Genomic DNA, 115,343 nt, shown 5'->3' with positions numbered 1-115,343 from the left:
AAATATAGAACCACTGTTCTGGCAACGCTCATGACTGGTTATACCTTAGGTTCATTGGTCATCACGGCTTTATCTGGATGGATTATTCCTGAGTTTGGCTGGCGGATGCTGTATTTCATTACCATTATTCCAATTGTATTTTCCATTTTGATGTTCTTTCTTGTTCCAGAGCCTGCATCATGGAAAAAAGCACGTGCACTCAAATTGGCAAACCCGCAAGCAGGTAAAGCACAAAAACTCGAAAATCCTTATGTCGCATTATTTAAAGATAAACAACACGGCAAGATGTTGATGTTATGGACATTTAGTTCTGGATTTTTATTGTTCGGTTATTTTGGCGTAAGTAATTGGCTGCCTTCATATTTAGAAGCAGAATTGGGAATCAAGTTTAAAGAAATGGCAATTTATATGATTGGGACTTTCCTGACCATGATGTTTGCCAAAGTTATCGCTGGTTTTGTTGCAGACAGAATTGGCCGTCGAATTGTATTTGCATTTGGAACAATGGGGACTGCGCTATTTATTCCAGTCGTTGTTTATTTCCATACGGCCGAAAATATTGGCTGGTTAATGCTCATTTTTGGTTTTTTATACGGCATTCCTTATGCCATCAATGCCACTTATTTAACTGAAAGTTTCCCGACTTCAATTCGAGGAACTGCGGTGGGTGGTGCATTTAATATTGGAAGAATTGGTGCAATTTTTGCCCCGATCGCTATTGGTTATTTGGCAACCCATAACTCGATTGGTGCAGGTTTGTTGTTAATGGGAGTAGCCTACTTTTTATGTGGTTTGATTCCAACCTTATTTATCAAAGACAGATTATACGATCCGCAAAAGGCTGAGTAATGAATAGTTTACAAAAAGCTTTGTGAATGAAGACAGAAGGAATGAATTGATATGATTAATAAGATCACCAGTGATATTGAATCGGTCTTAAGAACGATTCCTGATGGTGCAACCATCATGACCAGTGGATTTGGTACTACTGGTCAACCAGAAGCTTTACTGGAAGCGCTTATTGATATTGCACCAAGAGAGCTGACCATTATCAATAATAATGCGTCTTCGGGCCCAAACGGTTTAACCAAACTATTTACGGCTGGACTGGTTAAAAAACTGGTTTGTTCGTTTCCAAAGTCTGTAAGTTCAACAGTTTTTCCTGACTTATATCGTGCTGGGAAAATTGAACTAGAACTTGTTCCACAGGGCAATCTGGCTTGCCGTATTCAGGCCGCAGGTGCAGGACTTGGGGCCGTATTTACTCCAACAGCTTACGGTACAAAGATTGCTGAAGGTAAAGAAACAAGAACCATCAATGGTAAAAACTATGTATTGGAATATCCATTACATGCCGATTTTGCTTTTATTTATGCGGACAAAGCCGATCGTTGGGGCAACCTGATTTATCGTAAAGCCGCGCGTAATTTTGGTCCAATTATGGCAAAAGCCGCGACGACCACAATTGTACAGGTCAATGATGTCGTGGAGCTGGGTAGTCTTGATCCTGAATGCATCATCACTCCAGGAATATTTGTACAGCATGTTGTCAAAGTAGGAGATATCAAATGACCATTCAAAAAAGAAGTCGTGAAGAAATTGCGGTAATTATCGCAAAAGATATTCCTGATGGTTCTTATGTAAATTTGGGGATTGGATTGCCAACCAATGTTGCCAAACATTTGCCTAAAGACAAGGAAATCTTTCTACATTCTGAGAATGGAGTATTGGCATTCGGCCCACCGCCAGCACAAGGTGAAGAAGATCCAGATCTAGTCAATGCGGGTAAAGAGCTGGTGACTTTATTACCAGGTGGTTGTTTTATGCATCATGGTGATTCATTCGACATTATGCGTGGCGGACATTTGGATATCTGTGTATTGGGTGCAGCATTTCAGGTTGCATTGAATGGTGATCTGGCGAATTGGCATACAGGTCGAGAAGATGATATCCCTGCGGTCGGTGGCGCAATGGATTTGGCGGTTGGTGCAAAACGTATTTTTGTTTATATGGAGCACACCACTAAAAAAGGTGAAGCCAAAATTGTGAATCAATTGAGTTATCCAATCACTGGTGAGCAATGTGTCGATCGTATTTACACCGATCTATGCATTATTGACTTAAAAGGTGGACAAGCACATGTGATTGAAATGGTTGAAGGTCTAACTTTTGATGAGTTGCAGGCTGTAACAGAATGTCCACTTGTGGATGCTCGAATTTAAATTTTACTTTAGTACTTCAAAATAGCTTGTATATGAAAATTCGGATGTTCAGGGGCATATACAAGTTGATTGATTAATCTCTATCTTTAAGGAATAAAGATGAAAAAACTTATTTTAGCTGCGGTTTGTGCCGCGGCTTCTGGGGCGCTTTTTGCAAATTCTGTAGAAAGTACGACTGAGCAACGAATAAATGCGCTTGAAGCAGAATTACAGCGTTTAAAAACTGAGCTTGAGCTGCAAAAAACTAATCAGCAAAAAATATTGGCTACCAATGCCGAATTAGCTGAGAAAAAAACCGTGCAATCTTCTGATTCTTCGGCAAAAACGGATAAAGCAATACCACCTTCATGGGTTACATGGACTGATAATGTTAAAGTCTACGGAATTGCACGTTTAGATGCAGCCGTTGATTTTCAATCCTCACCGGATACGGGTGGGCGTACAACAAGCAGTATTTATAAAGCACCTTTTGAAAATGATAAACGTGCCAATCATCCGCGTTCAGATGCGATGATTAATGCCAGTCGTTTAGGTGTTTATTTCACTAGCCCAGATAAAAAAGTGACGGGTAATATTGAAGCCGATTTCTTTGATAGCTCGACAATGGGAACTGGTGATGGCAAGTTCCGCATTCGACATGCGTTCTTTACTTATAAAGACTGGACATTTGGTCAGACTTGGTCACTGATGTCAAATATGGAAACCCGTACAGAATCAGTCGACTATACCCAATTTATGGGAACCTCATATACGCGTTTGCCACAAGTACGCTATGACTGGAAAATTGATAACAATCATGATTTAAAAGTTGCACTTGAATATACAAGCTCACGGGTTTCTGCTTTTCCATCTTTAACAGGACGATATACCTATAAAGAAGGTCCGTTGCTTGTGCTTGCTCAAGGTTTTGTCAACGAAAAATCAGCCGATGTTGGCAGAGATGATGTTAAAAAAGTCAGTTGGGGAGCAGGTGGTGGTTTGAAATATCAAATTACGCCAAAACAGTCTTTACAGGCAAACTATCAACATATTGTTGGTGATCAGAAATTTATGCCATATACCACTCAAAATGGTTTGGCCAATGCTCCAAGCTTAAATGCAGCAGGCGATTTCTCATTAAATAAAGACAAAACTGATTTGGTGATGAATACACTGGATTCATTTAATATTGGTTATACCTATAAGTTTAATGAGCAATGGCGTACCAACTGGTCTGCTTCAATCTTTAAATATGATGACAGTAGTGACTATGCTGAATTAAATCAGGATGCCAATGATCGTTTAACCGATTATGCAGCTAACTTATTTTATAGTCCAACAGCGCAAATGGATTTTGGTGTGGAATATCATCTAGGTGAGCGCAAAGTATTTGATGGCAGAACGGCTGACATTTCGCGTGTCAACTTTGTATCGATGTATAAATTTTAAAATCAGCATTTGAGTAAAAAATGTCTAACATGATTCAATCCAGTACAGAACATATGGATATGTCTAAGAGTCTGGTATTTATACTTGCAATGACTTGCGGTATTTGTGCTGGATCGAATTATTATAATCAACCACTGATTTATTCAATCGCACATGCTCTGGGAGTCAATCCAGATCAAGCCGCACTGGTGATCGTAATTGGTCAACTGTCTTATGCGCTAGGTTTGTTTGTATTGGTTCCTATGGGAGATTTTTTTGAAAAAAGGTCATATATTGTTGTACTGATGATCTGTACAGGTCTGGCTCAAATGGGGCTTTCTTTTAGCCCCAATTTGACGACTTTGTATAGCTTGACCTTTCTTTCCACATTCTTTTCAGTTTCTACTCAGGTTCTCGTTCCATTTGCCGCAGGTTTAGCAACACCACAAAAAAGCCCACAAGTCGTGGGAACCCTGATGAGTGGCTTGTTCATGGGAATTTTGTTAGCCCGTTCGATTGCCGGACTGATTTCGACGATCTGGACGTGGCATGCTGTTTATTTATTAAGTGGTTTTATTATTCTTCTGTTTGCCTCGATTGTCTGGTTTAAACTTCCAGTTGCAAAAAAGACAGTTAAATTAAAGGTCTGGCAAATCTACGCATCATTATTTACTTTAGCAGTTCATGAACCACATCTTATACGTCGCGGATTAGTGGGCGGTATTGGTTTTGGTATTTTGGCGCTGATTTTTACCACCATGACATTCTTACTGGCCAATGCACCTTATCATTTTAATGACTTTCAAATAGGACTCTTTGGAATAGTCGGTCTGGCAGGAGTATTTGCAACACCGTGGGCAGGTAAAAAAATTGCACATCAGCAGGAAAATATCACGGCTCTGATTAGTCTGAGTTTGCTTATTCTGGCATGGATTCCCTTATTTTTTGCGCAGAAATTTTTGATCTTATATGCAGTTGGTGTGATTTTAGCCTACTTTGGTTTATCTGCTTTACATGTACTTAATCAAAATCTGGTCTATCGTATTTCTGCACAAGCACGATCTCGAATTAATTCAATTTATATGACGCTGTATTTTGGTGGAGCAGCATTAGGTTCTTTTATTGCAGTTTATACATGGAAACATTCTGGTTGGATTGCCTGTGCCAGTATTGGTTTGGGCATGGCAATTATTAGCTTTGTAATTGATCGTTATGATTTTTATAAAATGAGGCAACCTCATGACAGAAGATTAAGTCACTAAGACTTAATCTTCTAAGGGTTTATTTGCGGATGATCATAAATGTCGCTGAAGCAAATGCATAAATTTTTCCATTGTCATCCACAATTCTACCTTCAGTGGTAATGATATTTCGACCTGCATTAATCAATTCACCATGCGCATAGTAAGCCGTATCTGTCTGCATTGGCCGAATCATTTTGACATTTAAATCTATCGTTCCGTAACCAACATTGGCTTCAAGTACGGAATGCGCTGCACCGCCCGTTGCCGTATCTAGCGCAGTCGCGCAAAAACCACCATGTACACCCCCTTGAACATTTAAATGAGTGTTATTGGGTGTCACTTTATAGATCACTTTACCTTTTGAGGCTTCAATCAACTGCATGGGAAGCGTTTGTGCCATTGGGGAAGACGATACTTCGCCATTTTTGAGTGCGGTTAAAAACTCTAAACCTGTTTGCATGATTCATCCTTGCTGTAAAACATGAAAAATACCTTACTATAAAAATAGTATTTTCGGAATAAAATTTTGCATGACAAAAATTAAATTTCTATTAAATAAATAGGTTTAACTTAAAAAATTCATAACATTTTGTATTTTATTATTTAATTATATTTAAATTTATTTTTGGACTAATAACTATGGAAAATTAAAGCCAAAAAAATGAAATTTGCAGAAATAAATTTTGCAATATGGAATTATTTTAGATATTTTTAACCTATGAGGAGAATAAATTTTGAGAAACTTAAAACATGCTTTTAAGTTGAATAGAAAATCAAGGAAATAGGATATGCCTGTATATAAAGCCCCACAGCGTGATATGCAATTCGTTTTACACGAGATGTTAGAAGTTGAAGAAAACTATCAAAAGTTTCCAAAATATGCAGATCAATTTAATCGCGATTTGATCAATCAGTATTTAGAAGCCGCAGCCGATTTTTGTGAAAATGAAATTGCGCCGATCAACCAAAGTGGTGATCATGAAGGCTGTCATCTGGATCAAGGTGTAGTCAAGACACCAAAAGGTTTTAAAGAAGCCTATCAGAAATATGTCGAATTAGGTTTTACCTCACTGACGGCTGATCCAGTTTATGGGGGGCAGGGTATGCCTACTTTGTTACGGATCGCTATTTCTGAAATGTTATGCGCGTCGAACTGGTCGTGGGCAATGTATCAGGGACTTTCACATGGTGCGATGCGGACATTGGAGCATCATGGCACTGAACAACAAAAGCAAACTTTTTTGACCAAACTGATAGCAGGGATTTGGACGGGGACCATGTGCCTGACTGAATCGCATGCAGGTTCAGATTTGGGTTTGATTCGGACTAAAGCAGAACCTCAGGCAGATGGCAGTTACGCGATTACAGGCGAGAAAATCTTTATCTCAGCAGGTGAGCATGATCTGGCTGAAAATATTGTGCATATTGTTCTGGCTCGTTTGCCTAATGCACCATCAGGGACCAAAGGTATTTCGTTATTTATTGTACCCAAGTTTAATGTCGATGACTCTGGCAACATTCAAGATCGTAATCAGGTGGTGTGTAGCGCGATTGAACACAAAATGGGAATTCATGGCAATGCAACCTGCGTGATGAATTTCGATGCGGCTAAAGGTTATCTGATTGGCCCTGAAAATCGTGGTTTAAATTGCATGTTTACCTTTATGAATACTGCGCGTATTGGTACAGCAGTACAAGGCTTGGCAGCATCTGAAATTGCTTTTCAAGGGGCGCTCAGTTATGCCAAAGAACGTTTAGCCATGCGCGCACTCACAGGCGCTAAACAACCTACACAAAATGCAGATCCAATTATTGTACATCCCGCTGTGCGTAGTATGTTGATGACCCAAAAGGCATTTGCTGAAGGTGGACGTGCCTTGGCATATTTTCTGGCACAACACGCAGATGTTATTGAAAGCTCAAGTGATGAAGCGCAAAAAAAATTATCAGATGAATTACTGGCATTTTTGACACCGATTGCCAAAGCATTTTTAACTGAATCAGGCAATGAATCTGCCAAACATGGGGTCCAGATTTTTGGTGGACATGGTTTCATAGTTGAACATGGCATGGAACAAATTGTTCGAGATGCACGTATTTCTACGCTTTATGAAGGCACCACAGAAATTCAGTCACTCGATTTACTGGCGCGTAAAGTACTCAAATCAGAAGGCAAGTTGCTTAAAAACATGACTGATTTAATTGATCAGTTTGTTGAGGAAAATCAGTCCAATTCAAGTTTAAAAACTTATCTGGATCAATTGTCTAAACTTAAAAACGAATGGCTGGAGATTACCAAGCATATTGCAGTTAAAGCACAGCATAATCCAGAGGAAATCGGAGCAGCTTCAGTCGATTATTTATATTACTCAAGTTATATCGTTTTTGCCTATCTGTGGGCGCGTATGGCAAAAGTTGCGCAACAAAAACTGGATCAAGGCACCACTGAACAGAAGTTTTATGCGGCTAAGCTTAAAACTGCACAATTCTTTTATGACAAGTTATTAAATCGAACTCAGCAGCATGCAGCCTCGATTAAAACCGGCGCTGAATCAGTGATGGCGCTAGATGCAGAAGATTTTGCTTTTTAATCAATGATAAACGTGGAGATGGCGAACATAAAACCATCTCCTCAAACAAGAGTATTGAATATGGATTTTCAACATATTTTGACACATGTCGAGCAACGTGTTGCCTATTTAACGCTGAATCGACCTGAAGTGCTCAATAGTTTTAATGAACAGATGCATCAGGAAGTGGCTCAGATTTTGGCCGAATGGGAAACATCTGAACAGGTCAAGGTGATTGTGATTTCAGGTATGGGCAAAGGCTTTTGTGCAGGACAAGATTTATCTGCCCGAAAACCTGAAGTCATCGAAGATCCAAACTATGATGCGGGTGCATCTTTAGATCGTTATTACAATCCTTTGATTTTAAAAATTGCCAATATGCCTAAAGTGGTTGTTGCAGCAGTCAATGGCGTTGCAGCTGGTGCTGGTGCCAATATAGCATTGGCATGCGATATCGTGGTTGCCAAGCAGTCCGCTTCATTTATACAGTCATTTTCTAAAGTAGGTTTAATTCCTGATGCAGGTGGGACTTGGATTTTACCGCGCTTGGTGGGTCATGCCAGAGCAAAAGCGCTGATGTTGCTTGGAAATAAACTATCGGTTGATAAAGCCTTAGAATGGGGTATGATTTGGGAGGTTTATCCAGATGATGCCTTGCAGCAGCAAGTCAATGCATTGGCTGAGACTTTAGCGATGCAACCTTCGTCATCCATGAAACTTATTAAAAAAGCCTTAAATCTTTCGCAGCAAAACTCGCTTGAACAACAGCTTGATCTTGAGCGAGATTTGCAACGTGAGGCAGGAAAATCATCAAATTATAAAGAAGGCGTGCAGGCATTTATGCAAAAACGTCAGCCTAACTTCGATTAAACTTAAAACGATTTGTGACACCCAATACATGCAAAGGATGCAATCATGTCAAGTTTACAACAACAAGTTTCAGCCAATGAATGGGCTGCCAGATGCCAATTAGCAGCTTTATATCGTTTAATTGCGTATTATCGCATGACCGATTTAATCGACACTCATATTAGTTTACGTGTACCCGATGAGGAAGGTCATTTTTTAATTAACCAATATGGTATTCCTTTTGAAAAAATGACAGCGTCTCATTTAGTCAAAATCGACTATGACGGCAATATTATCGATGAACATGATCAGGGAAAAATGGTCAATGTTGCAGGATTTGTCATTCATTCAGCCATTCATTCAGCACGTCAAGATTTACATTGTGTCATTCATACCCATACCGCTGATGGAATTGCGGTATCTGCACAAAAGCAGGGATTATTGCCGATCTCGCAACATGCCTTAAAGTTTTATAACAAAATCAGCTATCACGACTATGAAGGCGTTGCCTTGTTAACCGAAGAGCGCGAACGTTTAGTTCATGATTTTGGACAAAATCGTGTCATGATTTTGCGTAATCATGGTTTGTTGGCAGCAGGTGATAGTGTACAACGTGCCTTCCATGAAATTTACTTTTTAGAACGCGCTTGTCAGGCACAAATTAAAGCACTTGCTGGTGGTTGTGAGTTAAATATTCCGAGTCAACAGGTTTGTGAACATACTTCAGCACAATTTGAATCCAAAGGCATTGAGCGAATTATTGCAAACGCATGGCATGCTGCATTGTCATTGATTGAACAACAAAAAGAGGAATATTGTTCATGATCGTGATTGCAACCACTGTTCCTAAAGTACAAAAATGGCTTGAAGATGCATTGGCTGAATATGCACCGCAAGAGGCTTATTGTCTGGCACATAGCGAACAAGCTCAACAGGCAACCACCGCAATTTCGTGGTTTCCAGATTTAGATTATCTGGAAACATTGCCAAATCTAAAGCTGATTCATTCTATGGCGGCGGGCGTTGAGCATTTAAATCTAAAACGCATAGGTGACCGCTATGCAGTATGTCGTGTCGTCGATGAATCTCATCAAAAAGGCATGTACGATTATTTGCAATGGTGCGTGCTGTACTATCAGCGTTTTTTCGACGTTTTAATCGAGCAACAGCAGCAGCAACGTTGGAAACAACCACCACAAAAAAACAGTGCAGATATCAAAATTGGCATTATGGGTTTGGGGCAAATGGGCGGTTTTATCGCTGAAAAATTTGCAAAGCTAGGTTATCAGGTTTCAGGTTGGTCGCGTAGTTTAAAGCAAATTGAAGGTGTAACTTGTTTTGCGGGTGATGCACAACGACAGGATTTTCTTACTCAAAGTGAAATTTTGATTAACTTACTTCCTTTGACTGAAGATAATTTTGACATATTAAATGTTGAATTATTTCAACAGCTTCCAAAAGGTGCTTGCATCATCAATTGTGGTCGTGGACAACATCTAAACGAACAGGATTTAATTGCAGCACTGGATTCAGAGCTATTGCGTGGCGCAGTTTTAGATGTGTTTGCAAAAGAACCTTTAGCTCCAGATCATATTTTTTGGCAACATCCTAAAATTCTGGTGACACCACATGTGGCTTCTCATGCACCATGGTCGGCAGTGATTGGACAGATTCTTGAAAATGACCATCGTGTGCAGCAGGGCTTAGCTTTAGTCAATGAAGTGAATGTCATGAAAGGCTATTAAATTTTGCTGTTATCACAATGAAATAAGATGAATGTTAAGCATTCATCTTATTTAAGAGCTATTTTACAAGCTTTATGTCATTTCCACGGTTTTAGATTGCGCTAAAATGTCTGTAGCTTGTTCAATAAAATGTTTGAGATTACCACTCCAGCTTTGTGGTTTATTGGCGATCAGATACGTATTAATTTCACCAATTTGCTCATCGATATCAAAAAACTGTAGCGCATCTTTATAGGATGACTTTTCAATATATGAACGTGGCAATATGGCGTAACCCATACCCAAATGTACACAACTTAAGATGGCATCCAGATTGCCCATTTCAGTGAGTTGTGACGGGGGTAAATCATAACCCTGTAAAAAAGACTCAATGCTTTTTCGATAAAAACAACCCTGACGGATCGCAAGAAAAGGTGTATTTAATAAAACCTTCTTATCTGGAAATGCATGGACTTCTTTAGGACAAATCAAAACTAAATGTTCCGTCCATGCCAGAAGATTATAAAAATCAGGCAGCACTTGCGAACTGGCAATAAAAGCACAGTCAAGATCGCCCTTATAAACGCGGTCAATCAATTCACGTGTTGTACCCGTATTTAAGTGAAGTCTTAATTCAGGCAGTTGTGAAAGTACGTCTTTAAATAACTGGGGTAGACGCGTTGCGGCTGTGGTTTCCATACTCCCAATTTTTAATGGAATGTCATGGCATAATGTTTGATCAGAAAAATGAAATTTAGCTTGTTGATGTAGCTCAATCATTTGCTCTGCATAATGGCGTAATTGTTGACCTGCACTGGTGGGGCGAATCGGAGATTGACGCGACAATAATTCACAGTTTAATTCATCTTCAAGCTTTTTTATATGATTAGTAATATTCGATTGCACCGTATGCAAATGCGTTGCTGCATGGGAAAAACTCCCACATTCCACAACCTTTAAAAAAATTTCCAAAGACTTTAACTGCATTATTTTTCTCTTAGTGTTTCACATCTCAAAACCCAAACTATCGCAAAAATACTATCTCAAAATAAGATACTAACTATCACTATAAATCATTTTACCAGATATAAATAATCGACTTTAATGTATTTAACTTAAACAGAGATTGGTCTATGCAAAATACATCCAGATTGTTTTGGGTGGCATTTCTTTCAAAGTGCCTAGGGATTGGGTTGTTTAGATTTTCATATACCTCGTTGATGCCACTTTTAGTTGAACAAAAATGGTTTACTGCGTCATTTGCCAGTTATTTAAGTAGTGCAAATTTATTGGGTTATCTCATCGGGGCATTATTGGCGCATCCTGCTTCGCGTTATATCCAAGATAAAAAATTAATTAGTATCAGTGCATTTGTAGGATCTCTAAGCCTTTTACTTTGTGCAATTCATGGTTTACCTGAGTTTTTATATATTGTTTTTCGATTATTTTCAGGAATTGCAGGTGCAACTTTAATGGTGCTTGCGCCAAGCTACGCACTAAGGCGGGTAGAGCCTGAAATACGACAACGGCTCAGTATGGTGGCATTTAGTGGGATAGGAGCGGGGGTAGTGATTTCAACATTTATTGTGCCTTATGCTGCCAAAATCAATGTTGGATTAGGATGGTTATTTCTGGGTGTTCTAAGCTTGGTCTTTAGTTTTGTCATTTTTATTGGTTTACAGGGGCAACAAAAGGCGGTACAGACTCATCAGACATACCAGTCAGGCATTTCTTTAGCACCCAAATACGTTCAAATGGCTGGGCTAATCATTGCTGCTTACGCTTTAAGTGCAATTGCCTATATTCCACATAGTTTGTTTTGGATCGATTTTATTAAAAGTGAGTTACATCAAAGTGTTCAATTTTCCAATCAGCAGTGGGCATTTTATGGAATAGGCTCGATGTTAGGAGCAGTATTTGCTTTTTATTGCAGTAAACATTGGCAGATTTCGGGTGCTTTATGGCGTTGTTATTTACTTTATAGTCTTGCTATTTTTATTCCAGTCTATTTCCACCATTTTTATAGCTTAGCGCTTTCTTCTTTTTTAACAGGTTTATTAAATCCTGCTGTGGTTTCTCTTAGTTCAAGTGCTTTATTGAACATATTAGGTACTCATAATCACCAATCCGCATGGAGTATTGCAACCGCAGCATTTGCAACGGCACAGCTTTTAGGCGGTTTGCTGATTAGCTTTTTACATACAAGTGGTGTCATTTACCCACATTTGTTTTTTCTTGGCGCAATGATGATGAGCCTTGGCTTCGTGTGTAGCGTATGTTTTTACATGATTCAGAAACTAAATTCGAGTCAACTGAAGGGGGAAGGTTAATGCATTATTTTCTAGGAACTTTACGTATCATTGTAATATTAGTCATTGCGATGATCTTTCTTATCGCTTTAACAGCATGGGATGATTTTTTTGCCCCTCAACGTCATTTTAGCAATCATCTCGAACATTTTATGCAATAAAAATGCACATGTAAGATATGTAAATAATGAATCTTCGTTTAGCCTAGAGTGTCAGTATTAAATGAAGATTCACATAAACTATCTAAATGTATTTCATCGCTTAAATATTATAGACTGATCCATACTCAAGCAGAAGTTAATCGATTCAGAACATTTGTGTATTTTTTCTAATCGAAACCATAGACGCAATATTTTCTAGAGAAATACAAGAGTTCGATGATCGAACGATAAGTTTAAAATTTGAATTATAAAATATTGCGTAACTCTCTGGCTGTTTCCTGTAATAAAGGCAAAATATGCTGAATTAAGTATTCTTTAGTGGTTCGCATCGTGGGAGAAACAATATTAAGCGCAGCGACAACACGCGACTGTTGTCCATAAATAGGTACAGCTAAGGCATGCACGCCCAGTTCATGCTCTTCACAGGAATAACACCAGCCTTGTTCTTTAATTTCACATAAAAGCTTTAAAAAATCCTGATTATTGGTATGCGTATATTTTGTTAGGCGTTGTAGTGGATGTTGTGATAACCATTCCTGTTGTTCATGGTCATCTAGATAGGCTAAAAGAATTTTTCCTGCTGAGGTTGCATGTGCAGGCAAGCGATTTCCCAAATGAAGCCCATAGGGATTTACCCGATCTGTTTGTTGGTGTGCTGCACTTCTGGCAATGGTAATCGCCTCGTAGCCATCAAGTACCATGACCGAATAGATGAGAGAAGTTTGTGTTGTCAATAAGTTAAGTAAAGGCTGAGAAATTTTTGGAAGATGTGCACCACCAAGATAAGAGCCTGAAAATTTTAATATTTTAGGTGTTAAGTAAAAGTAATGCCCATCGGATTCAAGATAACCGAGATACTCTAAAGTAAGTAAATGGCGTCGTGCAGCTGCCCGAGTCATCCCTGTTTTTTCAGCTGCCATGGTAATGTTTAATCGATGGCGATCCGTACCAAAACTGTCTAAAATCGCCATGCCTTTACCAATTCCAGCAACAAAATCTTCATGACGAATCGTTTTTTTGTTACTTGAATTGTGAAGAATTTTTTCTTCTTTCTCTATTTTTTTATCCATATCTACTGACATTCCTAGCATTTGATACATTCGTCATATTGATTTGCATACTATAACGCTAAAGCCGACCAGATAAATCAGGTTTTGTTCGATAGTCGAACAAATGATTTAATCACCGAACAAAACCTACTAAACTGGTCTGGAACTCAAACAAAAAATTATAAAAAATGATCAGACAAGGGAATCCTACCGAATGACTAAGGAATAGTATTTGAACTTGCATGAAATGTTCTTCCTTAGCCATGTCCTAGTTTTCCACCTTTCTAATTTTGCTTGATGCACAATGGAGTTATCTAAATGATAGATAAAAGTGCAGCGACCCTAACGGAAGCGCTCTCCCAGATTAAAGACGGTGCCACCATTTTAATTGGCGGCTTTGGTACAGCAGGTCAACCCGCTGAACTGATTAATGGTTTAATCGAACTTGGACTGAAAGACCTCACCATCGTCAGCAACAATGCAGGCAATGGCGACTACGGTCTTGCCAAGCTACTCAAAACTGGCGCAGTCAAAAAAATCATCTGTTCATTCCCACGTCAGGCCGACTCATACGTGTTTGATGAACTGTATCGTGCGGGCAAAATCGAACTTGAAATCGTACCGCAGGGCAATCTGGCTTGCCGTATGCAAGCCGCCGGCATGGGACTTGGCCCAATCTACACCCCAACAGGTTTTGGTACATTGTTGGCTGAAGGTAAACCGACCCTTCAATATGACGGCAAAGACTACGTTTTAGAAAATCCCATCAAAGCCGACTTTGCTCTGATTAAAGCGCACAAAGGCGACCGCTGGGGCAATCTGGTCTATCGCAAATCTGCACGTAACTTTGGCCCAATTATGGCGATGGCAGCGGATGTAACCATTGCCCAAGTCAGTGAAGTGGTTGAACTCGGTGAGCTTGATCCAGAAGTGGTCGTGACCCCAGGCATCTTTGTACAACACGTGGTACAGGTACAGCCTGCACCAGTACCTGTTTCAGCATAAGGAGAACGACATGAGTTATCAAAAACTAAGCCGTGACCAGATTGCACAGCGTGTGGCACAAGACATTCCAGAGGGTTCATACGTCAATTTAGGCATTGGATTACCGACCAAAATTGCCAGCTACCTGCCTGCGGACAAAGATGTATTCCTACATTCAGAAAATGGCTTACTGGCGTTTGGCCCACCACCCGCAAAAGGTGAAGAAGATCCAGAACTGATCAATGCAGGTAAAGAATACGTGACCATGCTCAAAGGCGGATGCTTTTTCCATCATGGTGATTCATTCGCGATGATGCGTGGTGGACATCTCGATATTTGCGTATTGGGTGCTTTCCAGATTGCCGCCAATGGCGACCTTGCCAACTGGCATACCGGTGCACCTGATGCGATTCCATCGGTAGGTGGGGCGATGGACTTGGCCGTGGGTGCAAAAAAAGTCTTTGTGACCACGGATCACGTGACTAAAAAAGGCGAACCGAAGATCGTTGCTGAACTGACTTATCCTGCCACAGGGCAAAAATGTGTGGATCGCATCTACACTGATTTATGCATTATCGATGTGACACCAGAAGGTCTAAAAGTGACTGAGAAAGTGGACGGTTTAAGCTTTGAAGAATTACAGAGCTTAACGGGTGCAATGCTGATTGACGCGACACAGGGATAAGGATAACTGAATATGAAAAATGCATACATCGTTGATGCAATCCGTACCCCATTTGGTCGTTATGCAGGTGGTTTAGCACCAGTTCGCGCTGATGACTTGGGTGCAGTGCCAATTACTGCATTGATCGAGCGGAATCCAAGCGTCAACTGGCAACAAGTCGATGACGTGATCTATGGCTGCGCCAATCAGGCAGGCGAAGACAACCGCAACGTAGGACGCATGTCCGCACTGCTTGCAGGTTTACCCGTTGAAGTCCCTGCAACCACAGTGAATCGTTTATGTGGATCATCACTGGATGCGATTGCCATGGCTGCCCGTGCGATTAAAGCAGGTGAAGCTAACTTAATCATTGCAGGTGGTGTCGAAAGCATGAGCCGCGCACCGTATGTGATGGGTAAAGCAGAAGGCGCATTTGGTCGTACTCAAAAGATTGAAGACACCACCATGGGTTGGCGGTTCATCAATCCAAAGCTCAAAGCCATGTATGGTGTCGACAGCATGCCACAAACCGCTGAAAACGTGGCAGAACAGTTCAACATCAACCGTGAAGATCAAGACCAGTTTGCTTATACCAGTCAGCAACGTACTGCGGCAGCACAAGCCAAAGGTTACTTTGCCAAAGAAATCGTGCCTGTCACGATCCCGCAGCGCAAAGGCGATCCGATCATCATCGATACCGATGAACATCCACGTGCATCGACCACTTTAGAAGCTTTAGCCAAACTTAAAGGCGTGGTTAAAGCAGACGGTACAGTGACTGCGGGCAATGCATCTGGCATTAATGATGGTGCAGCGGCATTACTCATTGCTTCTGATGAAGCGATTCAACAATACAACTTAACACCACGTGCCAAAATCATCGCAGCAACCACGGTGGGTGTAGAACCCCGCATTATGGGATTTGCACCAGCACCAGCGATTAAAAAACTATTGAAACAAGCCAACATGACCTTGGAACAGATGGATGTGATTGAGCTGAATGAAGCCTTTGCAGCACAAGCTTTGGCCTGTACCCGTGATTTAGGTCTAAAAGATAGTGATGTACGAGTGAATCCAAATGGTGGTGCGATTGCACTCGGTCATCCACTGGGCGCATCTGGCGCGCGTTTGGTGACTACAGCACTGAATCAGCTTGAACAAACGGGTGGTAAGTATGCGCTATGTTCAATGTGTATCGGTGTCGGTCAGGGCATTGCCTTGATTATTGAGCGGGTTTAAGGAAAGTCATCATGAGCCAGTTATATGCCAGCTTGTTTTACCAAAAAGAGGTGACTGAAATTTTCAGTGACCGCGCTTTAGTGTCATATATGGTTGAAGCTGAAGTAGCACTGGCGCAAGCACAGGCACAGGTTGGGGTGATTCCTCAATCTGCTGCTGATGTGATTGAGCGTACTGCAAAAACAGCATTGGAACACATTGATTTTGATGCTTTGGCAACCGCAACAGGTTTGGCAGGAAATATTGCCATTCCATTTGTAAAACAGTTGACTGCCATCGTCAAACAAGTGGATGAAGATGCTGCGCGATATGTACATTGGGGTGCAACCAGTCAGGATATTTTGGATACAGCCTGTATTTTGCAGTGTCGCGATGCACTGACCATTGTACAAAATCAAGTTCAGCAGTGTTATGACACCGCTTTGTCTCAAGCCCAAACTTATCGTTATCAAGTAATGATGGGTCGCACATGGTTGCAACAGGCTTTACCGATTACTTTAGGTCATAAACTGGCACGTTGGGCTTCAGCTTTTAAACGTGATCTGGATCGTATGGATGCCATGGAAGCGCGTGTTTTAACCGCACAACTGGGTGGTGCTGTAGGTTCATTGGCTTCATTGCAGAATCAAGGCTCAATGGTTGTGAATGCTTATGCACAGCAATTAAACCTGACTGCGGCAGCATGTACTTGGCATGGTGAACGTGATCGTATCGTCGAGATTGCCAGTGTACTTGGCATGATCACAGGTAACGTAGGAAAAATGGCGCGTGACTGGTCGCTCATGATGCAGACTGAGATTGCAGAAGTTTTTGAGCCAACAGCCAAAGGTCGCGGTGGTTCATCAACAATGCCACATAAACGTAATCCAGTTGCAGCAGCATCGGTGTTGGCTGCTGCCAATCGTGTTCCAGCACTCATGTCGAGCATTTATCAAAGTATGGTGCAAGAGCATGAGCGCAGTTTAGGCGGTTGGCATGCAGAATGGTTGTGTTTACCTGAAATTTTTCAACTCACCGCAGGTGCATTAGAGCGCACTTTGGATGTACTGCAAGGCATGGAAGTCCATGCGGATAACATGCATCGCAATATCGAGTGTACCCATGGGCTGATTATGGCTGAAGCGGTGATGATGGCTTTGGCACCGCATATGGGGCGTCTTAATGCGCATCATGTGGTGGAAGCTGCATGCAAAAAAGCGGTTGCAGAACAGACACATTTAAAAGATGTAATTTCAAACATTGACGACGTGAAGCAATATTTTAATGCCTCACAACTTGATGAAATTTTTAAACCTGAGTCATATCTGGGCAATATTCAAGACCAGATCGACGCAGTATTGCAGGAAGCAAAAGGAGTGGCAAAATGAGCGTACATAACAGCATCATGATGACCAATCGTCAAGGCAAAACATTATCTGTCCAGATCAATGGGCCTGAAAATGCGCCTGCAATCGTATTTTCAAACTCATTGGGTACAGATCATGGGATGTGGCAAGCACAAGTTGCTGCATTAAAAAGCCAGTATCGAGTTGTAACTTATGACACCCGTGGTCATGGTCAAAGTGATGTCATTGAAAATACAACACTACAAAATCTGGGTGAAGATGTCATCGATATTTTGGATGCACTCAACATTGAAAAAGCACATTTTTGTGGGATTTCAATGGGCGGTATGACTGCACTCTGGTTAGGTATTTATCAAGCTGAACGCTTTAATAGCATCACTGTGGCGAATTCTGCTGCCAAAATCTGGACAGTCGAGGGCTGGAATGCACGAGCTGATGCCGTTGAAGTAAACGGTTTGACTGATTTGGTTACATCCACACATACGCGTTGGTTCAGCGATAAGTTTGATTATCAAAATAATGATTTGGCACAACAAACCATTCAGAGTCTGGCCAATACACCAGCTCAAGGTTATGCCAACGCCTGTCGTGCTTTGGCAACGGCGGATGTACGTGAACAACTTGCATCGATTGCAATTCCAACTTTGATTATTGCAGGAGCTGCTGACCCTGTAACTACAGTTGCAGATGGTGAATTTATGCAACAGCACATCAAAGAAAGTCAGCTTTATATCATTGAAGCTTCTCATCTTTCCAATATTGAACAACCTGAAGCCTTTACTCAAGTCTTCAGTCAATTTATTGAGTCTATTCAGTAGTTTAGATATTTAAAAGGACTTTAGGCCTTAGGAGGCAAATATGGCGTCTCAGGATTACGCTACTTCAAAAACGAGTTTAGATGCACAGGCACTGATCAATGATGCTCCTTTAAGTAAGTATCAGTGGTTGATCGCAATTGTTTGTTTTCTCATTGTTTTTGTTGATGGTATTGATACTGCTGCAATGGGCTTTATTGCACCTGCATTGGCTCAGGATTGGGGTGTTGATCGCTCTCAACTTGGCCCTGTGATGAGTGCTGCATTGGGCGGGATGATTATCGGTGCGCTGGTTTCTGGCCCAACCGCTGACCGTTTTGGTCGAAAAATCGTTTTGTCAGTTTCGATGCTGATTTTTGGTGGTTTTACGCTGGCTTGTGCTTATTCAACCAATCTGGATAGTTTGGTGGTTTTCCGTTTTTTGACAGGCATCGGGCTTGGTGCAGCCATGCCAAATGCCACCACATTATTTTCTGAGTATTGCCCAGCGCGCGTGCGTTCACTTTTAGTGACCTGCATGTTTTGTGGTTATAACTTGGGCATGGCAATGGGGGGGTTCATTAGTAGCTGGCTGATTCCAGCCCATGGTTGGCATAGCCTATTTTTATTAGGTGGCTGGGCGCCTCTAATCTTAATGCTTCTGGTGATTTTCTGTCTGCCTGAATCTTATCGCTTCTTAATTGTAAAAGGCGGCAATAACGAAAAAGTACGTCAGATTTTGACACGTATTGCACCACAACAAGTACAAGGCGTCACTGAATTTCATGTACCTGAAGAAAAAGCCAATGCAGGTGATAAAAAAGGCGTGTTCGGCATGCTGTTTTCACCAAAATATGTCAAAGGTACTGTTTTACTTTGGCTGACTTACTTCATGGGTTTAGTTGTTATTTACCTGTTGACCAGTTGGTTGCCAACACTCATGCGTGAAACGGGTGCATCGCTTGAACGCGCAGCATTTATCGGTGGTTTATTCCAATTTGGTGGTGTACTCAGTGCGCTGTTCATTGGCTGGGCAATGGATAGATTTAATCCAAACCGTATTATTGCTGGCTTTTATTTAGCTGCTGGTATTTTTGCCCTAATTGTAGGTCAAAGCTTATCTAATCCTACCTTACTTGCTCTATTTATTCTGTGTGCTGGTATTGCGGTCAATGGCGCGCAATCTTCTATGCCTGTACTCAGCGCTCGTTTCTACCCAACTCAATGTCGTGCGACAGGTGTTGCATGGATGTCAGGTATTGGTCGTTTTGGCGCAGTATTTGGTGCATGGATCGGTGCGGTTCTGTTAGGTAATAACTGGTCATTTACCATGATCCTGAGCATGTTGTTTATTCCTGCCGCCGCTGCCGCTGTTGCAATCTTTGTTAAATCTGTTGTTGCACATACGGATGCAACTTGATCTGAGGTTTCTCTAATGAATGATGAACAACGTTATAAACAAGGACTTGAAGTCCGCACTGAAGTTCTAGGTGAAAAGCACGTCAACCGTTCACTTGAGAACCTGAATGACTTCAACTCAGATTTTCAAAATTTTATTAGCCGTTATGCATGGGGTGAAGTCTGGTCTCGTCCAGGTCTACCACGTCATACACGCAGTCTGATTACGATGGGTATTTTGCTTGCGCTAGGACGTGAAGCAGAGCTGCGTATGCATATTCGCGCTTGTTTCAACAACGGCGTAACTAAAGATGAACTTAAGGAATTATTTCTTCATTCATCACTTTACGCAGGCTTACCCGCAGCAAATGCCGCCATGCATATGGCAGAAGAAGTTTTTGTAGAGCTAGGGATTGGCTCAGACCAAGACGGTCAACAGTAACGGTTCAAGGATTTTACTTTTTAAAGGAGAGATATCATGTCTCAAATTATTTGGGGAGCTTACGCTCAGCGTAATACAGATGACCATCCGCCAGCATATACACCCGGCTATAAAACCAGTGTATTACGCTCGCCTAAGAATGCGCTCATTTCAATTGTGGAAACATTGACAGAAGTCACTGCACCTCATTTTAGTGCTGACAAATTTGGCCCTAAAGACAATGATTTGATTTTGAACTATGCCAAAGATGGTTTGCCAATTGGTGAACGTGTCATTGTTCATGGTTATGTACGTGACCAGTTTGGTCGTCCTGTAAAAAATGCACTTGTAGAAGTCTGGCAAGCCAATGCTTCTGGTCGTTATCGTCATCCAAATGACCAATACATTGGTGCGATGGACCCTAACTTTGGTGGTTGTGGTCGTATGTTGACTGACAGTAATGGTTATTACGTCTTCCGTACGATTAAACCGGGTCCATATCCGTGGCGTAACCGTATCAATGAATGGCGTCCTGCGCATATTCACTTCTCATTAATTGCAGATGGTTGGGCGCAGCGTCTGATTTCACAGTTCTATTTTGAAGGCGATACATTAATTGATTCTTGTCCAATCCTGAAAACCATTCCTTCAGAACAACAACGTCGTGCATTAATCGCTTTGGAAGACAAGAGCAATTTTATCGAAGCTGATAGCCGTTGTTATCGCTTTGACATCACGCTGCGTGGTCGTCGTGCGACTTACTTCGAAAATGACTTAACTTAATGGATGGAGTAAATAACATGAATGGTTGGAATTTTCAGGAACTCAAAGAAACCCCATCTCAAACAGGTGGGCCGTACGTACATATTGGTCTTTTACCTAAACAAGCCAATATCGAAGTGTTTGAACACAATCTGGATAACAATCTTGTGCAGGAAAATACACAAGGTGAACGTATCCGTTTGCAAGGTCAGGTATTTGATGGTCTAGGTTTACCGCTACGCGATGTTTTAATTGAAATCTGGCAAGCAGATGCAAACGGCGTGTATCCAAGTCAGGCTGATTCTCAAGACAAACAAGCCGATCCAAACTTTTTGGGTTGGGGGCGCACAGGTGCTGATTTTAATACAGGCTTTTGGAGTTTCAATACCATTAAGCCGGGCGCTGTTCCGGGGCGTAAAGGCTCCATTCAGGCGCCGCATATTGCACTGATTATTTTTGCACGTGGCATCAACATCGGGCTAAACACGCGTGTTTATTTTGATGATGAAGCAGAAGCCAATGCCAAAGATCCAGTATTGAATAGCATTGAATGGGCGACTCGTCGTCAAACGCTGATTGCTAAACGTGAAGAGCGTGATGGTGAAATCGTATACCGTTTTGACATCCGAATTCAGGGTGAAGATGAAACTGTCTTTTTTGATATTTAATGATGGAATCAACTGTACGTCTTTGGCGTACAGTTCTCTTGGTTTACAAGGAAACGTAAATGTTTAATACCAATAAACTCGTTAAACAACTTTGCATCAGTGGCGCATTATTCATGTCTTTGCCTTTTGCATCAGTTCATGCTGTAGAAGCAACGACAGCGCCTGCACATGCATCCTATATTGTAAAAAATCTTAATATTGGTGAATTACCAGTCAAAACTATTGTGCCGATTACTGCAAAAACCAAAGAGCAGGCAATCGCACAAGCTAAAGTGATTGCAGCCAACAAAGATGCAGATATTGCAGAATTTCGTATTGACTTGCTTGAATTTGCAAGCGATAGCAAACAGGTGATTGCCTTAGGTCAAGAACTGAACCAGATTTTAAAAGATAAGCCTTTACTTGCCACCATTCGTACTGCGAATGAAGGCGGAAAGTTGCAAGTAACGGATCAAGACTATGAAAATATCTACAGTGAATATCTGAAAAAACCATTCATGCAATTGCTGGATATTGAGATGTTCCGTGATCCAGCAGCGGTTGCCAAATTGACCAAGCTTGCACACCAGAAAAAAGTACTGGTTGTGATGTCAAACCACGACTTTGACAAAACACCAAGTGAGCAGGAAATTGTCAGCCGATTGCTGAAACAGGATCAAATGGGGGCTGATATTTTAAAAATTGCAGTGATGCCAAAATCCAAGCAAGACGTATTTACCTTGATGAATGCTACCTTAAAAGTCAGTGAGCAAAGTAAAAAGCCACTTTTGACCATGTCGATGGGGCGTTTAGGCACGATTTCTCGTATCGCGACTGCCAATATGGGCGGTAGCTTAAGCTTTGGCATGATTGGTGAGGCTTCAGCACCGGGACAAATTGATGTCACTCAACTCAAACAATTCCTTAAAACGGTTCAACCTACACCTTAACAAGACAGGGAACATGTCATGAAATTAACTTCTTTACGCCTATCTTTATTGGCGCTGGGCTTGGTAACTTCTGGTTTTGCAGCGGCAGAAACTTATGTCGTTGATCGTTATCAGGATGACAATGAAAAAGGTTCTTTGCGCTGGGCGATTGAACAATCCAACGCTAACGCAGCTCAGGAAAATCAGATCCTGATTCAAGCGGTGGGTAAAGCCCCTTATGTGATTAAAGTTAATCAACCATTACCACCGATCAAGTCCTCTGTAAAAATTATAGGGACAGAGTGGGATAAAACAGGTGAGTTTATTGCCATTGATGGTTCAAACTACATTAAAGGTGAAGGTGCTAAAGCTTGTCCTGGGGCAAATCCTGAACAGTATGGTACCAATGTTCGTACCATGACTTTACCCGGTCTGGTTCTACAAGACGTGAATGGGGTAACTCTTAAAGGTCTGGATGTTCATCGCTTCTGTATTGGGGTTTTGGTAAACCGTTCAAGTAACAACCTGATTCAGCATAACCGCATTAGCAATAACTATGGCGGAGCGGGTGTCATGATCACGGGAGATGACGGAAAGGGCAATCCAACTTCAACCACGACCAACAATAATAAAGTGCTAGACAATCAATTTATCGACAATGGTGATGGATTAGAGCTCACACGTGGCGCAGCATTTAACCTGATTGCCAATAATCTATTTACTTCCACCAAAGCCAATCCTGAGCCATCACAAGGGATTGAAATCCTTTGGGGTAACGACAATGCCGTTGTAGGAAACAAATTTGAAAACTATTCAGATGGTTTGCAAATTAACTGGGGCAAACGTAACTACATTGCGTATAACGAGTTAACCAATAACTCATTAGGATTCAATCTGAACCGTACCGGGTTTGTCGGAGACTTTTTTATTTAAGTTAGGCCACCTGACCTAACGGATTAATCTTATCATAGTACATTGCTTCAAACTCAAAAGGCGATACATAACCCAGTGCACTGTGTACACGCTTTTTGTTGAACCAATCTACCCAATTTAATGTCGCAAGTTGTACATCCGCTAAACCTTGCCAATCTGCTTTTAAATATTCAATCACCTCTGTTTTGTATAAGCCATTCACCGTTTCAGCCAAAGCATTATCGTATGAATCACCTGTCGTACCGACTGATGCTCGTAAATTTGCTGCTTCTAAACGATTGGTATAGCGAATAGAAAGATATTGAACACCTCTATCGGAATGATGAATTACATTCTTTGGCATGCCTCGATCGTGCAATGCTTGCTCCAATGCATCGAGCACCATATCTGTATTCATCCGTGTAGATACTTTCCATCCAACAATTGCTCGCGAGAACACATCAATAATAAATGCAGTGTAGACCCAGCCAGAATTGGTTTGAATATACGTAAAGTCACTGACCCATAATTGGTCAGGTCGATCAGCACTAAAATTCCGTTTCACTAAATCATCTGCTCGTTTTTGATCATCTCGGCTGCGGGTAGTTTGTTTGTTCTTACCACGCCAAACACCTTGTATATCTAGCTTCTGCATCAATCGAGCAACTGTACAACGTGCAATAACATAGCCTTCACGTTTCAATTTTTGCCAGACTTTACGTACACCATATCGACCTGAACTTTCTTTCCAAATACGTTTGATTTGTTCTGCATGATGTAAATCATGCTGAGCACGTTTCGCTCGATGTTCTGGGTTATCAACGAGATCTAAAGCCCGATAATAGGTCGAAGCTGCAATCGGTAAAATTCTACAAATCGCTTCAACACCATATCGATCTTTATTGTTATGGATAAAATCCACCATTATTTGTGTGGGCGGTCGAGCTCCGCCTGGGCGAAAAAAGCGGCTGCTTTACGTAGAATTTCATTGGCACGTTTTAATTCTTTAATTTCACGTTCCATTTGCTTCATTTTTTCTTGGTCAGATATCTGTTGTACTTTGGCAGGATTTAGTTGATCCATATGCTTTAAATACCAAACACGCAATGTTTCAGGAGTACAACCAATCTTAGGTGCAATAGCTGTGATTGCTGCCCAAGTAGAAGGATAATCTTTTTCAGATTCAATTAGTAATTGAACCGCTCTTTCTCTAATTTCGGGGGTATAGTTTGGTTTTTTCATCGGAATAGTCTCTCAGAATATTGACCCTCCGACAAACCCGGTACGGTTCAATCTGACAGGTGATGGCAATATCTTTGACAGCAACAAAGTACATGGCAATCGTATCGGTATCGCGATCCGTTCTGAAAAAGATGCCAATGCACGTACGACTTTGACCAAAAACCAGATTTGGGACAATGGCAAAGACATTAAACGTTGTGAAGCGGGTGGTTCCTGTGTTCCGAATCAGCGTCTTGGTGCGATCGTATTTGGCGTTCCTGCACTTGAACACGAGGGCTTTGTCGGTTCGCGTGGTGGCGGTGTGGTGATTGAGCCCGCAAAACTTCAAAAAACCTGTACGCAGCCGAATCAACAAAACTGTAATGCTATTCCAAATCAGGGCATTCAGGCACCTAAACTTACGCTCAATAAAAAACAGTTGAGCATTGAAGTTAAAGGAACACCAAACCAGCGTTATCACGTTGAGTTTTTTGGAAATCGCAATGCTTCTTCATCTGAGGCTGAGCAATATCTGGGTTCAATGGTGGTAATGACAAATGCACAAGGTGTTGCAAAAGCTAACTGGACACCAAAAACGGTAATGCCTTCTATTACAGCCAATGTCACGGATCATTTGGGTGCAACATCTGAATTAAGTCCTGCGGTTCAGCTCAAATAACAAAATTAAGGATAAAGCGGTGTCTTCGCTTTGAAGACACCCAGATTAGAAAGGAAAGAATATGCATCATTTTTTTAAATTGGGTTTGATTTCAACAGCAGTATTAAGCAGTCAGATTGCACTGGCGAATGAGTTTTGGTCGCAAGATCGCCAATGGTTATTGGGGGATTGGGGCGGTGAACGTCAGCAACTCGAAAACAAAGGTTATAAATTTACAGCGTCGATTATGAGTCAGGCTGCGACCAATCTTGATGGTGGTTACAATGACAGTAATACCCTTGAAAATGCGGGGCAGCTTACTTTAGGTGCAAATTTTGATTTAAATAAAATTGCGGGTTGGGAAGATACGACTGCGGCGATCATGATTACCAAACGTGACGGGAATGCCTTAACACTTGAGCGCATTAAAGATCCACGTTCAAGCGCCTTAGGGAATAGTCAGGAAATTTACGGACGCGGAAAAATCTGGCGCTTAACTCAGGCATGGATCAAAAAAGGTTTTGATGACAATACCGTTCAAGTCAAAATTGGTCGTATGGGCATGTCAGATGATTTCAACAGCTCACAATGCGAATTTCAAAATCTTTTACTTTGTGGTGGGCAGCTTGGAAAATCGATTGGTTCGATCTGGTACAACTGGCCAGTGGGACTTTGGGGCGCAAATGTAAAATACCAATTTGCACCTGAATGGACGTTGGGTCTGGGTGTATATGAGGTCAATCCTGATAATGTCAAAACCCAATCAAATAGCGATGGCTTTAATCTTGATATGAATAATGTCAAAGGTGCAACCATTCCAGTGGAATTAGCATGGAAACCTAAACTTCGTGCATTTAACGGTTTGCCAGGCGAATACAAGATAGGGGCTTTGTACTCAACCGCAGATGCCAATGATGTGGGTACAGCAGGTAAAGAGCATAGTGGCAAGCACAGCTTCTGGATTAATACACAACAGCAGTTAACTCAGCGTGAAAATGATCCAAAACGTGGCTTATTTTTGAGCTTTAATGGTGTCCTCAACGATAAAGCGACAACAACGGTACAAAGTACCCAGCAAATTGCTGTTTGGTACAAAGGTGTTTTCGATAGCCGTCCAAACGATTCGATTGGTTTTGGTTTAGCCAACTATTTGGTGAATGATCGTGCCCGTGATCGTCAAATCGCAACTAACGAAAGTCGCGGCTATTATGAATATGATGCATTTGCAACCAACTATATTCCAATTCAACGTGACGAACTCAATGTTGAACTAAATTATACCTACCAATGGTCGCCAGCCGTAATGCTACGCCCAAATATCCAGTATATCCATCAACCTGCGGGTGTCAAAGAGGTCGATGATGCGTGGGTTGCAGGTTTAACTATGCGTTTAAATTTCTAACAATATCGAGATTTTAATAAAAAATATTGATTAAAATATAAGCATGATATTGTTGGATTTAAGCATTATTCGAACAGCTAAAGCGGTGAAAACCACTTTAGCTGAATGTGTTTATACATAACAGTGACGATCTGAGGTTGTTTGCAGATTTTCATTGTTATGATAAGTGGAGAAAGATGTATGTCTGACCCTCAAGCAAAATCTCACATCATATTGAAAATATGGTGTTTCATACTTGGGCTAGCTTTATTAATTACGGGCTTATTCTATATCATCGGCGGTGGCAAACTGATTAGCCTCGGTGGTTCATGGTACTTCCTGATCGCGGGTTTATTCACTACCGCATCAGCATTTTTTATCTTTAAGAAAAAAGCACTGGGCGTTTGGTTATTTGCGCTGGTCTTTGTTGGAACTGTGATTTGGGCGTTGATTGATGCGGGATGGGAATTCTGGCCATTACATTCGCGTTTAATGTTCCCCGCAGGTCTATTTGCTGCTTTATTACTGACTTTACCTTCTATTCGTAAATATCAGTATCAAACTTCGCTTTCTGCACCTGCTTATATTATTGGTGGTTTGACGGTTTTAGGCATGATCGGTGGTTTATACGGCATGTTTATTCCACATCCAACGGTGAAAGCATCTGGCGAAGAGTTACCACTTGTTCCTGTCGATCCAGCTAAAAAGCAGGTCAATTGGGATCATTATGGTAATGATGCAGGGGGCAGCCGTTTTGCAGCCTTAGATCAGATCAACCGAAATAATGTGTCCAAATTGAAAGAAGTTTGGCGCTTTCGCACCGGTGACTTTACTACGGGTACGGGAAATGGTGCTGAAGATCAATCGACACCGCTTCAGGTGGGCGATAAAGTATTCTTGTGTACACCACATAATAATATTTTTGCACTTGATGCCGATACAGGTAAGAAACTCTGGAAAGCTGAAGTGAATTCCAAAGCGGATGCTTGGGAGCGTTGCCGTGGTGTTGCTTATTTTGATTCTACACAACCATTGCTACAACCGACATTGGCAGGCGCCACGCCTGTTGCAACTGTAACAGCAAATACCGAATGTCCACGTCGTGTATATACCAATACGCCTGATGGTCGTTTAATTGCAGTCAATGCAGATACGGGTGAACGTTGTAAAGACTTTGGTGTTAATGGCACAGTCGATTTGCTACAAGGTTTAGGGGATGGCACGAAAGCCCCTCGTTTTGAAGTCACCTCCGCGCCGACCGTTGCGGGTTCTGTTTTGGTTATTGGTAGCCGTATTGCCGATAATGTTGCCGCAGATATGCCAGGTGGTGTTATTCGTGCATATGATGTCATTACAGGGCAATTACGTTGGGCATTTGATGCACGTAACCCAGATCCAAACTATGTATTAAAACCAGGTGAAACTTATAAACGTAGCTCTGCAAACTCTTGGGCTGCGATGTCGTATGATCCACAAATGAATACGGTGTTCTTACCAATGGGAAGCTCATCTGTAGACGTTTGGGGGGGCAATCGTACTGCACCAGATCATAAGTACAACACTTCTGTTTTAGCGCTTGATGCATCAACGGGTAAAGAGAAGTGGGTCTATCAGACAGTTCACAATGATCTTTGGGATTTTGACTTGCCAATGCAGCCAAGTCTGGTTGATTTCCCAATGAAAAATGGTACAACCAAACCTGCTGTGGTTATTGGGACTAAGTCTGGTCAATTCTATGTACTTGATCGTGTTACCGGTCAACCGCTGACCAAAGTTGAAAGTCAGCAAGTTAAAGTAGCGGATATTCCAGGTGAGCAATACAGCAAAGTGCAACCACGTTCAGTTGAAATGCCACAGATTGGTAATCAGACTCTAACTGAATCAGACATGTGGGGTGCTACACCATTTGATCAGTTGATGTGTCGTATTAGCTTTAAATCAATGCGTTACGATGGTCTATATACTGCACCGGGTACTGATATTTCATTGAGCTTTCCAGGTTCACTTGGTGGTATGAACTGGGGTTCAATTGCGTTTGATCCATCGCATCGTTATATGTTTGTCAATGACATGCGTTTAGGTCTGTGGATCCAACTGATCAAACAAACACCTGAAGATGTCAAAATTCAAGCTAGTGGTGGTGAAAAAGTGAATACCGGTATGGGTGCTGTGCCTATGGCGGGTACACCGTATAAAGTCAACAAAAACCGCTTTATGTCGGCTTTGGGTATTCCATGCCAAAAACCGCCATTTGGTACCATGACTGCAATTGACATGAAAACACGTCAAGTAGCGTGGCAAGTACCTTTGGGCACAATTCAGGATACTGGGCCAATGGGGATTAAAATGGGCTTGAAAGCGCCTATTGGTATGCCAACCATTGGTGGTCCAATGGCGACACAGGGTGGACTAGTTTTCTTCGCCGCAACCCAAGATTATTATTTACGTGCTTTTGATTCGTCAAATGGTAAAGAGCTCTGGAAAGCCCGATTACCAGTCGGTAGCCAAGGCACACCAATGAGCTATGTTTCACCTAAAACAGGAAAACAATACGTTGTAATTTCTGCGGGTGGTGCGCGTCAGTCTCCTGATCATGGTGACTACGTAGTAGCCTATGCTTTAGATAAATAAATAAAAATTTATAAAAAGGGATTCGTCAGAATCCCTTTTTTGATTAAATAATATTTCTTAGTTCATTTGCGGTATTTCTAAGTAAAGGTAATACCTGATCAATCAAATAACTTTCCTGTACCCGATTGGTTTGTGACATACAATTCAGTGCAGCAATCGCTTTGCCTTGAGCATTCAAAATGGGGACAGCAATGGCAATCACCCCCAATTCATGTTCTTCCTTAGATAAACAATAATCTGAAAGTGAAATCTGCTTGAGTGTTTTTAAAAAAACAGATTCATCAATCATCGTATAAGGGGTTAAACGTTTCAAACCATAGCGTCGAATCCATTGAATCTGATCATCGAGAGTTAAAGTCGACAATAAAACTTTACCTGTAGAGGTTGCATGTGCAGGTAAACGATTGCCTAAATGCATCCCATAAGGACTAACACGTAAATTGTCCTGCTGCGGTAAATAACTACGCGCGATAGGAACGACTTCATGATCATCCAGCACCACAATAGAAAAGGTGAGGGTAGTTTGTGCGCACAATAAGTTTAAAAATGATTGAGCCACTTTCGGAAGATGCGCAGAACTTAAATAAGAACTAGAAAAACGCAGTACACGATGAGTGAGCCAAAAATAATGCTCATCGGTTTCCAGATAGCCCAAAAACTTTAAGGTTTTAAGATAACGTCGCGCTGCGGTTCGGCTAATACCTGTGCGTTCTGCAACTTGAGTTACATTTAAGCGTTGACGATCGATTCCAAAAGCTTCAAGTAATGCCAAACCTTTGGCTAAACCTGCAATGTAATCTTCAGTTCTAATTTGTTCATTTGAATGCGGGTGATGAACTAATTCACTTTGTCTTTCCATAACAAAATTCCTAGTTTACAGCTTGGTTTTGTCCGTATAGCGGACAGTTGTCATGGTATACGGATTCTAGTTCATTTGAAATATAGAGCTTAGGTATATAAGCACGTAATTTAATAAAAGGAAATCGCAAGGATGAAGTTATGGAAATCATGAAGACTAATGTGGCTATTATTGGTTCAGGCCCAGCAGGATTATTACTCGGTCAATTACTTTATAAAGCTGGAATTGATCACATCATCATTGAACAACGTAGTGCTGAGTATGTTGCATCGCGGATTCGTGCTGGTATCTTGGAACAAGTTTCAGTCGATTTATTGAAACAGGCAGAGGTTGATCAAAATCTAAATCAAAAAGGTTTAGCGCATTCTGGCATAGAAATTTTAACCGATGGAAAAAAGCATCGTGTTGATTTATCAGCATTAACCAATGGTAAACAAGTCACAGTTTACGGTCAAACGGAAGTGACTAAAGACCTGATGCAAGCGCGCGAGCAAGCAGGTTTAACATCATTTTATGAATCAAATCATGTACAGATTTTTGATTTTTATAAAAAACCTAAAGTTAGCTTTGAGTCTCAAGGAAAAAGTTATCAAATTGAATGTGATTTTATTGCAGGTTGTGATGGCTATCATGGTGTATGTCGCGCCAGTATTCCACAAGATCAAATAAAGACATTTGAAAAAGTTTATCCATTTGGTTGGTTGGGAGTTTTGGCAGACGTACCACCAGTTGCAGATGAATTAATCTATGTACAATCTGAACGTGGATTTGCTTTGTGTAGTATGCGCTCAGAAACTCGAAGTCGCTATTATTTACAAGTTCCATTGACAGATAATGTAGAAAATTGGTCAGATGAACAGTTTTGGGACGAATTAAAAAATCGCCTTGATCCTGAAAGTCGTAAACATTTGATTACTGGACCATCAATTGAAAAAAGTATTGCACCATTAAGAAGCTTTGTAACTGAACCAATGCGCTTTGGTCAGTTATTTTTGGCGGGTGACGCTGCCCATATTGTGCCGCCAACTGGTGCCAAAGGTTTAAATTTGGCTGCTTCAGATATCGCATATTTATCCAGCGCACTTATTGAATATTATCAGAAGGGTTCTGATCAAGGCATTCTTGAATATTCTGAAAAATGTCTGAAACGTGTATGGAAAGCAGAGCGTTTTTCATGGTGGATGACACATTTGTTGCATCGCTTTGAAAATGAAAGTGAATTTGACCATAAAATAAAACAGGCAGAACTCAGCTATATTTTAAGTTCAATTGCTGGGCAAACAACACTGGCTGAAAATTATGTGGGTTTGCCATATGAAATTAAAGCTTTTGGTGATTTTAAACAAGCAAGTTAAATCAATATGATATGGGAAAGTATTCAACATACTTTCTCATTGTTTTTTTTTATATATGGAGTTAATCATGAAAAATTTTGATACAGTGCCATTTGAACTATTGAATCATGAAGTTACGTTCAGAGATCTGGCATTTGAACGACTTTTAAATAGCCTAGAGATACCAATTGATTATCCAGAACATTTAAAAAGCTCAATTATTAAAGGTGTCGTTGAACACATAGATATATCATTTAACACTAAAATGGAAATGTCATGCAGTATTGTTGTTGACGATAATTTATATTCGATTTCGGAAATTGATCTTATAGGTATAGAGGAAATAAATTAAGCTGCTAATGGTTGTGAATTATAAAAATAAAACTATTTAAAAAACAAATATTTATATTAGATAACTTCGTATAATCTTGATTATGTTAAATAGAATATCCAAGACTGTGTACAACACTGTTTGTTGCCACAGCTCAGTAATTTTGAATCTCTCAAATAAACTTTTCTTTGTCTATTTTCAATATATAGCGCGTACTACGCCCACCACCTTCGAGTTTATACAATACATCATTTTCTAAAAGCTCAACTAGATGGCGTGTTGCTGTCGCTTTACTTACACCAGTCACTTTTTGATACTGAGAAGCACTGATCCCATGAGGAAAATCATTCTCTTCGCCATGAAGTAAACGATTTAAAACTTTATTTTGGGCTTCATTGAATTCAATATGCGAATAAGAATTCCAAAATTTAGCTTTGGCAATCGTTCTATCCAGTCTCAATAAAGACCTGTCGATACTTCTCTCTAACGTATCTAAAAACCAGATTAACCACTCATTAATCGTATAGGTATTATTCTGACACTTCTCTAGAATTTCATAATAGCTACTACGATTTTCGTGGATTGCCACTGACATCGCATACAAACGAATACTCTGGTGATCCATTTGCGCTAATGCTAAATCTGTGATGACACGAGTGATACGACCATTACCATCTTCAAATGGATGTAATGTTATAAACCAAAAATGAGCAAGAGCAGCTCGTAACAACGGATCAAGCATGACATCATCTTTAGAATGATTAAACCACTCTAAGAATTCATGCATCAGTCCTAGTAAATGTTCTCCACCTTCTGGTGCTTCAAAATAAAGCTTGGTTGATGTGCCATAAAGAGAACCACCCACAACTTGCATGGGAGCCGCATTATCTCGAATCTCTCCTACTTTGATTTTCTGGGCGGCATAATCAAAGCGTTCTATATTTTGAAAAAGCCATTTATGCCATTGCAACAGGCGCTCCATAGTTAATGCCGCATTATGATTATTTACGGCATCCATCATGATATTGGCTAATCCTTCAGTTTTATTCTGAAGTGGCGCAGGATTTTCTTCTGTTACACCTAGACGACGAGCTAAAGAAGATTTGAGTGAGCGAACATTTAACTTTTCATCCTCAATTAAAGAGGATGCTACAAGGTTGGTTAGCAGTATATCTAAGGGTAATGCTTCAGCATCTGGTGATGCTTTGCTCTCACCGACCAACTGACCTATCTTCTTATGGATTAAGCGCAATTTGGCCGTGACGAGTGTGTCATCCCATTTAAATTTAGTCCAATTAGCTTTTTGCCAGACCCATTTTTTCATTAACATCCCCTATTCCATGAGCTGATTATAGCTTTTATTCGGCTCAAAATGTGAGCTATTTATTCAAATTATTCGGCTCATTCTGATGAAACATAGATTCTGGAAATCCGTCATAAGCTAAATACGTTTTAAATCGGCTCATATATTGATTTAAATAGAATAATTATTCGGCTCATGAAACAAGCTGATAATGACTGGTATTTGGCTCACCTTGTAATTTAGATTTTTATGTTAAGGTCTAATCATCTTTACAAGATTTTTGCCGCAAGTATGCAAATGTAATTTTCAGAGTTCAATGTTATATAATAAAGCGCAATACACTCTTTATTTCATTCTTATATGGCCAGTACATTTTCCGATAGTCGTCAAATTAGTGTAGTTTCAACTTTTTCTGAATTGATAAATTCAAATTTTCAAAAAAGCATGAATGCGATTTGCTGGCATCGAAACCTAATTGGTGATTTCAAAGAGATTGTTGATAAACTTGTATTAAAAGAGAATATTACAGAAATCTCGATAGAAGACCTTCTAGAGCTGAAACTCTCGGAAAATGGACATTTAGCAAGAGACATTATTTTAAAAGATATGCAATTATTAACTGATTTTGGTGCATCACCTGTACTGAATTTGCTTAAAAATTATCAGCGTGATGAAGATCTCGATTTTATTTCCACAGATGTTTATTCATATCATATTGATCGTTCACCGATCGAGACTGATACGTTTTTATGTACTTATTTTGGTCCAGCCAGTGACATTTTACCCAACGATCAAGTTGAGCAAAAAATTAAGATTCCAGCAATTAGAGAAAAACTCAAACAACTGTATCATGGTCCAGAAGATGAATTTGAAATGTTCCTAGAAGACCATTTTTTCGATCTACATTATCAGCCTAAACCTGATGCAAACCCTTTGAACTTAGGCTCAGGACATCTTTGGCGATTGGCAGTAGATCATCCCAAACAGCAAGTTTTGCCTTGCGTTCATCGTGCGCCCACTGAAAGAAAAAATGAGTATAGATTATTATTGATTTGCTAAAACAAATTCGTCATTTCAATTCAATATAACTCAATGGCATTCTATAGGACACTCTAGAAGCCATGAGTCGAACGAAGGTGTGAGTTTAGACGCGCTACTATTCCAAATTTTGTTTAATGATCTTCAATGAATCATTTAAACGGTCAATATCAGAAGGCTTTAGTCCTTTAAAACTATCTTCAAACAACACAACCGTCATTTCATTAATCTTTTTGACCATTTCTTCACCTTGTTGTGTCAATTTAACTCGAGTCACTCGGTTGTCATCGGGACACAACATGGTTTCAATCAAATTCTCTTCACGCAGACGAATTAAAATTTTGGTAGTCGTTGATATTTTTATTAACGTCATTTCCGATAAATCAGAAACACTTGCATTTGGATAAAGATAAGCCGTCAATAAAATACGACGTCTAGAATTATCTAAACCGTATTTTTTTAAAGAGTTGTCCATTTTGGCAACATACAGACCATAGACTTGTGTAATCCAGTAGTAAGGAAAATTATCTAGATTAAATTCGTCATGATTTGGAAAAAATTTGGAATACTTATTTGACATAAAAAAATGATTCATCCATACGCTATGGGATAAAAGAAAAATTCAGACAACAGCTAAAAACTATAACCATTTTAGAGTATTTATTTTTTTAAAATCAATATACTAGTGTAATAATTTTCATCATAATTACTATGTTTTTTGGCATAATTTTATAAAATTAACCATTCATTAAAACTAAGTCTATGATCTTATATACATAGTTTTCATAAGTTATCCATTTAAAAAATTATGAAATTTAGCAGTTTATTCAAGCAGCAAAGTCCATATCTAGTTCAAACCTGAACTTTTTTTAAAAAACTCCAGATCTGCTGTAGAGAGGAATCTTTGTTTAACTTATTCCTTAAAATAAAAATTTCTTGCTGAATGCTAAATTTTGTATCTGCTAAAATTTTGACTTTATTCGTTGCTAGTTCATCTTCAATCGTAATTCTAGGTAACCACGCTACGCCTGCTCCTTGCATAACAAAATCTTTTAAATTATTTGCATGATCTGTTTCATATAAAATCCGATAATTTAATTGATTTAATATCACTTGATCTACTAGATTTCTTAAATACGCATTTTTACTATATGAAAGTAATGGAAAATGTTTATTAATATCAAACTTAGCTTCGCCATTATTATGAGTAATGCAAACTGGAATAATTTCAGTTTGCCCTAACTTTAAATAATCAATAATATCAGTATTTATTTGATTGATTTTATTATGATCAATGTAACCAATAAAAAAATCACATGCTCCTTCTTTTAAAAGTTTAAAACCCTCTCCCACATTAGCAGCAATTAACTCAATTTTAAACTCTTGTAAATGCTCTGGAAATAGCTGAATAAACTTTGAAAAAAACGTTGAACTTAAAGAATGAACGACAGCAAAACGAACCGTAATTTCTTTTGATCTATTTAAATTATTTAATAAAGCCAATGTTGCCTGTAATTGATTTTCTATACTTTTAGCGGTCGCAAGTAAAATCTGTCCTGCATCGGTAAACTCAAGATGCCGACTGTCTCTATCTAAAATTGGAAAGCCTAATGCCTGCTCAAGATGTTGAATTCGTCTGGTAAATGCAGATTGGCTAACAAATCTTCGTTCTGCGGCTTTAGAAATTGATCGTTCTTGTTCAAGGGTTAAAAGATCTTCAATCCAGCGAATTTCAAGGCTCATGTGTATGGTCTAAGCGTAAGATCATCAAATTATAATCACAGTATGCAAATTTTGCATAGCAAATTTAATCTATGCATTAGAAATTATTTCTTACCAATTTTATGATGAATTATCTTCCTCAGACAGATAAAAAAATGAACGCCGAAATTTTAACACGTACAGAAAAAGATCTTTTAGGTTTTCGTGAAGTACCCAATCAATTTTATTTTGGAATTCAAACTTTAAGAGCCATAGAAAACTTCAACTTAAGTTCAAATAAAATAGAACAATTTCCGAATATAATTAAATCTTTAGCTATGGTTAAACTGGCATGTGCGCAAGCAAATAACCAGTTGGGTAAACTTGATAATATCAAACTTGAAGCGATTAAATATGCTTCTGAACAACTTGTAAATGGTTCATTTCATGAACAGTTTCCCATTGATATGATTCAAGGTGGTGCTGGAACCTCGACCAATATGAATGCAAATGAAGTGATTGCTAATATTGGACTTGAATATCTCAATCATAAAAAAGGCGAATATCAATATTTACATCCAAATAATGATGTGAATATGTCACAATCCACCAATGATGTATACCCTACTGCAATTCGCTTAGGTTTGTTATTTAGTTTAGATGATCTAAATAAACCATTTGAAGACATCATTGCAAGTTTGCGCGCCAAAGGTCAGGAGTTTTCTCATATTTTGAAAATGGGACGTACTCAACTTCAAGATGCGGTACCGATGACACTTGGTCAGGAACTCCATGCTTTTGCTGCGACACTTGAAAAAGATTTAGCTCAAATCAATAGCATTGCGCCAAACACGTTGAATTATATGAATTTGGGTGGCACAGCAATTGGTACAGGGATTAATACTGAGTATCGTTATACGCAACTTGCGATTCAGGCTTTGTCTGAAATTAGCCAAAAAAATATTCAGTCTGCACCAGATTTGATTGAAGCCACTTCAGATATGGGCGATTTTGTCCTTTTATCAGGTTTGCTAAAACGTACAGCAACGAAATTATCAAAAATTGCCAATGATCTGCGCTTATTGTCCAGCGGTCCGCGTACAGGAATTAATGAAATTAATCTTGAAGCGCGTCAGCCAGGTAGTTCAATTATGCCAGGTAAAGTTAATCCAGTGATTCCTGAGGCATTAAATCTGGTTTGTTTTCAGATTATTGCAAATGATCTAGCGGTTACTTTGGCAGCCGAAGCAGGTCAACTTCAATTGAATGCAATGGAACCATTGATTGCATTTAAATTATTTGAATCCATTGAGTTGTTATCTCGTGCTTTGGTAATGTTTAGAACCAAATGCATTGATACGGTGACTGCCAATGCCGAGCATTGTAAAGCTCAAGTAGAAAACTCGATTGGTATCGTCACTGCATTGAATCCATATTTAGGTTATGAAACAACGACTCGTATTGCCAAAACTGCAAATGAATCAGGTTTAAGCGTTCTCAGTTTAATTCGCGAAGAACAGCTTTTATCGGATGAAGTGATTGCTGAGATTTTAGCGATTGATAATATGGTCAAACCTAAAAACGCAGCTTAAGCATTTAATCAATAAAGGCGCTTTAAAGCGCCTTTATTTTTGAATATAAATATGATTTACCAATCTACTTTTGCACTTAAAACAAACGTAATTGGTTCTCCTGCACCAGAGTTCATCCAGTATTTTTTATTAAGTAAATTATTAATATCAGCTCTAAAAGTCACAGGCTTATTTGAAATACGCGTCTGATAACCACTGCCAATATTAACTAAGGTGTAATCATCAAATTTAATGGTATTTTCATCGTTGTACCATGTATCACCATAATGACGTACATCACCATGTACACTTAAACCTTCTATATAAGGTATATTCCAGTCAGCTTGAACCACTGCTTGGATTTTGGATGCACCAGATGGACGATTCCCTTTATATTCAATATTTGCTTCACTGACTTTTTCAATACTTGGATCGTTTAAATTGATCCCTGCATTTATAGTTAAATCTGGGGTAATTTTATATCCCCCCATCAATTCAAAACCTTGATAGACGGTTTCACCATTTTGAGTGAGATATAGCTGACCATTTATCATCTCATCGATTGTCGCCATACGTTCTAACCGGTATAAAGCAGCTGATGCATGCCATCGATCTTGTTGATATTTGGTTCCAATTTCATACTGTTTACTAATGGTTGGATCTAAATATTGACCTTCATTTGCATATTGCTGACCAGAACCACTTGTGACTTTTTGACCTTCTTCCAATGCTTCTGAATAACTTGCATAAAATGACCAATCTTCAATTGGTTTATAAATTAAAGCATAAGTTGGTGTAACCACTTCTTTTTGATAAGTATTTGCTTGATTATTGTAATTGATATAACGTCCCGCAATGATTGCCTGCCAATGGTCATTAAGACTTAACGTATCACTTGCAAAGACTTGTTTTTGATAAATATTTCCAGAATCTGTTTGAGTAAAGTCCATCGGTTTATCATAGTAAGTGGTTTGGGGTTGATAAATATTGCCTGTAGCAACATTCGCGTCCCAGTTATAGTTTCCATCACGCATTTCTTTTTTTTCAAAAGATCCACCAAAAACTAAATCATGTTTGATAAAACCTGTGTTAAATAAACCATTTATCATTAATTGACTGGTATCACGAACGCTTTCCCCGCCTAATTGATACATGTTTATTGAATAATCCCCTTGTTCATTCAAAATATAGGCAAAAGTTTTATTCACAAAATTACGATTTCTAGTTCTCGCCTGAGTGATTTCGGCTTTCCAGTCATCATTAATTTGCCAATACAATCCTGTCTGTGCAAGTGCAGAATGAATCGTATAAAAAGCACCTTTTACTATATGTTTATCACTACCATCAATAGGTTTTGGAAGTTTATTACCTTCAAATCCCCACCATGAAAACATTGAAGCTTCATTATCTAAATGTCGATCTTGATAAAGAATCTCCCCTTTCCACACTAAATTTGGCAAAATACGATAATCAAGTGCTAATGCTGTTTGAACCGTACCGGGTTTGTCGGAGACTTTTTTATTTAAGTTAGGCCACCTGACCTAACGGATTAATCTTATCATAGTACATTGCTTCAAACTCAAAAGGCGATACATAACCCAGTGCACTGTGTACACGCTTTTTGTTGAACCAATCTACCCAATTTAATGTCGCAAGTTGTACATCCGCTAAACCTTGCCAATCTGCTTTTAAATATTCAATCACCTCTGTTTTGTATAAGCCATTCACCGTTTCAGCCAAAGCATTATCGTATGAATCACCTGTCGTACCGACTGATGCTCGTAAATTTGCTGCTTCTAAACGATTGGTATAGCGAATAGAAAGATATTGAACACCTCTATCGGAATGATGAATTACATTCTTTGGCATGCCTCGATCGTGCAATGCTTGCTCCAATGCATCGAGCACCATATCTGTATTCATCCGTGTAGATACTTTCCATCCAACAATTGCTCGCGAGAACACATCAATAATAAATGCAGTGTAGACCCAGCCAGAATTGGTTTGAATATACGTAAAGTCACTGACCCATAATTGGTCAGGTCGATCAGCACTAAAATTCCGTTTCACTAAATCATCTGCTCGTTTTTGATCATCTCGGCTGCGGGTAGTTTGTTTGTTCTTACCACGCCAAACACCTTGTATATCTAGCTTCTGCATCAATCGAGCAACTGTACAACGTGCAATAACATAGCCTTCACGTTTCAATTTTTGCCAGACTTTACGTACACCATATCGACCTGAACTTTCTTTCCAAATACGTTTGATTTGTTCTGCATGATGTAAATCATGCTGAGCACGTTTCGCTCGATGTTCTGGGTTATCAACGAGATCTAAAGCCCGATAATAGGTCGAAGCTGCAATCGGTAAAATTCTACAAATCGCTTCAACACCATATCGATCTTTATTGTTATGGATAAAATCCACCATTATTTGTGTGGGCGGTCGAGCTCCGCCTGGGCGAAAAAAGCGGCTGCTTTACGTAGAATTTCATTGGCACGTTTTAATTCTTTAATTTCACGTTCCATTTGCTTCATTTTTTCTTGGTCAGATATCTGTTGTACTTTGGCAGGATTTAGTTGATCCATATGCTTTAAATACCAAACACGCAATGTTTCAGGAGTACAACCAATCTTAGGTGCAATAGCTGTGATTGCTGCCCAAGTAGAAGGATAATCTTTTTCAGATTCAATTAGTAATTGAACCGCTCTTTCTCTAATTTCGGGGGTATAGTTTGGTTTTTTCATCGGAATAGTCTCTCAGAATATTGACCCTCCGACAAACCCGGTACGGTTCAGTTGCTAAATTGTCAGCATCTGAACCATTATAAGTCTCACCTTTTTCCTTAACGATATTGAACCGATAGCCAAATTGTTTATCCTCTCCGACTCGGCCGCCTGCATCCAAACTTGCAGATAAGATACCAGCGCTTCGATAACCTATTTTTGTACTTAGAAGGTTTTCTTCAGTAGGTTGTTTGGTTTGATAATTGATAATCCCACCAGGTGTTGCAAAACCATACATTAAGCCTGATAAACCCTTTAAAGCCATTACATTCTGTGCAAGCTCAACAGGAAATTCTCCCCCCCATGCACTGACTGAATAACCATTCACTTTATAACCATTCGTTTCATCGAGCTTTAAGCCACGAATCGAAACTGGTGTACTCCATCCACTGCTATATGAATTAACTTCTGTGACAATACTTGGATCACCGACAAAAATTTTACCTAAAGAGTTTGTCTGTCTGGTTTCAATTTCTTCAGCAGTTTTTGTGGTAATTGAATATGGCGTATCAATTACGCTTTTATTCCCTAAAACACCCACAGTATTGACCCGTTTTAAGGGCTCATCTTGATTGTCAGCTTCAAGGGTAATCGTCGGAAGCACAGAATCCGAAGATGCTAAACCTGATCGCCCACTCTGATTGGCTTTCGATTGAAGTGGTGTTAATTTAACCACTTCTTCTTTTTTATTATTTTTATTTTTTTCTTCTACGCGATAACCACTGGAAGTTTGTTTAATTTGATAATTAGTATTTTTTAATAATTCTGTAAAACCATCATGAGTTTCATACGAGCCCTGTATTCCCTGACTTCTAACTCCTGAAAACAAGCGACTGTCAAAAACAATATTAACACCCTGCTCTAAGGCATAACGATTCAGCACTTGTGCCAGATTCCCCGCTGGAATGTTGACTTGCGTAGGCGCTGCATGAGTAATCACTGGTAAAGCAGCAATAGAGAGAGTTGCCATATGAATCGCTAAAACTAAAGGTTTTGGATTGAGAAATGGACGACGAATAGACCCCATTTTAATTTCCTTACATCATTTATATTTGCCTATTAACTAAGACGTTTTAGAAATCAAAACAGGAAGTTTTTTTATAGATTTTTAATCTTTTTGAATAACAGTCAATAAATCGCCGACGGAATAAGTACTTAGGTGGAGTTGGTCTTTTAATAATTGCATGGCTGAGTCAGGATCATCCAATGGCAATACGGCATTAACACGGTATTGACTCAATGTCTTGTAGTTATAAATAAATTTACTGGACTGATAGCTTTCAAGTATGTCCAAGACTTGATCCAGTGCCATATCATCGACAACCATTTTTTTATTAAGCCATGACTTTTGTAAAATATCTGGATTCACGCTCTCTATATGCACCTGATTTCCAGAAAAATTAAAGCTTTGACCTGTTTCAAGCATAATGGGTTCAAAACGATGATGCACAGAATAAATTTTGGTTTTCGATTCAATCATACTGACACGAACCTGATCATGATCGTAATTGACAATAAATTGAGTCCCTAATGCTTGTACTTGGATATCTCCTAAATCAACTACAAAAGGTCTACTACGATCTTTGGCGACATGAACCAAAATATTTCCTTTAAATAAATGTATTTTTCTCTGATCCAAATTGTATTGTAGATTGTACGCTGTTTGACCCGCCATCTGAATGGAGCTTTGATCAGATAAAATATTCTGTTGCCATTGTTGCGCTTCCGTTGAATGATCTGCGTTCCAACGTTGATAAGGTAACTGAGAAACCACCCAAGCCGTAATCACCGCAATGATTAAACTGCTCCCCCATAATAGAGGTGCTGTTTTTTTCTTGGTCGACGTTTTTCTTAAAATATTATTCTGAACCACTGGATGTTGTGATCGTAGATTTTGAGCTTTAAGTACATCTACTTGATTTAAAAATTGTTGTAATTCTTCAAAAGTTTTTAAATGCTCAGGACTTTGCTGTTTCCAATATTCGAGTTGACTCAAATCATCCTGAGAATAGTCACCAGAACTTAATGTAATTAACCATTCTGCTGCTTCGTTTACAATTTGTTGGTCAGGTTTTGACATGAACATTCGTCTTATTATAAGAATATATTTATAAATCTGATTTTAACACAGCATAACAATGACTTAAGGTTTTAACCAGATCATGATGAATGGTTTTACTGGTCACGTTTAATTGTTTGGCAATCTCGACCAGACTCAAATCATCAATGTAATGCATTAGAAACGCAAGCTGCTGTCGTTCAGGTAAACCATCCAGAACCTGTGCAAGTTTATTGAGTATATCTATCGCAAGTACCGTTTGTTCTGGACTAATATCATAACTGAGGTTTTGCTGAGTCAAATATTCAAGATAAGCTTGCTCTATTTTTTGATGTCTTGCCCGATCAATTAAAATCCGTTTCGCCGTCGTGGTTAAATAAGCTTTAGGCTGCTGAATGTCGAGCAATCCCTGACTACGAATCAGTTTGGTAAATGTATCTTGTAAAACATCTTCGGCATTTTCAGCCGAGCCTAATTTTTTATACAACCAACCATATAACCAGCTATAGTGAACTTTATATAGCTCTGCTATGTAATGCGTGATGATTTGTTGATTTGCCGTCATGAGAGTAACGTCACACCGTCAGAAATGTGGCTAATGTATCAGTAATGAGAATTACTATCAATTTTATTTAAAATTAATTTTACAACATTAGTCTCTGCCCCATCCTGTGCCTAATGCTGCAATCAGTTGCATTGAATTGATCATCTGACGTTGTTGTAATTCCAGTCGATCTTGTTCTGCTTGCAAACGTAAGTTTTGTGCTGTAACTACTTCTAAATAACTGACCAGTCCAGAATTATAACGCTGAGTGACAACACGTTCATTTTCATGGGCTAGATTTAACAATTGAGCTTGTTCTGAAGCTTGGTGTTTTAGACTTGCTGATTGCATTAAGCCATCTTCCACTTCTTTCCAACCCGTCAATACTGTTTGCTTATATGCAGCCAGTTTTTCATCATAATTGGCTTGTGCTTGATCAATCCCCGCTTTACGTTTTCCGCCATCAAATACTGTCGCTGCGGTATTTAAACCAATTGACCAAAGATAGTTTGGTGATTGAAAAAGTTGTGAAAATATATTGTTATTTAAGCTTCCATTTAAACCAATACTCAGGTCTGGAAGCCATGCGGTTTGCGCTAAACCAAGTTGTGCATGTGTGGCAGCCAGTTCTCGTTCAGTGCGAATTACATCTGGTCGCTGAATTAATAAATGACTTGGAATCTGGGCAGGAATTGTAGGGACATTAAACTGAGCTGTTTGCTTGCCAAGCTGAAACTGAACAACCGTTTGGCCGAGTAATACAGCGAGGATATTTTCTTGTAAGTTTCTTTCACGTTGTCGTTCAATTTGTTGAATTTCGACTTGTTTGAGTTGTGTTTCTGCCTGAATAACATCTGCACGAGCGATCATACCCGCCTGATATTGATTTTTTAAAATTTGCACCGAACGTGCATAACTTTGCCGAGTTTGTCTAAGTACATCGAGCTGTAAATCTAATAATCGAATATTCCAGTAGCTTTGTGCTGCTAAAAGTTGCTGATTCAGCTTGACCGCTGCTAAGTCTGCCTGTGAAGCTTCCAGATTGGCTTGTTGTCCCTCTACAGCTTTGGCCACTCTGCCCCATAAGTCAGGCACCCAACTGGCTTGTATTCCTGCACTAAATTGGCTAGTCGCCTTATTATTTTTACTGCCATTCCGATTTGCCGTGCCTTCGACACCTAAGCTGGGTAAACGTGCGGAACGTTGCTCATCAAGTAAAGCGATCGCATTGCGATAACGCGCTTCGGCCTGTTTTAAAGTTAAATTTTCTGTATTAAGTTGCTGAATCAAGGTATTGAGCTTTGTATCTTGATAAAGTTGCCACCACTGAGAGGTTTGGGGCGTCAAAGTTTGAGTTTGTACCCAATTTAATGAAGCATATTTATACTGCGTATCTGCCTGAATAACAGGTTGTTGATAAGCAGGTGGATGCGTCACTATATTTGAACTACACCCTACAATTAGTAAGACACAGCTAAAACTGGGTAGATGAGAGGTGGATCAGGAAATTTGAACAACACTTATAAGTGATATTTTGCTCCCCAAATGATGTTATAAACATCAATATATGGAGTATTTTATGGCACGTAGACCAAGAAGAAATCATTCAAATGATTTTAAAGCTAAGGTAGCACTTGCTGCGATTAAAGCAGAAAAAACACTTGCTGAATTGAGTGCTGAATTTGATGTTCATCAAAACCAAATTATCGACTGGAAAAATCAACTGATTTCAGCTTCCTCGCAAGCTTTCGATCAATCAAAAGCTCCAACAGAACCACCCATCGATCTAAAAAAACTACATGCAAAAATCGGTGAGCAGGCATTAGAAATTGATTTTTTAGAAGGTGTGTTGAAGAAACTGGGCCGCTTCAACCACAAAAGTTAATCGATGACTCACTTCAGATTTCAGTATCTAAGCAAGCTCAGCTGCTGAAAGTCTCCCGTGGTTGTTATTACTATCGCCCAAAACCTGTGAGTGCATCAGATCTGAAGCTAATGCGGTGTATGGATGAGTTACATATGCAATACCCTTTTGCAGGTAGCCGGATGATGCGTGATTTGTTGAATCGTCAAGGACATCATATAGGACGACGTCATACACGTACTTTAATGAAGAAAATGGGCATTAATGCGTTATATTGCAAACCAAATTTAAGCCAGGCTAATCAAGCTCACCGCAAATATCCATATCTGCTCAAAGGATTGGCTATTCAGCGCAGTAATCAAGTGTGGTCTACGGATATAACGTATATCCCTATGGCAAAAGGCTTTGTTTATTTATGTGCTGTGATTGATTGGCATAGCCGCAAGGTACTTGCGCATAGAGTATCGATTAGTATGGAGGTTACATTTTGCATAGAAACATTAAATGAAGCTATTGAAAAATATGGTCGACCTGAAATATTTAATACAGACCAAGGCAGTCAGTTTACCAGTGATGCATTTATTGATGTATTGAAATCAAATGGCATTCAAATCAGTATGGATGGTAAAGGTCGATGGGTTGATAATGTGATGGTTGAACGATTATGGCGGAGCGTTAAATATGAAGAGGTGTATCTCAAAGCCTACAGCAATGTTTTGGATGCGAAGAAGCAATTAAACGCATATTTTGAATTTTATAATTTGAAACGACCTCATTCGAGTCTGGACAAAATGACTCCAGATGAGTTTTACTATGACCAGCTACCACAACAAAATAAGGTAGCTTAACTAGAGCAGAGTATCACTTATAAATAAGCTTTTAGTTGTTCAAACATGTGGGACCACCTCTGATGTTTAGATAAAATCGAACTGATCACTTTTCTATTTTCCTATCTATTTCTATCTTCTATAGCCGAAGGCATTGGTAATATTGAATTGTTTACACATTTGAGCCAGTTTCTCTAACAAGAGATACATCACAGGTGTGGTATAGAGGGTTAAGAGTTGACCCAATGCCAAACCACCCACGATCACAATGCCCAAAGGTTGTCGTAGTTCAGAACCTTCAGTTGTACTGAGTGCCAATGGAATAGCGCCTAATAAAGCTGCGGTATTGGTCATTAAAATAGGACGAAACCGCAATGCTGCCGCAGATAGAATCGATTCAAATGCTGTCTTGCCCAGCCGACGTTGCTGTAAGGTGAAATCAATCAGTAAAATTGCATTTTTTACAACAATTCCAATTAATAAAAACATGCCCAGTAAGGCGATCAGGCTAAATTCAAAATTAAATAACCAAAGTGTGAGTAAACCGCCCAAAGCCACAGCAGGAACCGTTGACAGTATCGTCAATGGATGGAGCATACTTTCATAAGTTACGCCTAACACGATATAAATCAGCACAATAACTGCTAAAAGTAACATCGGTGTACTTAAGCCGGCTTGTAAACTTTCTGCTTCTACATCTTGATCTGTTGCAACAAAAATCTGATGAGGCAGCATGACCTGTGGCAATACACCACGAATCGCGGTCTCGGCTTGTTCAGCCGTGTAACCTTGTTTGAGTACATAGCCAATACCCATTGCGGCATATTGGTTGCGTCGATGTACGCGATCATTTGTAATTCCATATGACCATGTTGCGAAGTTAGTCAGTGGTACATATTCACCGTTTTGATTCGGAACTTTGATATTTGCCAATGATTCTGGATTTTCAGTAAAACGCTTATCAATTTCCATCACGACATGAAATTGATTGGTTTGATCATAAATGGTCGAAATTTGTCGTTGTGAAAATGAGTTGTTCAGTACACTTGAAATACTTTCAATATCAACGCCTAAACGTCGTGCGGCCTCTCGATGAATATTGAGCGTGACATGCTGAGCCCCTTCATCGCCTAAAGTTTCCACCTCTTCAAGCTCAGGTAGTTTTTGCATCGCCTCTGCAACTTTCGGCGCCCATTTTCTAAGTAAGGCAACATCATCCGATTGCAATAACAGCAAATAGTCCTGCCCTCCACTTGTAGCAAAAAGATCTTCCAGATCAAGATCCTGTTGAACTCTTGCCGAAAATATTGCCCCTGCTAACCACGGAGCATTTTGACGAATCCTTTCAGCAATTTCATGCGTTGTCTGACCATCGCGTTCAGCTTTAGGTTTTAAACTCACCATAAAGAAGGAATTGGTGGTTCCGCCAGCGCCGCCAGAAGTTCCAATCACATCTTTTATTGCAGGATCTTTGAGCAAACTTTGGCTAAATGTCAAAATTTTAGGCTGCATAATCTGAAAAGAAAAACCATCATCCCCTCGAATGAATGTTTCGATTCGGCCTGTATCCTGCTCAGGTAAAATCTTTTTAGGCAAACTTTGATATAAATAGATTGAACCCGCAATTGCACCTAACCAAAGTAGTATCGCGAGATATGCATGACGCATGATCCACTTTAATGAATGCAAATAATGCAGTGTTAAGTACTGCATCATGCGTTGGCTATACGTATATAAAACTTGATGATTCTGCGAATTTAAAGGCTTTAAACAACGGGCCGATAGACTTGGAGTTAAAATTAAAGAAACAAAAACTGAGAGAATAACAATGAAAACCAGTGTGAGCGAAAATTCCCTAAATAGCCGCTCAATGACCCCACCCATAAATAATACAGAGATAAAAATCACAATCAGTGCCAGATTCATGGCAATCAGCGTAAATCCAACCTCCCGAACGCCTTGAATAGCTGCATTAAATGGTGTTTCTCCCTGTTCAATGTGACGTTCAATATTTTCAAGAACAACAATGGCATCATCTACGACTAACCCAATCGCAACAATGACTGCCATAATGGATAAATTGTTCAGCGAAAAACCTGCCAAATAAACCAGACTTGTCGCGCCAATCAAAGTAACTAACATGGCGATGGTCGGCACAATTGCACTTTGTAGTCTTCCTAACATCAGCGCAACCACAATCACAACCAATAGCATAGAAAAAAGCAAGGTATCACGCGCTTCTTTTAAACCTGCATGAATAATTTCAGAACCATCCATGACTGTTGTCAACTGTGCATCGGCAGGAATAAGAGAATTTAATTCAGGGAGTTTGGCCTTGATTTTTTCAATCGTTGCGATGGTATTGGCATTGGGTTGTCTGCTGATTTTAATAATGACCGCAGGTTCACCATTATGGAAACCACTGACATAACGGTTCTCAACGGAATCTTCTACTTTTGCAATATCTTTTAGTCTGACAATACCCTGCGGTGTTTGATGGATAATTAAATTGTCAAAATCTGCCGCAGCTTTTAAATCGGTTGAAAGTGCAACTTGCCAACGATGTTGCTGATTTTCAATGACACCTAATGACTGTACGACATTACTTTTTTCAACTGCCTGTCGAACTTGCTCCAAAGAAACTCCTTGTGAAATCAGAGCATTTGGATTTAACACAATACGCACTGCAGGCATTGACGCACCATCAATTTCAACTTCACCAACACCACTGATTTGGGCAAGATTGGGTTGTAACTGATTGGTTGCCAACTCATATAATTGACCTGCAGATAAATATTTGGAACTCAGCGCAAGATAAAAAATGGGGCTTTGACTGGGGTTGACCTTAAAATATTCAGGAGGGCTAGGCATACCAGAAGGCAATTGAGATATTGCGGCATTGATAGCGGCCTGTACTTCACGCGCTGCTTCATTGATATCTGTATCCAGATCAAAATGCAAAGTGACTTGGGTCGAGTTTTGACTACTAGACGAATTAATCGCTTTGATGCCAGACACGCCCATCATGGCGCGCTCCAGTGGTGTTGCCACTGTAGCTGACATACTTTCAGGACTTGCACCTGGTAAATTTGCACGTACTACAATGGTCGGGATATCTGCCTGAGGCAAAGCCGCGACGGGTAACCGAAAATATGCCAATATACCAAGCAAAATCATGGCAATGCCCAGTAAAACGCTAGCAACAGGTCGATGAACAAACAGAGCAAAGATATTCAAGTGATTGCTCCTGATTCATCAACAGATGGATTTATCTTGTTCTGCTGATGCTTAATTCGTTGTAAACGATCGAAAAACAGATAAACCACAGGCGTGGTAAATAAAGTGAGAATTTGGCTTAGGATAAGACCACCAACCATTACAATACCGAGTGGCTGACGTAATTCAGCGCCAGAACCAGACGCTAGCATGAGAGGAATTGCGCCGACAAGTGCGGCTAATGTCGTCATTAAAATCGGTCTAAAACGCATTAAGGCAGCTTGATAAATCGCTTGTTCAGGAGATAAACCTTCATTGCGTTGAGCTGCCAGTGCAAAATCGACCATCATGATGCCGTTTTTTTTCACGAGTCCAATGAGCAAAATAATCCCGATCAGCGCGATCATATCGAGTGGCTGGTTGACCATAAATAATGCCAATAATGCACCAATGGCTGCGGACGGTAGTGTAGAAAGAATCGTAATCGGATGAATAAAACTTTCGTACAAAATACCCAGTACAATGTACATCGTGACAATTGCAGCAATGACTAGCCAGAAAGTATGTTGTCGCGAATTTTCAAAAGCGGCTGCCGCACCTTGTAAACTCAGATTGATTTCAGCAGGAGGTTTTAGTTCCTGTTCTACTCGCTTGATCGCTTGAATCGCTTCTCCAAGTGATACACCTTGCGCCAGATTAAATGAAATGGTATTGGCTGGAAATTGGGCTTGTTGTTGCAAAACACTCGCTACTCTTTTTTGCTCAATACTTGCGACAGCACTCAGTTGGATTGCTTCACCATTTGCATTATGAATATAGGTATGGTTTAAACCATCAAGCCCTTGGGTCAATGCAGGATCAAGTTCCAATACAATCCGATATTGATTAGACTGTGTATACAAAGTCGCAATCTGGCGTTGTGCAAATAAATTTTGCAATGCCAGACTAATATCTTCAATGGAAAGTCCTAAACGCGCTGCGGCATCTCGATTGACATCAATATAAGCCTGCAATGCTTGTCCACCATTTTCACTGGTGACATCTGAAAACTCAGGCTGTTGCTTTAATGCATCAACTAAAACAGGTGTCCATTGTTGTAAATCCTGAGTTTTTGCTGTGCTGAGACTGAGTTGATATTGGGTACGACTAATTTTGTCTTCAATACTTAGTTCCTGAACGGGCTGCATCCAAGCATGAATCCCTTGTACATCAGCAAGTTGATCTCGTAAACGATCAATCACCTGCTCCGCCGAACTTCGCTCTGCATGTGGTTTTAAATTAATTAAAATACGGCCATTACTGAGTTTTGGATTATTGGCATCAATGCCAATAAATGAGGACAAACTCGCAACAGTAGGATCTTTTAAAATCTGTGCGGCCAAGTTTTGCTGACGTTCACTCATCGCCTGAAAAGAAATATCATCTGGTGCTTCAGTCACCACTTGGATGACACCACTATCCTGCACAGGAAAAAACCCTTTAGGAATCATCCAATACAAAACACCTGCTAAAATCACGGTACTCAACATAATACCGAGCATGAGTGGCTGATGTTTAAATACCCATTGTAATGCTTTTGCATAGCAGTCAATGACTTGATCCAGACTCCATCGGCTATTTTTTTGATGATGTTTATTTTCTTTAAGTAAGTAAGCACACATCATGGGCGTGAGCGTTAAAGACACCACCAAAGAAAGTGCGATCGCTGCCGCTAAAGTCACCGCGAATTCATGAAATAAGCGTCCGACGACATCGCCCATAAACAGCAATGGAATCAAAACGGCAATTAATGAAATAGTCAGTGAAATCAGGGTAAATCCTATTTCCTTTGCACCCTTGAGTGCAGCCTGTAAGAGATTTTCTCCTGCTTCACGATGCCGCGTAATATTTTCCAACATGACAATCGCATCATCAACCACAAAACCAGTGGCGATGGTCAGAGCCATGAGCGTTAGGTTATTTACCGAGAATTCGAGAAAATACATCAATACAAAAGTGGCAATAATCGACAATGGCACGGCAATACTGGGAATTATGGTCGCGGACAAATTTCTTAAGAAAAGGAAAGTGACCATCACCACCAGACACACTGCAAAAACCAATTCTTTTTGTACATCACGGATCGAACTCCGAATGCTTTCAGTACGATCCGTCAAGACTCGAATTTTTACACTTTCAGGTAGATTTTTTTGCAATTCAGGTAAAATATTTTTGATCTGGTCTGCGACCTGAATCACATTGGCATTGGGCTGACGTTGTACATTGACTAAGATTGCAGACTGCTGATCTGCCCAAGCTGCCATATAGCGGTCTTCACTTCCTTCCTGAATCTGTGCAACATCTTTCAAACGAATCGGTGCGCCATTATTCCAGCGCAAAATCAAATTTTCATAATCTGCAATAGAACGAATCTGATCATTGGCATTTAGCATCGTGGTCCGATATGGCCCATCAAAACTGCCTTTAGGCTGATTGGCATTGGCGGAATTAATGGCTGAACGAACATCTTCAGCACTCATTTTATAAGCTGCCAGTGCTGTTGGATTCATTTGAACACGTATAGCGGGACGCTGCCCACCCGCCAAACTGACCATTCCCACACCAGATAATTGTGATAATTTTTGTGCGATGCGAGTATCCACCATGTCATAAACAGTGGTGAGGGGCAAAGTATCTGAACTGACCGCCAAAGTAATCACAGGCACATCGGCAGGATTTACTTTTCGGTAGACAGGTGGCGTCGGTAGATCATTGGGCAATTTACTACTGGCCGTACTTAAAGCAGATTGTACTTCTTGTTCAACCACCCCTAACTCAGCACTTAGTTCAAATTGTAAAGTAATGACAGACGCACCGACAGAACTGTTTGAGGACATCTGCTTGAGGCCAGCAATTTTGCCCATTTCACGTTCGAGTGGTGCTGTAATGGTTCTTTGAACCGTATCTGGATTAGCACCTGGTTGAAAGGTATAAACCTGAATAATAGGATAATCGACTTGTGGTAATGCCGAAACAGGTAAAAACCGCCAAATAAGTAAACCACTAAATAGTAGTGCCAGCATTAACAATGTAGTGGCAACGGGTCGTAAAATAAAGAAACGGGAAATATTCATTGCACTTAACCACGTGCTGTTTTAGTTGTTGTAGATGGCGCTTTTTCATCTTGAACAACTTGAGCTTCTTTACCTTCAGCAAGACGGTCTATTCCTTCTAAAACGACTCGCTCATTACCTTGTAATCCTTGTAAAACCTCTGTCTGACCATTCGAACTCATCCCTAGTTTGAGCATGCGGATTTCAGCTTTATTGTCTTTATTAATAATATAAACATAAGTCCCTTTAGCGCCGTTTTGAATCGCATCTGTGGGAATATTGATTGCATTTTGAATGGTTTGAGCATTTAAACGGACATTGACAAATTGATTTGGAAATAACGTATCATCGCGATTTTCAAAAATAGCTTTGAGTTTTAAAGTACCTGTATGGGTATCAATCTGATTATCAAGTGCTTCCACATATCCTGTCGCAAGCTGTTTTTTTTCTGAGCGATCCCACGCAGTAACTTGAACTTTCTGACCCTTTTGCACAGAACCTCGCAACACGTCCAGATAATTTTCAGCGATTGCAAACTGTACATAAATTGGATGTACCTGTGTAATGCTGACTAGACCTGCTTCTTCATTGGCTTGGATTAAATTTCCCGCATCTTTTTGTTTAAAACCGACACGTCCTTCAATGGGCGCATAAATCTTGGTATAGGAAAGTTGTAACTTTGCTGCATCGACCTGTGCCTGATTCGCCTGAATTTGTCCTTTTAACTGGTTGACTAACGCTTGTTGCTGTTCAACTTGTTGTCTGGCAATCGAATCCTGTTTAAAAAGTAATTGATATCTGTTCAGTTCACTTTCAGCATTACGCAATTGAGCCAGATTTTGCTGTTGGGTTCCCTGAGCCTGAGCTAAAGCAACATTAAAGGGTGCTGGATCAATTTGAGCCAGAAGCTGCCCTTTGCTGACATATTGCCCGTCTTTAAAAAAAATCTTTTGCAATACACCAGAAACCTGACTTTGAACTTTAACAAGATGCGTGGGAACAACAGTTCCAATCGCCTTAATTTCAAATTGCATATCGTTTCTTTGTACAGGGATTACACGTACAGGTACAGGTTTACTCCACTGGCTATATTCCAGTGTTGGAGTTTGACGGGATTTCCACCAGTAAATTGCCAATACTATCGCCAATATGACAATCACAATGACTACAAACCATTTTGTATTTTTTGGGAGAGTTTGAGATTTTTTTTCAACATTCGACGGTTGTTCTATCATTACATTCACTTAAATCGGTATCAATTTTGATCAAATTATTTTCATCCTGCTTCCCCTTAAAAGCGTGTTGAAATGGATGAAATTGGTATTTGTATTAACTAAGACGTTTGAACCCGCAAAAAAGGATCAATTTTCGTGTAAGTAATTGTATATGATTTTTATAAACGATTCTCATTATTATTAAAAATAGCTTAAATTTTTTGAAAAAATCCAATTAAATTTTATTTTTAGTTTTTATCGATCATAAATTTTCTTTCATAAGCCCCTGTTATCTCTAGCGATGGCAGAAAATAAAAGGGGTTTTTAAATAACGATGAAAGAAGTCTCATGATCAATGAACTTTTATTGATCCGATATCAGCCATTTATTCTGAACATTGACACGTTTTGGAATAAAAATAAGAGAACACAGTAATAGAATCCCAGCAATCCAGTAAGGCAATTCGTTTTTATAGTGGTAAAGCAGCGTTGCAATCAATGGTGAAACCAGCATCGACAGGCCTTGTGCCGCAGAAATGAGTCCTGATGCCGCACCCTGTTCATGAGCATCAACAGCAAGTGAAGTCATGGTATTGATCATCGGCAGAATTAAACCGCCCCCAATACCCATAATCACAGCACTAACAATAAAGAAGAATAAACCTTGGGTAAGTGTAAATAAAATTGTTCCAAGCGCCATGCATAAAATTCCTATACCGAGTAGGAATAGATGACGTTTAGGTTTTAACTTGGAAATCAAAACTTGTACGATAATTAAAGTCAAACCGACAGCACTAAGTGTCATTCCGCCAACAGTCGCACTTTGTTGCTGTGTCGCCAAATTTAAATGGTCTTTGCTAAAAAAACCGATACACATATTAAAAGTAAAAATGCAATTCATGGTGAGGAACATCACCAATACTTCAAACCAAATGCGTGAATCTGTCATTTTTAGATGTGTTTTCTCAGAAAGCTCTAAAACCAGTCTGTCGCTTTCCTGTACTTTAAAATAAGTCAACATCAAGGCAAATAAAGGTAAAATTGCTGCACAATAAAAAGCAAAACTTAGGTCTAAACCAGCTAATAAACCTCCGATAAAAGGCCCTAAAAAAATCGCAATACCCGCCGCTGCACCTAGCATGGCAATCTTTGACGCACGTTCTTCAGGTGCATAATGATCTGCAATATAACCCACCATCACTGGATTGATCCCAGAGAAAAAAGCAGCAATAATACAACGCAAAATCAGCATCACCGATAACATGGTTAAAATGCTTAAGGGGTGTTGTAGTGTGTAACCAATAAAAACAGCCCATATCAGATAAAAGATAAAGAAACCCAATGTGAGCGGTAATAATACTTTCTTACGTCCCAACTCATCACTACGCTGTCCCCAGAATTTTGCACTGAGCATCCAGAACAAACCTGAAAGACTGACAATCAAACCTGCATGCCATTCTTGGAGACCTTGTGTCCTGATGACTGGTCCAATGGCTGGTAAAATCATCATAAAAGCCATTTGTAGTAGCATATAACTTAAAAACAACGCCTTAATATTATTCATTTTTTAGCTGACCTATCTTTAATTTCGCATGATTTTAAATTATTTCAACATTAATTATAATGATAATTATTATCATTTAAAAGTGATTTATCGTCTTTGAGTGGTCGTTATCGCAAATAAAAGGACTCAAAATGCACCCAACAGCAAATTTCATAACAAAATCATCTATTGTAATTCGTATGAAAATCTCAATATATCTTCCTGACTAATTGTAATATACGATGTAAACTAATCCTTAAACGTTAAATTTCATATTTAATCAATAGCTTATAAACTTCATAAATTTAACATAAATTTAATAAGTTTTCAGATTATAAAGGAGTTATCCATGACCACCCTGCCAAACACTATGCGACATATTGAAATCTCACAACCGGGTGAACCTGAAGTTTTAAAAATTGTTGAAGCTGAGATTCCTCAACCGAAATCCAATGAAATTTTGATTCAGGTCAAAGCTGCTGGAATCAATCGTCCTGATGTATTGCAGCGTAAAGGACTCTATCCTATGCCTAAAGGAGTTACCCCGATTCCAGGACTTGAAGTTGCAGGGATTGTGGCAGCGATTGGTGAGAATGTTCGAGATTTTAAAATTGGTGATCGAGTTTGTGCGCTCACCAATGGTGGTGGTTATGCAGAATATTGCATCGTACCTGCAACTCAAACGCTAATTATTCCAGAAAATTTAAATTTTGTTCAAGCAGCAGCAATTCCTGAAACCTATTACACAGTGTGGGCAAATCTATTTGATATTGGTCAACTCAAAGTTGGAGAAACTGCCTTGATTCACGGGGGTGCAAGCGGGATCGGAACAACCGCTCTCTCCATTTGCAATGCGTTGGGTATTCAGACTTTTTGTACAGTAGGAACTGATGTGAAAGTTGATGAACTTAGCGAGATAAGTACAGCAATCAACTACAAAAAAGATGATTTTGAAAAAGTTGTCTTAGAAAAAACAGAGCAAAAAGGCGTTGATGTTATTTTGGATATTGTGGGTGCGAAATACTTTATTCAAAATATGAATCTACTCAAACGAGATGGGCGTTTGGTTATTCTGGGTTTTATGGGGGGACGTATGGCAAAAGAGTTTGACTTACAACAACTCATTTTAAAGCGAGCAAATGTCACAGGTTCAACCATGCGCGCGCGAACTGATCAAGAAAAAGCTGAGATTACTCAATCATTAAAGCAAACGGTTTGGCCATTATTAGAACAAGATAAAAGCCTTCCTATTATTTATAAAACCTTTGCATTTGAAGATGTGGCGAAAGCACATACAACAATGGAGCAAAGTGAGCATATTGGTAAAATTGTCTTGGAACTAAACTAGTTTATAACGTTGGGAGGAACACAACCTCCCTTTTATTCAAATAAAATTCTGAATCAAGTTCAAAGGAAATTTTTCTCTATGAATGAATAAGTGTTATATTATAACAATATTCAAGATTTAAGATGCCTGCATGATTTCTGTCAAATATTTATTGAGTACAAGTCTCTTTATCTTAGGATTAACCGCATGTAGTCAATCCCCGCAAAGAAACTCATTTCCTGAAAATATTGCTAAAACTCCAGAAATTAAAAAATTACATAAACATACGCCTGTTTCTTATTTTGTCTGGATTGCACATCCGCGCAATGCCGATCGAGTGAAAAGTTATAAATACTATTTAAAGCAACAAGGTGTACAACTCGTTGCTCCAGATTTTGAGTTTTTCCGTTCAGCGCGGGGTTGGCAAGAATGCCATTATGATGAATACGATGTGCCAGAACCGAATGTATGGCCGAATATTGTTCCAACTCTAAATTTGTTATCTCATTTAGTCAAAAATGGCATATTAGATGATTTCGAACTGACCTCTAGCTATCGTTCCCCTACTCTAAATAGCTGTGTAAATGGAGCGAAGTCATCGAGTCATATGCAAAATGCAGCAGTTGACTTTCGCATAGGTCCAGAATTCCCCAATGCAAATGATCGCATCGCCATCGCAAATAGTAAGCTAAAACTGTGCAAATTTTGGCAAACTGAAGGACAAAAATATAATATGGGTTTAGGCGTTTACAGTACAGGTCGAATTCATATCGATACCAAAGGCTTTCGGACTTGGGGACCTGATTTAAGTTGGCACAGTTCGATCTGCGCAGAGATCATCCCTTAAGAAAAAGTTGTGCCGTTATATTTTTACTGGAGTTCGAGTGATTTGATACATTTTTGTCCAGAAAGCTTGCCAAAGTGCTAAATAACGCTGGGCAATGTCACGTAGCTCTGATTCATTTTCGGGGTGAATCGCCTGAATGAACAGTGACCAAAGATCATTTGCATGGTTATCATCATTGGCTAGATTATCCTGATCATTGGCAAAACCGTGACATGCGTAATAGCCCTGATCAAACATTTCACCAAATTTTTTCAGATTAATATGTAAGGCTTCACTAAAAATAATGACCTGTTTTTCAGTAATAGACAAAATAACTAATAATGCTAAGTAATTGTCATAGTGTTCACGAATAAAACTCTGAACCTCTAAAGCTTCAGATTCGATATTGTTTTGAGAAAGAGGATCTGCACCAAAGGTTTCCAAAATCTTTAAATAATAAGCAAAATGAGACTTCGCAGCAGAACTTTGCTCAAGCTGCGCAGTATCAAATCCTAATTCATCCAGTAAATTAAGGGAAAGCAAATAACGTGCATAAATTTTGGATAAAATTCGATTTTGAGTATAAATATTTGAATTATTTTCCAACTGTTGTGCTTGAAAAATCAGCATACTCAAGGCATCGGTAAAAATTTTTACGATACAATTTAAATAATTGATATGTATTATTTTTAACTGTTGTAGATCTAACTGTTGTGCTTTCAGATTTTTTAAAATGTCGTGCTCAAATAAAGCATGCTGATCAATCTCTACTCTGAACTGTTTCACTAACTCTGTATTGGATGTCCATATATCAACTGGTATCGCATTTTGAATAAAAGCAATTGCTTCAGTACGTGAGTGTTCAGATTGCGTAAATGAAAGATTCTGAATCATGGATTTATACTTCATATACAGAGTATTCAGTATATAAAAAAACAAATAACTGATCTATAGTCAAACTCGATGCACGATAAAAAATTTTAAAAATAAATAAGTTATGGAAAATCAGACGCAATAAAATCGGCTATTTGAGCTGATTATTTGTATTATCTTATAAACGCGACAAAACCACGCTAAGTGGTTAAATTTTTATCACATTTTCATTTAAGCTTTAACTTAAATGTTATACTGTAGAAATTATTTACTAAATTATCTAATTATCGCCGCTGTACGCCAAATGATGATGTATTTAGCAGGAATCCAAAAATATGTCGAAAAAAGATGACATTATTCATACCGCCTTACGTCTTTTTAACGCCAATAGCTATAACTCAGTTGGTGTAGATCGTATTATTCAAGAGTCAGGTGTTGCTAAAATGACTTTTTATAAATACTTTCCTTCAAAAGCCAGACTAATCGAAGAATGTTTAGATCAACGTAATATGAATTTACAAGAATCTCTAACTGCGTCATTAGACGCATGCGATGAAAATGACTTTCTAGGTCGAATTAAAGCGATTTATTTTTGGTATTCGGCATGGTTTCATACTGATGATTTTAATGGCTGTATGTTTCAAAAAGCAGTCGAAGAAGTCTTTAAAATCTATCCTTCCACCATTCGTCCAGCACTTGAATATAAAGAATGGTTGACCAGTACAATTCTTGACTTATTGCAGCATCTTCAAATAAAAAAAACCGCCTCTCTTGCCAATTTACTGGTGAGTATTTTGGATGGGATGACCATGCAAGCGCAAATTGATAAAGATTCAGTTGATATTGATAAGTATTGGGCGCGCGTTGAACGTTTGATTGAATTTGAAAGACAGATGTAAAGAAATAAAGCGTGAGTGATATTCTTATTTTATTTTTATCATTGTTTTATTTCACGCTTGCGTCTGAAACCTAAGCAACTTTATCAATAAAATAAATTTATTTAAAAAGTTGAATGTGCATAATTAAATTATGCCTTCTTATTTATTAGTACATATACGTGGAGATTTATGTACTAATCTTAGAAAACATAATGATGTTGATTTTCATGCTTGTACCCTCTCTTTGTTTTATCAAACTTAACAATCTAAAATTATTATAAAGTTATACATACAGGTCTGTATGAATGCTTCTTATTATAAATAAGTTCTAGAAAAGCACAACTTTTTTTTCAAGTGACATCTTTTTAGATTTTCTACATTCACTCATAATTTGCTCTAATTATGATTTTGTAGCGTTATTATTTTTATAAAATTCCTGTAAAATTAATTATGTTAAGATTTTATTTCACGTCATTTGGATGTATTCGTTCTATACTGATGCCCGCGGTAAAATTGAGGGTAAAATGATGCAAAAAGAGTTCCAAATCGAGCAGATGAGAAATTCAGCCGATAAGGTTGTGACTATTTTAAAGTCTCTGGCGAATACAGACCGCTTACTTATTTTGTGCCATCTTGCACAAGAAGAACTCAACGTATCTCAGATTGAAGAACGAACCCACATTACTCAACCCACACTTTCGCAACAGTTAATGATGTTACGTAAAAGTGAAGTGGTCGATACGCGTCGTGCAGGTAAGCAGATTTTTTACTCAATCAAAGACCAAAAAATGGTTGAAGTTTTGGGTACACTTTATCGTCTTTATTGCCCCGTAATGATTTAGATTTTTTATTGGATATCAGCATCTTACTTTTTTTAAATTCAGTATTTTTTTGAACTCTTTTAAAAAAAACTTAAGCTTCAAGATCATTCTGTATAAAATACTTTTTTTGCTGATTTAGCTGTATGTCGCTAAGGCTTGTTTATGTTATCGATTTTTTCTCGTCTGAGTCTTGTTACTAAGATATTGATTGCCATTATTTTAGGTTTTTTTGTAGCTGTATTTTTTCCAAGTTTTACGCCTTATTTAAGTTTACTTGGCGAGTTATTTATTAAAGCATTAAAGTCGGTTGCTCCCATTTTAGTTTTTGTGTTGGTCATGAGCTCTATTGCCAATTTTAAAGTGGGTCATAATGCCAATCTAAGACCTATACTAATTTTATACGCTGTTGGCATGATTTTAGCTGCCTTATGTGCCATTGTGGCCAGTCATTTTTTCCCAAGTTTTTTGTATCTCAATGCTGATGCTCAAACCGAGCTACAGCCTGCAAGTAGCCTGAGTGAGATTTTAAAAAATCTACTGCTGAGTTTTGTAGCAAATCCCGTGCAAGCGATTGCTGAAGCAAACTTTATTGGCATCTTAGGTTGGGCTGTTGGCTTGGGTATTGCTTTACGACATAGTTCAGATACAACTAAACAAGTTTTGACAGATATATCGCTAGCGGTGAATCAAATTATTCAAGTGGTGATTAGTTTTGCGCCGTTGGGTATTTTTGGTCTTGTTGCAGTGACATTTGCCGATGCAGGTTTGGCAACTTTAAAAAATTATGCTCAGTTAATTGCGGTTTTATTAGGCACTATGGTTTTTGTCGCTTTGGTCATTAACCCAATTTTAGTGGCAATCGTGATTCGTTCAAATCCATACCCTCTCGTGCTGAAATGTTTAAGAGAAAGTGGCATCACTGCATTTTTCACTCGAAGCTCAGCAGCCAATATTCCAGTCAATCTAGATTTGGCCAAACGTTTAGGGGTAAATGAGGCAACCGCTAGCGTTGCTATCCCGCTTGGTGCCACGATTAATATGGCCGGAGCGGCAGTGACAATTACGGTATTAACGCTGGCAGCCGTGCATACTTTAGGTATTCATGTTGATATTCTTACTATGATTATTCTATCTATTGTTGCTACAGTATCAGCATGCGGTGCTTCAGGTGTTGCTGGCGGTTCATTATTATTAATTCCAGTAGCCTGTGGTTTATTCGGTATTCCTTCTGATGTCGCTATGCAAGTCGTTGCGATTGGCATGGTGATTAGTGTATTACAGGATTCAAGCGAAACTGCACTGAATTCATCAACAGATGTGATATTTACAGCAGCGGTTGATATTGCATCAAAAAAATAACTATCGTTCAGGTTGAGGTCTTATGCCTTTTCAAAGTTTACCAAATTGGGTTCAATTTGCAGCATTTTTACTCGCGATGAATGCTGGAATGATTAACGTCTTGTCATTGATTACGGTGTTGCATCAATCCATTTCTCACATGACCGGCAATGTCAGTATGTTGGCAATGGATTTGGTAGACTGGAAAGTCCATAATATTATTTATCTGGTTTTTGTTATTGTTTGCTTCGTACTTGGTTCATTTTATAGTGGCTTTATACTTGGAAATAGCCAGTTCCAGTTAGGTCGTCGCTATGGTATTCCACTAAGTCTGGTGGCTTTATTTATTTTTATTTCGTGGTTGCTACTTCCATATTTCCCTCGTTATGGGCTACTTTGGGCATGTGCAGCCATGGGAATACAAAATGCGATGGTGAGTCATTACAAAGGTACAATTATTCGTACCACACATTTATCGGGAGTTCTCACCGATATTGGTTTGGCTCTTGGTTATAAGGCACGAGGTTTACCGCTAGATAAACGCCGTATTACTTTGCATTTGCTGATTTTAATCGGATTCTTTTTGGGTGGTGTCGCTGCCGCGCTGATCCATCCGCTGCTCTCTATTCAGGCCTTTTTAGTTCCTGCAACTTTAAGTTTGATTCTCAGTATCGCTTACTGGTTCATTTATCTTCGTCATTCTTCTTTGCATCAATAGTTTTGGAAATAGTTATGGTTAAAAATGCACTACAGGCACAACTGCTTAAAGCAGGTTTAGTCGATAATAAAAAAGCAAAAAAGTTGAATAAACAAACTCAACATGAACATCGCACGGGTCAAAGTAATGAAGCCGAGTTGAAAGCGAATATTGAAAAGAATAAACTCGACAAGCTTGAAAAGGATCAAGCACTCAATCAGGAAAAACAGCGTCTGTTAGAAGAAAAAGCATTAAAAGCAGCTATTATTCAGATGATTTCTCAGCATAAAATCAAAGAATTTGAAGGTGATATCGCCTACCAGTTTATTGACGACAACAAAGTCAAAAAGGTCTATATCTCTCAGACTATTTATAATGCCTTAGTGTCTGGTAGTTTAGTGATTGCAAAGGATCAGGAAAGCTACGCCTATTTGCCTAAAGCACTGGCTGATAAAATTAACCAGAAGATGGAAGGATTCATTCTGGTCAATCATGCTCAAAACAATGAGAAGACCACCGATGAGGAAGATCCATACGCGGCTTATGTTATTCCAGACGATTTAATGTGGTAATTCTCCTGAGTTAAATATTTGATTTTATTATTGTAAAAAGTCTGATTTAAATCGTATAAAAAAAGTATCTTTATACAATGTTACAAAGCCAAGCCTTTACACTCTACACAATTATTTATTTGTACAAAGGTGTAAAGGTTTGGATTTCTTAAAGCTTTTCCGTGATGTCGAAAACTGGATTGATCAATATCCATGGCTTGAGATGTTGACGTCACTCGGTATCCTTATTTTTTTAGCGGTAATTGCTAATTTTGTTGCGAAACAAGTGGTTGTTCGTGGTATTCGCAAACTCATCAGCAAAATTAAATCCGCAAACCAGTCCATTTTTGCACAGCATAGTGTGATTCGTCGTATTGCCAATATTGTTCCTGCGATTGTCATTATGAATGGCATTACCACTGTTCCCCATCTATCTGAAAAAATAATTATTTTTGTACAGATGGCATCGCAAGCCTTTATCTTTTTAACCATTGCCCTTGCGATCAGCGAAATGCTGAACATCTTTAATCTGGTTTATCAACGCAACCCCAACGCTAAAAATAAACCCATTAAAGGTTATTTACAGCTGGTTAAGTTGATGATTTTCATCGTCTGCGCTTTGATGGTTTTAGGTACATTCCTCAAAAAAGATGTATTTACCTTGCTCGCGGGTTTTGGTGCAATGGCAACCATCTTGATGTTGGTCTTTCAAAATACCATTCTTTCATTGGTCGCCAGTGTTCAGATTTCATCCTACGATATGGTACGTATTGGCGACTGGATTTCAATGCCATCACTCAATGCGGATGGCGATGTCATTGATATGTCATTACATACGGTGACCGTACAGAATTTTGACAAAACGTACACTACCATTCCAACCAATAAGCTAGTTACAGATACCTTTATAAACTGGCGTGGTATGAGTGAAGCGGGTGCTCGACGCATTAAGCGAGCATTATTTATTGATCAAAGCAGTGTTCATTTTATGACTGAACACGAACAAGAGAAGTTAAAGAATTTTTTATTACTAGATCAATACTTAGATACCAAGCAATCTGAACTGGAAAATTTTAATCATCAGTTGAGCAATCAGACCGTGTATAACCAGCGTCGTTTGACCAACCTTGGTACATTTCGAGCCTATATTGAGTTTTATTTAAAACAACATTCTGGAATTGCGCAAAATCAGTCCTTGATGGTACGTCAATTACAGCCGACCAGTGATGGTTTGCCACTTGAAATCTATGCATTCACAAATACCACTGTATGGACTGCCTATGAAGCGATACAATCAGATATCTTTGATCATTTACTCGCAATTATTCCAGAATTTGGATTAAGAATTTATCAAGCACCATCAGGTACTGATGTGAAATCTTTATCATCGGGTATAATCGTTGAGAATTTTACGCAAAAAAATTAAGAGACTATTATGCTGCTGCAATGGTTCGAAAAACTGGTTAATCCCTATCCTGAAACAAATTTAAACGAGCCATTGCCTACTTCCTTTTTTGCATTTGTATGGCAGTCGACCAAAGGTGTTCGTCCTTTCCTGATTTTATTGATTTTGTGTGCAGCAGGCGCAGCCAGTTTTGAAGCTTTACTGTTTTCACAAATTGGTCATTTGGTCGATTGGCTTAGCCAAAGTCAACCTAGTAATTTTCTAGAAAATCATACGCAACATCTGATTATTTTAACGCTTATTCTTTTTGCCAATATTTTATTTGTTTGTTTGCAGTCCATCGTAAAACATCAAATTTTATTTAGCAGTTTTCCGATGCGATTACGCTGGCGTTTTCATAACTTGTTATTACAACAAGGGCTTGATTTTTTTCATAACGACTTTGCAGGACGTTTATCTTCCAAAGTCATGCAAACTGCTCTGGCTGTACGTGAGTTCTGGATGATTTTAGGCGATATATTGGTTTATGTTATTGTCTATTTTATCACCATAAGTGCAGTACTGGGTGCAGTTTCGCCGATTTTACTGATTCCATTATCGATATGGCTCGGCTTATTTATTTTAAGTACATGGCTTTTTGTTCCTCGTCTGAGCAAGGTTTCAGAAGAACAAGCCGACGCACGTGCGGTAATGACAGGACGAGTCACCGATGCTTATACCAATATTCAAACCGTAAAACTCTTTGCACATGCAGGTCGTGAAAGTCAATATGCCAAAGAATCCATGATTGAATTCATGGAAACTGTATTTCGCCAAATGCGTTTAGGTACTTTATTTGAAGTCATTACCACCCTATTAAGCGCAGTATTATTTATTGGCGTGATTGGAACTGCTGTATGGTTATGGCTCAATGGTCAGGCGGGTTTGGGGGTTATTGCCGCTACCACTGCCATGATTTTAAAGCTCAATAGCATGTCAGAATTTATGATGTGGCAAACATCCATGCTATTTGAAAATGTCGGTACCATCCAAGACGGGATGCAAACGCTTGGCAAGCCAGTGAATATTCAAGATAAACCAGATGCCAAACCTTTAATCGTGAGCCAAGGCAATATTAAATTTGAGGATGTCTGTTTTGCCTACAATAAAAAGAACGTCATCGATCATTTTAATCTTAATATCCGTCCAGGTGAAAAAATTGGTGTCGTAGGTCGTTCAGGTGCAGGAAAATCAACACTCATTCAATTGCTTTTACATTTTTATACCCTCAACCAAGGTCGTATTTTGATTGATGGACAAAACATTGAAGATGTAACCCAAGATAGCTTAAGAGCCAATATCGCGTTGGTCACTCAAGATACTTCACTTTTGCACCGTACCGTGGCTGAAAATATTAAATATGGCAAACCTGATGCGACATGGCAAGAAATCTATGAAGCTGTGAAAAAGGCACAAGCTGAGGATTTTATCCCACAATTAACCGATATGCGTGGTCGTAAAGGTTACGACGCTTATGTAGGCGAACGCGGTGTCAAGCTTTCAGGTGGTCAGCGTCAACGTATTGCGATTGCACGAGTATTTTTAAAAGATGCTCCTATTTTAATCTTGGATGAAGCCACCAGTGCGCTGGATTCAGAAGTCGAAGCCGCGATTCAGTCTAGCCTTGATGCACTGATGCAAGATAAAACTGTGATTGCCATTGCACATCGACTATCCACCATTGCGCAAATGGATCGCTTAATTGTTTTGGATGAAGGTCGAATTGTGGAACAAGGTACGCATGAACAATTGATTGAACAAAATGGTTTATATGCCCAGTTATGGAAACGTCAAACGGGCGGTTTTTTAGTTGAACAACATGAAGTTGAGGACAAATAATAATGCTGTATCTGGAAGATTTAAACGTTGGGGATCGTTTCATTAGCCGTGAATATGAAATGACGCTTGAAGAAATTAAACAGTTTGCAGGTCAATATGATCCCCAACCTTTTCATCTAGACGAAGCAGAAGCAGAAAAAAGTTCGATATTTCAGGGATTAGCCGCCAGTGGTTGGCATACTGCGGCTGTCACCATGCGATTATGGACAGAATGCTTTTCTATTCAAGGAGGCTTAATTGGCTCAGAATCAAGTTTACGTTGGCCACGCCCTACACGTCCTGGTGATAAAATCCATGTTGAAGTTGAAATTACTGCAATTGTACCTTCAAAAACTAAAAATGATCGTGGTATTGTGAGCTATATCACACAAGCACTGAATCAGAATGGTGACGTATTACTGATCTCGACCACCAAAATTGTCGTTTTTAGGAAAAATGTATAAATGATAGGCATGAAATTTTGTCCAACAATTTCAGTATTTTTATTTTAAATTTCATGCCAAGATGTAACAGTTTAAACGAAGCACATGTAAAGCCACGGATAGCGAATGAAAATTAATTCAGCTCGTCAAGAACAAGGAATACCAGGCGTTTATGGCTTATTGCTATTAGATGTCGTGTCGCGTTGGGGATATAACGATCAAACCCTATTTGCTCCATTTCATTTAACCAGTGAGCAATTGGCCGATCCCGAATATCGGATTCCTATTCATGTTGCCAATGAATTGGTTAAACATGCTTTGCGTTTAACAGGTGAAACGACGTTGGGTTATCATCTTGGCAATCAGATGCGTATTTCCATTCATGGATTTATTGGTTATGCCATTATGACTGCGCATGACATTACCGATGCTTTGGCTTTAGCAACGCGTTTTATTCAATTACGCATGCCCTTTTTACAGCTTTACTTCTCTACTTTTGGGCCCAAAGCAACATTACAATTACAGTGTGATTTTGATCTTGAACCCTTGCGAACTGAAATTATTCTGGCATTGACCATTGGCATCATGAGCATGGCTAAAGCGTTGACGGGTAATGAAGAATTAACAGGTGAAGTAGATCTGGATTTTCAAAAACCTGAAGGTTTCGATAAATATTTGAATAAAATGAATATCGATATGCGTTTTGAACAACCGCATCTCATATCTAGTTTTGATAAGCAATATTTGGGATTAAAAATGGTGAATGCCGACCCGATTGCGAGTCAGATTGCGATTAATCAATGTGAATCTGAACTATCTGCCTTAGGTGAACGCCGTCGTTTGGCTATGCGCGTCCGCGATATTTTGACTCATTCTGAACAGCATTATTTAAGCATTGAAAGCGTTGCTGAACGTTTACATATGTCTGATCGGACTTTAAAACGTCAGCTTGCAGCCGAAGGAACTTCTTTCTCAACTTTGGTCGATGAAGTTCGGTATCGCCATGCAACCTCCCTACTTTCAAGAACAGATTATAGTCTTGAGCAAATTGCTGATGAACTAGGTTACTCAGATGTTGCCAATTTTAGTCGTGCTTTTAAACGCTGGAGTGGTCGTAGCCCTAGTAACTGGCGCAAAGACCCTTATTTATAAGCTTTTATTTTTATTTAAAAACCTGTATAACCACTTTCAAAATAAGCAAACTTTGGATGTTAAGGAGCTGCAATGAATCATCCTTCTGAATTGAAATATGCGAGTACGCATGAATGGGCAAAAATTGAGGGTGATCTTGTAGTCACTGGGATTAGTGATCATGCTCAGGATGCACTTGGTGATCTTGTCTATGTTGAAGTTCCTGAAGTTGGAAGTCATCTCACTGCGGGTGCTCAAGCGGGTGTGGTCGAATCGGTCAAAACCGCATCAGATATTCATGCACCTGTTTCTGGTACTGTGATTGAAATCAATACATCGCTTGAAGATGATCCTGATTTTATTAACGATGATCCTTATGGTAAAGGCTGGATTTATAAAATTAAACCAGACAATATCGCAGATGTAGAGCAACTTCTCTCCAATACTGAATACGAAGCTGGTCTGTAAGTAAAATCACCCATCTCCCACAATTATAAGGGAGATGGTTTTTCAGGATTTAAGCCGATTGACGTAATATGTTTTGACCCAGTTGATCAGCCATCTCTAACAATAAAGCTTCAGTTTTATCCCAACCCAAGCAACCATCTGTGACTGACTGGCCATAGGTCATATCGCATGAAATTTTTTGTTGACCATCGACCAAATGACTCTCTAACATAACACCACGAACGTTGCTAACAGTTCGCTCTGTAATGATTTGCTTTAATACTTCAGGTTGTTTCATTGGGTCTTTCGAACTGTTGCCATGGCTACAATCAATCACCAGTGCAGGTAATTCACCTTGGTATTTGCTGCTATAGTCGGCTTTAATCCGCTCGATCGAAGTGAGATCATAATTCGGGCCATGATTGGCACCACGTAAAATCAAATGTGCCAATGGATTACCTTTGCTTTGTAAAATTGCAGGTAAACCCTGCTGATTCATTCCCAAAAACTGATGTTGGTTTTCCGCCGATTGAATCGCATCAAGCGCAATCTGGATTGAACCATCTGTGCCATTTTTAAAACCAATTGCATACGGCATATGACTGGAAATTTCACGATGAATCTGTGATTCACTGGTACGCGCGCCAATTGCTCCCCAAGCCAAAAGATCATCAAAATAAGCTGTTGCCATAGGGCTTAGAATTTCACTGGCAATCGGTAAACCCATTTCAATGATCTGTAAATATAAAGCGCGTGATTTTTCCAAACCCAATTGCAAATCTGATGATCCATCAAGATTTGGATCATACAAAAAGCCTTTCCAACCGACTGTTGTGCGTGGTTTTTCAATATAAGCGCGCATGACCAGAAAAATTTGATCTTTAACCTGTTCTTGTAATTTGATCAATTTTTCTGCGTATTCTAATGCAGATACAGGGTCATGAATTGAACATGGACCAGCAATCACCATTAATCGTGAATCTTTGCCTGAAAGTATATTTTGGATGGTTTGACGACGTTCAGCAATTTGTTTGGCAAAAGTAGAAGATAGCGGATATGCCGCTTTTAATTCACATGGCAAGCTAAGCGAGATTTCTTTTGAAGTATTTTGTGCAATTAAAGTTTTATTGAGCGCATTCATTTGACTATTTCCTTTGGACTGACTCTATTTTCAGTCCGATCATTTATTTGAGCGATGTGGGTCTATTCAGTTGTAGGTTTTGACTAAAGTAAAACCAATAAACATTGCTAAAATATGAAGTCATCAAGTTATACACGGCACATCTCCAAAATAAAGGTATGAAATAGATATAAAAAAAACCTGATCGGGGTTGCCGATCAGGTATTAACTTGAAGGGCAACCATTTTGCTGCCCGAATGCGTTCAGGCAACTATTTAAATTGCCAAAAGTAATAATAAGCGTTGTTGATCATAGGTTGTTTTAACATTGCTATTTCAGTTAAATAAAACATATCTTGATGCCAAACATACTCTGTGTTTAGGAAATTGACAAGTGTTTTTCATAATTTATTTATTGACGAATAAATATACAAAGCATTAAGATGAGCATTCCCCCTTTTTGCTCAATCGAGTTTCTGCCAATGAAGTAAGTCCTATTTTTATCAATTTCACTTTTTTGTAATTGATGTACAAAATAGACTTTTACTTTGTTGTTTTACCTATTTTTATTTACTTTCTATTTTGTACATCCTGTTGTATTAGGAGGTCTTATGACCCAACAGGCATGTATTATTCAGCAGCTTAGCTTAGACATTCATTCCAAAAATATTTTTGATCAACTTCACTTTAATCTTCCCATACAGCAATGCACCGGCCTCATTGGTCGTAATGGTCAAGGTAAATCACTGCTGATGCAGTGTTTGGCGCAAGTTTCTAAATTTAGCTTTATTGGACAGATTAATTGGCAATGTCCTGTCGCATATCTATCTCAATTCAACCGACTAAGGGGTAATACCATTGCTCAAGTATTGGATATTCAAAATTTAGTTGATGCTTTTAAACGGATCGAAAATAATACAGCTTCATTTCAGGATTACGATCTGGTCGAAGATAAATGGCACTTACCTTACAAATGGCAACAGCAATTAGAACAGGCAGGATTACCCCTTGATCTCAACTTTTCTGTACATTTATTGAGTGAAGGACAGAAAACCAAACTGGCTCTATGTCGCTTATTTGCCTTGAAGGATCATTATCTTTTATTGGATGAGCCCAGTAATCATCTGGATTGTGTCAGTAGACAATGGTTAATTTCATGTTTAAAAGCGCATACCATGGGATCTTTAATTATTAGTCATGATCGTTTGTTATTAGATGAAATGCAGCATATCTTGGAATTTAATGAGTTTGGTCTTTCCCATTTTTCTGGAAACTATACCCATTATGCAAAACAATCAGCCTTACAACGTCACGCTCTTGAACACGATATTGAGCAAGAAAAACGTCAACTCAAGCAACAGGTTGTACAACAACATCAAACTTTGATGAAGAATCAGAAAAGACAGGCTAGCGCGAACAAAAAACGCAAAACAGGATCACAAGCGAAAGTCATTTTGGATTTTAAACGAGAGCAGGCAACTCAACAATCAGGTCAACTTATTCGACAACAACAGCGTCAGTTACATCAGGAACAGTTATCGCTTTGCAATAAAAAACAGCGACTAGAAACAGTTAAATCGCAGCAATTTGAATTTTCATCTGCTGTTCAAAAATCAGGTGAAATTTTGAGATTAGCAAACACGCCTCATCCCTATTTACAAAATGCTCACTTCAATTTTTCTTTACAGCCCAATGAAAAAATTCATTTGGTAGGTAAAAATGGAAGTGGAAAATCTACTTTGCTTTGAATTTTATCTTGAGATTTTTCAAATGAAAATCATGATTCTATAAGTTTAAGTCGTAGCTTGTATCTAGATCAAAACTTTAGCTTTTTAGATCAACAGCTGTCAGCACTTGAAAATTTAATGGATTTAAACCCAGATCAAACCGCAGAGTTTTGGAGAAATTTGCTGGGGCAATTACGATTGCGTGGAGATAAAGTATTACAGCCATTATCCGAATTGAGTGGTGGTGAACAATTAAAAGTCGCTTTAATTGCTATGGCTCATCCATTAAATTCAATTGATCTTTTACTATTGGATGAACCAGAAAACCATCTTGATATAGAGTCTCGAGAACTGCTAGCAAAAGCAATTCAAAGTTTTAATGGCGCAATTATATTAGTATCTCATGATGATTATTTTGTAAAACAATGTGGAATCATTCATGAAGTCAAGATTGCAGCTCTTTTAAATGAACGAAGAGCGTCGTAAAGACGCTCTTGTTTATTTGCATTTGTTGTGTTGGTTCAGATCAAAAATACACGAGCTTGGTTAATAGTGAATCACGCTACGGATTGACTTACCTTCATGCATCAAATCAAAAGCATGGTTGATTTCATCAAGTGGCATGGTATGAGTCACAAATGGTTCAAGTTGAATATCACCTTTCATTGCATCTTCAACCATACCAGGTAATTGGCTACGACCTTTTACGCCACCAAAAGCTGTTCCTAACCATTTACGTCCTGTGACCAACTGAAATGGACGTGTTGAGATTTCTTGACCTGCGCCCGCGACACCAATAATGACAGATTGACCCCAACCACGATGCGCACATTCAAGTGCTGAACGCATCACATTGACATTGCCAATACATTCAAAGGAGTGATCGACTCCCCAACCTGTCATTTCTACAATCACTTGCTGAATAGGCTTATCATAATCTTTAGGATTAAGAAAATCTGTTGCGCCGAATTGTTTCGCCAGTTCAAACTTATCTGGATTCATATCGATTACGATGATGCGACCTGCTTTTGCCTGACGTGCACCTTGTACCACCGCCAGTCCAATACCACCTAGACCAAAGACTGCAACGCTGTCACCTTCCTGCACTTTGGCGGTATTATGAACAGCACCAATGCCTGTAGTGACACCACATCCAAGTAAGCAAACTTGTTCATGATTCGCTTCAGGATTAATTTTTGCCAAAGAAACTTCGGCAACCACTGTATATTCACTGAAGGTTGAACATCCCATATAGTGATAAATGGGCTCGCCATTATAAGAAAAACGTGTCGTACCATCTGGCATAACACCTTTACCTTGTGTAGCACGAACAGCAACACATAGGTTAGTTTTTCCTGATTTACAAAATAAACACTCGCCGCATTCAGCTGTATAAAGTGGAATCACATGATCGCCGGGTTTGACACTGGTAACACCCTCACCGACTTCAACCACAACACCAGCACCTTCATGCCCTAATATGGCAGGAAATACACCTTCAGGATCATCACCCGATAAAGTAAATGCATCGGTATGACAAACTCCTGTATGACTGATTTTGATCAGGACTTCACCTGCCTTGGGTGGAGCGACATCCACTTCTACAATCTGTAAGGGTTGACCTGGACCAAATGCAACAGCAGCACGTGATTTCATGCTTTCTCTCCTTTTGTATTTACTTTAAATAAGATTTCAGAATTTTGGTAATCTCAGCTAATTCTTCATATCGCTGTTGTTCTGTCGTCTCTCCCTCAACTAGAGTGTCTTTGAGATGGATTTCCAGCACTTCATTCATTAGACCATTCATCGCACCACGTGTTGCACAAATTTGTTGAAGAATTGCGTTACATGAAGTGTCATTTTCGAGTGCACGTTCAATGGCCTGAACTTGACCCTGAATTTTGCGAAGGCGAAGTATAATTTTCTTTTTGTCTTCAATTTGCTTAGGCATAAGCCCTCTCTTTTACATCTTTTATACTATACCCCAGTATAGTATATTTATTAATTCAAACAATAAAGCAAATGCACAATAAAATTTTAGCTATAACTATTAAAGGACTACAAAAAAACAACTAAATATCTGATCTTACATGTGAAATATCAATATCATATAGATATATCTTCACCATCTGAAAATAGCGTTTTTCTAAAATAGAGAACCAAATAACAGGAGACAAATGTTTGTAATAAAAATTTATGACGGATTGAATATGATAAGAAATATTTTGAGAGATACAGACTTATGAACTTTGACTGGTTAAATGATCAAGATGCGGTAAAAAAAATAGAGCAAGGTTTAACCGCTTATGTCGCTTTAGATGATGCTTTTGTTAGTATTGCATCACGAATTTTTTTGATTCGAAATGCCAAGCGAACTCTCGATTTACAATATTATATATGGAATAACGATTTTATTGGCCAGCTCATGTTGAATGAGTTATATAAAGCAGCAAACCGAGGGATTAAGATTCGGTTACTCATCGATGATCAAAACGGAAATGGGCTTGATCCTATTTTACGTGCACTTTCAGACAATCCAGCTTTTGAAATCCGCCTATTTAATCCATATAAATTCAGAAAGTTACGTGTATTAGATTACTTATTTAGAGCAAAAGCAATTAATCATCGAATGCACAATAAACTGATCATTGCTGATGATTGTATTGCTGTCACAGGCGGGCGTAATATTAGTGGCGAATATTTTGAAGCTGGTAACGAATTTCAATTTTTTGATCTAGATATTCTTTTTTATGGAACTGCTGTCACTCATGCGGTCGATGTATTTCAAAACTTCTGGAATTTTTCCTTAAGTCTACCTATTCGACATTTTGTCGGGGCTACAAAATCAAATGATCAATCAAAACTAAAACAGCTTTTTAAGCAATTCAATGAAATTGATACGCCAGTTGAAAAGAAAATTTATGAAGCTCAAAGTGAATTAGATAATATATTAAAAAATTATTCATTACGATGGAAGAAAGCTTATTTCGTTGCGGATGTTCCACAGAAAATTTTAGGTGAATCAAGACAGGACGAATTAATTTATCATCAAATTGCTCAGCTTATGGGCCACCCTTCAGATCATCTAGAATTGGTTTCTGCTTATTTTGTACCCACTCGCTCAGGTACAGCATTTTTAAGTAAGCAAAGTCGACAAGGCATAAAAATACGTATTTTAACCAATTCATTCATTGCAAATGATGTTGCCATTGTTCATGCTTTCTATAGTAAATATCGTCAGGCTTTACTGGAAAGTGGCGTCAAACTTTACGAGTTAAAATCCATTATTCCGAGAAAAAAACCAACATGGTATGAAAAACTAACTGGTCGAGTCATACCTGCTAAAGGAAAAAGTAATTCGAGCTTACACGCAAAATTTTTTGATATCGAAGGCAAAGTGTTTATCGGTTCATTCAACTTTGATCCTCGTTCTGCGCATATCAATACTGAAGTTGGATTGGTTGTTGAATCTGAAGAACTTCAACAAAATATTACTGATGATCTTGACAAATTTTTGCCATTAACATGCTATGAGTTGAGTCTGGATCAACAAGGCAATGTGATCTGGACAGAATATCTTGAGAATGGTGAAACTATAAAATACGCTCATGACCCTAAAACCACAAAATTTCAACGTCTTGTAATGAAATTTATGGCTTGCTTACCTATTGAATGGATGATGTGATTAGACTTTACATTCAAATAGGCATAAGCCCTGTATTTCTAATTGAATATCAATGGAAATAAAGCCTGCCTGTTTTAAGACTGATAAATGTTCAGTTTTAGACATATACAGCTCATTATTTTGCATCGCATCTTCAGCAAAAAGATGATCACAGACAAAATAAGTTGCTTTCGGTTTGAGTAAACTGATTACTGCCTTATGGAAGTCTAATGCATGGCTTTTATGTCTTAATTCATGTAAAGCCTGATGAATAATAATATAGTCAAATTGGTCTAGGCTCTTTTGCCAGTTGGCTTGCTTGAAATCACCCAATAAGTAAGTCGTTCGTTGATATTCATCTGGGCTAAGCTTTTGCAAAGCTAGCGTATGCATGACTTCTGAAAAATCAAAGGCTGTATATTGAATATTAGGCAAACGTTCTAACAAATACTTGCCTAAAAATCCTGGCCCTGATCCTAACTCTAAAATGTGTAACTGAGCATCAGTGCCTTGCGCAATTTTTTGTGCATAATAATCAAAAAAATCATAACGCCACGGTCGCTTAAGATTTGCCGTTAACTCCCACTGTTTTGCGTCCTGATATTTTTTTAAATCTATTGGACTTGGAACATCGATATTCATATTTTTTCTCTTTGATTTTTCTTTAAATTAAACCAATATTTTCAAAGAGTACACGATAAGCTTCTGCTTTTTTTTCGAGCGCTAAAGGATAAGCTCTGGACGATGACGGCATACGATATAAATCAAGCCACCGACTTACAAAATAAGTTTGAGTAGATTGCCCTATCTGGGGCTTTTCGGTATTTTCAGGTAAAGACAGCATCAATGTATCCGTGGCTTTATCACCCGTCGTCATCAGCGTATTGCACTGAGGAATTTGCTCAAGTAAATCCTGTAAATTGGTCGGTGTCACAATCTGTAAAAACTTATCAGAAGCATTGCCTTTTAAGCGTTGAACTTGAACAGCAGTATCAAAAATGGCAATCCCCTTTTCAATTAAAAAATCATGGATTTGCTGCTGCTTAAAATTTTTATTTTCGAGATCTAAAAAATAGTTCTTATCATCGAAGAACAAATAACCAAAAATCCGCCACATGTCATTTTGATAATTTGGATAATAAAAATCCATTTTCCAGCGTTCTTTTGGAGGTGGAAAGCTACCTAACATCAGTAGTTTTGCATTGCTTGGTAAAAATGGTTGAAGTGGATGTGACTCTATTTCGAACTCAAAGTTATTCATACTATCTTTTTAGGGCGCTTAAATAAATTTTTAGATATTTTGCCTTGTAATGATCATCAAAGTAAATTTTTAAAGACTTGAATTTTATTATTTTGCATAATTATATGATTTACATAAACTAACTCTAATTGAAAATATACAACAATATAAAAAGCCCATTGTAAAATGGGCTCTTGAAAATAATTTGAGTAAATAAAGAATTAGTTAACTAATTCAGGGTTTAATTCATCATCTTTAGCAAGTAAAACCGAGAAGACAATTGGCACACCCAAAATTAGAGGAACAACAATGATCCACAAATCAATTGTAAGTTTTGCAGGAAATAAAAAGTGAATCCCTAGAGCAAATACGATAAGTACTGCCACCAAAATCCCCATGAAACGCGTCGCAAATTTTAAAAGCATGTTTTAAATCTCTTGTGGTTAAAATTATGTTTAAATTATAGGCTTTATTTGTGGAAAATCCTATTTGTTCAAGAAATACAATCAATAAATTTACAAAATATAAAGTTTATTTTCAAAACATCTTAAAAATAAAAAATTGGCAATTTAAAATTTGTGCAATGAATGCGTTAAGAAAAATTTGAATATTGTTGAAATGCTTGCTTTGATACAAGGATGGTTATTTTAAGTGAAATCCAAAACTTAAATCACAACAAAAGATACTTATTGAGAGAAGATAATGAACATACGTCCAGTAACAAAAAATGATTTCAATGAATGGCTTCAGCTATGGAAAGGTTATCAGGTATTTTACAAGGCGACGATCATTGATGAGATAACCAAAACCACGTTTGACAGATTTCAGGATGCGCAAGAACCTGTATATTGTTTAGTTATAGAAAATGAAGAAAAACAATTGGTTGGATTGGTACATTATATTTTTCATCGTAGCACATGGACCATTGAAAATTATTGTTATTTACAGGACTTGTTTGTTGATCCCAAACATCGAGCGTCTGGTTTAGGGCGCAAGCTGATTGAAGCCGTTTATACAGAGGCCGAAAGAAATCATTGTTCGCGTGTTTATTGGCTGACACAAGAAAATAACGAACAGGCGCGGATGTTATACGATCGTATTGCAGATCAAACTGGTTTTATTCAATACCGAAAATTATTCAAATAATCTAAAAAAACAGGAGATAGCATAAAATTTAATGCTATCTCCTAGATATTTCTAGCCTAGTTTATTGACCAGTCTTAATGGCAATACTTTCATGGCAATCCCCATTGGCAGCCACGGCCATTGCGGGACATAAGCTTTCACGGGTTCTTTTTCAATGGCTTTAACCAAAAGACGTGATCCTGTTTTTTCATCGACTTCAAATGGCAAATGTTTAGCGCCTTCATTTAACTCGGTACGAATATATCCGGGGAAAATGGTAGAAACTTTGATCGGTGTATCAATCAATTCAGCACGGATACCTTCAGCCAAGTGAGCCACTGCTGCCTTACTGGCTGCATAAGTTGAAAGGTGTTTCGGCAAGCCGCGCATCGCGCTCATGGATGAAATCACCACCAAATGCCCTGATTTTTGTTCACGGAAAATTTCAACAGCAGCTTCACACTGCGCCAGTGCTGAAATAAAATTGGTTTCAGCGGTCGCTCGATTAATTTCAAAGTTGCCTTTACCAATCCGCCGACCATTGCCCACACCTGCATTGACAATAATTCGATCTAATTGACCAAATTCCTGTTTAAAAGCTTTAAAAACTTCAAATACCTGATCGTAATCTGTGACATCTAAAATTTTTGCAATCACTTTGATGCCATATTCGCTTTGCAGTTCCGTTTGAAGTTCCTGTAAACGCTCTAAACGTCGGGCACAGATCGCAAGATTATAGCCTTTCTTTGCAAATTCTCGTGCCATGCCTGCTCCAAGTCCAGAGCTTGCTCCCGTGATTAAAATCGTTTTTGCCATGATAAAATCCTTTTATATCCATGTCAGCAGATCTGGGTTAACTGCTTTAATAAAATGATGTTCGTTTAAACTTAGGAGTTGTGGCTGATTTCCAACCAATCTCAAGGTCGTTAAACTGGTATTGGCAATCGCCCAATTTAATGCAAAAGTATGATTGATACTCAACTCCATGATTTTTCCAACAGCGACAGAAATGACTCCGCCTGAAGTAAAAACGACAGCGTATCTGGGTTTCGTTTGCGCAAGCTCATCACATAATTTTTGCAATGCTGTTTCTACACGCTGCTTAAAATCTGGCCAAGACTCATCATATTCATGATGAAATTCACCGTCTGTCCAACGGGTAATTGCGCCTTCAAAGATTTTAGCTAAATACGCACGTGGGTTAGCTTCTTTGGCTACATCAGCCTTGAGTAATTCGGGTTGCTTAAAGCGCGGTTCATACTGCGCAAACACTTGTTGATGATTAAATTCATTCCAACCCGCATCGGTATGGATGGTTGTTTCTGGAAAACTTTCTTTGAGTGCGCCTTGTGCCGTTTGCAAATGACGTTGCATCGTACCCGCAACAACGTATGGCTGCTCTTTTAAAATATCTTTAAAATAACGACCTAGTAAGGTGGCTTGAGCTTCGCCATTTTGAGATAGTTCATCATAATTGCTTTTACCAAAAGAAGCCTGACCATGACGTACTAAATAGATGGTGGTCATTTTTTTAACACCCTTTGCACTTTATCTAAATATTTCTGGGCAATTTCTGAATCTTGTATTTTTTGCTGTGCAATCAACTTTAAGGCACGAATATGCAAAGCATGAATCACGATCCAAAAATCTTTAAATGCAGGATTTCGAGTTTGCTTATGGAAGTAACGATAATAAATTTGCTGTGCAATCACGGCTAATCTAAATACACCAAATACTTCATAAAAGGTCCAGTTTTCAGTACTTAAACCTGTTTTTTGTAGATAATAGTCGACCACTTGCTTACGAGTAAACATGCCTTTTAGATTGGTCGGTTGTCGGCGAGTCGATTTAAAAATCATATTATCGCTATCTTCGACCCAATACGCCAAAGCACTGCCCAAATCCATCAGCGGATCACCCAGTGTTGCCATTTCCCAATCGAGTACCCCAATCACCTGAGTTGGCTGTTCAGGATTAAGAATCACATTATCAAAGCGCCAGTCATTGTGAATAATACAAGTGGTTGAATCTTGAGGAATGTGATCAAACAACCACTTTCTTACATAATGAAAAGAAGGCACATTGATGGTTTTCGCTTTTTCATAGCGTTTATCCCAGCCTTCAACTTGTCTACGACAATATCCTTCACCTTTACCAATTTCAGCAAGTGGCGTGTTTTGATAAGGCACTTGATGTAATTCAATTAATTTATCTAATACGTTAATACATAACGCATGCACATCCTGCTCAGAAAAGTTTAACTCAGGTGGCAGTTTCGCACGGGGAATAATCCCTTCGATACGTTTCATCACATAGAAATCACAGCCAATGACAGACTCGTCCTGACAAAGAGCAATCATTTCAGGGACAACGGGATAAGACTGCGCTAAGTTTTTTTGTACCAAATATTCACGCGCCATATCATGGGCTGACTTGGCTTTAGTTCCTACAGGTGGTCGGCGTAAAATCAGATCTAGATTGTCATATTGCAAACGATAGGTCCAATTCGAAGCGCCTCCGGTATATTGAGTAACTTTAGCTTCGCCAGCCAATACAATGCTTTGTTGTTTAAGCCAGTTTTCAACGGCCAAAACATTCAGCTCCTCACCCTCTCGAACCTGACCGCCAATATCAATGATCGACATATATCTTCCTTTAATATTAAATCTAACTTTATGCTTTTTTTCTCGTGCTATAACCACGTTTTACCAATTCAAGTTTAGCAATCATGCCTTTATGTACTTCATCAGGGCCATCTGCTAAACGCAAGCTACGTGCCTGAGCAAAGAATCCAGTCAAAGGTGTATCTTTGGAAACTCCTGCACCGCCATGCAGTTGCATTGCCATATCGACGACTTTTTCAAGCACACTTGGTGCAACCACTTTAATTGCTGAAATTTCAGTCAATGCCGCCATATTTCCCAATGTATCCATTTTATAGGCAGCATATAAAGTTAATAGTCGTGCTTGATCAATTGCAACACGAGCTTCTGCGACCCGCTCTAGATTACCACCCAGTTTTAATAATTCTTTGCCAAAAGCTTTACGTGACATACCGCGGTCGATCATCAATTCTAGTGATTTTTCCGCTGCGCCAATACAACGCATACAGTGATGGATACGTCCTGGTCCTAAACGGCCTTGCGCAATTTCAAAGCCTTGCCCAGCCCCACCAATAAAATTTTCAACAGGCACACGTACATTATCAAAACTAATTTCGCCGTGGCCATGTGGTGCGTCATAATCACCAAATACAGGTAGCATCCGCTCGATTGTAACGCCTTTGGTATCGACTGGAACCAGTACCATGGAATGCTGATGGTGGCGATCTTTATTTTCATCAGGCGTATGCGCCATAAAAATAATGATTTTGGCATTTGGATCACCTAAACCTGATGACCACCATTTACGACCATTTAAAACAATTTCATCGCCATCAACCACCGCAGTCGCTTGCATATTGGTCGCATCACTAGAAGCAACCGCTGGCTCAGTCATACAAAAGACTGAACGAATTTTTCCTGCGAGTAAAGGCATTAACCATTGCTGTTTTTGTTGCTCAGAACCGTAACGCCATAAAACTTCCATATTGCCACTATCTGGCGCATTGCAGTTGAATACCGTAGGTGCAAGCAAACTACGTCCTGAAAGCTCTGCAATATGGGCATACTCCTGTACAGATAAACCTGCACCAAGTTCAGGGTCAGGTAGAAACATATTCCATAAACCCGCTTGCTTGGCTTTATCTTTTAATGTTTCAAGCTGTGCAGGCCACGTCCAATTTTTCCAGTTCCCGTCTGGATTAAGAGTATGCACTTCATGCCAAAAATCAGCTTCAATGGGCTCAATTTCATTTTCAATAAAGTTTTTTGTTTTTGAAATAAAATCCTGTGCACGTTCGGATAGCTCAAACATGATGATTCCTTAAAATGAGTGTGTTATTTCGCTTTACTTGAACATACGCTCAAATTTATTATGCATGAAATGATTTTATTGAATATCAAACTATGAATCCCATTCATAACTCTAATCCTCACAATTCTTTTTTAGATCTTGGGTTATTTCATCGCATTGATATCAATTTATATCCACTGTTTGTTGCAATTTTTGAACAAAAAAGTATTTCTCATGCAGCATCGAGTCTATCTGTTAGCCAATCAGCGGCAAGCCATGCATTACAACGCCTGAGATTACAATTAAACGATGAAATTTTTGTGCGTCATGGCAATAAAATGCTACCGACGCCTTTTGCTGAGCGGGTTTACCCTGTTATTAAGGCTGCGTTACTTTCAATTCAAAGTATTAGTCAACAAAAACAAAATTTTGACCCAAGTCTCATCAAAACTCTTAAAATAGCGATTCATGACGAAATTGAACCCTTAATTTTTCCCAAATTAATTGATCATTTTCAACGTATTGCTCCAGACATTCAGTTCAGTAGTATTAAACTGAATCGAAAAACCATACAAAATGATCTTTCGACCCAACAACTAGATTTTGTAATTGACCTTGAAAATAATCTCGCGCAACACATTGGGTTTCAGCGCTTAGTTACAGACCGTTATGTGATTTGTACCCAACAACTTGAAGTGACTAAACAATCGTATCAGTCTGCGCTGCATATCGGGGTTTCGTCGAGACGTACAGGCGTATTACTTGAAGATGTCTATTTGAGTCAAAATAATATTTCGAGACACATCTTTTTACGTTGCCAGCATTATTCCACGGCTTTACAAATTCTTGAGCAAAATCCATTGGCTATGTTGACCTTGCCTAAGACTCTTTTGGAGCATTTGTTTTATGCAAAAAACTTGAATATTCATGAATTGCCTTTTCATTTTCCACTGATAAATATTGGAATGTTTTTTAATTATGATTTGCAGGAAAATTTAAGATATCAGTTCTTAAAACAAGAGATTATCAATTTATTTGCTTAGGCTATTTGATGTTATCTCGTTTTAATTTGAACGCTATTTATCGTGCTATATCCATTTTGATCGAGTTAAATTAAGATAATTTTAAGATGTATTTCCTAAATTGCATGATTCACATTTGGTGCTGATTTATGTTGCATTTTCCTCACCGAATTAAAGCATCTCTCCCCAAAATCTCACTTGCCTGCTTTAATTTAATCATAGCCTTGTGGTTGGCACTCGCTTTAAATTTTCGTTTTTACCAACAGGTTCATACTTTCTCAGGCTTTACTAGCTGGTTTGCTTGTGTGTGGCTAGGCATCGTAGCCGTCTGTTTGAGCGCTTATTACAACCTTTATCTTCAGTTTTTTGGCTGGAAATGGACAGCAAAACCCATTGCTATTGTGTTGATTTTATTAGGTGGACTCAGTGCTTATTTTAGTAATGAATTAGGAGCTTATATCTCTCCTGAACAAATTCAAAATGTCATGCAGACAGATTTGGCTGAAACCAAACAACTGATGACCCTTCCTTTCTCGCTCTGGAGTATAGGAATGGTTATTTTACCGATTTTAGTCGTTTGTTTGATACCTATTGAATACCCTTCTTTAAAAAAGAATCTAATTCAAAAATCATCTTATGTTATTGTTTCTTTTATCATATTATTGGTTTTAGTATTAAGTAACTATTTAAATTTTACTAATATTTTTCGGCAACATAAAGATATTCGCCAGTTGATTTCCCCTGATAATATTTTGACTTCAAGTTATAAATATTTTCATCATTTACATAAAAAAAACTTACCTTTGGTTAGATTTGGTGAAGATGCAAAAATCATGGTATCGCAAACTAAAACGTCAAAACCCAAATTAATGGTTTTAGTGGTCGGTGAAGCCGCACGTGCAGAAAGTTTTTCAATCAATGGTTATACGCGTAATACCACTCCCCAATTAGCACAAATAGAAAATCTACTTAACTTTAGTCAGGTAACTTCCTGTGGTACAGCTACAGCAGTGTCCGTCCCCTGCATGTTTTCAGGCATGACCAAAGAACAATATGATGCAAATCTAACGGTTCATCGTGAAGGTTTACTTGATATCGCGCAGCGTGCAGGCTATAAAGTCACTTGGATTGATAATGATTCTGGTTGTAAAGGTGCTTGTGATCGAGTTAATAATATTAAAATTAGTAAAAAGCTCAAGAAGCAATATTGTCGCGATGATGGTTTTTGTCTGGATGATGTCTTACTCATGAGCTTACAACGCTACTTGGCATCCATCCCACATCAGGATAGAACCCCACAGTTGATCGTGTTGCATCAGCGTGGTAGTCATGGTCCTGCTTATTATAACCGCACCACGCCTGAGTTTTCTCCATTTCAGCCGACTTGTAAAACCAGTGCAATTCAAACTTGTGATCGCCAGATGCTCATCAATAGTTACGATAATACCATCGTTTATACTGACCATATTTTAAGTAAAATAATTCAAAGTCTTGATAAAAACAAACATTATCAGACAGCGCTTTGGTATTTATCCGATCATGGGGAATCGACTGGTGAAAATGGGATTTATCTGCATGGTACGGTTTATGCACTTGCACCATCACAGCAAACACATATTCCAATGTTGATGTGGTTTTCAAATGATTGGAAATCTACACAAAATAATCAGGTTGAATGCCTAAAGTCTCAGAAAAATCATAACTTAAGTCAGGATAATTTGTTCCCAACCCTTCTGTCATTACTGGATATCAAAACCAGTGTAATGGATTCTAAATTTAATATGCTGGATCATTGTCAGGTCTTTCAGGACTAACTTATAAATTATGAACCGAATTTAGAACCATCTAAATTCGGTTCACCACAGGTTTTATTTAAATACTTTGAAACGTGCTGCATCATCAATATATGATTTTTCACCTGCTGGCGCTTCGATCGAACCAAATACCAATTGAGCGCGAAGTTTCCAACTGCTTGGAACTTCCCATTCCGCATGTACTTTATCATCCACAATCGGATTGTAGTGCTGCAAAGAAGCCCCTACATTCTCAGCAGCCAAAGCTGTCCACACTGCGAGTTGTGCCATTGCCGTTGAATGTTCAGACCAAACTGGAAAATTATCTGCATACAATGCAAACTGCTCTTGTAAGCCTTTGATTACGTCTTGATCCTCAAAAAATAAAACTGTGCCAACGCCCGCAGCAAAGCTATCCATTTTTGCATCAGTTTTAGCTGAGGCTGCATCATCAGTTGCATATTCACGTAATTTTTCTTTGACAAAACTCCAAAATTTTTCGTGTTCATCATTTAATAAAATAACAGCGCGCGATGATTGGGAATTAAAAGATGATGGGCTTTGACGAATTGCTTCCTGAATTAAATCAGTCAGTTGTTTTGTTGTTTGAGAGAGATTTTTACCAATCGCGTAAATCGTACGACGATTTTGCAATAAAGGAAGAAAAGTATTTGACATTGTATATTTTCCTGATGAGATACAACAAAATTTTAAGAAAGTGAAAACCGTGTTTCACTTTCTTTATAGCACTTTTTGTACCATTTCGTCGTATTATTTCATTAGAAAAAATTCAATAATGCTTTGATTTATTAATAATAATTAAAATTTACTAAATAAAACCTGTTCAGAAACTTCATTTTTCCAAAGTTGGCGCAATGTAGGTAAATAAAAGCTTTCACCGATTTCAATCAGTTCTGCATCCAGCAAACTATGTACCTCATGAATAAAAATGTAGTCAAGATCAACCAATGAAAGCTGGGCTTGTTTTATAGAGACTTGTTTACGTCTAATCTGTGCTTTTTTAACCAGTTGATTGGCAAATTCTTTATCTTTAAATGCAGTAATAGCATTTAAACGTAGCTCGATAATGCCCCATGCTTCCAACAACTTTTTAAAAGTTTCAAAATCTGTCGAAGTCGATTCCCATGTGACATCTTCCAGATTATTATCTTCAGGTAAAACAGGTAACAATAATTCTGCGGTATTTGGAAAGATTTTTTTGAGATTAATGAGGAATTTAACAGGTTGTTCACTTGGATAGTCATTAAATTGAATATGTTTTTGAACATCTGTTAAATAGACATCGATCATAGTAAATTTCATCAGCAGTTAATATCAAGAGGCATATATTGTACGCACATCGAGACCAGATACAAACTGCTGATGTGTTTATTTCAACTTATTTCGCGTTAGGAAATACCATTTGTTCAGGTTTCACGACATCGTCAAACTGCTCCGCAGTCACTAAACCTAACTCTACAGCAACCTGTTTCAGGGTTTTATTTTCCTTATAAGCAGTTTTAGCCACTTTTGCAGAATTTTCATAACCAATAACAGGATTTAATGCGGTAACCAGCATCAAAGAGTTATGTAAGAAATAATCAATTTTTTCTTTATTTGGCTCAATGCCGACTGCGCAATGCTCATTGAAACTATTACATGCATCGCCCAATAGTTGAATCGACTGTAATAAGTTAAATGCAATCACAGGCATAAACACATTCAGTTCAAAGTTACCTGATGCACCTGCGACATTGATAGTGGTATCGTTACCTAATACTTGCGCCACCACCATGGTCATGGCTTCACTTTGAGTAGGATTGACCTTACCTGGCATGATACTTGAACCAGGCTCATTTTCAGGAATGCGAATTTCACCAAAACCACAACGCGGGCCACTGGCTAACCAGCGAATATCGTTAGCAATTTTATTTAAGCTTGCAGCCAGAGTTTTTAATGCCCCTGATGCAAATACAGCAGCATCACGACCCGCCAGAGCTTCAAACTTATTCGGAGCAGTCACAAACGGCAGACCAGTCAAATTCGCTAATTGCGCAGCAGCTTTAACCGCATAATCAGGATGCGCATTTAAGCCTGTACCTACAGCTGTACCACCGAGTGGTAATTCATATAAACCTTCAAGCGCCTGCTGTAGTCGTTTTAAGCCATGATCCAACTGAGAAACATAACCACTAAATTCCTGCCCCAAAGTCAAAGGCGTGGCATCCTGTAAGTGAGTACGACCAATTTTTACGATATCAGCAAATTCATCTGATTTCTTTTGGAGTGTCTCTCTTAAACTTTTTACTGCTGGAATCAACTGTTCATTGATTTGCAGAGAAGCTGCCACATGAATTGCTGTTGGAAATGAATCATTGGTCGATTGCGCACGATTGACATGATCATTCGGATGGACAGGTGACTGAGAACCCAGTGCATTTCCCAATTTTTGATTGGCAATATTGGCAATCACTTCATTACAGTTCATATTACTTTGCGTACCAGAACCTGTCTGCCAAACCACTAAGGGAAATTGAGAATCCCACTGCCCTGAAATCACCTCTTCAGCAGCGCCTACAATATATTGACTCAAATCTTGAGGAAGTTGTCCTAATTCTGCATTGGTAATTGCGGCTGCTTTTTTGACTAAGCCCATTGCACGAATCATCGCGCGTGGTAATCGTTCCTGACCAATTTTAAAGTTTTGCAAACTACGTTGCGTCTGGGCACCCCAAAGTGCATCATTTGGGACTTCAACGTCACCCATGGTGTCATGTTCAATTCGAGTTTGCATAAAAACCTCTTTCATGTTGTTTAAGACAAAACGGGCTGGAGCAATTACGTTTACATTGCTTGGCTAGTGGTAAGATACTAATCAACCTGTGCATTTTTGTAAATAAGAATCATTTTCTTATTGGCCTTTTAATGTATTTTGATAAAACCGCCATTCATCTTCAATCATTTTTTCCAAATTGCGTTTTGGTTTCCAGTTGAGTATTTGTTCTGCTTTTGAAATATCAACACCTAACTGTGCAAGTTCGTCATAAGTATATGAAGCGTCATGCGTTTCGATCGGAGCATGGGTGACTTCACTGATCACCTTAATTAAGGCTTCAATTGAAGTCAGATGTTCATGACCAATATTGAAACTTTCACAACAATGATCCTGATGATTTAACCAATATAAACTTGCAAATACTGCTTCACAAACATCCAATACATGAATAAAACTTCGCTCTACCGTTTTGTCCTGTGTCTCAACATTTTTATATAGTTCCAAAGAATCTCGCTGCATGGCAGCCACTTGCAATGCCAAAGGCACAATATTCTTCGGTAATGGTGCTACATTTTCACCCAGAACCCCATGTTCAAATGCACCAACCACATTGCTTAGACGGAGTATGGCAACTTTCCATTCATTATCCGTCTTGATGGTGTCCCGAATGATTTCCTCAATCATTTGCTGCGACTTGATATAAGGATTATCGTAACTGAAATTAAAAAATTCATCTTCAGTTAATGCTGTTCCACTTTTGCCGTAGACTGCGGCACTTGAAAGATGAACAAATCTGCGTACACCCGTACGTTGCATCGAACGCAGCAAACTCATAATACAACTAACATTATCATTATAATATTCAAGCGGTTTCAATTTGGACTCTTCCAAAGATTTAAAACCCGCAGTATGAATCACAGCATCTATCGAATATTGCTCAAACACTTTGTTTAGTGCAGGTGTATTTCGTACATCCACTTTTACAAAGGGGACATACAATCCTGAAATATATTCCAGCCGTTCTAATGTTTGTAAGGATGCATTGGCCAGATTATCGACTAAAATAACCTCTTGACCTTGTGCCATCAGACTCAAAGCAATATGTGAACCGAGAAAGCCTAAACCACCTGTCACCAAAATCATTGTATACTTACCTACTTATTACGATGTGTATGACTCAATTCCTGACCAGACTCATGACCAAAGTGAAATTTCAATGAGTACATTACTGTTAATTACTTCTGCTCCTACATCTATTCATGCATGGCATGCTTTTGAATTAGCTCAAGCACTCCACACAAAAGGTGAAACACTTCATGTTTTCTTTTACCAAGATGCTGTGCAAGTTGCAAACAGTTTGCAATGGTTTCCCGATGATCAACGCCATTTAACCCATGAATGGCAAAAACTATCGATTCGTTTGCCCGTTTGTGTAAGCGCCGCACTGAACCGCGGGATTACAGATCAAGAAAATGCGAAACGGCATCAATTATCTAACTCCAACCTCGCACAGGGTTTTGAATTGGTTGGACTTGGTGAACTTGCTGATGCCTTACAATCATCTGCACGTATTGTTCAATTTTAAACACGTTTTGTATTGTTAGAGTGTTGCTTTTAAAAGGTATATTGTGTGAAAACTGTACTCGTAATTTTAACACAGGCAAACTTAGGTGCTTTACAGATTAATGAAAGCCTATCGGCGACGATGGTTTTAGCGACATTTGGCAGCCCAGTAAAAGTACTTTTACAAGATGCTGCTTTAAGTCTTTTAAATTCAAATGTTGTATTTGATCAACTCAAACATGCTTTTAAACCCGCTTCCAATATGGTTGAAAGTTTTGAATTTTATGATCTTAGTCCCATTTTGATTGAGTCCAGATTGCAGAATCATCCGTTAGTTAGGGAAAGCCAACAGGACATTGAATTTATTGAATTTAATGCAGAGTTTATTCAATCTTTTAACTATGTTTTGTATTGGTAAGGAAATGGCACAATGAATCGTACACTCTATTTAATTCAATCTTCTGCCACTACAACACACAGTATTTTAGCCAAACTTAAGCAGATATACAGTCCACATGACCATGTTGTTTTTTTAGGTGAATCTGTTGCCATTTTAAATCAAACAGATATAGAACATTTTTCTTCATGTTATTGCCTAGAGACTGAACAAGTATTGTTAAATCCTGATTTAGTTTCCAATTTGACTATATTAGACTATCCGCAATTTGCGGATTTAGTTTTACAGTTTCAACGTTGTATTTCTCTTAAATAATTGATTTTTGCTTAGGCTATTTTATGCAGTTAGAACTTGATCAAGATGGACATCTGCTCGATTATACCATTTGGAATAATCAAGTTGCCCAACAACTCGCGAGCTCTTTGGATTTAGAATTAACAGATTGGCATTTTCAGGTTTTACACGCTGTACGCCAGTTTTATCAACAGTTTGGGCATTCCCCTGCCACTCGTCCTTTGATTAAATACTTAATGAAAACGGTTGGCCCTGAAATTGATAATGCCATGCTGCAACAACGATTTCATACAGGTTTGGTTGCCCGCCATCTAAGTCGCTTGGCGGGTATTCCTAAACCTGCAAATTGTTTATAACTTGCTAGCTCTGTTCAGGCAAACTTTTTGGCAAATGCCACACAAACAATGATGCCAAGCGTAATGATAAGCATGATCCAACTGATAGATTCATGTAATAACAATGCCGCTAACCCCAGTCCAAATAAAGGTTGTAACAGTTGTAATTGACCCACGGTTGCGATCCCACCATGAGCCAAACCATAATACCAAAAGAAAAATCCGATGAGCATACTAAATAGCGATACATAAAGTAATGAAAACAGCGCTGAAAAAGAAAGATGATTAAGGGTTTCGGCTGAATAACTCAAAATCATAATGATGAACATGACGGGTAAAGCAATCGCCAAAGCCCAACAGATCACCTGCCAACCGCCTATTTTTCGAGATAACTTTGCTCCTTCTGCATACCCTAATCCACAGAGAATAATTGCTACAAACATAAATAAAATACCAAGCAACTGGTTAGAGTGATATTCAGAGTTTGGCGTAGCTTGCAAAAAGATATAAAGGAGTACCAATGTACTTCCCAATAATGAAAAAACCCAAAAAATAGCTTTGGGTTTTTCGCCACCGCGAATCACAGCAAAAATTGCGGTACTTAAAGGCAATAATCCCACAAAAACGATTGAGTAGGATGCGTTGATATATTGCAAGGCCAGTGCAGTGAATAATGGAAAACCAATCACCACACCTAAAGTCACGTACACGAGTCCGATACGATCCTGTCGATCGGGTCGGTTGACCTTGAGACATTTTAATAAAATGACAGCAATCACACCCGCAATCACAGCACGACTGCCTGTTAAGAACCACGGATTCATATCCATAACAGCAATACGGGTCGCAGGCAATGAGCCAGAAAAAATAATAACGCCAACTAAACCACTGCACCAAGCCAAAACTTGCGGATTCATATCCCAATTACTCTTATTTTCATGACTGTATTTATAATTCTGTGTTATGTTTTTGCATAGAGACAATCCAATACAATTTTAAGTAACTGTATTGGATAAAATTCCAGTACAGGCAAAATGTAATAGTGTAATAAGCCATGACCAAAATTGAACAGGTAATTGATTACATTGACGCACAATTAAAAAGTCGTCGCTTGACACCCGGTATGCGTTTACCATCAGTCAGAACTTTAGCCAAACAGCTTCATTATTCAGTATCAACGATTGTTGAAGCTTATGAACGTATGGCATCCATGGGCATTATTGAATCTCGGGCGGGTGCTGGTTTTTATGTCTGTACTCCACTTGAACCGCTTATTCTTTCAAATATTGAACCTGTTCGAGAAAAAAATCTGGATCCGATATGGATCTCGCGTCGGCTACTGGAAGCTCCACCTAACTTGATAAAATTGGGATGTGGTTGGTTACCTAACGACTGGATGCCCCATGAAAGTTTACGCAAAGCCATTCGGGATGCATCTAAAAGCCCAATCTATGAGCTTGTAAATTATTCCTCACCTTTAGGTCTATTAGGATTACGTGAATTATTGGCAAGGCGCTTATATAGCAAAGGTATTGAAGTTACACCTGATCAAGTTTTATTAACCGATTCTGGTTCATATTCGATCGATTTGATTTGTCGATTTTTATTAAAGCCAGATGATGTGGTATTGGTTGATGACCCATGTTATTTTAATTTTCGGGCTTTACTCAAAGTCCATCAGGTTAAAATTATTGGTATTCCCTATACACCTCAAGGCCCTGATCTAGAGGCCTTTAAACAGGCGATTGAGCAACATCATCCGCGCCTTTATATCACTAACTCGGGTATTCACAACCCAACTGGTGCCACTCTATCTCAACCGACTGCACATAAACTGGTTTCTTTAATTGAACAAGCCAATATGATTGTGATTGAAGATGATATATTTTCGGATTTTGAAACAGCACATTCTCCACGGTTTAGTGCTTTAGATGGTCTTAAACACAGTATCTATATTGGCAGTTTTTCTAAAACGTTATCAGCTTCAGTACGTTGTGGCTATATAGTGGCAAAAGCGGAATGGATTGATCATTTAGTTGATTTAAAAGTTGCCACCAGTTTCAGTCATAGTCATTTCTCAGCACAAATTTTATATAAAGCGTTAACAGATGGTGGTTATCGTAAACATATGGAACAACTCAAAATTAAGTTATCAGAATCCATGCGAATCACCATCGAAATGCTTGAGAAACTAGAAATAAAGCCATGGGTCATACCTAAAGCAGGTATTTTTCTCTGGTGTGAATTACCTGCTGACGTTGATATAAAAAAAATGGCTGATGATTGCAATGAAAATGGTGTGATACTGGCTTTAGGAAGCTCATTTAGTCAATCAGATCGATTCCAGCAATTTTTAAGATTTAATGTTGCACAGTGCATGCACCCAGATATATTTGCTATTTTAGAAAAAGCGATGAACAATGCCCGCTCTTAACCAGTCTGATGTTAAGCCTTTTTCTTCTGGGCTTGTCGTAGGTAATCAACATATAATGGACTTGGTTTAGCCAAAACTTGTTTAGCTTGAATTTCTTCGCCACATTCTGAACATGTCAAAATAGGTTTAAAGATTTTCCCGCAATTTTTATGATGATATAACATCGGCGCGCCTGCTCCATCATCCATCCATTTATCGGCCCAATTTGCCATAGACAAAAGAACAGGATAAAGCTCCATTCCTTTTTCAGTCAACCGATATTCAAAACGTTCCTGTCGATCAACATAAGGAGTTTTGACTAATATATCGTGTTCAACTAAACGCTTTAAGCGTTCTGATAATACATGTCGGGTCACCCCTAAATGTGACTGAAAATCATCAAAACGGCGAGTCCCTAAAAAGCAGTTACGCAAAATAAGCATCGTCCAACGATCACCCATAATGGATAACGTTCGAGCGATTGAACATGGCTGTTCACCAATATCATCCCATTTCATCACTGCTCCCCAATATATTTAGCTTATCCTTAATCATACGACTCATTACATAAAAATAGCTAGTCATGATCATATGTTCGATCAATTCACCAGACTATTTTTTGTTGCTAAAACCGTAGTTGAGCAATAATGCTCTTACTTTGGGACTGGTAAAAATAAAACGCTCAAATTGAGTTGCGGTTTTATTTTTTTCACCCTGCGCTGTCAAAGTTATATAGTAATCAATGGGATCATGTGATTTTGCAGGAAAAATCCCTATCATTTTTACTTTTTTGCTAGTTAGGGCATCTGTCTGAAAAGTAATGCCAACCTCGCATTTTCCATTTTGAACGGCATTTAAAAGGCTTGTATTGTCCGTATTCTGACTAATCCGTTGCTGTAAATTTGAAAGCCAGCCTAAATAAGTCAAACTTTGTCTGGTATAAAGTCCCAAAGCACTCGTATCTAGTTGAGCTGTACACAAATTTCCTTTGAATACTTGAGCAAAATTAAACTGTTTAGACTGACCAAATGGGATATCCATATTGACAGAAGTGATCGCAACTAATTGATCGCTCATCAAGTATTTGGCACGCTTTTTGGTCACCAGCTTGTTTTGATTTAAAGCCTGCACACTATTTTTATCCGTCGATATATAAAGATCAGCACGACTTGCTTGTTGCATTTGCTTTGCCATTGTCACTGGATCTGCAAATACAGGAGTCACTTTACTGTCAGGATATTGCTGTTGATATAGTTTTATAATATCAGTAAGTGCATTTGTTAAACTTGGTGCTGCATACACGTTTACTTCACCCGCCAAAGTGAAAGAGACCGTGGTGCATAAGCAGCAAAATAGACCAAAGTGTTTTAACATGATTAACCTTTATTTTTAAATAAATAGACCATCTACCAACTCACCCGCTTGTATCTGTTTCGCTGCTGGAATACGCACTAAGCAGTTGGTTTGCATAAGATTGCTTAGCATGTGTGATTGTTGCTTGCTTAAAGCTCTGACTTCAAGTGTGCTTTGATTAAAAGTTGCAAGCATGCGTAAAAAACGCTCACGGTGATCTGCTTTTAGGTCATGTGTAATCCGCGCTGTAAATCCTGATGGTGATTCACGTTTATTTTGTAAGGCATCCAACAATAGTTTTCCATAGATCTGCATACACACATAGACCGCAGCAGGATTTCCCGGCAAGCCCAGTAAGTAGCAGTTGTTTTGCTGATGTTCATATTTTGCAAAAAAAAGTGGTTTACCTGGTTTCTGTTTGACTTTCCAAAAAATTTGCTCAAAGCCGACATCCATTGAACATGGACGTACAAAGTCATAATCCCCGACTGAGACACCACCTGTGGTAATGATCACGTCATATTCAGACTTCAAACGTTCAAACAGCGCTGTCACAGAGCTTGCTTGATCTTCAACATGAATCACATGTGCATCTATTCCATATTGTTTAAGCCAATTTTCCAATAAAGGCCCATTGGCATCAAAGATTTGAGCATTACTTAGGCTATTTGGTGATTGAGCAATCTCATCCCCTGTAACCACCACTGCAACTTTTGGTTGCTGAAATACTGTTACACTCTGAACACCCGCCATACTGAGCGCTGCAAGACTCCCGATATTCATATACTGCCCAGGATCCGCCAAACATTGCCCTTGCTTAACCTCTTCCCCTTTACGGCGAATATCAACTCCTGCTTGCAGACTTTCTACAATCTGGATATTTTGATCATCAATCTTTTTTACAATTTCCTGTCGAGCAATAGTCGTGGTGCCTTCAGGAATTTTTCCACCCGTAAATATACGAGTTGCTTGTCCCTCAGACAAAGCTATGCTGCTTTCCTCACCTGCCCGAATTTCACCAATCAGTTTAAAACTCCGATCTTTTGCATCGGTTTGATTTGAACATAAAGCATAACCATCGACTGCGCTTTGATCAAAACTGGGCAAATTTACAGGAGAATAAACGGCTTCAACCAAATATCTGCTTAGGCTATTTTTTAGTGCAATAGATTCTGTCGCCAAAGTTTTGGGCGTATGCAAAATATATTGAATTGCCTCATCTATCGTGATCAAACCTTGTTCATAGCCACATGCCGACATTACTCATAACCTCCAGGATGTGGTAAATCACGGCAAACATCAAAAATATGCACAATGGCGGGTAAAAGTGCTGCCATAGATTCTGAAGCGCCACCACGACTTCCCGGTAAAGTCATGACCAAAGAACGATCGATAAATCCTGCAACGCCACGAGACATTGCAGCATAAGGAGTACGGCGCTGACCAAAAGCACGTGCAGCTTCCATTAATCCATCCAGTTTACGTTCGAGCAGAGGTTCTAAGGTATCTACGGTAATATCTCGTTTTCCAATGCCTGTACCCCCCACTGTAATAATACACGCATAAGATTTGCTTAATTCTAAAACCAAATCTTTGAGCTGATTCGACTCATCAGGCAAAATTTGGTAATGAACTGGGGTAAAGCCTGCCTCTGTCAATGTATCAAAAACAGATTTACCAGCAGTATCAGGTTTTTTACCCGCCGCTACGGTATCAGACAATACAATCACAGCAGCAGAAACAGGCTGACGTAATGTCCGTTTGAAATGTGATTTTCCGCCTTTTTTCTTCAGTAACTTACATTGATCTAGCACCAGATCTTCGGGTTCACAATGTGGTTTGAGCATATCGTATAACGTTAAACCTGCGATACTAGCGGCCGTTAATGCTTCCATTTCGACCCCAGTCGGTCCGATGGTTTCAACCGTTGTTAAAATTTCTACAAAGTTTTCATGTAACTCATATTCAACTTCGGCACGATAAATGGGCAACGGATGACATAGCGGAATCAATTCATCGGTACGTTTTGCTGCTAAAATCCCTGCGATACGACCTGTTTTCAGTGCATCGCCCTTTTCAGTATTTCCCTGACGTAATAACTCAATACAATGTGGTGGCGCATATAGGATCGCTTGAGCTTCGGCAATTCGATAACTTTCAGGTTTCATGCCTACGTTTTTCATTTAAATTTCCGTAAATAACGTTAATGCTAATGTTGTCAATGTGAATGCTGATGATGTTTATGATGTGCTGAATGGGTATGAGTATGCTCGATTGAGTCATGATCTTTACGAATACAACATCCTTCTACAAATTGACTGCTTCCATCTGTATAAAACTCTTCCTTCCAGATAGGAACTTCATGTTTTACTCGCTCTACGGCTTCTTCACAGGCTTGAAAGGCTTCACGACGATGCGCTGCGTAGGCCACTGCGATAATGGCTGTTCCTCCAATACCCAAAGCACCAATTCGGTGAATGACTCTCACATAAGCCACCCCGTATTTTTGGATAATATCCTGCTCAATCTGTCGAATCATCTTTTCCGCAACTGGTGTATAAGATGTATATTTTAAGGCAGTTACTGCTCGCCCTTCATGATGATTACGCACAGTTCCCTGAAAAATCCCAATTCCGCCACATTCAGGAAACTCGCTAATCGAATCAAAATTGTCTAAACTTAAATCTTGTGACTGTACCCGCTGAAACTCTTTCATCTCAACCTCCAGCCACAGGTGATAAAAGCACTAACGTACAATCATGTTTTAACGTGGTTTGACGCGGAATAATATCCTCACCAATTGCACAGGCACATCGTTCCAAAGCCTTTTCTGCTTGTGGATATTGCTGGCTGATTTGATCTAGCACATCACCGACCAAAATTTCAGTTGGATAATCCAATACTAATTGCGGAGGAAGTTGGCGCTCAATCGCACCATAAGCGTCAATTGTGACCTGAATACCCGACATGGTTATCCTCCTAACATGTGCATACTAATTTTGCGGGGTTGTTGATTTTGTGTTTGCTGGTTGAGGCTATGAAAACCTTTGGCTTTATGCCAGATATAAGTTGAAGTTTGCTGATACAACGCTTGATTCGCTACCTGCCTGATCACTTCATCCTTTTCAGTGACCAATTGATCCAGTAAGGGTTTAAGCATAAGACCCTGCCTTGCAAATAAGCAGTTATATAGCTCCCCTTGAGCCGTTAGACGGATACGATCACATTCACCACAAAAAGAATGGCTAATGGTGGAAATAATTCCGACATCATATTCATCATTTAGGCGATATAATCGGGCGGGCTCATGTTCTTGTTGTAATTCTTGAATTTGAAACTGACTGGATAAGGTATTAAGAATATCCTGCTCGGTAACCACATCGGCTTGTGTCCAGTGTTGATCACCATCAAGTGGCATAAATTCAATAAATCGAAGTGGAATATTTTGCTGCTTTGCCCAGTTGACCATCGGTAAAATCTGGTCATCATTTTTACCTTTCATCAACACAGTATTAATTTTAAATGGTAAATCCACGTCTTGTATCGCAGCAATTCCATCTAACACGGGTTTTAATTTTTTCTTGGTTAAAAATAAGAATTCTTCAGGATCAAGACTGTCCAGACTGATATTGAGATCATCCAGACCTGCAAGTTTTAATTCATGTGCATATTTTTTCAAATAGTGCGCATTGGTCGTGATTGAAATTCGTTTTAAACCTTTAACTCTGAGCTTTTGCAAATCACGGATAAAGTAAACCACTCCTAAACGCATAAGGGGTTCTCCCCCTGTGATACGGATTTTTTCGATTCCGTTTTGCACCATAAAATCACAGAATTGATACAGTGCTTCGAAACTCAGCAAATCTTGTTTTTTCATCCACTCTGGATGTTCAGGCATACAATACATACATTTGAAATTGCAACGATCCGTAACGGAAATTCGAAGTTTCCGTTTATTGCGCCCATATTGATCCTGAAAAATCGATGGGTTTAACGAAACGATTCCATTCATGTATTTATACTCTTGTCATCGTGTGAACGCATTGATTATCTCATGCTTGATTAACAAATCAGGTTTATACTTTGTGTCACTTAAACCGCTATAAGTAATACAGTATTCCATTGTTATGCCAGATAATTCAATTGTTTATATTGCTGTAATTCATCCAATGAATTAATACTATGAAAAAATAATCGATGTTTACGGAAATATGCAACCTGCGCGTGTAAATCTTTTCGACATTTATTTAAACTCAGTTGATTTTCAAGTAAATGCTGTTGCAGAACTGTGCAACTTTCTCGTTTCATCAAACAAAACGGATAAAGCGCATCTCCATTGATATTCACATAAGACATCAAGGCATGTTGATCCTGAAGTAAGGTATCATGCAGTGTTTGCAGCACTTTAGTGGGAATATAAGTTACATCGCAAGGAATAAACAATACATAATTCGCCTGTACATGCGACCACGCACTTTTCATTCCCATTAATGGTCCTAAAAAACCGGCCTGATCATCTGCATAGCATTGAATATTTGGAATAATCTGCTGATATAGTCGAGTATCTCGGTGGCTGTTAATCCAAACTTCGCCCACCTGATCTTTAAACGTGTTGTAGAGTTTTAAAAGCTGCATTTGATCATCAAAAGTTTGCAATAACTTATTGACACCATTCATGCGTCTTGCCTGACCACCCGCCAAAATGACCAAGTCTGTAAGAGGATATTTTTTCATATTTCAGCCTCCTGCTGACAACTTTTAATCAAACCACGAATTTCAGGTAAACATGAACCACAGTTTCCACCCGCTTTTAAACAGGCGGTGACTTGTTTCTCATGAGTAATATTTTGCGTTTTAATGGCTTCAATAATCTTGTTTTTACCGACTTTAAAGCAACTACATACCAATGGTCCATCGCTATTTGTAACTGAAATTGGCGTACCCGCCAATAAAGCTTTACGGTGTAATGCACTCAAACGCTCACGCTTAAACAAACCTGCCACCCAATCCCGATCAGGTAACAAATCTGCTGGTGCGATATATAAACTAGCAATTAAGATGCCATCTTGCAAAATAACACTATGACTAAGTTGTGATGATCGATCTTCAAGGCTTAACCATTCATATGTTTCATCAATGAACGGTAAAAAGTTTTTTAAATTATTTTGCGTTTGATCAAAACTTTGACGAGCCGCGATTTCATAACGAAAGGCTTTTGCCGTTTTAATTTTTGCCCACCACGCGCATTGTTGTAAAGAAGTCTGAATATGTTGCTCAACACCTTCACGGACGTATAACACGCCCTGCCAAGTGGTATGAAATGTTTGAATTGCAACTGGGGTATGTTTAAATTCAGGCTCACCAGAGATTGCATCGACCACTGGATTGACGACTTTACCAATACGGGCATCTGAAGCCACTTGTTCTGTCCAATGAATCGGTGCAAAAATTTGACCACGGCGTACAACTTGATCAAGTGTTACACGCAATACGCAACTGCCCCATTCTGAACGGACTTCAACTAAGGCTTTATCTTGAATACCAAATTTTAGGGCGTCATTGGGATGTATTTCACAAAATGGTTCAGCACGGTGCGTGGTGAGATTGGCAGATAAACCTGTGCGGGTCATGGTATGCCATTGATCACGAATACGTCCTGTATTCAAAATCAAAGGATAATCTTCTGAAATCGTATGGACAGGATCAATAGCAAGGGTTGCGATCAGTTTTGCCTTTTTGTTTTTATGGCTAAAATCACCTCGATCAAATAATTGCTCAACCTCAATACGTTGACTTTTCTCCCAAACAGGCCATTGTGTGGGTGGCAGTTGGTGATATTCCTCTACACTTAAATTCATTAAACCTTTTAAGTTGAAATAACGAAAATGTTCAACTTGATCACGTTGTTCGATACTGGCATTTTGATAAGCTGACAAAGCGGCATGTTCATTAAAAATGTCACAGGTATTGTTAAAATCAAAACCATTAAAGCCGAGTTTCTTGGCAACTTCGCAGACTGCCCACCAATCCGCTTTGGCTTGCTTAGGTGGTGCCAGAAATGCACGTTGCCGTGAAATACGACGTTCCGAATTGGTGACGGTGCCATCTTTTTCGCCCCACCCTAAAGCAGGAAGCAATACATCTGCATATGCTGTGGTATCGGTTTGGGCACAAATATCAGAAATTACCACAAACTCACAGTTATCTAATGCACGTTTAACTTGGTCTGCATCAGGTAAACTTACGACAGGATTGGTTGCCATAATCCAGACAGCTTTAATTTTTCCACTTTCTATGGCCTGAAATAAATCAACCGCTTTTAAACCCGTTTGTGTTGCAATGGTTGGACTCTTCCAAAAGCTTTGCACTAAACTTTGATGTGATGGATTATCAATATCCAGATGTGCCGCCAACATATTTGCAAGACCACCCACTTCACGCCCGCCCATGGCATTAGGTTGACCTGTCATAGAAAACGGCGCTGCACCTAATTTTCCAATTTTTCCAGTGAGTAAATGACAATTGATAATGCTATTGGCTTTATTCACCCCTTGAGAAGATTGATTGACACCCATTGAAAATAGCGTCATGACTTTTTCAGTCTGGGCAAACTTATCAAAAAATAATTGTAATTTTTCTGCTGAAATTCCTGTACGTTTTACTAGTTCATAAATATCTTGTTCGCTTTCACTGGCAGCTAACAGTGCTTCCAAACCTTCGGTATGTTTTTCAACAAATTGATGATCAACATGATTATTTTGATATAAATGCTGAAATAAACCATTAAATAACGCTACATCCTGACCAGGTAAAATCGGCAAGTGTAAATCCGCTTGCTCACAGGTACTGGTAAAACGTGGATCGACCACTACTACAAATAAATCTGGATTTTGACTTTTCGCTTGCATGATACGTTGATACAGTACGGGATGACACCATGCAGTATTGGAACCGACTAAAACCACCATATCGGTATGTTCAAAGTCTTCATAACTGGCGGGAACGATATCTTCACCAAAAGCACGTTTATGTGCCGCAACCGCAGATGACATGCATAAGCGCGAATTGGTATCAATATTGGCGGTGCCTAAATAGCCTTTAACGAACTTATTCACCACATAATAATCTTCTGTCAGTAACTGCCCTGAGACATAAAAGGCAATACTGTCACGCCCATATTGATCTATACAATGTTGGAACTGGGTGGCGATTTTCTCAATTGCAGCCTCCCATGTCGTGACTTGACGATGATTATTACGACCCAACATAGGCTCCAATACACGAGTTTCTAAACCTAATGTGTCGGCCAGATTGCTGCCTTTAATGCAAAGACGTCCAAAATTTGAAGGGTGATCGATATCACCTGCCACTTTTACCATAGTGCCATGCGCTTTATGTTGGACATTGACATCTACACCGCAGCCAACACCGCAATAGGGACATGTTGTTTTTGTAATAATAGTTTCTGCTTGATCGGAGCGACTGTGTTCTAAATTTTGAATACTGTTCATGACTGCTCCTTTTACCCAATTTACCTATACCACATACACACTAATTTTGGCTTAGAAGCCATTGATCCTAAGCCAAGTTGAATCAACTCACCTTTTTCATTGCAAAATCCTTACCAAATAACAGCTTGTTTCTAAAGATAGAAACAGGTGTTTGATCTGCAATGAGCTCGGCATACCACATGCCATCTTCGGTGTCACCAAACAGAACTGCTCCAATTACTTTGTCTTTTTGGATGATAATACGCTTATAAATTTGACGTTTATCATCATTCAAAATGATGTCTTCATAATCTTCTTTGCTTATTGCAGATGCATTGCTCTGTTCTAAATCAATACGACCTGCCGAGAACACATCCACACCACTGACTTTTAACTGCGTTGGAACAGTTGGTGATTTAAACGTTAGGCTGCCATGTTCAGCCAAATGCGTTGCACAAATAAATGCTTGTCCCCAAAGTGGTTCCACCAAACCAAAAGTTTGACCGCGATGCTCGATACATTCACCTACCGCATAAATACTTGGGTCAAAGGTTTGCATGGTGTCATTGACTAAAATCCCGCGATGACAACGTAATCCCGCACTTTGCGCCAAAGCGATATTTGGGCGAATCCCCACCGCAAAAATCACCAAATCTGCATCAAGAATTGTTCCGTCTTTTAAGCGAACCTGATTGACATGACCATCCTTGCCAAGTAAAGCTTCCGTGTTGGCTTGCGTGATGATCTGGATCCCTTTTTGTTCGATGCTATGACGTAACATTTCACTAGCACGTTTATCCAATTGACGATCCATAATTCGATCCATCAAATGTAATACGGTCACATTCATGCCACGTTGTTTCAAACCATAAGCGGCTTCAAGCCCTAACAGTCCACCACCAATCACCACTGCATTTTTCTTGGTTTCGCAATATTTAATCATGGTATTTACATCATAAATATCACGGAAGCTGATCACACCGTTCAAATCTGCCCCTTGAACAGGCGGAATAAAAGGTTTCGAACCTGTGGCAATGATCAAGCGATCATAATCAACATGCTCACCTTTCTCAGTGTGGACGACTTTACGAGTACGATCAATCTTGACCGCAGGATCCTGAGCAATAAATTTAATGCCCTTATCGCTATACCATGCATGTGGATGAAGCATAATATCTTCAATGGTTTTCTCACCTGATAACACAGGCGATAGCATAATACGGTTATAATTTCCCCATGGTTCTTCACCAATTACGGTCACTTCATAGCGCTCTGGTGCCATGTCCAATAAATCTTCGAGACAACGCATTCCTGCTAAACCATTCCCAATCAATACCAATTTCAGTTTGTCTTGAGAAATACCGTTATTGGTAATATAGGTTTTTTGTGGAACTGTGCCGACCCAAACCCGACCACTTTCAATTTTAGTCGGAAAAACCAGTAGCTTTTGATCTTTATCTTCCAGACAGCGTCCTGTCGCTAAACTAAAATGTTGCTTATAAATCGGCGATGCAATCACCCGCTCACCTTGTAAGTCACCAATAATGCCTCGACACATGACATTGGCTTGGCTGAATGGGTCTTTGTTGCTGAGTGCATAGATCCGCTTTTCATGACCTACACGAAATAGCGCTACCGATTGACCTTCAACAAGGGCACCTACCCCTGTATTGGGCGTGATATCTTCTAAATCACAAACATCGACCCATTGATTTTCTGGAAGCATATTCATGTCTTTTAGATTTGTCATTTCTATTCTCCTTATGCTTCAACCATTGGAATACGATCTTCTGAACGCTCTGCATCATTCAAAGGGCGAATCTGATCGCGAACGTTAGTAAATTGAATATGTGGATCAGCTTGTTGATCTGCACTGGCATTAATATAAGTTTGGAAGCGTTTACGGATTTCAGGATCTTCAACTGCAGTACGCCATTCATCCTGATAAGTTCCTACGACGTGGCTCATACGGCGTTCAAGCTCTTCAGCCAATCCTAATGAATCATTGACGATGACCGATTTCAGATAGTCCAGACCACCTTCCATATTGTCACGCCATACGCTGGTACGTTGTAAACGATCTGCGGTTTGGATATAGAACATAAAGAAACGGTCGATATAACGAATCAGGGTTTCGGTATCAAGGTCAGAAGCCAATAATTCGGCATGGCGCGGTTTCATTCCACCATTCCCACACACATACAGATTCCAACCTTTTTCTGTGGCAATCACACCCACATCTTTGCCCTGTGCCTCAGCACATTCACGGGTACAACCTGAAACTGCCATTTTCAATTTATGTGGAGAACGTAAGCCTTTATAACGATTTTCCAGTTCAATCGCCAAACCCACAGAATCATCTACACCATAACGACACCATGTACTACCCACACATGATTTCACAGTACGCAATGATTTGCCGTAGGCATGACCCGACTCAAAACCTGCTGCGTTGAGTTCTTCCCAAATAAACGGTAATTGATGAATTTGTGCGCCAAATAAATCAACACGCTGACCGCCTGTGATTTTGGTATACAGGTTGTATTTTTTGGCGATTTGACCGACGGCGATTAAACCATCTGGTGTGACTTCACCGCCTGCCATACGGGGGACGACAGAATAAGAACCATCTTTTTGAATATTACCCAGATAATAATCGTTACTGTCCTGTAGACCTGCATGACTTGGTTTTAGTACAAAGTCATTCCAGCATGAGGCTAAGATATTTGCAGCAGTCGGTTTACAAATATCACAGCCTAAACCATGACCATGTTGCTGGATCAAATCATCAAAAGTCTTGATTTCATTGACACGAACCAAGTGATACAACTCTTGGCGCGAGTATGGAAAATGTTCACAAATGTGGTTATTGACGGTTACGCCTTGACGTTGTAACTCAGATTTTAACACTTGAGTCACTAGGGGCGCACATCCACCACAAGCCGTTGCAGCTTTGGTACATTTTTTCAAAGCACCCAAAGAGGTTGAACCGTCAGCAATTGCCTGACAAATATCAGCTTTAGAGACGTTGTTACATGAACAGATGGTGGCGCTATCTGGCAATAAATCCACACCACTACCACCTGCTTTTGCACCTGAATCGGCAAAACCCGGCATGATCAAACTTTCAGGCATTTCTGGAAGTGTTAAACCATTCAGCATCATTTGCAGCAGATCATTATATTCTTTGGCGTCACCAACTAAGACTGCGCCCAATAACTTGGTTTTGTCTGCATCAACCACGATTTTTTTATAAATCAAGGCATCTTCGTCAGCATAAAAATAGCTGAGTGAATTAGGCGTCATGCCATGTGCATCACCCACCGATGCCACATCGACGCCCATCAACTTCAACTTGGTGCTCATATCTGCACCAGCAAAGCAATGAGTTTCTTCCGCCAAAATATGTTTTGCTGCAATCCGTGCCATGTCATAGCCCGGTGCAACTAGACCAAAGATTTTATTGTCCCAAAGCGCACATTCACCAATCGCATAAATATTGTCATCTGAGGTTTGGCAATAATCATTGATTTTAATCCCGCCACGTTCGCCAATCGCCAATCCACTTAAACGCGCCAGTTCATCACGCGGACGAATCCCCGCAGAAAATAAAATAATGTCGGTTTCAAGCTCGCTACCATCGGCAAACTTCATGATGTGATGATGTGTTGTACCATCTTCAATACATTGAGTGGCTTTTTGGGTATGAACTTTTACTCCAAGATTTTCAATTTTACGACGTAATACTTTACCACCTAAGTCATCAATTTGTACCGCCATCAAACGTGGTGCAAACTCGACCACATGAGTTTCCAAATTTAAATCTCGTAAGGCTTTGGCAGCTTCTAAACCCAGCAAACCACCGCCGATTACCACGCCTGATTTGGAATTTAAGCTTGCAGCTCGGATTGCATCCAAATCTTCAATGGTACGATAAACAAAACAGTTTTGACGATCATTGCCCGAAATTGGCGGTACAAAGGCATAAGAACCAGTTGCTAAAACCAATTTATCGTAGTGAATCACATCACCCAAATTGGTGGTAATGGTTTGTTCAGCAGCATCAATAGCAACAGCTTTAGTATTGAGTCGTAAATCGATACCATGTGCATCGGCAAAGTCAAAACGTGCCAATGATAAGTCCTTCGCTGATTTTCCTGAGAAGTATTCAGTCAAATGTACGCGGTCATAGGCAATACGTGGTTCTTCAGCAAGAATAGTAATTTCTAATTCGTCATCTGCTTTTTCTAAAATGGCTTCGATGAATTTGTGGCCGACCATACCGTGACCAATCATAACGAGTTTCATGGGCTGTCTCCTGAGAATGATGTCAAATTTGTTTGAAATGCTTTAAGAAGCAAGGTTGTTACGTTCAAGAACGGCCTGTTCAAATAGGCGTTGTTCTTTGACCTTATGCTCAGTCGAGAAACGAATCAGCATCACAAACCCTGCGGCAATAACCACCAAGCCACCCAGCACCATCAAACAGGTTTGAATATCCAACATTCCTTTAAGTAGAAAACCTGCTGCAACCGCACCCACATTGCCACCTGCACCAATAATTCCAGCTACACCACCTAAAGCGTCACGATCTATAAATGGGACTAAGGCATAGGTTGCACCACAAGCCATGTGTGTAAATAAAGCAAATACTGTCATCGCGATAATCGCCAGCATCGCGCTATTCATTTGAGAGAATAAAATCAGAAATAACCCTTCACCTAAAATCATCACAAATAACACTTTCGTACGACCATCCAGACCTTTTCTAAGAGCAACTTTATCTGAGACAATCCCACCCAAAGCACGTGCAAATAAAGCCAGCAAACCAAAGATCCCTGCGGCAAAACCAGCCTCTTTTAGACTAAAGCTAAAGTTATTGACGTAATACATCGCGATAATGTTGTGAATGAAAATTTCAATACCGAAACAAGCAGCGTAGGCACCAAATAAAATCCAGACCCGATAGTTACGTGCTGCATGCATCAAAATTGCCACACCGCCTTTTTTATCACTTCCAATTTGAACACCTTGCGCACGCAGTTCGGCAAAATTACCTTGGGGTGCATCTTGTGTAAGTTTCCAGTACAAAATACCGACGATCACCATCATAATGCCAGGTACTAACAGCGCAATTCTCCAGCCCATTGCTTGCTCGACGCCGAACATCACTAAAGCCGAGAGCAATAATGGCATAATCGCTTGAGTTGCACCGCCGCCTGCATTTCCCCAACCCGCAGAAGCCGCATTGGCTGTACCAACAACATTCGGTGCAAACATAATACTGGTATGATATTGAGTGATGACGAAACTTGCGCCAATGGCACCAATTAGTAAGCGGAAGAATAAAAAGGATTCATAACTATTGGATGCGGCAACACCAAACACAGGAATACTGCCGATCAATAACAAAGCAGTATAGGTTTTACGTGGTCCGTATTTATCACATAAAGGCCCTACAATTAAGCGCACTAAAATCGTAATTGCGACGGCGGCAATATTGATATTGGCAATCTGGTCTTTGGTCAGATGAAATTCACCTGCAATGACTGGCATAAGCGGTGCGCAAGCGAACCAAGCAAAAAAGCAGACAAAAAAAGCGAGCCAACTCATATGGAAGGCTCGCATCGCTGGAACACTAAAATTGAATAGGTTTATTTTAGTCGCTTTTTTTGCTGTTAAATCTAAATTTGAAGACATCGCCTTCTCTCCTGAACTGAACGTAATATGGGCTGTACAGCTAATGCTGCATTGGCAATCGATCAGAACGGACGTCGTTGGCCGTCTTACAAATTTTCAATTTGAGTCGTCTTTGACTCATTAAAGATATAGCAAGTGTTGTGCCAATTTCAAAAAATAAGATATAAATAGTTTTAAGAATTTGAAATATATAAACAAAACTTAAATTTTTAAACTCTGAATTACGTTAAACTCAAAAGTTTAATAATTTCATTAAGTAGATTGTGTCTCAGATTATTGCATCAAAATGATTCTGTTTTGCGCTATAAAAGGTCAAAGTGATTTAAAAACTATATAAAATTGTTTTTAAATCGCTTCTTTTATGTATGGCATCGATTTTGCTAACAATTTTTTAATCTATTTCGCTTACAATATGTTAAGCGATCAATCTTCATATTCGATATCTTATGTCAAAACTAAAAATTGCACTGATTGATGATGATTTTGAACGTGCTGAATTTGTTCAGCAGAATTTACGTGCGCATGATTTTGATGTGGTTGCCTGTTTAACACTTGAACACATAAACGACTTCCAACTTGAACAATTACAAGCCGATGTGATTCTTCTGGACATGGATCATCCACATCGTGATTTGATCGAGAGTTGCGTCAGTCATTTTGATTTGCCTACTGTTCTATTTACCAAAAATACCCATAAAGATACGATCAAACAGGCGATTGCAGCAGGTGTAACCGCATATATTGTAGATGGTATTGATCCTGCTCGTTTAGACACTATTTTAGAAATTTCGATCGAACAATATAAAAAACATAAGCAGCTTGAAAGTGATCTTAAAGAAACCAAACTTAAATTGGCAGATCGCAAAGATATTGAAAAAGCCAAAGTATTATTAATGCAATTACATCATCTTGCTGAAGATACAGCTTTTCAGTTACTCAGGAAAAATGCCATGAGTCATCGTATTACGATGGGCGATATGGCACGACGGTTGATTGATGCGCAACAATTACTTCACCACCCATTGAAGGAGGATTGAATGAACCTGCTTGAAAAAACCAAAATCCAGCTCGGTTATATTCCTCTTTTGGACTGTATTGCACTACTTTGGGCCAAACAACGCGGTTTTTTTGAAGAATTTGGCTTGGATGTGACACTGGTCAAAGAAGCATCATGGGCAAGTTTACGGGATCGTCTCGCTTTTGGGGTATTGGATGCAGCACATTGTTTATCAGCCATGTTGCCTGCCGCTGCTATTGCGGATGACCAAATTGGCATACCACTCAAAACACCTTTGGTTTTAAGTATTAATCGTGCATATATCAGTTTAAGTCAAAGTTTAAGTTATACCCTTTCTATTCAAAATACTGATTCTGCTCAAATCACAGCGCAAAAGTTAGTAAAGCATATACATCAACAACAATCTGTCGCCTTAGCACATGTATTTAAGCACTCGATTCATCATTATTGTCTACGCGAATGGCTGGCTTTAGCTGATGAAAACTTGGCTCATGACATTATGTTGAAAACGCTGCCACCGCCTTATTTGGTAGAAGCCCTTTCATCTGGTCATATTGAAGGTTTCTGTGTTGGAGAACCCTGGAACACACAAGGTGAAATAGAAGGTGTTAGTCAAATTGTCGCATCAAGTCGCGACATTATTCCTGCTATTGCTGATAAAGTTTTAGCCGTGACTGAAGAATGGGCACTTAAATATCCAAATAGCTTAACAGCACTGACTGCCGCCGTGATTAAAGCACAAAAAGAGTTGGAAACTTTAGAAAATTTTGAACCCGTTTGGCAGATGTTAAACGAATTTAATATTATCCGTTTTGAATGTTCACCACAGGTTCATGTCCATCAGTATTATGCCATTGAATCCATTATTCGACATTTTGTAGAAAGCTCAGCTTCACCTAATATTGAACACTTTGTCTGGCTTTTTGAACAAATGTACAAATGGAATCATCCAGTGAATGATTCAACGGTGGATCAGTCATTGATTAAACAATTTAGTCAAAAGTGTATCGATGATGCAACCTTTCAACGAGCACTTGCATATATTTAAAATTTAGTCTTGCTCTAAATGCAGTAATAAAATCCGTCGCATTTCATTGATTGCAGAAGTGGTCATTTGTACATAATGATCACCGCGAATAATTTTTTCTGAGCTAGCACCTTCTAGATGTGAACTGCGATACGGCACGATGCCGTCATTCATAAATGAAGGTAATTCTGAATGCGCTACATTACCCATAATAGAATGATACTTGACTGACTGTGCAGGCATTACATTTTGAGTGAGAAGCATAAAATCTGAATTTTCACTGAGATTACTTGCTCCATTTTCAATTAAGCCTCGATGCCGTACTGTTTTGGTTTTATCCAGTAAAGAATCCGATTGTACATTTTCAAAAAATTCGTTGGGAATTTTGATGATATTCCGTGCTAAACGGGTGAACCAACGATCTGCATAATTTGTTCCACGATGTGGAGCCGCAATAAAAATCGCACGAGAAAAGTTTGGAATTGCTTTAAAGACAAATCGCTCACGAATCACTGGATGCTGATTCAACATAGCAGATTGTGATTTGGACATTTTGGCAATCGCGGCATCCGAAATATCTTGATTACTCACCAATAATCGACTGATCACGCCGCCCATACTGTGCCCGATCAGCACAGCATGTTGTACAGGAGGATTATTTATCTCAATATTTTGAAAGGCTTGTGTCAATAAGGTATAAATTTGATAGCGACTTTCAAAAATCGGCATATTGGTTGAATAAAAAATCTGCCAGACTTGATAGTGATCACGAAGCTCCTGATCGCCCATAATATCATTGGTTAAAGAAACCCAAGCCTCTGGACTGCTGGCTAAACCATGAATAAAAACAATCACTTTTTTATTTGGATTGTATGGTTCCAGCATATATAAATGTGGCATTAACAAGTCATTTTCTTTATTAAGTAATGTCCAATAACCTGCTTTACCCAAATGATTTTGCGCGAGCCAATAGCCAAATGGCGCAGAATAATTTGCTGTTAACGTATAATCTGCCTGATTCACCTCTACTTGATGATAGAGATAAGGATCGATCAAGCGAATTTTAAAGTTAGTATTTTGAGTATCGTAAGCAATACGTTCATCTTCAGGCACCATCAAAGCGCTCAATGGCAATACTTTGGGAGCATGAATATTAGGAGAAAGTGAGTTTTGATAAAACGAAACTGGATCTAAAATAAAACCGTTATTTTTATAATGTTCTGCAAATTCAATCACAAATTCCGCACCTAAACCATCTGTACGGTTTACGGTATGAAAACCTGAAAAATTCATATTATAGCTAGATTTTAGTTTCGCAATACGATGATCTTTTAGATGTGGAAACTGTGAGGTATCAATTTTGTATTGGTGACCTGCAATCGAAATGCTATCAGGAATATAGCTTTGTGGATGAAGCTCAGAATATCGAGACAATAATCTTGAAAGTGCAACATTGTAAAAAATACGAACCTGATTCTGACGATAATCAAAAGCACGATGTGAAGGTGTGTTTGTAGATGCAAATAAATAATGATAGCTATGCCTTAAACTTTGATCAAGATAGCGCAATTCTTGATCACTACATTGAGATGCTTTTGTCAGCTGACATTGCGACTCTAATTCAAGCGCTTTTGCTAAATAAAGCTCACTTAACGCCGCATGGTAGGCATCTTTATCATTCGAGTGAATGCCCTCGACTGCTTTTAAGCACTGATCAAATTCCGCCAAACATTTTTTTTGATTAAAATTCGTCAAGTAAATAATGTTCGCCGTTGCCGAACTTAAATGCTGACTAGTTAATATACTCGTCATCTTATCATCTAAAGACTGACTCAGTTGATTTTCACGTAATTGAACCAACTGACAGCTTGAACTTATCATTGTCACTATGACAAAACTTATTTTAGCTAGATGAATCACACAGTCACGCATGCTTTTTTCCCCAAATCAGCGCGAGTTTATGAAATGGATGCTGGATTAACGTTGTAAAAACTCGGGTCCAAATTGATCATAAAGCTCAAGATCAAGATTTGAACTTTTGATTGTCTGACCAAAATTTAAAGGATCTAAATATGCGCAAGTTTTTCATAACGTTCAATACTTAAATCATCTGCCTGAATCTGTGGCGTTCGATTTGAGATCAAATCGGCTAAAAGTTTGGCAGAACCGCAAGACATCGTCCAGCCAAGTGTACCGTGCCCAGTATTTGTAAATAAATTGGAATATTTAGTTTTGCCTACAATGGGTGTGCCATCTGGTGTTGCAGGTCGCAGTCCTGTCCAGAAACTTGCCTGATCCAAATCACTGGCATACGGAAATAATTGATGTAAAACCATCTTGAGCGTATCTTCACGCGAAGTATCCAAAGAACGATCAAAACCATTAATTTCTGCCATACCACCTACGCGAATACGATCGTCAAAACGGGTTAAAGCGATTTTATAACTCTCATCTAAAATGGTCGAGACTGGAGACATAGCTGCATCAATGATGGGCGTGGTAATCGAATAGCCTTTAAGTGGATAAACAGGCGCAAAAATCCCAATCTGTTTTAGCATTTCATGACTATAACTTCCGAGAGCCATCACATAGGCATCGCCTTTGATTCTTTGACCATTTTGCAAAACAACTGCACTAATTTGATCAGCGTCTTTTTCAAGATAATCTATGCTGTGGTTAAACAAAAACTGTACGCCTTGCTTTTGCGCAAGTTCTGCCAGCTCTACAGTGAATTTTTGACAATCACCTGTTTGATCATTAGGTAAACGCAACCCACCAACAAAATCAACGGTTGCTTTGGCTAATGCAGGCTCAGCCTGAATCACGCCCAGTTTATCCAACAATTGATAAGGTACACCTTCTTCTTTCAGGACTTGAGTATCTTTTTCGGCCGAATCTAATTGCTGTTGTTTTCTAAAGAGTTGTAATGTTCCCAACTGGCGCTCATCAAAATGGATGCCTGTTTCATGACGTAACTCATCCAAACAGTCACGGCTATATTCTGAAATTCTGACCATGCGTTCTTTATTAATTTGATAACGATGGATATTACACTCCGCCAGCATCCGTACCATCCAGTGATACTGGTACATATCCCCTGTGATTTTAATCGTTAATGGTGCATGATGCTGAAACATCCATTTAAATGCTTTTAGTGGCACACCCGGCGCAGCCCACGGTGAGGCATATCCTGGTGAAATTTGTCCTGCATTGGCAAAGCTGGTTTCCAAAGCTACGCCCGGCTGTCGGTCAATCACGGTGACTTCATGCCCTGCCTGTTTCAAATAATATGCGGAAGTAGTTCCAATAACGCCTGCACCTAACACGATAATATGCATACAAGGCCTGCTTTTTTATCAATTGAATGGAATCAGTTGTTCTATATTTTAATAAGTAAAAGGCAATAAAATGGTTAAAGTTTAAATATAGAATATTTTTAAATTAATTCTGAATAAAGCAGATGACAAGCCGTGTTGTGTGAACGCTTGTCAATCATGATTACAATTCAGTTTCTTATTTAGATAGCTTACAAGACGTGTTGTGATGCCAGTATCAAACGTGCTAGTTCTAAATCATCTGTATAAGTGATTTTGATATTATCTGAGCGTCCTTGTACCACATCGACTGAAATACCTGCATGCTCAAGTGCACTGGCTTCATCTGTGATATTGATGCCACCATTTAATGCTTTTTCAATGGCATCACGAAGCACACCCAGTTTCGCCATTTGTGGTGTTTGGGCTTGCCATAAATGATCACGACTCACCGTGTTTTGAATATGTTGATCACTCACAAACTTTAAAGTGTCACGTACAGGAATTGCCAAGATAGCAGCAGTATCACGCTCAACACAGTAATCTGCCAATTCTTTTAAATTTTCAGCACTTACACATGGACGTGCAGCATCATGCACCAAGACATAATCATCATCCGATGCAATCTGAGCCAAATAACGCAAAGCATTTAAAACGGAATGCACACGCTCAGCACCGCCCAGACAAAAATGTGCTTTTTCAGATGCAGCGAAATTTAAATTTTTAGCCACCGTATCTTGTGCACCAATCGCCAATACATAGCCTTGTAAAGGTAATGCATTCAGTCGATCAATCGTATGCTCAAGTACCGTTTGATCTTGAATCGTTTGATATTGTTTAAGCTCAGTTTTAGAAAAACGACTTCCTGAACCCGCAGCAGGAATCACTGCCCACAATTTAATCTGGGACATCTGGACTTGGTGGGGTTTCATTGGTTTCCATGTCGACTTTGGCATTTGGATCAATATAAATCGGTTTGTAATGGGTACTGATGGTACTCATTTGTACAAAAGTCTCACGAGGCTTAATCAGACCTAAATCCAAACGCGCATGTTCCTCAATGGCTTCACTACCATTTTTAAGATCAAACACTTCTGCCGCTAAAATACGGTTTCTTTCTTTCAATTCTTCGTTTATTTCAGCTTGTTGTGTAATTTGCTGACGTAAAGTTTGGTGAGCAAAGTAACCACCTTCTCCCCACCAGAAACTGTACTGAAAACACGCCACCAAAACGATGGCGAGTAACAGTATCAATTTGCTCGAAGTCGATTTAAATACTTCTAACATAGCATCCAAAGATTAGTTTAAACCCTTGAACTCAGCTTTACCGCGATATGCAGCATGAGTCAATTCTTCAATACGAAGTAATTGGTTATATTTTGCTACACGGTCAGAACGGCAAAGTGAACCAGTCTTGATTTGACCAGCTGCGGTACCCACTGCCAAATCAGCAATGGTTGAATCTTCTGTTTCACCAGAACGATGTGAAATCACGGTGCTATAGCCATTCGCTTTAGCAAGATAGATCGCATCTAAAGTTTCAGTCAAAGTACCAATTTGGTTATATTTGATCAGGATTGAATTACCCACTTTCTCATCAATACCACGTTGTAAAATCTTTGGATTTGTAACGAATAAATCGTCACCCACCAATTGGATTTTATCACCCAAAATCGAAGTTAAATAGCTCCAACCTTCCCAGTCAGATTCATCTAAACCATCTTCGATCGAGATAATTGGATATTGATTTACAAGACCTGCTAAATAGTCAGAGAACTGGTTGCTTGTGAATGCTTTATTGCCTTCCCCTGCAAGAATATATTGACCATTTTTGTAGAATTCAGACGATGCACAGTCAAGTGCAAGCATAATGTCAGAACCTGCTTTGTAACCCGTTTGACCAATTGCTTCAAGAATCACCGTGATGGCTTCTTCATTTGAACGCAAGTTCGGAGCAAAACCACCTTCATCACCTACAGCAGTGTTTAAACCTTTTTTGTTTAAAACTGATTTTAAGGAATGAAAGATTTCAGCACCCGCACGTAATGCTTCAGCAAATGAAGTGAAACCCACTGGCTCAATCATAAACTCTTGAATATCAACGTTGTTGTCTGCATGTGAACCACCATTGATGATGTTCATCATTGGTACAGGCATAGTCAAAGTAGTTTGACCACGTAAATCTGCGATATATTGGAAAAGAGGAATTTTCTTTTCAGTAGCAGCCGCGCGTGCAGCAGCCAAAGAAACTGCTAAAGTTGCGTTAGCGCCTAATTTTTCTTTGTTTTCAGTACCATCAAGCGTGATCATCGTGTTATCGATGTCTTTTTGTTCAAATACTGATTTACCCACTAAAGCGTCACGGATAATCGTATTTACGTTATTCACCGCAGTTTTAACGCCTTTGCCTAAATAACGTGCTTTATCACCGTCACGTAGTTCTAAAGCTTCACGAGAACCAGTTGAAGCACCAGATGGTGCACATGCACGGCCAACAACGCCAGATTCTAAAATGACATCAGCCTCGATGGTTGGGTTACCACGAGAGTCCAAAATTTCACGTGCACGAATGTCAACGATTTGGCTCATGAACAATTCCTCGGTTAAATGAATATGAAATAAGTGATTTACAGCTTAAACGACAATAAAAATATGATTGTCATCAATCGATCTACATGTAAAAAACTTAGTGGGTGTCTAATTTTTTGAAACCTTTTACTAAGGTATCCAATTCTTTAATTTGTGCTAAAAATGGCTCTAGTTGCGATAAACGTAAAGCTGATGGTCCATCACATTTGGCAACGTCTGGATCAGGATGCGCTTCCAAAAACAAACCAGCCAAACCTGTTGCCATGCCTGCACGTGCTAAAGTCGTGATTTGTGCACGACGACCACCCGCAGAATCAGAACGACCACCTGGGGTTTGCAAAGCGTGGGTGACATCGAAAAACACAGGGACATTCATCTCTTTCATGATGTCAAAGCCCAACATATCGACAACCAGATTGTTATAACCAAATGCTGAACCACGTTCACACAAAATCAGCTTGTCATTTCCTGCTTCAAGACATTTATGCAAAATATGACGCATTTCATGTGGGGCAAGAAACTGGGCTTTTTTAATATTAATAATGGCTTGAGTTTTTGCCATCGCTTCAACCAGATCAGTTTGACGACTTAAAAATGCAGGCAACTGGATAATATCAGCAACTTCAGCAACTGGTGCAGCCTGATATGGTTCATGCACATCGGTAATAATCGGCACATTAAACTGTTTTTTAATTTCACCTAACCATTCAATACCTTTCTCTAGCCCTGGACCACGAAATGAATGCAGGCTAGAACGATTGGCTTTATCAAAGCTGGCTTTAAATACATAAGGAATATCAAGACGTTTGCAGATATCGATATAGGTTTCTGCAATTTCAAAGGCTAAGTCTTTTGATTCTAATACGTTCATACCGCCGAATAATACAAATGGCAAATGATTTGCCATTTGTATATCGCCTAAACGTACAATTTCTTGTGGTTTTAATTGTGACATTTAAACTTCCTAGTTCATGCGTCGATTACTTGCTCTTTTGATACTGTTTTTTCGCAGCATCAATAAAGCTTGCAAATAATGGATGTCCATCGCGAGGTGAACTTGTAAACTCCGGATGGAATTGTACAGCAATAAACCAAGGATGTTCAGGAATTTCCACTGTTTCTACCAAATGTTGTGCGGTTGAATAACCCGAAATCTTCATACCTGCTTTTTCAAGTGGCTCAATGAAACGGTTATTCATTTCATAACGATGGCGATGACGTTCAGTAATTTCAGCTTTACCATACACTTCACGTGTTTTGGTGCCTTCGACCAACTCGGATTTTTGTGCGCCTAAACGCATCGTTCCACCCAAATCCGACTCAAGACTACGTTGCTGTAATTCACCACGTTCATCTAACCACTCGGTAATCAAACCAATCACTGGGAATTTAGTGGTGCGATTAAACTCAGTTGAAGTTGCATCGGCCATACCTGCTACATGGCGGGCATATTCCACCACTGCAAGTTGCATACCCAAACAAATCCCTAAAAATGGAACTTGTTTTTCACGTGCATATTGAATGGCTTTCATTTTGCCTTCAGTTCCACGCTCACCAAAACCACCAGGAACTAATATTGCATCAGCGCTGTCCAATACAGACGTGTCTAAATCTTCAAATTTTTCAGCATCAACATAGTCAATCTGAACTTTGACACGATTTTGAATACCCGCATGCAATAAAGCTTCATTGACCGATTTATAAGCATCTGGAAGCTCAACATATTTACCCACCATTGCTACACGAACCGTGTATTCAGGGTTAAATAATGCTTCACACACCTGATCCCAATCCGTCAGATCTGCTTCAGGTAATTCATTAAAACCAAAACGTTCACAGATTAAATCGTCAACATTTTGCTCATAGAAATCACGTGGAATCTGGTAAATGGTTTTTGCATCTTTACATACGACAACTGCACGTGCTTCAACATTAGTAAACAGTGCGATTTTACGTTTGGTGTCGGCGTCGACATCGTGTTCAGTACGACAGATCAAAATATCTGGTTGAATACCAATAGACAACAACTCTTTTACAGAATGCTGTGTTGGCTTGGTCTTAAGTTCAGCAGCAGATTTAATATAAGGAAGCAA

At 39.1% G+C, this 115,343-nt stretch carries 104 protein-coding genes, 3 pseudogenes and 2 other annotated features (2 of these 109 only partly in view); of the genes and pseudogenes, 53 read left to right on the top strand and 54 right to left on the bottom strand.

Features of this window, described 5'->3' with window-relative positions:
* From EGS47_RS15450 to EGS47_RS15430, 5 genes are all read left to right on the top strand, one after another.
* Window positions 1-849, top strand: the 3' portion of a protein-coding gene (locus tag EGS47_RS15450; RefSeq protein WP_026039979.1) for an MFS transporter. It extends 426 nt beyond the left edge of the window; only the last 849 of its 1,275 coding nucleotides appear in the window; the start codon falls outside the window, past its left edge; it ends in the stop codon at window positions 847-849.
* Between the two features lie 51 nt (window positions 850-900).
* Window positions 901-1,572 (top strand): 3-oxoacid CoA-transferase subunit A, encoded by a 672-nt coding sequence (locus EGS47_RS15445; RefSeq protein WP_004987665.1) that lies wholly within the window; start codon window positions 901-903, stop codon window positions 1,570-1,572.
* Window positions 1,569-2,222, top strand: coding sequence for a 3-oxoacid CoA-transferase subunit B (locus tag EGS47_RS15440; RefSeq protein WP_125269767.1), 654 nt, complete (start codon window positions 1,569-1,571; stop codon window positions 2,220-2,222). The genes EGS47_RS15445 and EGS47_RS15440 overlap by 4 nt, the downstream gene beginning before the upstream one ends.
* A 99-nt stretch (window positions 2,223-2,321) precedes the next feature.
* On the top strand, window positions 2,322-3,650 hold the full coding sequence (dcaP, locus tag EGS47_RS15435; protein ID WP_119686876.1) for an outer membrane trimeric porin-like protein DcaP: 1,329 nt from the start codon (window positions 2,322-2,324) through the stop codon (window positions 3,648-3,650).
* 29 nt (window positions 3,651-3,679) lie between these two features.
* Window positions 3,680-4,891, top strand: coding sequence for an MFS transporter (locus EGS47_RS15430; protein ID WP_370685029.1), 1,212 nt, complete (start codon window positions 3,680-3,682; stop codon window positions 4,889-4,891).
* Between the two features lie 19 nt (window positions 4,892-4,910).
* Here the strand turns inward: EGS47_RS15430 and EGS47_RS15425 are convergent, their stop codons facing one another.
* Window positions 4,911-5,333 (bottom strand): PaaI family thioesterase, encoded by a 423-nt coding sequence (locus EGS47_RS15425; protein ID WP_119686875.1) that lies wholly within the window; start codon window positions 5,331-5,333, stop codon window positions 4,911-4,913.
* Window positions 5,334-5,661: 328 nt separating this feature from the next.
* On the opposite strand from EGS47_RS15425, the gene EGS47_RS15420 reads away from it, so the two are divergent.
* Genes EGS47_RS15420 through EGS47_RS15405 form a run of 4 tightly spaced genes read left to right on the top strand, consistent with a single transcriptional unit; the run spans window position 5,662 to window position 10,037 of the window.
* Window positions 5,662-7,464, top strand: coding sequence for an acyl-CoA dehydrogenase C-terminal domain-containing protein (locus tag EGS47_RS15420; RefSeq protein WP_119686243.1), 1,803 nt, complete (start codon window positions 5,662-5,664; stop codon window positions 7,462-7,464).
* 60 nt (window positions 7,465-7,524) lie between these two features.
* Complete coding sequence (gene paaG / locus EGS47_RS15415; protein ID WP_119686242.1) at window positions 7,525-8,313, top strand: 2-(1,2-epoxy-1,2-dihydrophenyl)acetyl-CoA isomerase PaaG; 789 nt, start codon at window positions 7,525-7,527, stop codon at window positions 8,311-8,313.
* 45 nt (window positions 8,314-8,358) lie between these two features.
* Complete coding sequence (locus tag EGS47_RS15410) at window positions 8,359-9,117, top strand: class II aldolase/adducin family protein (RefSeq protein ID WP_119686241.1); 759 nt, start codon at window positions 8,359-8,361, stop codon at window positions 9,115-9,117.
* Window positions 9,114-10,037: a 2-hydroxyacid dehydrogenase gene (locus EGS47_RS15405; protein WP_119686240.1), complete on the top strand. Its 924-nt coding sequence runs from the start codon at window positions 9,114-9,116 to the stop codon at window positions 10,035-10,037. Before EGS47_RS15410 ends, EGS47_RS15405 begins: the two co-directional genes overlap by 4 nt.
* A gap of 72 nt (window positions 10,038-10,109) precedes the next feature.
* Here the strand turns inward: EGS47_RS15405 and EGS47_RS15400 are convergent, their stop codons facing one another.
* Entirely contained in the window at window positions 10,110-11,003 is an 894-nt protein-coding gene (locus EGS47_RS15400) for a LysR family transcriptional regulator (RefSeq protein ID WP_119686239.1), read from the bottom strand.
* A gap of 146 nt (window positions 11,004-11,149) precedes the next feature.
* Here EGS47_RS15400 and EGS47_RS15395 point away from each other — a divergent pair, with 146 nt between their 5' ends.
* Together EGS47_RS15395 and EGS47_RS18455 are read left to right on the top strand one after the other, a co-directional pair.
* Window positions 11,150-12,346, top strand: coding sequence for a YbfB/YjiJ family MFS transporter (locus EGS47_RS15395; protein WP_119686238.1), 1,197 nt, complete (start codon window positions 11,150-11,152; stop codon window positions 12,344-12,346).
* Window positions 12,346-12,486: a hypothetical protein gene (locus tag EGS47_RS18455; protein ID WP_004987690.1), complete on the top strand. Its 141-nt coding sequence runs from the start codon at window positions 12,346-12,348 to the stop codon at window positions 12,484-12,486. The genes EGS47_RS15395 and EGS47_RS18455 overlap by 1 nt, the downstream gene beginning before the upstream one ends.
* A gap of 245 nt (window positions 12,487-12,731) precedes the next feature.
* Here the strand turns inward: EGS47_RS18455 and pcaU are convergent, their stop codons facing one another.
* Entirely contained in the window at window positions 12,732-13,544 is an 813-nt protein-coding gene (gene pcaU / locus EGS47_RS15390; protein ID WP_119686244.1) for an IclR family transcriptional regulator PcaU, read from the bottom strand.
* Window positions 13,545-13,853: 309 nt separating this feature from the next.
* Here pcaU and EGS47_RS15385 point away from each other — a divergent pair, with 309 nt between their 5' ends.
* The 11 genes and pseudogenes from EGS47_RS15385 to EGS47_RS15335 form a co-directional block, all read left to right on the top strand.
* Window positions 13,854-14,540: a 3-oxoacid CoA-transferase subunit A gene (locus tag EGS47_RS15385; RefSeq protein ID WP_119686237.1), complete on the top strand. Its 687-nt coding sequence runs from the start codon at window positions 13,854-13,856 to the stop codon at window positions 14,538-14,540.
* Between the two features lie 10 nt (window positions 14,541-14,550).
* Window positions 14,551-15,204, top strand: coding sequence for a 3-oxoadipate CoA-transferase subunit B CatJ (gene catJ / locus EGS47_RS15380; RefSeq protein ID WP_119686236.1), 654 nt, complete (start codon window positions 14,551-14,553; stop codon window positions 15,202-15,204).
* Window positions 15,205-15,216: 12 nt separating this feature from the next.
* Entirely contained in the window at window positions 15,217-16,422 is a 1,206-nt protein-coding gene (gene pcaF, locus EGS47_RS15375) for a 3-oxoadipyl-CoA thiolase (protein WP_119686235.1), read from the top strand.
* Window positions 16,423-16,433: 11 nt separating this feature from the next.
* Complete coding sequence (gene pcaB, locus EGS47_RS15370; RefSeq protein WP_119686234.1) at window positions 16,434-17,789, top strand: 3-carboxy-cis,cis-muconate cycloisomerase; 1,356 nt, start codon at window positions 16,434-16,436, stop codon at window positions 17,787-17,789.
* Window positions 17,786-18,586 carry a 3-oxoadipate enol-lactonase gene (gene pcaD, locus EGS47_RS15365; RefSeq protein ID WP_119686233.1) on the top strand — a complete coding sequence of 267 codons (801 nt, stop codon included), beginning with the start codon at window positions 17,786-17,788 and terminating at the stop codon, window positions 18,584-18,586. The genes pcaB and pcaD overlap by 4 nt, the downstream gene beginning before the upstream one ends.
* Before the next feature lie 40 nt (window positions 18,587-18,626).
* Window positions 18,627-19,982: an MFS transporter gene (locus EGS47_RS15360; protein ID WP_125269766.1), complete on the top strand. Its 1,356-nt coding sequence runs from the start codon at window positions 18,627-18,629 to the stop codon at window positions 19,980-19,982.
* Between the two features lie 15 nt (window positions 19,983-19,997).
* A complete protein-coding gene (pcaC, locus tag EGS47_RS15355) occupies window positions 19,998-20,402 on the top strand; it encodes a 4-carboxymuconolactone decarboxylase (RefSeq protein WP_119686231.1) in 405 nt (134 codons plus the stop codon).
* Between the two features lie 36 nt (window positions 20,403-20,438).
* Window positions 20,439-21,164 (top strand): protocatechuate 3,4-dioxygenase subunit beta, encoded by a 726-nt coding sequence (pcaH, locus tag EGS47_RS15350; protein WP_119686230.1) that lies wholly within the window; start codon window positions 20,439-20,441, stop codon window positions 21,162-21,164.
* A 17-nt stretch (window positions 21,165-21,181) separates the two neighbouring features.
* Window positions 21,182-21,811, top strand: coding sequence for a protocatechuate 3,4-dioxygenase subunit alpha (gene pcaG, locus EGS47_RS15345; RefSeq protein ID WP_119686229.1), 630 nt, complete (start codon window positions 21,182-21,184; stop codon window positions 21,809-21,811).
* A 59-nt stretch (window positions 21,812-21,870) separates the two neighbouring features.
* A complete protein-coding gene (gene aroD, locus EGS47_RS15340; protein WP_119686228.1) occupies window positions 21,871-22,740 on the top strand; it encodes a type I 3-dehydroquinate dehydratase in 870 nt (289 codons plus the stop codon).
* A gap of 18 nt (window positions 22,741-22,758) precedes the next feature.
* Window positions 22,759-23,640 (top strand): annotated as a pseudogene (locus EGS47_RS15335) (right-handed parallel beta-helix repeat-containing protein); the annotation flags it as partial.
* A gap of 13 nt (window positions 23,641-23,653) precedes the next feature.
* Here EGS47_RS15335 and EGS47_RS15330 read toward each other — a convergent pair.
* Window positions 23,654-24,873, bottom strand: a protein-coding gene (locus EGS47_RS15330) for an IS3 family transposase (RefSeq protein ID WP_125269079.1) whose coding sequence is annotated in 2 segments (ribosomal slippage) — window positions 23,654-24,597 and window positions 24,597-24,873 — 1,221 coding nt in all. Because the reading frame shifts where the segments join, the coding sequence is not laid out codon by codon here.
* Window positions 24,482-24,598, bottom strand: a sequence feature (AL1L pseudoknot). Its footprint overlaps the gene before it by 117 nt.
* 34 nt (window positions 24,874-24,907) lie before the next feature.
* On the opposite strand from EGS47_RS15330, the pseudogene EGS47_RS15320 reads away from it, so the two are divergent.
* From EGS47_RS15320 to EGS47_RS15310, 3 genes and pseudogenes are all read left to right on the top strand, one after another.
* Window positions 24,908-25,531: pseudogene (locus EGS47_RS15320) on the top strand (3-dehydroshikimate dehydratase); the annotation flags it as partial.
* Window positions 25,532-25,592: 61 nt separating this feature from the next.
* Window positions 25,593-26,912: a carbohydrate porin gene (locus EGS47_RS15315; protein ID WP_049174173.1), complete on the top strand. Its 1,320-nt coding sequence runs from the start codon at window positions 25,593-25,595 to the stop codon at window positions 26,910-26,912.
* Window positions 26,913-27,092: 180 nt separating this feature from the next.
* On the top strand, window positions 27,093-29,522 hold the full coding sequence (locus EGS47_RS15310; RefSeq protein ID WP_125269765.1) for a glucose/quinate/shikimate family membrane-bound PQQ-dependent dehydrogenase: 2,430 nt from the start codon (window positions 27,093-27,095) through the stop codon (window positions 29,520-29,522).
* A gap of 43 nt (window positions 29,523-29,565) precedes the next feature.
* Here the strand turns inward: EGS47_RS15310 and pobR are convergent, their stop codons facing one another.
* On the bottom strand, window positions 29,566-30,381 hold the full coding sequence (gene pobR, locus EGS47_RS15305) for an IclR family transcriptional regulator PobR (protein ID WP_119687006.1): 816 nt from the start codon (window positions 30,379-30,381) through the stop codon (window positions 29,566-29,568).
* Window positions 30,382-30,521: 140 nt separating this feature from the next.
* On the opposite strand from pobR, the gene pobA reads away from it, so the two are divergent.
* Together pobA and EGS47_RS15295 are read left to right on the top strand one after the other, a co-directional pair.
* Window positions 30,522-31,736: a 4-hydroxybenzoate 3-monooxygenase gene (pobA, locus tag EGS47_RS15300; RefSeq protein ID WP_119687007.1), complete on the top strand. Its 1,215-nt coding sequence runs from the start codon at window positions 30,522-30,524 to the stop codon at window positions 31,734-31,736.
* Window positions 31,737-31,803: 67 nt separating this feature from the next.
* The gene (locus EGS47_RS15295; RefSeq protein ID WP_049174178.1) at window positions 31,804-32,067 is read left to right on the top strand and encodes a hypothetical protein; all 264 of its coding nucleotides are present in this window, start codon (window positions 31,804-31,806) and stop codon (window positions 32,065-32,067) included.
* A 151-nt stretch (window positions 32,068-32,218) separates the two neighbouring features.
* Here EGS47_RS15295 and EGS47_RS15290 read toward each other — a convergent pair whose 3' ends face one another.
* Window positions 32,219-33,370, bottom strand: a complete 1,152-nt coding sequence (locus EGS47_RS15290; RefSeq protein WP_119687018.1) for a Fic family protein — start codon at window positions 33,368-33,370, stop codon at window positions 32,219-32,221.
* Between the two features lie 339 nt (window positions 33,371-33,709).
* Between EGS47_RS15290 and EGS47_RS15285 the strand changes: the two genes are divergently transcribed.
* On the top strand, window positions 33,710-34,408 hold the full coding sequence (locus tag EGS47_RS15285; protein ID WP_005004385.1) for a hypothetical protein: 699 nt from the start codon (window positions 33,710-33,712) through the stop codon (window positions 34,406-34,408).
* 97 nt (window positions 34,409-34,505) lie between these two features.
* Here EGS47_RS15285 and EGS47_RS15280 read toward each other — a convergent pair whose 3' ends face one another.
* Window positions 34,506-34,967, bottom strand: coding sequence for a MarR family winged helix-turn-helix transcriptional regulator (locus tag EGS47_RS15280; RefSeq protein WP_035272105.1), 462 nt, complete (start codon window positions 34,965-34,967; stop codon window positions 34,506-34,508).
* A gap of 272 nt (window positions 34,968-35,239) precedes the next feature.
* The gene (locus EGS47_RS15275) at window positions 35,240-36,130 is read right to left on the bottom strand and encodes a LysR substrate-binding domain-containing protein (protein ID WP_005004390.1); all 891 of its coding nucleotides are present in this window, start codon (window positions 36,128-36,130) and stop codon (window positions 35,240-35,242) included.
* 134 nt (window positions 36,131-36,264) lie between these two features.
* Between EGS47_RS15275 and EGS47_RS15270 the strand changes: the two genes are divergently transcribed.
* Window positions 36,265-37,680, top strand: a complete 1,416-nt coding sequence (locus EGS47_RS15270; protein WP_171064975.1) for an aspartate ammonia-lyase — start codon at window positions 36,265-36,267, stop codon at window positions 37,678-37,680.
* Between the two features lie 56 nt (window positions 37,681-37,736).
* Here EGS47_RS15270 and EGS47_RS15265 read toward each other — a convergent pair whose 3' ends face one another.
* From EGS47_RS15265 to EGS47_RS15240, 6 genes are all read right to left on the bottom strand, one after another.
* Complete coding sequence (locus EGS47_RS15265; RefSeq protein ID WP_228711819.1) at window positions 37,737-39,119, bottom strand: TonB-dependent siderophore receptor; 1,383 nt, start codon at window positions 39,117-39,119, stop codon at window positions 37,737-37,739.
* A gap of 67 nt (window positions 39,120-39,186) precedes the next feature.
* Window positions 39,187-40,406, bottom strand: a protein-coding gene (locus EGS47_RS15260; RefSeq protein ID WP_125269079.1) for an IS3 family transposase whose coding sequence is annotated in 2 segments (ribosomal slippage) — window positions 39,187-40,130 and window positions 40,130-40,406 — 1,221 coding nt in all. Because the reading frame shifts where the segments join, the coding sequence is not laid out codon by codon here.
* Window positions 40,015-40,131, bottom strand: a sequence feature (AL1L pseudoknot). (Overlaps the previous gene by 117 nt.)
* Entirely contained in the window at window positions 40,375-41,472 is a 1,098-nt protein-coding gene (locus EGS47_RS15255) for a TonB-dependent receptor (protein ID WP_228711818.1), read from the bottom strand. The genes EGS47_RS15260 and EGS47_RS15255 overlap by 32 nt, the downstream gene beginning before the upstream one ends.
* Before the next feature lie 81 nt (window positions 41,473-41,553).
* Window positions 41,554-42,525, bottom strand: coding sequence for a FecR family protein (locus EGS47_RS15250; RefSeq protein WP_005004400.1), 972 nt, complete (start codon window positions 42,523-42,525; stop codon window positions 41,554-41,556).
* A 28-nt stretch (window positions 42,526-42,553) separates the two neighbouring features.
* Entirely contained in the window at window positions 42,554-43,069 is a 516-nt protein-coding gene (locus EGS47_RS15245) for an RNA polymerase sigma factor (RefSeq protein ID WP_005004401.1), read from the bottom strand.
* A gap of 87 nt (window positions 43,070-43,156) precedes the next feature.
* The gene (locus EGS47_RS15240) at window positions 43,157-44,485 is read right to left on the bottom strand and encodes an efflux transporter outer membrane subunit (RefSeq protein ID WP_416376709.1); all 1,329 of its coding nucleotides are present in this window, start codon (window positions 44,483-44,485) and stop codon (window positions 43,157-43,159) included.
* Between the two features lie 142 nt (window positions 44,486-44,627).
* Here EGS47_RS15240 and EGS47_RS15235 point away from each other — a divergent pair.
* Window positions 44,628-45,760 (top strand): IS3 family transposase gene (locus EGS47_RS15235; RefSeq protein ID WP_223235881.1). Its coding sequence is split into 2 segments (ribosomal slippage): window positions 44,628-44,880 and window positions 44,880-45,760, totalling 1,134 coding nucleotides; the frame shifts between segments, so codons are not numbered across the junction.
* Window positions 45,761-45,871: 111 nt separating this feature from the next.
* On the opposite strand, the gene EGS47_RS15230 is transcribed toward EGS47_RS15235, so the two are convergent.
* From EGS47_RS15230 to EGS47_RS15215, 4 genes are all read right to left on the bottom strand, one after another.
* On the bottom strand, window positions 45,872-48,976 hold the full coding sequence (locus EGS47_RS15230; RefSeq protein WP_125269763.1) for an efflux RND transporter permease subunit: 3,105 nt from the start codon (window positions 48,974-48,976) through the stop codon (window positions 45,872-45,874).
* Window positions 48,973-52,068 carry a multidrug efflux RND transporter permease subunit gene (locus tag EGS47_RS15225; RefSeq protein WP_125269762.1) on the bottom strand — a complete coding sequence of 1,032 codons (3,096 nt, stop codon included), beginning with the start codon at window positions 52,066-52,068 and terminating at the stop codon, window positions 48,973-48,975. Before EGS47_RS15225 ends, EGS47_RS15230 begins: the two co-directional genes overlap by 4 nt.
* A 5-nt stretch (window positions 52,069-52,073) precedes the next feature.
* Complete coding sequence (locus EGS47_RS15220; protein WP_005004405.1) at window positions 52,074-53,282, bottom strand: efflux RND transporter periplasmic adaptor subunit; 1,209 nt, start codon at window positions 53,280-53,282, stop codon at window positions 52,074-52,076.
* A 342-nt stretch (window positions 53,283-53,624) separates the two neighbouring features.
* Window positions 53,625-54,824 carry an MFS transporter gene (locus EGS47_RS15215; RefSeq protein ID WP_005004406.1) on the bottom strand — a complete coding sequence of 400 codons (1,200 nt, stop codon included), beginning with the start codon at window positions 54,822-54,824 and terminating at the stop codon, window positions 53,625-53,627.
* A 328-nt stretch (window positions 54,825-55,152) separates the two neighbouring features.
* On the opposite strand from EGS47_RS15215, the gene EGS47_RS15210 reads away from it, so the two are divergent.
* Both EGS47_RS15210 and EGS47_RS15205 read left to right on the top strand, forming a co-directional pair.
* Window positions 55,153-56,151, top strand: a complete 999-nt coding sequence (locus tag EGS47_RS15210) for an NAD(P)H-quinone oxidoreductase (RefSeq protein WP_005004407.1) — start codon at window positions 55,153-55,155, stop codon at window positions 56,149-56,151.
* A 130-nt stretch (window positions 56,152-56,281) separates the two neighbouring features.
* On the top strand, window positions 56,282-56,977 hold the full coding sequence (locus EGS47_RS15205) for a YcbK family protein (protein WP_005004409.1): 696 nt from the start codon (window positions 56,282-56,284) through the stop codon (window positions 56,975-56,977).
* Window positions 56,978-56,992: 15 nt separating this feature from the next.
* On the opposite strand, the gene EGS47_RS15200 is transcribed toward EGS47_RS15205, so the two are convergent.
* Window positions 56,993-57,850 (bottom strand): hypothetical protein, encoded by an 858-nt coding sequence (locus EGS47_RS15200; RefSeq protein ID WP_125269761.1) that lies wholly within the window; start codon window positions 57,848-57,850, stop codon window positions 56,993-56,995.
* Between the two features lie 314 nt (window positions 57,851-58,164).
* Here EGS47_RS15200 and EGS47_RS15195 point away from each other — a divergent pair, with 314 nt between their 5' ends.
* The 10 genes from EGS47_RS15195 to gcvH all read left to right on the top strand — a co-directional run bounded on the left by EGS47_RS15195 (window position 58,165) and on the right by gcvH (window position 67,418).
* Window positions 58,165-58,728 carry a TetR/AcrR family transcriptional regulator gene (locus tag EGS47_RS15195; protein ID WP_125269760.1) on the top strand — a complete coding sequence of 188 codons (564 nt, stop codon included), beginning with the start codon at window positions 58,165-58,167 and terminating at the stop codon, window positions 58,726-58,728.
* Between the two features lie 506 nt (window positions 58,729-59,234).
* Complete coding sequence (locus EGS47_RS15190) at window positions 59,235-59,549, top strand: ArsR/SmtB family transcription factor (RefSeq protein WP_034698510.1); 315 nt, start codon at window positions 59,235-59,237, stop codon at window positions 59,547-59,549.
* Window positions 59,550-59,690: 141 nt separating this feature from the next.
* Window positions 59,691-60,887, top strand: a complete 1,197-nt coding sequence (gene sstT, locus EGS47_RS15185; protein ID WP_004987761.1) for a serine/threonine transporter SstT — start codon at window positions 59,691-59,693, stop codon at window positions 60,885-60,887.
* Between the two features lie 22 nt (window positions 60,888-60,909).
* Window positions 60,910-61,584, top strand: a complete 675-nt coding sequence (locus EGS47_RS15180; RefSeq protein WP_004987763.1) for a YoaK family protein — start codon at window positions 60,910-60,912, stop codon at window positions 61,582-61,584.
* Window positions 61,585-61,598: 14 nt separating this feature from the next.
* A complete protein-coding gene (locus EGS47_RS15175; RefSeq protein ID WP_005004417.1) occupies window positions 61,599-62,135 on the top strand; it encodes a DUF2058 domain-containing protein in 537 nt (178 codons plus the stop codon).
* A gap of 139 nt (window positions 62,136-62,274) precedes the next feature.
* On the top strand, window positions 62,275-63,540 hold the full coding sequence (locus EGS47_RS15170; RefSeq protein ID WP_005004418.1) for a mechanosensitive ion channel family protein: 1,266 nt from the start codon (window positions 62,275-62,277) through the stop codon (window positions 63,538-63,540).
* Window positions 63,541-63,552: 12 nt separating this feature from the next.
* Window positions 63,553-65,397 (top strand): ABC transporter ATP-binding protein, encoded by a 1,845-nt coding sequence (locus tag EGS47_RS15165; RefSeq protein WP_119686191.1) that lies wholly within the window; start codon window positions 63,553-63,555, stop codon window positions 65,395-65,397.
* 2 nt (window positions 65,398-65,399) lie between these two features.
* Window positions 65,400-65,840, top strand: a complete 441-nt coding sequence (locus EGS47_RS15160) for a MaoC family dehydratase (protein ID WP_005004430.1) — start codon at window positions 65,400-65,402, stop codon at window positions 65,838-65,840.
* 105 nt (window positions 65,841-65,945) lie between these two features.
* Window positions 65,946-66,971: an AraC family transcriptional regulator gene (locus tag EGS47_RS15155; protein ID WP_005004432.1), complete on the top strand. Its 1,026-nt coding sequence runs from the start codon at window positions 65,946-65,948 to the stop codon at window positions 66,969-66,971.
* A gap of 72 nt (window positions 66,972-67,043) precedes the next feature.
* Window positions 67,044-67,418: a glycine cleavage system protein GcvH gene (gene gcvH, locus EGS47_RS15150; RefSeq protein WP_005004433.1), complete on the top strand. Its 375-nt coding sequence runs from the start codon at window positions 67,044-67,046 to the stop codon at window positions 67,416-67,418.
* 49 nt (window positions 67,419-67,467) lie between these two features.
* On the opposite strand, the gene EGS47_RS15145 is transcribed toward gcvH, so the two are convergent.
* Window positions 67,468-68,538, bottom strand: coding sequence for a 3-deoxy-7-phosphoheptulonate synthase (locus EGS47_RS15145; RefSeq protein ID WP_005004436.1), 1,071 nt, complete (start codon window positions 68,536-68,538; stop codon window positions 67,468-67,470).
* A gap of 589 nt (window positions 68,539-69,127) precedes the next feature.
* On the opposite strand from EGS47_RS15145, the pseudogene EGS47_RS15140 reads away from it, so the two are divergent.
* Window positions 69,128-70,729: pseudogene (locus tag EGS47_RS15140) on the top strand (ATP-binding cassette domain-containing protein).
* A gap of 60 nt (window positions 70,730-70,789) precedes the next feature.
* On the opposite strand, the gene EGS47_RS15135 reads toward EGS47_RS15140, so the two are convergent.
* Entirely contained in the window at window positions 70,790-71,899 is a 1,110-nt protein-coding gene (locus EGS47_RS15135; protein WP_049174211.1) for an S-(hydroxymethyl)glutathione dehydrogenase/class III alcohol dehydrogenase, read from the bottom strand.
* 19 nt (window positions 71,900-71,918) lie between these two features.
* Window positions 71,919-72,194 carry a metal/formaldehyde-sensitive transcriptional repressor gene (locus tag EGS47_RS15130; protein WP_004997971.1) on the bottom strand — a complete coding sequence of 92 codons (276 nt, stop codon included), beginning with the start codon at window positions 72,192-72,194 and terminating at the stop codon, window positions 71,919-71,921.
* Between the two features lie 291 nt (window positions 72,195-72,485).
* Between EGS47_RS15130 and EGS47_RS15125 the strand changes: the two genes are divergently transcribed.
* Entirely contained in the window at window positions 72,486-73,928 is a 1,443-nt protein-coding gene (locus EGS47_RS15125) for a phospholipase D family protein (protein ID WP_119686190.1), read from the top strand.
* On the opposite strand, the gene EGS47_RS15120 is transcribed toward EGS47_RS15125, so the two are convergent.
* From EGS47_RS15120 to EGS47_RS15110, 3 genes are all read right to left on the bottom strand, one after another.
* On the bottom strand, window positions 73,929-74,549 hold the full coding sequence (locus EGS47_RS15120) for a class I SAM-dependent methyltransferase (RefSeq protein WP_005004447.1): 621 nt from the start codon (window positions 74,547-74,549) through the stop codon (window positions 73,929-73,931).
* 22 nt (window positions 74,550-74,571) lie between these two features.
* Window positions 74,572-75,168: a uracil-DNA glycosylase family protein gene (locus tag EGS47_RS15115; protein WP_005004448.1), complete on the bottom strand. Its 597-nt coding sequence runs from the start codon at window positions 75,166-75,168 to the stop codon at window positions 74,572-74,574.
* Window positions 75,169-75,368: 200 nt separating this feature from the next.
* The gene (locus EGS47_RS15110; RefSeq protein WP_005004449.1) at window positions 75,369-75,572 is read right to left on the bottom strand and encodes a hypothetical protein; all 204 of its coding nucleotides are present in this window, start codon (window positions 75,570-75,572) and stop codon (window positions 75,369-75,371) included.
* 277 nt (window positions 75,573-75,849) lie between these two features.
* Here EGS47_RS15110 and EGS47_RS15105 point away from each other — a divergent pair, with 277 nt between their 5' ends.
* Entirely contained in the window at window positions 75,850-76,293 is a 444-nt protein-coding gene (locus EGS47_RS15105; protein WP_005004451.1) for a GNAT family N-acetyltransferase, read from the top strand.
* A 51-nt stretch (window positions 76,294-76,344) separates the two neighbouring features.
* Here EGS47_RS15105 and EGS47_RS15100 read toward each other — a convergent pair whose 3' ends face one another.
* From EGS47_RS15100 to EGS47_RS15085, 4 genes are read right to left on the bottom strand one after another with little or no spacing between them, the layout of a single operon-like run.
* Window positions 76,345-77,088, bottom strand: coding sequence for an SDR family oxidoreductase (locus EGS47_RS15100; RefSeq protein WP_005004453.1), 744 nt, complete (start codon window positions 77,086-77,088; stop codon window positions 76,345-76,347).
* 12 nt (window positions 77,089-77,100) lie between these two features.
* On the bottom strand, window positions 77,101-77,799 hold the full coding sequence (locus EGS47_RS15095) for a histidine phosphatase family protein (protein ID WP_005004454.1): 699 nt from the start codon (window positions 77,797-77,799) through the stop codon (window positions 77,101-77,103).
* On the bottom strand, window positions 77,796-78,917 hold the full coding sequence (locus tag EGS47_RS15090; RefSeq protein WP_005004455.1) for a phosphotransferase family protein: 1,122 nt from the start codon (window positions 78,915-78,917) through the stop codon (window positions 77,796-77,798). Before EGS47_RS15090 ends, EGS47_RS15095 begins: the two co-directional genes overlap by 4 nt.
* A 28-nt stretch (window positions 78,918-78,945) precedes the next feature.
* Entirely contained in the window at window positions 78,946-80,187 is a 1,242-nt protein-coding gene (locus tag EGS47_RS15085; RefSeq protein WP_005004456.1) for an acyl-CoA dehydrogenase family protein, read from the bottom strand.
* Window positions 80,188-80,279: 92 nt separating this feature from the next.
* Here EGS47_RS15085 and EGS47_RS15080 point away from each other — a divergent pair, with 92 nt between their 5' ends.
* Together EGS47_RS15080 and EGS47_RS15075 are read left to right on the top strand one after the other, a co-directional pair.
* Window positions 80,280-81,209, top strand: coding sequence for a LysR family transcriptional regulator (locus EGS47_RS15080; RefSeq protein ID WP_005004457.1), 930 nt, complete (start codon window positions 80,280-80,282; stop codon window positions 81,207-81,209).
* 128 nt (window positions 81,210-81,337) lie between these two features.
* Window positions 81,338-83,002, top strand: a complete 1,665-nt coding sequence (locus EGS47_RS15075; protein WP_119686691.1) for a phosphoethanolamine transferase — start codon at window positions 81,338-81,340, stop codon at window positions 83,000-83,002.
* Window positions 83,003-83,056: 54 nt separating this feature from the next.
* On the opposite strand, the gene EGS47_RS15070 is transcribed toward EGS47_RS15075, so the two are convergent.
* From EGS47_RS15070 to galE, 4 genes are all read right to left on the bottom strand, one after another.
* On the bottom strand, window positions 83,057-83,659 hold the full coding sequence (locus tag EGS47_RS15070) for a nitroreductase family protein (protein WP_119686690.1): 603 nt from the start codon (window positions 83,657-83,659) through the stop codon (window positions 83,057-83,059).
* Window positions 83,660-83,800: 141 nt separating this feature from the next.
* Complete coding sequence (locus EGS47_RS15065) at window positions 83,801-84,292, bottom strand: hypothetical protein (RefSeq protein ID WP_125269759.1); 492 nt, start codon at window positions 84,290-84,292, stop codon at window positions 83,801-83,803.
* Window positions 84,293-84,380: 88 nt separating this feature from the next.
* A complete protein-coding gene (gene fumC / locus EGS47_RS15060; protein WP_005004469.1) occupies window positions 84,381-85,775 on the bottom strand; it encodes a class II fumarate hydratase in 1,395 nt (464 codons plus the stop codon).
* Between the two features lie 117 nt (window positions 85,776-85,892).
* A complete protein-coding gene (gene galE, locus EGS47_RS15055; RefSeq protein ID WP_005004471.1) occupies window positions 85,893-86,900 on the bottom strand; it encodes a UDP-glucose 4-epimerase GalE in 1,008 nt (335 codons plus the stop codon).
* 73 nt (window positions 86,901-86,973) lie between these two features.
* Between galE and tusD the strand changes: the two genes are divergently transcribed.
* Window positions 86,974-87,342 (top strand): sulfurtransferase complex subunit TusD, encoded by a 369-nt coding sequence (tusD, locus tag EGS47_RS15050; RefSeq protein WP_004987820.1) that lies wholly within the window; start codon window positions 86,974-86,976, stop codon window positions 87,340-87,342.
* A 189-nt stretch (window positions 87,343-87,531) separates the two neighbouring features.
* Here the strand turns inward: tusD and EGS47_RS18930 are convergent, their stop codons facing one another.
* Window positions 87,532-87,648 (bottom strand): DUF1659 domain-containing protein, encoded by a 117-nt coding sequence (locus tag EGS47_RS18930; protein ID WP_119686688.1) that lies wholly within the window; start codon window positions 87,646-87,648, stop codon window positions 87,532-87,534.
* Between the two features lie 102 nt (window positions 87,649-87,750).
* On the opposite strand from EGS47_RS18930, the gene EGS47_RS15040 reads away from it, so the two are divergent.
* Together EGS47_RS15040 and EGS47_RS15035 are read left to right on the top strand one after the other, a co-directional pair.
* Window positions 87,751-88,032, top strand: coding sequence for a hypothetical protein (locus EGS47_RS15040; RefSeq protein WP_005004472.1), 282 nt, complete (start codon window positions 87,751-87,753; stop codon window positions 88,030-88,032).
* Window positions 88,033-88,055: 23 nt separating this feature from the next.
* A complete protein-coding gene (locus EGS47_RS15035; protein WP_004987826.1) occupies window positions 88,056-88,367 on the top strand; it encodes a TusE/DsrC/DsvC family sulfur relay protein in 312 nt (103 codons plus the stop codon).
* Between the two features lie 14 nt (window positions 88,368-88,381).
* On the opposite strand, the gene EGS47_RS15030 is transcribed toward EGS47_RS15035, so the two are convergent.
* The gene (locus EGS47_RS15030) at window positions 88,382-89,263 is read right to left on the bottom strand and encodes a DMT family transporter (RefSeq protein ID WP_005004475.1); all 882 of its coding nucleotides are present in this window, start codon (window positions 89,261-89,263) and stop codon (window positions 88,382-88,384) included.
* A gap of 137 nt (window positions 89,264-89,400) precedes the next feature.
* On the opposite strand from EGS47_RS15030, the gene EGS47_RS15025 reads away from it, so the two are divergent.
* A complete protein-coding gene (locus tag EGS47_RS15025; protein WP_005004477.1) occupies window positions 89,401-90,780 on the top strand; it encodes a PLP-dependent aminotransferase family protein in 1,380 nt (459 codons plus the stop codon).
* Between the two features lie 11 nt (window positions 90,781-90,791).
* On the opposite strand, the gene EGS47_RS15020 is transcribed toward EGS47_RS15025, so the two are convergent.
* The 12 genes from EGS47_RS15020 to EGS47_RS14965 all read right to left on the bottom strand — a co-directional run bounded on the left by EGS47_RS15020 (window position 90,792) and on the right by EGS47_RS14965 (window position 105,302).
* Window positions 90,792-91,277 (bottom strand): winged helix-turn-helix transcriptional regulator, encoded by a 486-nt coding sequence (locus tag EGS47_RS15020; RefSeq protein WP_004987835.1) that lies wholly within the window; start codon window positions 91,275-91,277, stop codon window positions 90,792-90,794.
* Between the two features lie 94 nt (window positions 91,278-91,371).
* Window positions 91,372-92,133, bottom strand: a complete 762-nt coding sequence (modA, locus tag EGS47_RS15015) for a molybdate ABC transporter substrate-binding protein (RefSeq protein WP_119686687.1) — start codon at window positions 92,131-92,133, stop codon at window positions 91,372-91,374.
* A 15-nt stretch (window positions 92,134-92,148) separates the two neighbouring features.
* Window positions 92,149-93,372, bottom strand: a complete 1,224-nt coding sequence (locus EGS47_RS15010; RefSeq protein WP_119686686.1) for a molybdopterin molybdotransferase MoeA — start codon at window positions 93,370-93,372, stop codon at window positions 92,149-92,151.
* On the bottom strand, window positions 93,372-94,295 hold the full coding sequence (gene moaCB / locus EGS47_RS15005; protein ID WP_044433277.1) for a bifunctional molybdenum cofactor biosynthesis protein MoaC/MoaB: 924 nt from the start codon (window positions 94,293-94,295) through the stop codon (window positions 93,372-93,374). The genes EGS47_RS15010 and moaCB overlap by 1 nt, the downstream gene beginning before the upstream one ends.
* Before the next feature lie 35 nt (window positions 94,296-94,330).
* On the bottom strand, window positions 94,331-94,828 hold the full coding sequence (locus EGS47_RS15000; protein WP_119686685.1) for a molybdenum cofactor biosynthesis protein MoaE: 498 nt from the start codon (window positions 94,826-94,828) through the stop codon (window positions 94,331-94,333).
* Window position 94,829: 1 nt separating this feature from the next.
* The gene (locus tag EGS47_RS14995; RefSeq protein WP_004987846.1) at window positions 94,830-95,081 is read right to left on the bottom strand and encodes a MoaD/ThiS family protein; all 252 of its coding nucleotides are present in this window, start codon (window positions 95,079-95,081) and stop codon (window positions 94,830-94,832) included.
* Between the two features lie 2 nt (window positions 95,082-95,083).
* Window positions 95,084-96,124 carry a GTP 3',8-cyclase MoaA gene (gene moaA / locus EGS47_RS14990; RefSeq protein WP_119686684.1) on the bottom strand — a complete coding sequence of 347 codons (1,041 nt, stop codon included), beginning with the start codon at window positions 96,122-96,124 and terminating at the stop codon, window positions 95,084-95,086.
* 113 nt (window positions 96,125-96,237) lie between these two features.
* The gene (gene mobA, locus EGS47_RS14985) at window positions 96,238-96,846 is read right to left on the bottom strand and encodes a molybdenum cofactor guanylyltransferase (RefSeq protein ID WP_004987850.1); all 609 of its coding nucleotides are present in this window, start codon (window positions 96,844-96,846) and stop codon (window positions 96,238-96,240) included.
* Entirely contained in the window at window positions 96,843-99,623 is a 2,781-nt protein-coding gene (locus EGS47_RS14980; RefSeq protein WP_125269758.1) for a nitrate reductase, read from the bottom strand. The genes mobA and EGS47_RS14980 overlap by 4 nt, the downstream gene beginning before the upstream one ends.
* 82 nt (window positions 99,624-99,705) lie before the next feature.
* On the bottom strand, window positions 99,706-101,352 hold the full coding sequence (nirD, locus tag EGS47_RS14975; RefSeq protein ID WP_119686682.1) for a nitrite reductase small subunit NirD: 1,647 nt from the start codon (window positions 101,350-101,352) through the stop codon (window positions 99,706-99,708).
* A gap of 11 nt (window positions 101,353-101,363) precedes the next feature.
* Window positions 101,364-103,910, bottom strand: a complete 2,547-nt coding sequence (nirB, locus tag EGS47_RS14970) for a nitrite reductase large subunit NirB (protein ID WP_119686681.1) — start codon at window positions 103,908-103,910, stop codon at window positions 101,364-101,366.
* A gap of 42 nt (window positions 103,911-103,952) precedes the next feature.
* Window positions 103,953-105,302 (bottom strand): MFS transporter, encoded by a 1,350-nt coding sequence (locus tag EGS47_RS14965; RefSeq protein ID WP_004987861.1) that lies wholly within the window; start codon window positions 105,300-105,302, stop codon window positions 103,953-103,955.
* Window positions 105,303-105,748: 446 nt separating this feature from the next.
* Between EGS47_RS14965 and EGS47_RS14960 the strand changes: the two genes are divergently transcribed.
* Both EGS47_RS14960 and EGS47_RS14955 read left to right on the top strand, forming a co-directional pair.
* Window positions 105,749-106,339: an ANTAR domain-containing response regulator gene (locus tag EGS47_RS14960; RefSeq protein WP_044433284.1), complete on the top strand. Its 591-nt coding sequence runs from the start codon at window positions 105,749-105,751 to the stop codon at window positions 106,337-106,339.
* Window positions 106,340-107,368 carry an ABC transporter substrate-binding protein gene (locus EGS47_RS14955; RefSeq protein WP_119686680.1) on the top strand — a complete coding sequence of 343 codons (1,029 nt, stop codon included), beginning with the start codon at window positions 106,340-106,342 and terminating at the stop codon, window positions 107,366-107,368. It abuts the gene before it with no gap.
* Between the two features lie 3 nt (window positions 107,369-107,371).
* Here the strand turns inward: EGS47_RS14955 and EGS47_RS14950 are convergent, their stop codons facing one another.
* From EGS47_RS14950 to EGS47_RS14920, 7 genes are all read right to left on the bottom strand, one after another.
* Window positions 107,372-109,279 (bottom strand): esterase/lipase family protein, encoded by a 1,908-nt coding sequence (locus EGS47_RS14950; RefSeq protein ID WP_005004493.1) that lies wholly within the window; start codon window positions 109,277-109,279, stop codon window positions 107,372-107,374.
* A gap of 134 nt (window positions 109,280-109,413) precedes the next feature.
* Window positions 109,414-110,685 (bottom strand): D-amino acid dehydrogenase, encoded by a 1,272-nt coding sequence (locus tag EGS47_RS14945; protein WP_005004494.1) that lies wholly within the window; start codon window positions 110,683-110,685, stop codon window positions 109,414-109,416.
* A 188-nt stretch (window positions 110,686-110,873) separates the two neighbouring features.
* A complete protein-coding gene (gene ispD, locus EGS47_RS14940) occupies window positions 110,874-111,593 on the bottom strand; it encodes a 2-C-methyl-D-erythritol 4-phosphate cytidylyltransferase (RefSeq protein WP_005004499.1) in 720 nt (239 codons plus the stop codon).
* Window positions 111,559-111,948, bottom strand: coding sequence for a cell division protein FtsB (gene ftsB, locus EGS47_RS14935; RefSeq protein WP_005004500.1), 390 nt, complete (start codon window positions 111,946-111,948; stop codon window positions 111,559-111,561). Before ftsB ends, ispD begins: the two co-directional genes overlap by 35 nt.
* 12 nt (window positions 111,949-111,960) lie before the next feature.
* The gene (gene eno / locus EGS47_RS14930; protein WP_004987883.1) at window positions 111,961-113,250 is read right to left on the bottom strand and encodes a phosphopyruvate hydratase; all 1,290 of its coding nucleotides are present in this window, start codon (window positions 113,248-113,250) and stop codon (window positions 111,961-111,963) included.
* Between the two features lie 97 nt (window positions 113,251-113,347).
* Window positions 113,348-114,205 carry a 3-deoxy-8-phosphooctulonate synthase gene (gene kdsA, locus EGS47_RS14925; protein ID WP_005004502.1) on the bottom strand — a complete coding sequence of 286 codons (858 nt, stop codon included), beginning with the start codon at window positions 114,203-114,205 and terminating at the stop codon, window positions 113,348-113,350.
* A gap of 25 nt (window positions 114,206-114,230) precedes the next feature.
* Window positions 114,231-115,343, bottom strand: partial view of a CTP synthase gene (locus EGS47_RS14920; RefSeq protein ID WP_005004504.1) — the 3' portion only. Its footprint extends 525 nt past the window's final position; only the last 1,113 of its 1,638 coding nucleotides appear in the window; its start codon lies beyond the right edge, outside the window; the stop codon is at window positions 114,231-114,233.

Source organism: Acinetobacter sp. FDAARGOS_515 (assembly GCF_003938865.1).
Lineage (GTDB): Bacteria > Pseudomonadota > Gammaproteobacteria > Pseudomonadales > Moraxellaceae > Acinetobacter > Acinetobacter ursingii.
The sequence above is the reverse complement of the archived record's forward strand: the minus strand, read 5'-3'. Positions and strand labels throughout refer to the sequence as shown.

What these genes read in the sequence shown, in the direction of transcription:
- pobA (WP_119687007.1), top strand. Translation starts at nt 30,522, where the DNA reads ATGGAAATCATGAAGACTAATGTGGCTATTATTGGTTCAGGCCCAGCA.
- EGS47_RS15360 (WP_125269766.1), top strand. Translation starts at nt 18,627, where the DNA reads ATGGCGTCTCAGGATTACGCTACTTCAAAAACGAGTTTAGATGCACAG.
- EGS47_RS14965 (WP_004987861.1), bottom strand. Translation starts at nt 105,302, where the DNA reads ATGTCTTCAAATTTAGATTTAACAGCAAAAAAAGCGACTAAAATAAAC.
- EGS47_RS15155 (WP_005004432.1), top strand. Translation starts at nt 65,946, where the DNA reads ATGAAAATTAATTCAGCTCGTCAAGAACAAGGAATACCAGGCGTTTAT.
- EGS47_RS14980 (WP_125269758.1), bottom strand. Translation starts at nt 99,623, where the DNA reads ATGAACAGTATTCAAAATTTAGAACACAGTCGCTCCGATCAAGCAGAA.
- galE (WP_005004471.1), bottom strand. Translation starts at nt 86,900, where the DNA reads ATGATTTTGGTGACAGGTGGTTTAGGCTTTCTCGGTTCACATATTGCT.
- EGS47_RS15075 (WP_119686691.1), top strand. Translation starts at nt 81,338, where the DNA reads ATGTTGCATTTTCCTCACCGAATTAAAGCATCTCTCCCCAAAATCTCA.
- EGS47_RS15225 (WP_125269762.1), bottom strand. Translation starts at nt 52,068, where the DNA reads ATGAATATTTCCCGTTTCTTTATTTTACGACCCGTTGCCACTACATTG.
- eno (WP_004987883.1), bottom strand. Translation starts at nt 113,250, where the DNA reads ATGAGCCAAATCGTTGACATTCGTGCACGTGAAATTTTGGACTCTCGT.
- moaA (WP_119686684.1), bottom strand. Translation starts at nt 96,124, where the DNA reads ATGAATGGAATCGTTTCGTTAAACCCATCGATTTTTCAGGATCAATAT.
- catJ (WP_119686236.1), top strand. Translation starts at nt 14,551, where the DNA reads ATGAGTTATCAAAAACTAAGCCGTGACCAGATTGCACAGCGTGTGGCA.
- EGS47_RS15210 (WP_005004407.1), top strand. Translation starts at nt 55,153, where the DNA reads ATGACCACCCTGCCAAACACTATGCGACATATTGAAATCTCACAACCG.
- EGS47_RS15310 (WP_125269765.1), top strand. Translation starts at nt 27,093, where the DNA reads ATGTCTGACCCTCAAGCAAAATCTCACATCATATTGAAAATATGGTGT.
- gcvH (WP_005004433.1), top strand. Translation starts at nt 67,044, where the DNA reads ATGAATCATCCTTCTGAATTGAAATATGCGAGTACGCATGAATGGGCA.
- moaCB (WP_044433277.1), bottom strand. Translation starts at nt 94,295, where the DNA reads ATGAAAAACGTAGGCATGAAACCTGAAAGTTATCGAATTGCCGAAGCT.
- pobR (WP_119687006.1), bottom strand. Translation starts at nt 30,381, where the DNA reads ATGGAAAGACAAAGTGAATTAGTTCATCACCCGCATTCAAATGAACAA.
- EGS47_RS18455 (WP_004987690.1), top strand. Translation starts at nt 12,346, where the DNA reads ATGCATTATTTTCTAGGAACTTTACGTATCATTGTAATATTAGTCATT.
- modA (WP_119686687.1), bottom strand. Translation starts at nt 92,133, where the DNA reads ATGTTAAAACACTTTGGTCTATTTTGCTGCTTATGCACCACGGTCTCT.
- EGS47_RS14995 (WP_004987846.1), bottom strand. Translation starts at nt 95,081, where the DNA reads ATGTCGGGTATTCAGGTCACAATTGACGCTTATGGTGCGATTGAGCGC.
- EGS47_RS15095 (WP_005004454.1), bottom strand. Translation starts at nt 77,799, where the DNA reads ATGACCACCATCTATTTAGTACGTCATGGTCAGGCTTCTTTTGGTAAA.
- EGS47_RS15430 (WP_370685029.1), top strand. Translation starts at nt 3,680, where the DNA reads ATGATTCAATCCAGTACAGAACATATGGATATGTCTAAGAGTCTGGTA.
- EGS47_RS15040 (WP_005004472.1), top strand. Translation starts at nt 87,751, where the DNA reads ATGAATCGTACACTCTATTTAATTCAATCTTCTGCCACTACAACACAC.
- EGS47_RS15420 (WP_119686243.1), top strand. Translation starts at nt 5,662, where the DNA reads ATGCCTGTATATAAAGCCCCACAGCGTGATATGCAATTCGTTTTACAC.
- EGS47_RS15220 (WP_005004405.1), bottom strand. Translation starts at nt 53,282, where the DNA reads ATGATAGAACAACCGTCGAATGTTGAAAAAAAATCTCAAACTCTCCCA.
- pcaF (WP_119686235.1), top strand. Translation starts at nt 15,217, where the DNA reads ATGAAAAATGCATACATCGTTGATGCAATCCGTACCCCATTTGGTCGT.
- EGS47_RS15245 (WP_005004401.1), bottom strand. Translation starts at nt 43,069, where the DNA reads ATGACGGCAAATCAACAAATCATCACGCATTACATAGCAGAGCTATAT.
- pcaB (WP_119686234.1), top strand. Translation starts at nt 16,434, where the DNA reads ATGAGCCAGTTATATGCCAGCTTGTTTTACCAAAAAGAGGTGACTGAA.
- EGS47_RS15280 (WP_035272105.1), bottom strand. Translation starts at nt 34,967, where the DNA reads ATGTCAAATAAGTATTCCAAATTTTTTCCAAATCATGACGAATTTAAT.
- EGS47_RS15270 (WP_171064975.1), top strand. Translation starts at nt 36,265, where the DNA reads ATGAACGCCGAAATTTTAACACGTACAGAAAAAGATCTTTTAGGTTTT.
- EGS47_RS15295 (WP_049174178.1), top strand. Translation starts at nt 31,804, where the DNA reads ATGAAAAATTTTGATACAGTGCCATTTGAACTATTGAATCATGAAGTT.
- EGS47_RS15125 (WP_119686190.1), top strand. Translation starts at nt 72,486, where the DNA reads ATGAACTTTGACTGGTTAAATGATCAAGATGCGGTAAAAAAAATAGAG.
- EGS47_RS15425 (WP_119686875.1), bottom strand. Translation starts at nt 5,333, where the DNA reads ATGCAAACAGGTTTAGAGTTTTTAACCGCACTCAAAAATGGCGAAGTA.
- EGS47_RS15130 (WP_004997971.1), bottom strand. Translation starts at nt 72,194, where the DNA reads ATGCCTAAGCAAATTGAAGACAAAAAGAAAATTATACTTCGCCTTCGC.
- EGS47_RS15215 (WP_005004406.1), bottom strand. Translation starts at nt 54,824, where the DNA reads ATGAATAATATTAAGGCGTTGTTTTTAAGTTATATGCTACTACAAATG.
- EGS47_RS18930 (WP_119686688.1), bottom strand. Translation starts at nt 87,648, where the DNA reads ATGATTCTGCAATCTGGACTCAATCAAAATGGGACTAAGATCATAAAA.
- EGS47_RS15135 (WP_049174211.1), bottom strand. Translation starts at nt 71,899, where the DNA reads ATGAAATCACGTGCTGCTGTTGCATTTGGTCCAGGTCAACCCTTACAG.
- EGS47_RS15105 (WP_005004451.1), top strand. Translation starts at nt 75,850, where the DNA reads ATGAACATACGTCCAGTAACAAAAAATGATTTCAATGAATGGCTTCAG.
- EGS47_RS15315 (WP_049174173.1), top strand. Translation starts at nt 25,593, where the DNA reads ATGCATCATTTTTTTAAATTGGGTTTGATTTCAACAGCAGTATTAAGC.
- EGS47_RS15405 (WP_119686240.1), top strand. Translation starts at nt 9,114, where the DNA reads ATGATCGTGATTGCAACCACTGTTCCTAAAGTACAAAAATGGCTTGAA.
- EGS47_RS15440 (WP_125269767.1), top strand. Translation starts at nt 1,569, where the DNA reads ATGACCATTCAAAAAAGAAGTCGTGAAGAAATTGCGGTAATTATCGCA.
- kdsA (WP_005004502.1), bottom strand. Translation starts at nt 114,205, where the DNA reads ATGTCACAATTAAAACCACAAGAAATTGTACGTTTAGGCGATATACAA.
- EGS47_RS15175 (WP_005004417.1), top strand. Translation starts at nt 61,599, where the DNA reads ATGGTTAAAAATGCACTACAGGCACAACTGCTTAAAGCAGGTTTAGTC.
- aroD (WP_119686228.1), top strand. Translation starts at nt 21,871, where the DNA reads ATGTTTAATACCAATAAACTCGTTAAACAACTTTGCATCAGTGGCGCA.
- EGS47_RS15030 (WP_005004475.1), bottom strand. Translation starts at nt 89,263, where the DNA reads ATGAATCCGCAAGTTTTGGCTTGGTGCAGTGGTTTAGTTGGCGTTATT.
- EGS47_RS15400 (WP_119686239.1), bottom strand. Translation starts at nt 11,003, where the DNA reads ATGCAGTTAAAGTCTTTGGAAATTTTTTTAAAGGTTGTGGAATGTGGG.
- pcaD (WP_119686233.1), top strand. Translation starts at nt 17,786, where the DNA reads ATGAGCGTACATAACAGCATCATGATGACCAATCGTCAAGGCAAAACA.
- fumC (WP_005004469.1), bottom strand. Translation starts at nt 85,775, where the DNA reads ATGCAAACTCGAATTGAACATGACACCATGGGTGACGTTGAAGTCCCA.
- EGS47_RS14960 (WP_044433284.1), top strand. Translation starts at nt 105,749, where the DNA reads ATGTCAAAACTAAAAATTGCACTGATTGATGATGATTTTGAACGTGCT.
- ispD (WP_005004499.1), bottom strand. Translation starts at nt 111,593, where the DNA reads ATGAAACCCCACCAAGTCCAGATGTCCCAGATTAAATTGTGGGCAGTG.
- EGS47_RS15395 (WP_119686238.1), top strand. Translation starts at nt 11,150, where the DNA reads ATGCAAAATACATCCAGATTGTTTTGGGTGGCATTTCTTTCAAAGTGC.
- EGS47_RS15080 (WP_005004457.1), top strand. Translation starts at nt 80,280, where the DNA reads ATGAATCCCATTCATAACTCTAATCCTCACAATTCTTTTTTAGATCTT.
- EGS47_RS15410 (WP_119686241.1), top strand. Translation starts at nt 8,359, where the DNA reads ATGTCAAGTTTACAACAACAAGTTTCAGCCAATGAATGGGCTGCCAGA.
- nirB (WP_119686681.1), bottom strand. Translation starts at nt 103,910, where the DNA reads ATGAAACTCGTTATGATTGGTCACGGTATGGTCGGCCACAAATTCATC.
- EGS47_RS14945 (WP_005004494.1), bottom strand. Translation starts at nt 110,685, where the DNA reads ATGCATATTATCGTGTTAGGTGCAGGCGTTATTGGAACTACTTCCGCA.
- pcaH (WP_119686230.1), top strand. Translation starts at nt 20,439, where the DNA reads ATGTCTCAAATTATTTGGGGAGCTTACGCTCAGCGTAATACAGATGAC.
- EGS47_RS15115 (WP_005004448.1), bottom strand. Translation starts at nt 75,168, where the DNA reads ATGAATAACTTTGAGTTCGAAATAGAGTCACATCCACTTCAACCATTT.
- sstT (WP_004987761.1), top strand. Translation starts at nt 59,691, where the DNA reads ATGTTATCGATTTTTTCTCGTCTGAGTCTTGTTACTAAGATATTGATT.
- EGS47_RS15090 (WP_005004455.1), bottom strand. Translation starts at nt 78,917, where the DNA reads ATGTCGATCATTGATATTGGCGGTCAGGTTCGAGAGGGTGAGGAGCTG.
- EGS47_RS15035 (WP_004987826.1), top strand. Translation starts at nt 88,056, where the DNA reads ATGCAGTTAGAACTTGATCAAGATGGACATCTGCTCGATTATACCATT.
- pcaC (WP_119686231.1), top strand. Translation starts at nt 19,998, where the DNA reads ATGAATGATGAACAACGTTATAAACAAGGACTTGAAGTCCGCACTGAA.
- EGS47_RS15145 (WP_005004436.1), bottom strand. Translation starts at nt 68,538, where the DNA reads ATGAATGCGCTCAATAAAACTTTAATTGCACAAAATACTTCAAAAGAA.
- EGS47_RS15255 (WP_228711818.1), bottom strand. Translation starts at nt 41,472, where the DNA reads ATGGGGTCTATTCGTCGTCCATTTCTCAATCCAAAACCTTTAGTTTTA.
- mobA (WP_004987850.1), bottom strand. Translation starts at nt 96,846, where the DNA reads ATGAAAAAATATCCTCTTACAGACTTGGTCATTTTGGCGGGTGGTCAG.
- EGS47_RS14950 (WP_005004493.1), bottom strand. Translation starts at nt 109,279, where the DNA reads ATGCGTGACTGTGTGATTCATCTAGCTAAAATAAGTTTTGTCATAGTG.
- tusD (WP_004987820.1), top strand. Translation starts at nt 86,974, where the DNA reads ATGAGTACATTACTGTTAATTACTTCTGCTCCTACATCTATTCATGCA.
- EGS47_RS15065 (WP_125269759.1), bottom strand. Translation starts at nt 84,292, where the DNA reads ATGATCGATGTCTATTTAACAGATGTTCAAAAACATATTCAATTTAAT.
- EGS47_RS15100 (WP_005004453.1), bottom strand. Translation starts at nt 77,088, where the DNA reads ATGGCAAAAACGATTTTAATCACGGGAGCAAGCTCTGGACTTGGAGCA.
- EGS47_RS15180 (WP_004987763.1), top strand. Translation starts at nt 60,910, where the DNA reads ATGCCTTTTCAAAGTTTACCAAATTGGGTTCAATTTGCAGCATTTTTA.
- EGS47_RS15385 (WP_119686237.1), top strand. Translation starts at nt 13,854, where the DNA reads ATGATAGATAAAAGTGCAGCGACCCTAACGGAAGCGCTCTCCCAGATT.
- EGS47_RS15120 (WP_005004447.1), bottom strand. Translation starts at nt 74,549, where the DNA reads ATGAATATCGATGTTCCAAGTCCAATAGATTTAAAAAAATATCAGGAC.
- EGS47_RS14955 (WP_119686680.1), top strand. Translation starts at nt 106,340, where the DNA reads ATGAACCTGCTTGAAAAAACCAAAATCCAGCTCGGTTATATTCCTCTT.
- paaG (WP_119686242.1), top strand. Translation starts at nt 7,525, where the DNA reads ATGGATTTTCAACATATTTTGACACATGTCGAGCAACGTGTTGCCTAT.
- EGS47_RS15025 (WP_005004477.1), top strand. Translation starts at nt 89,401, where the DNA reads ATGACCAAAATTGAACAGGTAATTGATTACATTGACGCACAATTAAAA.
- pcaG (WP_119686229.1), top strand. Translation starts at nt 21,182, where the DNA reads ATGAATGGTTGGAATTTTCAGGAACTCAAAGAAACCCCATCTCAAACA.
- EGS47_RS15010 (WP_119686686.1), bottom strand. Translation starts at nt 93,372, where the DNA reads ATGTCGGCATGTGGCTATGAACAAGGTTTGATCACGATAGATGAGGCA.
- EGS47_RS15110 (WP_005004449.1), bottom strand. Translation starts at nt 75,572, where the DNA reads ATGCTTTTAAAATTTGCGACGCGTTTCATGGGGATTTTGGTGGCAGTA.
- EGS47_RS15290 (WP_119687018.1), bottom strand. Translation starts at nt 33,370, where the DNA reads ATGAAAAAATGGGTCTGGCAAAAAGCTAATTGGACTAAATTTAAATGG.
- EGS47_RS15070 (WP_119686690.1), bottom strand. Translation starts at nt 83,659, where the DNA reads ATGTCAAATACTTTTCTTCCTTTATTGCAAAATCGTCGTACGATTTAC.
- nirD (WP_119686682.1), bottom strand. Translation starts at nt 101,352, where the DNA reads ATGACAAATCTAAAAGACATGAATATGCTTCCAGAAAATCAATGGGTC.
- EGS47_RS15190 (WP_034698510.1), top strand. Translation starts at nt 59,235, where the DNA reads ATGCAAAAAGAGTTCCAAATCGAGCAGATGAGAAATTCAGCCGATAAG.
- EGS47_RS15085 (WP_005004456.1), bottom strand. Translation starts at nt 80,187, where the DNA reads ATGTTTGAGCTATCCGAACGTGCACAGGATTTTATTTCAAAAACAAAA.
- EGS47_RS15250 (WP_005004400.1), bottom strand. Translation starts at nt 42,525, where the DNA reads ATGTCAAAACCTGACCAACAAATTGTAAACGAAGCAGCAGAATGGTTA.
- EGS47_RS15285 (WP_005004385.1), top strand. Translation starts at nt 33,710, where the DNA reads ATGGCCAGTACATTTTCCGATAGTCGTCAAATTAGTGTAGTTTCAACT.
- EGS47_RS15200 (WP_125269761.1), bottom strand. Translation starts at nt 57,850, where the DNA reads ATGATTCAGAATCTTTCATTTACGCAATCTGAACACTCACGTACTGAA.
- EGS47_RS15000 (WP_119686685.1), bottom strand. Translation starts at nt 94,828, where the DNA reads ATGAAAGAGTTTCAGCGGGTACAGTCACAAGATTTAAGTTTAGACAAT.
- EGS47_RS15020 (WP_004987835.1), bottom strand. Translation starts at nt 91,277, where the DNA reads ATGAAATGGGATGATATTGGTGAACAGCCATGTTCAATCGCTCGAACG.
- ftsB (WP_005004500.1), bottom strand. Translation starts at nt 111,948, where the DNA reads ATGTTAGAAGTATTTAAATCGACTTCGAGCAAATTGATACTGTTACTC.
- EGS47_RS15445 (WP_004987665.1), top strand. Translation starts at nt 901, where the DNA reads ATGATTAATAAGATCACCAGTGATATTGAATCGGTCTTAAGAACGATT.
- EGS47_RS15195 (WP_125269760.1), top strand. Translation starts at nt 58,165, where the DNA reads ATGTCGAAAAAAGATGACATTATTCATACCGCCTTACGTCTTTTTAAC.
- EGS47_RS15205 (WP_005004409.1), top strand. Translation starts at nt 56,282, where the DNA reads ATGATTTCTGTCAAATATTTATTGAGTACAAGTCTCTTTATCTTAGGA.
- dcaP (WP_119686876.1), top strand. Translation starts at nt 2,322, where the DNA reads ATGAAAAAACTTATTTTAGCTGCGGTTTGTGCCGCGGCTTCTGGGGCG.
- EGS47_RS15160 (WP_005004430.1), top strand. Translation starts at nt 65,400, where the DNA reads ATGCTGTATCTGGAAGATTTAAACGTTGGGGATCGTTTCATTAGCCGT.
- EGS47_RS15275 (WP_005004390.1), bottom strand. Translation starts at nt 36,130, where the DNA reads ATGAGCCTTGAAATTCGCTGGATTGAAGATCTTTTAACCCTTGAACAA.